The sequence below is a fragment of the Saccharomonospora glauca K62 genome (genome assembly GCF_000243395.2).
Classification (GTDB): domain Bacteria; phylum Actinomycetota; class Actinomycetes; order Mycobacteriales; family Pseudonocardiaceae; genus Saccharomonospora; species Saccharomonospora glauca.
Window position 1 is genome coordinate 2227847 of record NZ_CM001484.1, and the last position, 115343, is coordinate 2343189.

79 protein-coding genes, 2 pseudogenes and 1 CRISPR repeat array (1 of these 82 cut by a window edge) are annotated in these 115343 nt (G+C 69.6%); of the genes and pseudogenes, 32 read left to right on the forward strand and 49 right to left on the reverse strand.

Annotated elements, in window-relative coordinates; translation table 11 throughout:
- Positions 1-100 precede the first annotated feature (100 nt).
- On the reverse strand, positions 101-880 hold the full coding sequence (locus SACGLDRAFT_RS10610) for an SGNH/GDSL hydrolase family protein (protein ID WP_005464432.1): 780 nt from the start codon (positions 878-880) through the stop codon (positions 101-103).
- Positions 881-1030: 150 nt separating this feature from the next.
- On the opposite strand from SACGLDRAFT_RS10610, the gene SACGLDRAFT_RS10615 reads away from it, so the two are divergent.
- Positions 1031-1465, forward strand: a complete 435-nt coding sequence (locus tag SACGLDRAFT_RS10615; protein WP_005464434.1) for a YciI family protein — start codon at positions 1031-1033, stop codon at positions 1463-1465.
- Positions 1466-1512: 47 nt separating this feature from the next.
- Positions 1513-2799 carry an RNA polymerase sigma factor gene (locus SACGLDRAFT_RS10620; RefSeq protein WP_005464436.1) on the forward strand — a complete coding sequence of 429 codons (1287 nt, stop codon included), beginning with the start codon at positions 1513-1515 and terminating at the stop codon, positions 2797-2799.
- Here SACGLDRAFT_RS10620 and rox read toward each other — a convergent pair.
- From rox to SACGLDRAFT_RS10635, 3 genes are all read right to left on the reverse strand, one after another.
- The gene (gene rox / locus SACGLDRAFT_RS10625) at positions 2764-4200 is read right to left on the reverse strand and encodes a rifampin monooxygenase (RefSeq protein WP_005464438.1); all 1437 of its coding nucleotides are present in this window, start codon (positions 4198-4200) and stop codon (positions 2764-2766) included. The two genes, SACGLDRAFT_RS10620 and rox, sit on opposite strands and share 36 nt — an antisense overlap.
- A 327-nt stretch (positions 4201-4527) precedes the next feature.
- Positions 4528-5277, reverse strand: a complete 750-nt coding sequence (locus tag SACGLDRAFT_RS10630) for a DNA-binding response regulator (protein WP_232284120.1) — start codon at positions 5275-5277, stop codon at positions 4528-4530.
- 163 nt (positions 5278-5440) lie between these two features.
- Positions 5441-6934, reverse strand: a complete 1494-nt coding sequence (locus SACGLDRAFT_RS10635) for a sensor histidine kinase (protein WP_232284122.1) — start codon at positions 6932-6934, stop codon at positions 5441-5443.
- A gap of 107 nt (positions 6935-7041) precedes the next feature.
- On the opposite strand from SACGLDRAFT_RS10635, the gene SACGLDRAFT_RS10640 reads away from it, so the two are divergent.
- Together SACGLDRAFT_RS10640 and SACGLDRAFT_RS10645 are read left to right on the forward strand one after the other, a co-directional pair.
- Complete coding sequence (locus SACGLDRAFT_RS10640; RefSeq protein ID WP_005464444.1) at positions 7042-8187, forward strand: adenylate/guanylate cyclase domain-containing protein; 1146 nt, start codon at positions 7042-7044, stop codon at positions 8185-8187.
- On the forward strand, positions 8174-8680 hold the full coding sequence (locus SACGLDRAFT_RS10645; protein WP_005464446.1) for a Pycsar system effector family protein: 507 nt from the start codon (positions 8174-8176) through the stop codon (positions 8678-8680). Before SACGLDRAFT_RS10640 ends, SACGLDRAFT_RS10645 begins: the two co-directional genes overlap by 14 nt.
- A gap of 74 nt (positions 8681-8754) precedes the next feature.
- Here the strand turns inward: SACGLDRAFT_RS10645 and SACGLDRAFT_RS10650 are convergent, their stop codons facing one another.
- Positions 8755-9537 (reverse strand): glycerophosphodiester phosphodiesterase, encoded by a 783-nt coding sequence (locus tag SACGLDRAFT_RS10650; RefSeq protein ID WP_040919851.1) that lies wholly within the window; start codon positions 9535-9537, stop codon positions 8755-8757.
- 128 nt (positions 9538-9665) lie between these two features.
- Between SACGLDRAFT_RS10650 and SACGLDRAFT_RS21875 the strand changes: the two genes are divergently transcribed.
- Positions 9666-10061, forward strand: a complete 396-nt coding sequence (locus tag SACGLDRAFT_RS21875) for a hypothetical protein (RefSeq protein WP_005464449.1) — start codon at positions 9666-9668, stop codon at positions 10059-10061.
- 136 nt (positions 10062-10197) lie between these two features.
- Here SACGLDRAFT_RS21875 and SACGLDRAFT_RS10660 read toward each other — a convergent pair whose 3' ends face one another.
- Complete coding sequence (locus SACGLDRAFT_RS10660) at positions 10198-11421, reverse strand: MFS transporter (RefSeq protein ID WP_051036255.1); 1224 nt, start codon at positions 11419-11421, stop codon at positions 10198-10200.
- 35 nt (positions 11422-11456) lie between these two features.
- Positions 11457-11834: a MerR family transcriptional regulator gene (locus SACGLDRAFT_RS10665; RefSeq protein ID WP_005464453.1), complete on the reverse strand. Its 378-nt coding sequence runs from the start codon at positions 11832-11834 to the stop codon at positions 11457-11459.
- A 146-nt stretch (positions 11835-11980) separates the two neighbouring features.
- On the opposite strand from SACGLDRAFT_RS10665, the gene SACGLDRAFT_RS10670 reads away from it, so the two are divergent.
- The 4 genes and pseudogenes from SACGLDRAFT_RS10670 (at position 11981) to fmdA (ending at position 15625) form a co-directional block, all read left to right on the forward strand.
- Positions 11981-13045 carry a tyrosine-type recombinase/integrase gene (locus tag SACGLDRAFT_RS10670; protein ID WP_040918920.1) on the forward strand — a complete coding sequence of 355 codons (1065 nt, stop codon included), beginning with the start codon at positions 11981-11983 and terminating at the stop codon, positions 13043-13045.
- 60 nt (positions 13046-13105) lie between these two features.
- Positions 13106-13871: pseudogene (locus SACGLDRAFT_RS10675) on the forward strand (putative protein N(5)-glutamine methyltransferase).
- A 203-nt stretch (positions 13872-14074) separates the two neighbouring features.
- On the forward strand, positions 14075-14356 hold the full coding sequence (locus SACGLDRAFT_RS21880; protein WP_005464469.1) for a zinc ribbon domain-containing protein: 282 nt from the start codon (positions 14075-14077) through the stop codon (positions 14354-14356).
- Positions 14357-14383: 27 nt separating this feature from the next.
- Positions 14384-15625 carry a formamidase gene (fmdA, locus tag SACGLDRAFT_RS10680; RefSeq protein WP_005464471.1) on the forward strand — a complete coding sequence of 414 codons (1242 nt, stop codon included), beginning with the start codon at positions 14384-14386 and terminating at the stop codon, positions 15623-15625.
- A 37-nt stretch (positions 15626-15662) separates the two neighbouring features.
- On the opposite strand, the gene SACGLDRAFT_RS10685 is transcribed toward fmdA, so the two are convergent.
- Positions 15663-17138: a glycoside hydrolase family 28 protein gene (locus SACGLDRAFT_RS10685; protein WP_005464473.1), complete on the reverse strand. Its 1476-nt coding sequence runs from the start codon at positions 17136-17138 to the stop codon at positions 15663-15665.
- A gap of 809 nt (positions 17139-17947) precedes the next feature.
- Here SACGLDRAFT_RS10685 and pepN point away from each other — a divergent pair.
- The 5 genes from pepN to SACGLDRAFT_RS10710 are packed head-to-tail and all read left to right on the forward strand — an operon-like array spanning position 17948 to position 24124.
- Positions 17948-20521, forward strand: coding sequence for an aminopeptidase N (gene pepN, locus SACGLDRAFT_RS10690; RefSeq protein WP_005464477.1), 2574 nt, complete (start codon positions 17948-17950; stop codon positions 20519-20521).
- Positions 20522-20548: 27 nt separating this feature from the next.
- Positions 20549-21706: an acyl-CoA dehydrogenase family protein gene (locus tag SACGLDRAFT_RS10695; RefSeq protein WP_005464479.1), complete on the forward strand. Its 1158-nt coding sequence runs from the start codon at positions 20549-20551 to the stop codon at positions 21704-21706.
- 27 nt (positions 21707-21733) lie between these two features.
- Positions 21734-22948, forward strand: a complete 1215-nt coding sequence (locus SACGLDRAFT_RS21545) for a class-II aminoacyl-tRNA synthetase family protein (protein ID WP_005464481.1) — start codon at positions 21734-21736, stop codon at positions 22946-22948.
- Positions 22949-22992: 44 nt separating this feature from the next.
- Complete coding sequence (locus tag SACGLDRAFT_RS10705) at positions 22993-23856, forward strand: 3-hydroxyacyl-CoA dehydrogenase family protein (protein WP_005464482.1); 864 nt, start codon at positions 22993-22995, stop codon at positions 23854-23856.
- A gap of 22 nt (positions 23857-23878) precedes the next feature.
- Positions 23879-24124 (forward strand): acyl carrier protein, encoded by a 246-nt coding sequence (locus SACGLDRAFT_RS10710; protein WP_005464484.1) that lies wholly within the window; start codon positions 23879-23881, stop codon positions 24122-24124.
- Positions 24125-24193: 69 nt separating this feature from the next.
- Here SACGLDRAFT_RS10710 and SACGLDRAFT_RS10715 read toward each other — a convergent pair whose 3' ends face one another.
- The 5 genes from SACGLDRAFT_RS10715 to SACGLDRAFT_RS10735 are packed head-to-tail and all read right to left on the reverse strand — an operon-like array spanning position 24194 to position 29799.
- The gene (locus SACGLDRAFT_RS10715; protein WP_005464486.1) at positions 24194-24559 is read right to left on the reverse strand and encodes a hypothetical protein; all 366 of its coding nucleotides are present in this window, start codon (positions 24557-24559) and stop codon (positions 24194-24196) included.
- Positions 24560-24601: 42 nt separating this feature from the next.
- Complete coding sequence (locus SACGLDRAFT_RS10720; protein WP_005464488.1) at positions 24602-25813, reverse strand: cytochrome P450; 1212 nt, start codon at positions 25811-25813, stop codon at positions 24602-24604.
- 30 nt (positions 25814-25843) lie between these two features.
- Complete coding sequence (locus SACGLDRAFT_RS10725; protein ID WP_005464490.1) at positions 25844-27202, reverse strand: pyridoxal phosphate-dependent decarboxylase family protein; 1359 nt, start codon at positions 27200-27202, stop codon at positions 25844-25846.
- Between the two features lie 22 nt (positions 27203-27224).
- Positions 27225-28475 carry a cytochrome P450 gene (locus SACGLDRAFT_RS10730; RefSeq protein WP_005464492.1) on the reverse strand — a complete coding sequence of 417 codons (1251 nt, stop codon included), beginning with the start codon at positions 28473-28475 and terminating at the stop codon, positions 27225-27227.
- 31 nt (positions 28476-28506) lie between these two features.
- Positions 28507-29799, reverse strand: a complete 1293-nt coding sequence (locus tag SACGLDRAFT_RS10735) for a glutamine synthetase family protein (protein ID WP_005464494.1) — start codon at positions 29797-29799, stop codon at positions 28507-28509.
- Positions 29800-30031: 232 nt separating this feature from the next.
- Between SACGLDRAFT_RS10735 and SACGLDRAFT_RS10740 the strand changes: the two genes are divergently transcribed.
- Genes SACGLDRAFT_RS10740 through SACGLDRAFT_RS10750 form a run of 3 tightly spaced genes read left to right on the forward strand, consistent with a single transcriptional unit; the run spans position 30032 to position 33228 of the window.
- Complete coding sequence (locus SACGLDRAFT_RS10740; RefSeq protein WP_005464496.1) at positions 30032-31492, forward strand: aldehyde dehydrogenase; 1461 nt, start codon at positions 30032-30034, stop codon at positions 31490-31492.
- Entirely contained in the window at positions 31493-32380 is an 888-nt protein-coding gene (locus tag SACGLDRAFT_RS10745) for a DODA-type extradiol aromatic ring-opening family dioxygenase (RefSeq protein ID WP_005464498.1), read from the forward strand. It abuts the gene before it with no gap.
- Entirely contained in the window at positions 32377-33228 is an 852-nt protein-coding gene (locus SACGLDRAFT_RS10750) for a fumarylacetoacetate hydrolase family protein (RefSeq protein ID WP_005464500.1), read from the forward strand. The genes SACGLDRAFT_RS10745 and SACGLDRAFT_RS10750 overlap by 4 nt, the downstream gene beginning before the upstream one ends.
- A 66-nt stretch (positions 33229-33294) precedes the next feature.
- Here the strand turns inward: SACGLDRAFT_RS10750 and SACGLDRAFT_RS10755 are convergent, their stop codons facing one another.
- The 12 genes from SACGLDRAFT_RS10755 to SACGLDRAFT_RS23080 form a co-directional block, all read right to left on the reverse strand.
- On the reverse strand, positions 33295-33720 hold the full coding sequence (locus SACGLDRAFT_RS10755) for a gamma-glutamylcyclotransferase family protein (RefSeq protein ID WP_005464502.1): 426 nt from the start codon (positions 33718-33720) through the stop codon (positions 33295-33297).
- A 34-nt stretch (positions 33721-33754) separates the two neighbouring features.
- Positions 33755-34726, reverse strand: a complete 972-nt coding sequence (locus SACGLDRAFT_RS10760) for a 3-oxoacyl-ACP synthase III family protein (RefSeq protein ID WP_005464504.1) — start codon at positions 34724-34726, stop codon at positions 33755-33757.
- A gap of 155 nt (positions 34727-34881) precedes the next feature.
- Complete coding sequence (locus tag SACGLDRAFT_RS10765) at positions 34882-35709, reverse strand: SDR family NAD(P)-dependent oxidoreductase (protein WP_005464506.1); 828 nt, start codon at positions 35707-35709, stop codon at positions 34882-34884.
- A complete protein-coding gene (locus SACGLDRAFT_RS10770; RefSeq protein ID WP_005464508.1) occupies positions 35706-37199 on the reverse strand; it encodes an MFS transporter in 1494 nt (497 codons plus the stop codon). Before SACGLDRAFT_RS10770 ends, SACGLDRAFT_RS10765 begins: the two co-directional genes overlap by 4 nt.
- A complete protein-coding gene (locus tag SACGLDRAFT_RS10775; RefSeq protein WP_005464510.1) occupies positions 37196-43579 on the reverse strand; it encodes a non-ribosomal peptide synthetase in 6384 nt (2127 codons plus the stop codon). Before SACGLDRAFT_RS10775 ends, SACGLDRAFT_RS10770 begins: the two co-directional genes overlap by 4 nt.
- Positions 43580-43607: 28 nt before the next feature.
- Complete coding sequence (locus SACGLDRAFT_RS10780) at positions 43608-43823, reverse strand: MbtH family protein (protein WP_005464512.1); 216 nt, start codon at positions 43821-43823, stop codon at positions 43608-43610.
- Between the two features lie 33 nt (positions 43824-43856).
- A complete protein-coding gene (locus SACGLDRAFT_RS10785; protein WP_005464514.1) occupies positions 43857-45455 on the reverse strand; it encodes a formyltransferase family protein in 1599 nt (532 codons plus the stop codon).
- On the reverse strand, positions 45452-53569 hold the full coding sequence (locus SACGLDRAFT_RS21550; RefSeq protein WP_005464516.1) for a non-ribosomal peptide synthetase: 8118 nt from the start codon (positions 53567-53569) through the stop codon (positions 45452-45454). The genes SACGLDRAFT_RS10785 and SACGLDRAFT_RS21550 overlap by 4 nt, the downstream gene beginning before the upstream one ends.
- On the reverse strand, positions 53566-58155 hold the full coding sequence (locus SACGLDRAFT_RS10795) for a type I polyketide synthase (protein ID WP_157608792.1): 4590 nt from the start codon (positions 58153-58155) through the stop codon (positions 53566-53568). Before SACGLDRAFT_RS10795 ends, SACGLDRAFT_RS21550 begins: the two co-directional genes overlap by 4 nt.
- Before the next feature lie 40 nt (positions 58156-58195).
- Positions 58196-69856 carry a hybrid non-ribosomal peptide synthetase/type I polyketide synthase gene (locus SACGLDRAFT_RS10800; RefSeq protein WP_005464520.1) on the reverse strand — a complete coding sequence of 3887 codons (11661 nt, stop codon included), beginning with the start codon at positions 69854-69856 and terminating at the stop codon, positions 58196-58198.
- Positions 69857-69873: 17 nt separating this feature from the next.
- On the reverse strand, positions 69874-71115 hold the full coding sequence (locus SACGLDRAFT_RS10805) for an aminotransferase class V-fold PLP-dependent enzyme (RefSeq protein WP_005464522.1): 1242 nt from the start codon (positions 71113-71115) through the stop codon (positions 69874-69876).
- A gap of 235 nt (positions 71116-71350) precedes the next feature.
- Positions 71351-71827: a transposase gene (locus SACGLDRAFT_RS23080; RefSeq protein ID WP_005464524.1), complete on the reverse strand. Its 477-nt coding sequence runs from the start codon at positions 71825-71827 to the stop codon at positions 71351-71353.
- Positions 71828-71992: 165 nt separating this feature from the next.
- Between SACGLDRAFT_RS23080 and SACGLDRAFT_RS10815 the strand changes: the two genes are divergently transcribed.
- The gene (locus tag SACGLDRAFT_RS10815) at positions 71993-73237 is read left to right on the forward strand and encodes an ATP-grasp domain-containing protein (protein WP_005464526.1); all 1245 of its coding nucleotides are present in this window, start codon (positions 71993-71995) and stop codon (positions 73235-73237) included.
- On the forward strand, positions 73234-74931 hold the full coding sequence (locus SACGLDRAFT_RS10820) for a non-ribosomal peptide synthetase (protein WP_005464528.1): 1698 nt from the start codon (positions 73234-73236) through the stop codon (positions 74929-74931). The genes SACGLDRAFT_RS10815 and SACGLDRAFT_RS10820 overlap by 4 nt, the downstream gene beginning before the upstream one ends.
- A 4-nt stretch (positions 74932-74935) precedes the next feature.
- Here SACGLDRAFT_RS10820 and SACGLDRAFT_RS10825 read toward each other — a convergent pair whose 3' ends face one another.
- From SACGLDRAFT_RS10825 to SACGLDRAFT_RS10835, 3 genes are read right to left on the reverse strand one after another with little or no spacing between them, the layout of a single operon-like run.
- On the reverse strand, positions 74936-75700 hold the full coding sequence (locus SACGLDRAFT_RS10825) for a thioesterase II family protein (protein WP_005464530.1): 765 nt from the start codon (positions 75698-75700) through the stop codon (positions 74936-74938).
- A 29-nt stretch (positions 75701-75729) separates the two neighbouring features.
- Positions 75730-77028 (reverse strand): acyltransferase domain-containing protein, encoded by a 1299-nt coding sequence (locus SACGLDRAFT_RS10830; protein ID WP_040918925.1) that lies wholly within the window; start codon positions 77026-77028, stop codon positions 75730-75732.
- Between the two features lie 28 nt (positions 77029-77056).
- Positions 77057-77797 carry a hypothetical protein gene (locus SACGLDRAFT_RS10835; RefSeq protein ID WP_232283946.1) on the reverse strand — a complete coding sequence of 247 codons (741 nt, stop codon included), beginning with the start codon at positions 77795-77797 and terminating at the stop codon, positions 77057-77059.
- 782 nt (positions 77798-78579) lie between these two features.
- Here SACGLDRAFT_RS10835 and SACGLDRAFT_RS10840 point away from each other — a divergent pair.
- Together SACGLDRAFT_RS10840 and SACGLDRAFT_RS10845 are read left to right on the forward strand one after the other, a co-directional pair.
- Positions 78580-79674 carry a CaiB/BaiF CoA transferase family protein gene (locus tag SACGLDRAFT_RS10840; RefSeq protein ID WP_005464534.1) on the forward strand — a complete coding sequence of 365 codons (1095 nt, stop codon included), beginning with the start codon at positions 78580-78582 and terminating at the stop codon, positions 79672-79674.
- A 21-nt stretch (positions 79675-79695) separates the two neighbouring features.
- Positions 79696-80619 (forward strand): ornithine cyclodeaminase family protein, encoded by a 924-nt coding sequence (locus SACGLDRAFT_RS10845; RefSeq protein ID WP_005464536.1) that lies wholly within the window; start codon positions 79696-79698, stop codon positions 80617-80619.
- A gap of 45 nt (positions 80620-80664) precedes the next feature.
- Here the strand turns inward: SACGLDRAFT_RS10845 and SACGLDRAFT_RS10850 are convergent, their stop codons facing one another.
- The 3 genes from SACGLDRAFT_RS10850 to SACGLDRAFT_RS10860 all read right to left on the reverse strand — a co-directional run bounded on the left by SACGLDRAFT_RS10850 (position 80665) and on the right by SACGLDRAFT_RS10860 (position 83328).
- Positions 80665-81411, reverse strand: a complete 747-nt coding sequence (locus tag SACGLDRAFT_RS10850; protein ID WP_005464538.1) for a glycerophosphodiester phosphodiesterase family protein — start codon at positions 81409-81411, stop codon at positions 80665-80667.
- Positions 81412-81550: 139 nt separating this feature from the next.
- Entirely contained in the window at positions 81551-82429 is an 879-nt protein-coding gene (locus tag SACGLDRAFT_RS10855) for an NAD(P)-dependent oxidoreductase (RefSeq protein ID WP_005464539.1), read from the reverse strand.
- Entirely contained in the window at positions 82426-83328 is a 903-nt protein-coding gene (locus tag SACGLDRAFT_RS10860) for an NAD(P)-dependent oxidoreductase (protein ID WP_005464541.1), read from the reverse strand. Before SACGLDRAFT_RS10860 ends, SACGLDRAFT_RS10855 begins: the two co-directional genes overlap by 4 nt.
- Positions 83329-83395: 67 nt before the next feature.
- Between SACGLDRAFT_RS10860 and SACGLDRAFT_RS22740 the strand changes: the two genes are divergently transcribed.
- From SACGLDRAFT_RS22740 to SACGLDRAFT_RS10870, 4 genes are all read left to right on the forward strand, one after another.
- Positions 83396-85492, forward strand: coding sequence for an AfsR/SARP family transcriptional regulator (locus tag SACGLDRAFT_RS22740; RefSeq protein WP_232283947.1), 2097 nt, complete (start codon positions 83396-83398; stop codon positions 85490-85492).
- Entirely contained in the window at positions 85477-85875 is a 399-nt protein-coding gene (locus SACGLDRAFT_RS22745; protein ID WP_232283948.1) for a hypothetical protein, read from the forward strand. Before SACGLDRAFT_RS22740 ends, SACGLDRAFT_RS22745 begins: the two co-directional genes overlap by 16 nt.
- 1 nt (position 85876) lies before the next feature.
- The gene (locus SACGLDRAFT_RS22750; protein ID WP_232283949.1) at positions 85877-86602 is read left to right on the forward strand and encodes a hypothetical protein; all 726 of its coding nucleotides are present in this window, start codon (positions 85877-85879) and stop codon (positions 86600-86602) included.
- A 95-nt stretch (positions 86603-86697) separates the two neighbouring features.
- Positions 86698-89889, forward strand: a complete 3192-nt coding sequence (locus SACGLDRAFT_RS10870; RefSeq protein WP_040919872.1) for an amidohydrolase family protein — start codon at positions 86698-86700, stop codon at positions 89887-89889.
- Between the two features lie 34 nt (positions 89890-89923).
- Here SACGLDRAFT_RS10870 and SACGLDRAFT_RS10875 read toward each other — a convergent pair whose 3' ends face one another.
- Both SACGLDRAFT_RS10875 and SACGLDRAFT_RS10880 read right to left on the reverse strand, forming a co-directional pair.
- A complete protein-coding gene (locus SACGLDRAFT_RS10875) occupies positions 89924-90487 on the reverse strand; it encodes an NADAR family protein (protein ID WP_005464547.1) in 564 nt (187 codons plus the stop codon).
- A 68-nt stretch (positions 90488-90555) separates the two neighbouring features.
- Positions 90556-91395: an arylamine N-acetyltransferase family protein gene (locus SACGLDRAFT_RS10880; protein ID WP_005464549.1), complete on the reverse strand. Its 840-nt coding sequence runs from the start codon at positions 91393-91395 to the stop codon at positions 90556-90558.
- 172 nt (positions 91396-91567) lie between these two features.
- Between SACGLDRAFT_RS10880 and SACGLDRAFT_RS10885 the strand changes: the two genes are divergently transcribed.
- Complete coding sequence (locus tag SACGLDRAFT_RS10885; protein WP_040918927.1) at positions 91568-93253, forward strand: MDR family MFS transporter; 1686 nt, start codon at positions 91568-91570, stop codon at positions 93251-93253.
- A gap of 352 nt (positions 93254-93605) precedes the next feature.
- On the opposite strand, the gene SACGLDRAFT_RS10890 is transcribed toward SACGLDRAFT_RS10885, so the two are convergent.
- From SACGLDRAFT_RS10890 to SACGLDRAFT_RS10920, 7 genes are all read right to left on the reverse strand, one after another.
- On the reverse strand, positions 93606-94397 hold the full coding sequence (locus tag SACGLDRAFT_RS10890; protein ID WP_005464553.1) for an alpha/beta fold hydrolase: 792 nt from the start codon (positions 94395-94397) through the stop codon (positions 93606-93608).
- Between the two features lie 148 nt (positions 94398-94545).
- The gene (locus SACGLDRAFT_RS10895) at positions 94546-95037 is read right to left on the reverse strand and encodes a DUF4383 domain-containing protein (protein ID WP_005464555.1); all 492 of its coding nucleotides are present in this window, start codon (positions 95035-95037) and stop codon (positions 94546-94548) included.
- 172 nt (positions 95038-95209) lie between these two features.
- The gene (locus SACGLDRAFT_RS10900; RefSeq protein ID WP_005464557.1) at positions 95210-96343 is read right to left on the reverse strand and encodes a S1 family peptidase; all 1134 of its coding nucleotides are present in this window, start codon (positions 96341-96343) and stop codon (positions 95210-95212) included.
- A gap of 269 nt (positions 96344-96612) precedes the next feature.
- Complete coding sequence (locus tag SACGLDRAFT_RS10905) at positions 96613-97440, reverse strand: aldo/keto reductase (RefSeq protein WP_005464559.1); 828 nt, start codon at positions 97438-97440, stop codon at positions 96613-96615.
- Between the two features lie 189 nt (positions 97441-97629).
- Complete coding sequence (locus SACGLDRAFT_RS10910) at positions 97630-98262, reverse strand: IclR family transcriptional regulator (protein WP_005464561.1); 633 nt, start codon at positions 98260-98262, stop codon at positions 97630-97632.
- A complete protein-coding gene (locus SACGLDRAFT_RS10915; protein WP_005464562.1) occupies positions 98259-99161 on the reverse strand; it encodes a hydroxymethylglutaryl-CoA lyase in 903 nt (300 codons plus the stop codon). The genes SACGLDRAFT_RS10910 and SACGLDRAFT_RS10915 overlap by 4 nt, the downstream gene beginning before the upstream one ends.
- Position 99162: 1 nt before the next feature.
- Entirely contained in the window at positions 99163-100374 is a 1212-nt protein-coding gene (locus tag SACGLDRAFT_RS10920) for a CaiB/BaiF CoA transferase family protein (protein ID WP_005464563.1), read from the reverse strand.
- 268 nt (positions 100375-100642) lie between these two features.
- Here SACGLDRAFT_RS10920 and SACGLDRAFT_RS10925 point away from each other — a divergent pair, with 268 nt between their 5' ends.
- Entirely contained in the window at positions 100643-101986 is a 1344-nt protein-coding gene (locus tag SACGLDRAFT_RS10925) for a GntP family permease (RefSeq protein ID WP_005464564.1), read from the forward strand.
- Positions 101987-102014: 28 nt separating this feature from the next.
- On the opposite strand, the gene SACGLDRAFT_RS10930 is transcribed toward SACGLDRAFT_RS10925, so the two are convergent.
- From SACGLDRAFT_RS10930 to SACGLDRAFT_RS10945, 4 genes are all read right to left on the reverse strand, one after another.
- On the reverse strand, positions 102015-103739 hold the full coding sequence (locus SACGLDRAFT_RS10930; protein WP_005464565.1) for a SulP family inorganic anion transporter: 1725 nt from the start codon (positions 103737-103739) through the stop codon (positions 102015-102017).
- Between the two features lie 38 nt (positions 103740-103777).
- Positions 103778-103969, reverse strand: a complete 192-nt coding sequence (locus SACGLDRAFT_RS10935; RefSeq protein ID WP_051036202.1) for a helix-turn-helix domain-containing protein — start codon at positions 103967-103969, stop codon at positions 103778-103780.
- A 357-nt stretch (positions 103970-104326) separates the two neighbouring features.
- Positions 104327-105319, reverse strand: a complete 993-nt coding sequence (locus SACGLDRAFT_RS10940) for a ring-cleaving dioxygenase (RefSeq protein WP_005464567.1) — start codon at positions 105317-105319, stop codon at positions 104327-104329.
- A gap of 9 nt (positions 105320-105328) precedes the next feature.
- Complete coding sequence (locus SACGLDRAFT_RS10945; protein ID WP_005464569.1) at positions 105329-105886, reverse strand: YceI family protein; 558 nt, start codon at positions 105884-105886, stop codon at positions 105329-105331.
- 79 nt (positions 105887-105965) lie between these two features.
- Here SACGLDRAFT_RS10945 and SACGLDRAFT_RS10950 point away from each other — a divergent pair, with 79 nt between their 5' ends.
- Positions 105966-106442 carry a MarR family winged helix-turn-helix transcriptional regulator gene (locus SACGLDRAFT_RS10950; protein WP_005464571.1) on the forward strand — a complete coding sequence of 159 codons (477 nt, stop codon included), beginning with the start codon at positions 105966-105968 and terminating at the stop codon, positions 106440-106442.
- A 52-nt stretch (positions 106443-106494) separates the two neighbouring features.
- Positions 106495-107196: a tyrosine-protein phosphatase gene (locus tag SACGLDRAFT_RS10955; protein WP_005464573.1), complete on the forward strand. Its 702-nt coding sequence runs from the start codon at positions 106495-106497 to the stop codon at positions 107194-107196.
- Positions 107197-107273: 77 nt separating this feature from the next.
- Here SACGLDRAFT_RS10955 and SACGLDRAFT_RS10960 read toward each other — a convergent pair whose 3' ends face one another.
- Positions 107274-109325, reverse strand: coding sequence for an acyltransferase family protein (locus tag SACGLDRAFT_RS10960; RefSeq protein WP_005464575.1), 2052 nt, complete (start codon positions 109323-109325; stop codon positions 107274-107276).
- A gap of 230 nt (positions 109326-109555) precedes the next feature.
- On the opposite strand from SACGLDRAFT_RS10960, the gene SACGLDRAFT_RS10965 reads away from it, so the two are divergent.
- Entirely contained in the window at positions 109556-110509 is a 954-nt protein-coding gene (locus tag SACGLDRAFT_RS10965) for an aminoglycoside phosphotransferase/kinase family protein (RefSeq protein WP_005464577.1), read from the forward strand.
- A 22-nt stretch (positions 110510-110531) separates the two neighbouring features.
- On the opposite strand, the gene SACGLDRAFT_RS10970 is transcribed toward SACGLDRAFT_RS10965, so the two are convergent.
- Entirely contained in the window at positions 110532-111251 is a 720-nt protein-coding gene (locus tag SACGLDRAFT_RS10970) for a haloacid dehalogenase type II (RefSeq protein ID WP_005464579.1), read from the reverse strand.
- A gap of 195 nt (positions 111252-111446) precedes the next feature.
- On the opposite strand from SACGLDRAFT_RS10970, the gene SACGLDRAFT_RS10975 reads away from it, so the two are divergent.
- Positions 111447-111833, forward strand: coding sequence for a RidA family protein (locus SACGLDRAFT_RS10975; RefSeq protein ID WP_005464581.1), 387 nt, complete (start codon positions 111447-111449; stop codon positions 111831-111833).
- Positions 111834-112528: 695 nt separating this feature from the next.
- On the opposite strand, the pseudogene SACGLDRAFT_RS10985 reads toward SACGLDRAFT_RS10975, so the two are convergent.
- A pseudogene (locus SACGLDRAFT_RS10985) lies at positions 112529-112744 on the reverse strand (ABC transporter permease); the annotation flags it as partial.
- 313 nt (positions 112745-113057) lie between these two features.
- Positions 113058-113390: direct repeats of the CRISPR family, unit length 29 nt; unit sequence TATCGGCCCCGCGCACGCGGGGATAGACC.
- Positions 113391-113561: 171 nt separating this feature from the next.
- Between SACGLDRAFT_RS10985 and SACGLDRAFT_RS21890 the strand changes: the two are divergent.
- Positions 113562-114370 (forward strand): IS5 family transposase gene (locus tag SACGLDRAFT_RS21890; protein WP_005463988.1). Its coding sequence is split into 2 segments (ribosomal slippage): positions 113562-113904 and positions 113904-114370, totalling 810 coding nucleotides; the frame shifts between segments, so codons are not numbered across the junction.
- A gap of 37 nt (positions 114371-114407) precedes the next feature.
- Here SACGLDRAFT_RS21890 and SACGLDRAFT_RS11000 read toward each other — a convergent pair.
- Positions 114408-114596, reverse strand: coding sequence for a DUF397 domain-containing protein (locus SACGLDRAFT_RS11000; RefSeq protein ID WP_005464585.1), 189 nt, complete (start codon positions 114594-114596; stop codon positions 114408-114410).
- A protein-coding gene (locus SACGLDRAFT_RS11005) for a helix-turn-helix domain-containing protein (protein WP_040918933.1) crosses the window boundary here: on the reverse strand, positions 114596-115343 show its 3' portion. It continues 92 nt past the right edge of the window; only the last 748 of its 840 coding nucleotides appear in the window; its start codon lies beyond the right edge, outside the window; its stop codon occupies positions 114596-114598. The genes SACGLDRAFT_RS11000 and SACGLDRAFT_RS11005 overlap by 1 nt, the downstream gene beginning before the upstream one ends.

Below are 115343 nucleotides of genomic sequence, written 5' to 3' on the forward strand. Positions count from 1 at the left end.
TGATCCCCGGACGCTGACCCCGTGGTGGCGCGGACCCGCACACGCCGGGCCGCGCCACCACGGACCCCGCCACCGTGCTCGCCGCGCCGGGGCCGGGGTGTCATTCCCGTACGGGCTCGCCCACGAACACCGGCGCCAAACTCGGCCGCTTCGGCTGCAACCCGTCCCCGGACGACGCGCCCCGCAACCGCCTGCCGATCCACGGCAACGCGTGCTCCCGAACCCACCGCAGGTTCTCCGCCCGCCGCTGCGCCCGACTCAGCATCACCGGCTCACCCAACGGGGCGGGGGAGAGGGAGTGCTCCACCCCCAGCGTGTCCAACACCGCCGCCGCGATCACCACATGCCCAGCGGTGTTGAGATGAATCCGGTCCGCCGACCACAACCGCCGATCCCGCAACACCCGCATCGCCCACATGTCGACCACCAGCGCGCCGTGCCGCGCCGCGATCAACCGCACATGCTCGTTGTAGACGGCGGTGCGGCCCCGCATCCGCCGAAACACCGGGTCCGCCACACCGTCGACGCCGGTGAACAACACCACCGTGGCCCCCGTGGCCGCCAACCGCTCCACAGCCGCGTCGTAGTCCGCGCACAACGCGTCGATGTCGACCTTCGGCCGCATCAGATCGTTCCCGCCCGCATACAACGTCACCAGGTCGGGCTTCATCTCCACCGCGGGCGCCAACTGCTCGGCCAGCACCTGAGGCAACAACCGCCCCCGGATGGCGAGGTTGGCGTAGGTGAAGTCCGCACGCAGGAAAGCCAACTGCTCGGCCACCCGGTCGGCCCAGCCACGTACCGCGTTGGGGGAGGAGGGGTCGTCGTCACCGACCCCCTCGGTGAACGAATCACCCAGAGCAACGAAGCGGGAAAACATGCGGTGAACTCTAGCGACGCACCGGTTGTGGGCCCGCGCACGCCGACCCCGGAAAAAAATCCGCGCGCCTGTCGAAAACCGCACCGCTCGTTCGACGGGAATACAGCAGGAGGGACACCGGGACCCTCCCACAACCGAAAGGACACCCTCATGCGTTACCTGATGTTCGTCAAGGCGGACGAGCGTTCCGAGGCCGGCGAGATGCCCAGCGAGAAGGAACTGGCCGACATGACCGCCTACAACGAAAAGCTCGTCAAGGCGGGCGTGCTCCTCGACGGCAACGGCCTGGCCCCCAGCTCCGACGGCGCCCGCGTCGTCTTCGACGACACCAACACCCCCACCGTCATCGACGGGCCCTTCACCGAGACCAAGGAACTCGTCGCCGGCTACTGGCTGCTCGAAGTCTCCTCCCGCGACGAAGCCGTCGAATGGGCCCGCCGCGCCCCACTCGGCCCCGGCGGGCAGATCGAGATCCGCCGCGTGTTCACCGACGAGGACTTCGGCGACGCCCTCACCCCCGAGGTGAAGGAAGCCGAAGCCCGCATGCGGGAAGCCACCCAACACCGACGGGAGCCGTCACACTGACGTCACCGACTACGACAGCGGCGGCGCACCTGGTTGGATATCCCACCATGGACGCCACCGAGGTGCGCCGCACCCTCGACGCGGTATGGCGGATCGAATCCGCCCGCCTCATTGCCTCCCTCGCGTCCTGGACCCACGACCTCGGCACCGCCGAGGAACTGGCCCAGGACGCGCTCGTCGCCGCCCTCGAACAGTGGCCGAGCACCGGAGTCCCGACCAACCCCGCCGCCTGGTTGCAGACCGTGGCCAAACGCCGCGCCATCGACGAACTCCGCCGACGCACCCGCCTCGACCACAAAATCACCGAACTCGCCCGCGAAACCCCCACCCACACCGAGCCCGAGCTGCCCGACCCCCACGACGACCTCACCGACGAGATGCTGCGGCTGGTCTTCACAGCCTGCCACCCCGTACTGTCCACCAACGCCCGCGTCGCCCTGACCTTGAGGCTCGTCGGCGGCCTCACCACCGCCGAGATCGCCCGCGCGTTCCTGCTCCCCGAACCCACCGTGGCCCAACGCATCACCCGCGCGAAGAAAACCCTCGCCCGCAAACGGGTGCCCTTCGCCGTCCCGCAAGGCCCCGACCTCGCCCCCCGCCTGGCCTCGGTCCTCGAAGTCGTCTACCTCATCTTCAACGAGGGCTACACCGCCACCGCGGGCGAGGAGTGGACCCGCCCCGACCTGTGCGTCGAAGCCCTCCGCCTCGGCCGCATGATCGCCGAACTCGCCCCCACCGAACCCGAGGTCCACGGCCTGGTGGCCCTGCTTGAACTCCAAGCGTCCCGCCTCCACGCCCGAACCGGCCCCACCGGCGACCCCGTCCTGCTGCTCGACCAGGACCGCTCCCGCTGGGACCGCCTCCTCATCCGCCGCGGCCTGACCGCACTCGACCGCGCCCTCGCCCTCACCGACACCCCCGGCCCCTACGTGCTGCAAGCCGCCATCGCGGCCTGCCACGCCCGCGCCACCACCCCCGAGGACACCGACTGGGCCCACATCGCCGACCTCTACGCCGCCTTGGCGCGCGTCAACCCCTCACCCGTGGTGGAACTCAACCGAGCCGTCGCGGTCTCCATGGCCCACGGACCCGCCGCCGCGCTCGACCTGGTCGACCACCTCGCCGACGACCCCGCCCTCGCCCGCTACCACCTCCTGCCCGCCGTGCGGGGCGACCTGCTCACCAAACTCGGCCGCCACACCGAGGCCCACCACGAATTCACTCGCGCCGCCGACCTGACCCGCAACGCCCGCGAACGCGCCCTGCTCCGACAGCGCGCCCGCGACGCCGCCGCCCGATCACCCGACCTCGGCGGCACCGAACCACCGCGATAGCCGGGCGCGTAACTCCCGCTGGTCCTCACCGACCCACACCACGTGACCGTCCGGCCGCAGCAACACCGCGGGAGCCCCCACCTCCTCACCGACGTCCCCGACACGGTCGACCCGATCGGCCCAGCCCGCCACCGAAAGCTCACCGGTGGCGTCCACCAACACCCCCCGGCCGCTTCGCATCACCTCGTAGAGGCGGCGCCCCCGCCCCAGCCGCACGTCCCGCATCCGCCGACCGAGCAGCTCGTGACCGTCGTCCCCGACGTCATACCGCACCCCGAGCGCGGTGACCTGCTCCATCACGTACCGGTTCACCACCTCGAAATCCATCAACCTCGACAGCAACCGCCGTACCGCCCGCGCACCCGGCTCCGGCGACAACAATTCCGTCTGCGCGCGCGTGTTCTCCAACACCGCGGCGGCCACCGGATGCCGTTCGGTGTGATAGGTGTCCAGCAGTCCCTCCGGCGCCCAACCCTTCACCGTCGCGGCCAGCTTCCACCCGAGATTGAACGCGTCCTGAATACCGAGGTTGAGTCCCTGCCCACCTAACGGGGGATGGACGTGCGCCGCGTCCCCGGCCAGCAGGACACGCCCGACCCGATACCGTTCGGCCAACCGCGTGGCATCGGTGAACCGGGACAGCCACCGCGGCGCACGCGCACCGAAATCCGTGCCCGCGAACACCCGCAGCCGCCGCGCCACCTCCTCCAAGCTCGGCGGAACCGACCGATCCTCGGTCACCTTCTCCGCGGGCACGACCACGCGGAACACCCCGTCACCCACCGGGCCCGCACTGAACCCCAGGTGCGTCTTGCGGACCTCGGCCACCACCGCCGCGACCGTCTCCGGGTCCTCCGTCAGCTCCAGCTCACCGAGCAGCCACTCGACCGAGGCCGGCTCCCCGGGAAACCCGATGCCGAGCGCTTTCCGCACCGTGCTCCGCCCACCGTCACACCCCACGAGGTACCGCGCCCGCAGCCGCGTGCGATCGGCCAACTCGACGGTCACCCCGTCCTCGTCCGGGTGCACCGCCACCACCTCGCAGCCGCGCCGCACCTCCGCGCCGACCTCCACGGCGTGCTCGGCCAACAACCGATCGGTGACGGGCTGCGGAATCCCGAGAATGTAGGGGTGGGAGGTGTCCAACCCCTCCGGCCACGGCTTGTGGATACCGGCGAAATAACCCCCGATGCGGTACTGCCGACCGTGCTCCAGAAACCGCTCCACCAAACCCCGCTGGTCCAGCACCTCGACACTGCGCACATGCAGGCCCAGCGACCGGATCACCGTGGTGGGCTCGGTCTCCCGCTCCAACACCAGCACCCGCACCCCGTGCAGCCGCAACTCACCGGCCAGCATCATCCCGGTCGGCCCACCACCGACAACGATCACGTCGAACATCGAATCCCCTCCACGACGGCCGGGACCACCCCGCGCGACTCGGGCGTGGTTTCACGCGCTCCCGGCTCGGAAGGGGAATTGTGCGGCCCGCACCGGGGCTTGCCGCAAGCCCGGGGGCGAGCTGTACAGTGAAGGTGGCGGGGGAGGAGGCGAACTTCACCGTCCGCTGTGGACGAGCCACCCTCCCGGACATGGGGAGGGAAGTAGCCCGACGGCCCGCCTTCGCCGTGGCCCAGAGTGCGATGACCTGCTCGTCGAACACACCCGCCTCACCGAATTCCCCGAACCAGTCCGCGCGCAACGTCACCGGGGGTGAGCCGGAGCGCGTCAACGGCCGACGAGCCGCTCCAACTCCGGGTCGGTGAAGAAAGCTCGGTTGGAATAGGCGAACCGCACCGCCAATGCCAGATTCGCGGCACGGGCAGCGGGCACGGGCGTGTCGTCCGGAGTGCCGAGACAATCGAGAATGAACGGCCTAACACGCGCGACGAACTTGTCGAGCGTGCTGGCGCTGGTCCCGGCGTGGGCGGCGATCTGCCCCCGGTTGTCCAACCCCAGCGCCAGGGCCCGCCACAGCCGTAGTTGCGTACGAGTGCCGCACACGGTGCGCAGACGTAGGTGATCCGGGCGGAAAACGTAGGGGCGAAGAGGCCCCGACGGAGGGTCCTTTCCGTCCAGCAGGTCACAGATCGTGTCGGCCTGCTCTTCCGGGGGTGACGACTTACTGATCCAGGTGCTCGGCTTGTACGGGCAGAGCTCGAACGCCGCCCGCAACATCAACTCCCTGTTGCCTTCGACATCCGCCGTGTACAGCGCTGTTCTGGTCTCCGGTGTGTGTTCCGCCAACAGCCGCAGCGCCGTCAACCCGTGACTTTGCGAGCCACCCGCACGGTGCGCGCCGAAGTCAAGGTCCACCAGCGCCAAGCTGTAGCTGCACCCCAGCTCCGAGGCGAGCTGGACGGTGGCGGGGATGTCGTCCGGACTGGTCACCTGAGTGACTTCGAAAGCCAGACGACCCGACATGACAGCGGCATGTCTGTTGAGCATGCCCTCGATGCTGTACTCGATGGTGGCCAAGTCATCGACGATGAGGATGTTTCGAACCGCGGTGGAATCGTTCGATTCAGGGAAACTCTCAGCCAAAGGCAGCTACCTCCCGACTTCGAGGAATAGGAAACTAGTTTCCCAGAAATCGGTGGTAGCTGTCAGTGATTCGCCAAACTTGGGGCGCGTCGACAACTCACAGCGCCAGCCACGTGGCACGAACCTGCGCCCCGCCGCTGGACGAACGACTGAAGTCGAGCCCCCCACCACGACGCCGAAGCCTCCTGTCGAGTACTGCCAGACTCGAATCCATCCGGCTCAACGGAGCGGCGGCATCGAAACCCCGACCGTCGTCCTTCACGACCACGGTGACCCGTCGCCGCGAGCCCTCCCTCGTCGTGCTGACCGAAACCCGTATCTTGAACATCGGCCCGCCCTGCCGATTAGCCTCCCGCACCGCGTTTCCGCACAAGTCACCGAGAACGATCTCGAGCAAACTCAGATCGGTCGGCCGCAGCGGAGAACCGCCCTCCGGGGAACGCTCCACCGACACCTCGATCGCCGACCTATCGTGGGCAAGCGAACCACAGGTCGACTTCACCCCCTCGAGAATGTCGTCGATGTCCACACCACCGTCTTCCCGGAACGGATGCCGCCGCAACGACTCCACCTGGTGCATCAAGCGGTGCCAACTCGCTCGCACTTCCGCTGATTGCGAATCGAGATCCAGCTGATGAGAAAGAAGACGCAACTGATTTTTGATCTTACTGTGCAGGGCGCTCGACACCGCGTCGGAAAGGTCCTTACGCTGGTCACGAAGAGAACTCGGAAGAGCCGCCAACAGCGAGTTGACCAAACTGACGTCCACATAAAGCCGCATCATCAAACCAGCGATCACAACCGCTCCGTCGGGCCCCACCGACGCCGTGGGAGCGCACACCCGGTAGAGCACCAAACCGGCACCGGCCAACGCCAGCGGCAGCAGGAACCGAAACCACGCGAACCCGGCACGTCGCGCCAGATCCGGCTGATACCACGCCGGGTCGATGACGTACTGAGAGAACGGGAAGTACAACAACAGCAACGTGAACGCGAGCGACCACTCCACGGAAGCCACCTCACCCGCGGAAGGAGCGGCCCACGCGGTCAACGCCGTCAGAGCGAGCACGCTCGCCCCCTCAGCGGCCCCCGGAACATCCACCGAGACCCGCCTTTCCCGCGCGGTACGCCGGAGATAGCTGGACATCCAGCCGAGCACGGCGCGATCACGCATCCATTCCAGGACCCCGTCGTGGTGATGCACCCACGCAGCCACCGCGGACACCATGGCCGCCACCCCGGCGACGACACTGGCGCCCACGAGATCCCCCACCCGCCCCGGCGCGTGCGGCGGAACCGTCATGAACACCGTCCACAACAGGGCCACGACGAGCCTGCTCAACGCCATCCGCCGGTAGAAACCATGGAGCGCGCGCCGCGCCATCACCGCGTGAGGCATGGTGTGCAGATCCGGGTGATGACCCGGAGCCAGCGCTCCCTTACCGAACAACCGGTCCCGTAGCGACGACATCGCACGCGCCGAAGGCATGGCCACGATTATGGCCCGACCCGGCTCCCACCCAAAGGCAAACATTTTCATGTCGGGATGCAAAACTTTGCCATCGTTTGGGCAAACCAAAACATTGCCCATGCAAGCATTTTCGAGGAAACTGAAAACCACGGAAAAGCGTCAGATCTCACACACGTCCAGAGGAGTCGAGGCGCATAGAAACTCGCTTTCGGAATGGGGGTACCGTTATGTCCACCGACCACTTCACGCTCTTCCAGGAGGCCCTGAGGAGCACCGACCGCCCCACCAAGGTCATCCTGTTCGCCGATCTCGCCGGATCGACGGAAATGAAAGGCCGCTCGGGAGAGGTCGGTTGGCTTCCCACCATCGGGAAATTCCTGGACATCACCACGGAAGCCACCACCAAGCACGGGGGAGAGGTGGTCAAGTACCTCGGTGACGGTACCCTGGCCGCCTTCGACGGGGAAAACGCAGCGGAAGCGATCTGCTCCGCCATTCACATCCAGGAGGAGCTGCGTGAGGTAAACTCCCAAGGAGTTGTCAACGACTGTCTCGCCACCGTCGGAATCGCTACCGGACGAGTCGTCGAATACAAAGCCCCCGGAGGGGGAATCGACTACGTCGGCTCCGTGGTCGACCTCGCCGCACGACTCTGTTCCGCCGCCGCACCCCAAGCCATCTGGGTGGACAGCGCCACCGTCGCGTCCGCGAACATGAACAAGGTCTCCTCCAAGATGGGGCGCGTCCACGACTACTCCCCGGACGACTACCTGTCCGAGGAATGGCGTGTCGAGCTCAAGGGATTCACCAAACCGGTCAAGTACCGGGAGGTCATCTGGCACGGAAAGCCGTTCGGGGCCACCAACGCGCTCGTCGACGAGATCAGCGAGCGCACCACGGCGCAGACCAACCACCAAACACCCCCGCGCCCGGACGTCCGCGAAGGAGTGGTCAGGAAATGGGACCCCGAGCAGGGGAGGGGATTCATCTCCACGCTCTCGGACGGTGACTACTACCTCGACCGCCGCCACGTCGTCGGCGGCGAAGACCTCATCGAAGGGCGTTCGGTCAGGTTCGTTCCACGGCCGCCGTTCAAAGACGGCGGACGCCCCGTCGCCAGCTGTGCCATTCAGGAAGGGCAGCACGTCCGCGCGACCTTCCAACGCGTCCTCGCGCACAAGGGATACGGATTCGTCGACATCCGGGACGCACTGGGCAACCAGCAGAGCCTCTTCCTCTACCTCGGCGACGACGCGGCCGGCCACCGCCCCGGAGACGTGGTGACGGTGGAGGCAAGCCGTAATCACAGGGGAATCTCCGCCCGAATCGCCGACGAGCTCCAGACCACGGGCGGTGTGGATGACGCTCGATGAGTCCCACCTGTCCCGCGACATCGAATCGGCGCTGTCGGAAGTACGCACCGAGCTGGGACGCACGGACCAGAAAGCGGCGACCCTGCTCGCGCTGTTCTCCGCCATCGCTGCCGGTCTCGTCGCCGGCTTCGCCGGAAAGTCGGGACTGTCGTCCCTGTGGAACGGCGTGGAATGGCTGGCCTGGACGGGGATCGTCCTGCTGGCAGCCAGCCTCACCCACCTGCTGATCAGCGTGCGACCGAGCGGGACCTCCCGCTCACGGGGCAGCAGCAGCTACTTCGCGGGCTATGCGCGCTACGCCGACAACCCGGAGGAACTGCGGGAACACCTGGTCACCATGACCGCCGAGGACGAACGGCGTCGTCAACTCGTCGCCTTGTCCGTCCTCGTCACCCGCAAGTACCGGCTCATCGCACGGGCAGTCGACCTACTCGGCGGCTCACTGGTACTGATCGGCGCAGCCGTACTGCTCGACATGCTGCATCAGCAGTGAAGCTTGTGCCCGCCGAGTCGCTCCTCGGCGGGCACAAGCCCACCTCCCGAACGGCAGGAAGAGGGAAGCAGCCGTCACGTCGACGGCCAGCTCCCGCGCTCGATCAGCACCTCCCGCAGCAGGTCCGGCCGATCGGTCACGATGCCGTGCACGCCCAGATCGAGCAGCGAACACATCCGCTCCTTGTCGTTGATCGTCCAGGTGTGCACCTCGACACCCAGCCGATGCGCCGCCGCGATGAACGCCTTGTCGACCACCGTCACCGGGCCCCGCCGCACCGGCACCTGCGCCAACACACCCCGGCTGAACGACCCGAGCCGCAGAAACGGCAACCACCCGTCCGCCCGCAACAACGCCGCCGACCGCGGCCCCAGCGACGTCACCAGCCGAGGCCCCGCCAACTTGCGCAGCCGCGCCAGCCGCGCCTCCGAGAACGCCGCCGCCGCCACCCGGTCGAACGCCTTCTGCCGCCGCAACACCCGCACGAACGGCTCCACCGCCGCGTCCGACTTGACGTCGACGTTGAAGAACGCGTTCGGCAACTCCTCCAACACGTCCTCCAAACGCGACACCGGCTCCCGGCCACCGATCTTCGCGTGCCGCACCACGGCCCACGGCTGCTCCAGGATCACCCCGGTGCGGTCGGTGGTGCGGTCGAGAGTCGGATCGTGATGGACCACCACCGTGCCGTCGGCGGTGGCGTGCACGTCCGTCTCGACATAGCGATAGCCCTCGTCCACGGCGCGCCGAAACGCCGACAGCGAGTTCTCCATCCCCGCCAACTCGTCCAAATGCCAGCCCCGATGAGCGAAAGCACGCGGGGGAGGAGCCGCCAGATAAGGGTGCGCGATCGTCATGAGCACCAGTCTGCTCCCGCGACCGCACCCCGGCACGCGTCCGTGACGAACAGCCGAGGGGAGGGCAGAGGTGGCAGCCGTCGGGTTCGCGTGGCCCGAGCCCGGTCGACGAACTAATGTCGCGCGGCATGACCGACATCAGCACCGCCCCCGACACCACACCCGAAACGTCACGTGACGAAACAGTGGGTGCGGTCCGCAGGACACGGGCACCGGAGCACTGCGGGTGGTGTGGACGTCGCCTCGGCCAATCGGGCGCGGGCCGCAAGCGCCGATACTGCGGCCACGCCTGCCGCCAGCGCGCTTACGAACGCCGCTCGGCCGTGCAGCGCGGCGGACTACCCGCCGACGCCGTGGTGCTGTCGGCGAGCGAGCTCGCGGCACTGCAGGACCGGCTGTTCCAACTCCGGTGCGCCGCCGAGGACATCGCCACCGCGGCACGCGAAGGCGCCCACGCCCACGAACTGTGCGCGCTGGCGGACGAATTGGCACGCGCGGCACGCGACCTCGAACGGCTGCGCTGACCGGCGACCGAACCGGTCCGGACCAGCACGAACAGAAAAGCCGATAAGGAACATTATGTAAAGTTATGGTCGTGGGGGCCGCGCCCGGCACTCCCCGAGCCCCGAACGACGACCCCGCACCGTCACCGACGAGACCTCACACGCGAGCCTTCTTTCCGGCTTTCCCGCGCGCGGGCCGCCCCGTGGGCCAGCGCCTCACACTGATCACCATCGCGGCCACCCCACAGACCCCGATACCGATCGCGGCCAGGAGCGTGCCCGTGACCCCGAACCGGTCGAGCACCAGACCACCGATCGCGGAACCACAGGCCATCCCGACGTAGAGACCACTGGTGTTGAGGGCCATCGCCTCGGTGCCGACCGGACCGGCGAGCGCGAGGGTGCGGGCGTTCATCGGCGCGTTGTTGCTCCACGCCGCCACACCCCAGACGGCCAGCGACCCCATGATCACGACCGGCGGAACGGGCGCCACCGTGGCATGAAGCCCGACCCACACCAGCACGACGACCAACGCGGTGCCGAAGGTGGCGATCATGCCGCGATCCGGCCCCCACCCGTCGGCGATGTGACCACCCACCGCCGCGCCGAGGGCGCCGGCGACCCCGATCGTCGCGATGAACACGGTCAACAGCTCCGGACGCGCCGTCAGGGCCTCGCTGATGGGAGCGACGTAGATGTAGGGCATCAGCCCGGCACACGCCCCGATCGTGGTGGTCACGGCACACGCCAGGATGGCCGGGGACCGCAACGCCCGCAGCCGGTCACCGATCCCGGCCTCGGACACCGGTTCGAACCTCGGCAGCGTGGCCGCCACCGTGACCAGCGCGCCCACGGTGAACACCCCAACGGCGACGAACGTCGCATGCCATCCCCACCGCGTGCTCAACCAGGTGCCGATGGGCACCCCCACCGCCAGCGACACCGTCAGCCCCGCCGCGACCACGCCGATCGCCCGCCCCGCATACCCCGGTTCGGCGCGCTGACCCGCGATCGCGAACGCCGCGGGGCTCAACGTGCCGGCGACGACCGCGGTCACGATCCGCAGCACCAGCAGGATCTCGAAGGACGTGGCGAGCGCGGTCGCGAAGTTCAACGCGGCGAAGAGCGTCAGGCCGAGGCCGAGGAGTCGACGCGGCGGGACGCGGCTGGTCAGGACGGCCATCACGGGCGCCGAGAAGGCGTAGGCCAGGGAGAACACCGTCACCAGTTGTCCGGTGGTGCCCTCGCTGACGGCCAGATCTCGGCTGATCGCGGGAAGGGCGCCGGCGACGACGAAGTCGTCGGTCCCGATGGCGAAGGTGACCATCAGCAGCGAGAACAGCCACGCACGCCGTGGTCGGGATCGAGTGCTGGATTCCATGCCCCGATCGTCGAACCCTGACGCCAGCGTCAAGGTCAAGCGTCGGCCCGGACCTTACGGGTGTTTCCGCGCAGCTCGGTCACCCGGCGCGCGAGTTGTTCCCGGACCGCCGTCAGGCGGCGTACGCGCTCGTCCACCGCGGCGAGTCGTTGTTCGTACAGTTCGACGGCGGCCGCGCAGGGTTCGGAGCCGTTCAGGTCGTCCTCCAGACAGTGTCCGACCACGGCGATGCTGGCCCCGTCCAGCCCGGAGTCGAGCAGCATGCGGATGTTGCGGACGCGCGAGACGGCGGATTCGTCGAAGATGCGGTAGCCGTTCGGTCCCCGACGGGACGTCAGCAGTCCCAGGGACTCGTAGTACCGGATCGCGCGCACGGTCACCCCGCACCGGCGCGCCAGTTCCCCGATCCTCATGTGGGTCACCTTAGAAGGGTCGGGGTGGATCGATGGGGTCGTTTCGTGGCGTTCTCGTGCTCGGGGAGTCCCCTCTCGCTCGCCGGAACCGAAACGTGAATTTATGTCGTGTATTGTGCATTCCACGACATAGTTATGATCTTGACGTGGCGAAACCGGAACGGCTGTCCGACGTCACGGTCCGTGACGCGACATTGGAGTACCTGGAGATCCTCGAACGGCGCGTGATCCGCTCGCAACTCAGCGCCGCGACGTTGACGTCCTATCGTCGCGACCTCACCGAGTTCACCACTCTCCTGGGCCCGGACACCCAGCTGGACTCCATCGAGGCCGACGACCTGGAGATCGCGCTGACCAAGCTGGCCAAGGCACCCGACCGGCGTTACCGCGTGGGATTGAAGATCGCCGAGGACGGCTCCACTCCCCCGGGCCGGGGCCCGTACTCGCTGGCGCGGTGGTTCGCGGCCGTGCGGGGGTTGTTCCGGTGGGCCGCCGACAAGGGCTACGTGCGGGTGGACCCGACGTTGAAGGTCACCCCTCCCCGTACGCCGAACCGGGTGGCGGGGTCGCGGGTCGGGCTCCGGCTCGACGAGGCGCTGGTGTTGCGCGGGGCGCCCGTGGTACGGGCGTCCGAGCGGTTGCGAGCCGACCAGCGGTTGAGTCTGCGGGACGCGGCCATTCTGCGGTTGCTGGTCGAGTCGGGGCCTCGGGTGTCGGAGCTGTGCGGTGCGAATCGAAGTGACATTCGGTTGCACGAGGAGACGCGCACGCCGGTGCTGCACGTACGGGGCAAGGGACGCAAGGACCGGGATCTGCCGCTGTCGAAACCCACGGTGGAGTTGATCGAGCGGTATCTGGCCGAGGAGCGCCCCGCTCCCCCGCGGCCGAAGTCGGCGCACGATCCGGCGGAGCGTCGTCGTATCGCCGACGCGGAGGGGGCGTTGTTCGTGTCGATTCGGGGCTGGCGGCTGTCGCCGAGGGACGTGCAGCGCATGGTGCAGCGGTACTCGCGGGAGTTTCTGGGGCGGCGGGCGACGCCGCACTCGTTGCGGCACACGGCGTTGACGATCCTGGCGCGCGCGGGGGTGGACATCGCGACGGTGGCGCAGATCGCCGGGCATGCGAGTTTGTCGACGACGTCGGTGTACATGGACGACTCGATGAGCGCGGCGGCGGAGGCGATCGAGGAGTCTCCCCTGGCTCAGCCGTGACCGCGAGTGGCTTTCGGATTGTGGCGCGCCGTTCGGGTGGTGGGGGCGTACGCTGCGGCGGTGGCCGACGGACACGTGGTGGAGCGGTTGCGTGCGGCGGGGTGTGTGTTCGCCGAGGAGGAGGCGCGGCTGTTGGTGGCCGCGGCGGCGGACGAGGCGGAGTTGGAGCGGTTGGTGCGGCGGCGGGTCGTGGGGGTGCCGCTGGAGCATCTGCTGGGGTGGGTGGAGTTCGGTGGGGTGCGGGTGGTGGTCGAGCCCGGGGTGTTCGTGCCGAGGAGGCGGACGGAGTTTCTCGCGGCCTCGGCGGTGGCGGTGGCGCGGGCGGGGTCGGTGGTGGTCGACCTGTGTTGTGGTGCGGGGGCGATCGCGGCGGTGGTGGCGGCGTCGGTGCCGGGGGTGAGGGTGTTCGCCGCGGATGTGGATCCGGTGGCGGTGCGGTGTGCGCGACGGACGTTGGCGGGGACCGGTGCGGTGGTGTGTGAGGGGGATTTCGACGCGGCGTTGCCGGTGTGTCTGGTGGGGCGGGTGGATGTGTTGGTGGCGAACGTGCCGTATGTGCCGAGTGCGGAGATCGAGTTGATGCCGCCCGAGGCGCGGGTGTACGAGCCTCGGGCGGCGTTGGACGGTGGGGTGGACGGGTTGGCGGTCGTGCGGCGGTTGCTCGGGGTGGCGTCTCGGTGGTTGGGGGTGCGGGGGGCGGGTGCTGTTCGAGGTCGGGGCGGCGCAGGTGGGGGCCGCAGTGTCGGAGGTGGAGGCGGCGGGGTTGGTCGCGGAGGTGCGTTCGTGTGAGGAGCGGGAGGCGACGGTGGTCGTGGGTTCCCGGTGACGTCGTGTCCGCAGGCTATGCACGTGTGTCCGCAGCTGGCGTACGGGTGTCCGCAGCGTGCGATGCGAACATTCGTACGCCAGCTGCGGACACGGGTACGGGAAGTGCGGACACGCGTGCACAACCTGCGGACACGGTCGTTTAGCTGCGGGGAGGTCGGGAAGTCACCCGGAACCACGACGTCATGGATCGGGGTGGGTGGCATGGTGACCTACTCGTATCGGTGTCGGGAGTGCGGGGACTTCGACGTGCGGGCTCCGATGGGTCGGGCCACAGCTCGGTGTTCGTGTCCTCGGTGTGGGGCGTCGGCCGCGCGCCGGTTCACCGTTCCGTTGGTGCGTCGTGGTGATCCCGCCGTGTGGCGGGCGGTGGAGAGCGCTGAGCGGAGTGCGGAGCGGCCCGAGGTGGTGTCGGGTCCTCCTCCGGGGCCGGGGGCGGTGCGGGTGAGTCGGGACCCGCGTCATGCGCGGTTGCCTCGGCCGTGAACTCGTCGTGTCGTGAGGGAGTCTCCCATGCCTGAAGTGAAGTTCCGTGTCGATCAGTCGCGTCGTTTCGCCGAGCAGGAGGTGCGGGGGCACAACCGGTGGCATCCGGACATTCCGGCGGCCGTGTCGGTGCGGCCGGGTGAGGAGTTTCGGGTGGAGTGCCGGGAGTGGTTCGACGGCACGATCCACAATGACGACTCGGCGAACGACGTGCGGGATTGTGACCTTTCGATGGTGCACCAGTTGTCGGGTCCGATCGCGGTGGAGGGTGCCGAGCCCGGTGACTTGCTGCTGGTGGACATCCTCGACATCGGGCCGGTGCCGCAGGAGCGGGGCCCGGTGGCGGGTCAGGGTTGGGGGTACACGGGGATTTTCGCGCGGCAGAACGGGGGTGGGTTTTTGACGGACCACTTCCCCGACGCGTACAAGGCGGTGTGGGATTTCCACGGTCAGACGGCGACGTCGCGGCATCTGCCGGGGGTGTCGTTCGTGGGGATCGCGCATCCGGGGTTGATGGGGACGGCGCCGTCGGCGGAGATGTTGGCGCGCTGGAACCGACGTGAGGGGGATCTGATCGCGACGAACCCGTCGGCGGTGCCGCCGTTGGCGTTGCCTCCGGAGCCGCACAACGCGTTGCTGGGGTCGTTGTCGGGTGAGGAGTTCGATCGGGTGGCGGCGGAGGCGGCGCGGACTGCTCCGCCTCGGGAGAACGGCGGGAACCAGGACATCAAGAATTTGTCGCGGGGGTCGCGGATCTTCTATCCGGTGTTCGTGCCGGGGGCGAAGTTGTCGCTGGGTGATCTGCATTTCAGTCAGGGCGACGGCGAGATCACGTTCTGCGGGGCGATCGAGATGGGCGGCTACATCGATCTGCACGTGGATGTGATCAAGGGTGGGATGGAGACGTACGGGTTGGAGACCCCGGTGTTCATCCCCGGTCGGGTGGAGCCGCGGTACTCGGAGTATCTGGCGTTTTCGGGGTTGTCGGTGACGGAGTCCGGTGAGCAGCGGTATCTGGACTCGCAGTTGGCGTACAAGCGGGCGTGTCTGCATGCGATCGACTACCTGACCACGTTCGGGTACACGCGGGAGCAGGCGTACCTGATCCTGGGTGCGGCGCCGATCGAGGGCAGGTTGTCGGGGGTGGTGGACATCCCGAACTCGTGTGCGACGGTGTACCTCCCGGTGGAGATCTTCGACTTCGATCCGCGGCCGTCGTCGCAGGCGCCGAGGAAGGTGGATCGGGGTCAGTGCGCGGTGAGTAGCTGACCCTCCCCTCCCCCCCCGGTGGGTGAGCCGACGACTACTACTGGTGTAGTGCGGGTGGGGTTCGGTGATGGCTCCTCGGGCCGTGGTCGATGGTCCCGTCGTAGGAGACTCCGTTGATCGTGACGTTGTCGAAGGTCAACCCGCGGACGTGTTCCAGCAGCATGGGGGTGGTGGCCTCGGAGAACGTCGAGTCGCGGATGGTGATGTCGGTGATCGGTGAGCGTTCGTAGCCGCGCAGGTAGAGGGCGAATTCGCCGCCGACACTGTGGACGTTGTCGATGTGGATGCCGCGCACGGTGGGGGTGAAGTCCCCGACGTCGCCTTCTTCGTAGTGGAAGTTGATGCGGATGACGGCGTCGGCCACGGCCGGGACGTCGTTGTCGCGGAAGTAGACGCCTTCGACGGTGCCGCCGCGGACGGAGTTGGTCTTGATGCGGAGGGCCCGGTCGAGGTGGGGGCTGTTCATGACGTTGCGTTCGGCGAAGACGTTGCGGACGTCGCCCGACATCTCGCTGCCGATGACCACGCCGCCGTGACCGGCGAACATGCGGTTGTCGTGGATGACGATGTTCTCGCTGGGCACGCCGATGCGGCGGCCGTCGGCGTTGCGGCCCGACTTGACGGCGATGCAGTCGTCGCCGTTGTTGAAGCGGGAGTTGCGGATGACGACGTTGCGGCTGGACTCGGGGTTGACCCCGTCGCTGTTGGGGCCGTCGGGGCTGTCGAGGGTGACCCCGTCGACGAGGACGTTCTCCGACAGCACGGGGTGAATCATCCACATCGGTGAGTTGGTGAGGGTGACGCCGGAGACCAGGATGGTGGAGCTGCGGTAGAACTGGACGAAGTTGGGTCGCAGTTTGCTGTCGGCGAAGCGTCGCTGTGCCACGGGTACGCCTTGTTCGGCCATGGCGTGCAGGGCGTTGCGGTGTTCGGTCTCGACGACACCGCCGTGGCCGTCGGGTTCGGTCTTCCACGGCCACCAGTGCTCGGGGTCGGCTTGGCCGTCGAGCACGCCCTCCCCGGTGATGGCGACGTCGTGGACGCCGTAGGCGTAGACGAACGGCGAGTAGTTGTAGAGCTCGATGCCTTCCCAGCGGGTGTGGACCATGGGCAGGTAGTCGGCCGGGTCTTGGCTGAAGCGCAGGGTGGCGCCGCGGCTGACGTGCAGTTCGATGTTGCTGCGCAGGTGGATGGCGCCGGTGCGGTACTCCCCCGGTGGGACGACGACCTTACCGCCGCCCTTGCGTGCGGCGGCGGTGATCGCGGCGGCGATGGCATCGGTGCTGTCGCGGCGCCCGGTGGGGTCGGCGCCGTGGGCGGTGATGGTGACTCGGCGCGGCGGGATGCGGGGTGGTGTGATGGCTTCGCGGATCTCGTCGGCCAGCTCCCATCCCGGCTCAGTGGCGGCCGGGGCGGAGACGGTGGCGGCGTGCGCGGGCTCGGGTGGGACGACGGTGACGAGGGCCGCCACGGTGACGGCGGCGGCGAGGAGGCGGACAAGCGGAACGGCCATGGGGTTTCCTCGCTGGGTACTCGACGTCGAGCACGGCCGGCGGAGCTGGAGGGCACGCTCGCCGAGGTGGTCCACACCTGCGTGAAACCGGTTTCCGACCGAACCACATCGCCGGTGAGGCTGTCAACGGCCGAAGGAGGCGGAAACCGCGGTTCGAGGGCCGAGAACACGCGGAGGCCGGATTCCCGGGGTGTGACACCTCTCGAGGACCGGTGCCCGTGGAGGTCGTCACGGCGGAGGTTCGCCCGTGATCCGCAAGCCCTCGTCACCAGCGCCGGGAAGGCGGATCGGGCATGCGGTGAACGGCCGGCATTTCCCTCCCCTGCCGTCGTGGGCGGGGCCCACCACGGGAGCGGGTTGCCTTTGAGCTACGACTCCCGACCCGCAGGTGGTGATCTTCTCCGGGGCCGCTTCGCCCGCCCAGACGACGTCACAGAGGCCGGCGGCGGAGTCCCGATATGCCCGTGTGCCGGTGCCGGTCTGCGTCGCGGTCCCTTCGGGGGCGGAAGTGGTGACGTGGGTACGGAAACGGAAGAGCCGCGCATGCGGGGCACTACTGATGTCGTGGACGAGGCTGCGGATACCGTCGCGATCGCGCCGTACACGGCGACGACGAGAAGGTCTCCCCCGCATTTTTGGGCGTTTTTCCGTCTCATTTGGTGCGCTTTGACGATTGCACCAGAATAAGCACACTATCGCTGGTGGGCGGTGATATCCAGTGTTCAAGTCGCACATTTCTCGTGCGGTGTTTCATTCGCTAGTTTGGCGATCGACGACATTCGTGGAGGAATGAGCGATCAGAGGTGCCAGTGCCCGCCCCCAACTTGACTCGTGAACAAGCTCGGCAGCGTGCTGATTTGCTGGAGGTGTCGTCGTATGACATTGAGCTGGATTTGACGGATGGCCGTGGTGGGCCGGGTGAGGGGACGTTTTCGTCTCGGACGACGATCCGGTTCGCTGCGCGGCGGCCGGGGGAGTCGAGTTGGGTGGATGTGGTGGCCGCGGGGGTGCGAAAGGCCACGCTCAACGGCCGGCCCCTGGATGTGTCCGACTATGTCGAGGACAAGGGTATTGCGTTGCCGGATCTGGCGGCGGAGAACGAGGTGGTGGTGCATGCCGACTGCCGGTACATGAACACCGGGGAGGGGTTGCATCGGTTCGTCGATCCCGTCGACGGCGGCGTGTACCTCTACAGCCAGTTTGAGACGGCGGATGCCAAGCGGATGTTCGCCTGTTTCGACCAGCCCGACCTCAAGGCCACCTACCGGCTGGTGGTGACCGCTCCCCGGGATTGGACGGTGGTCTCCAACGCCCCGGTCGCGTCGCGGGAGGACACCCCGCAAGGGGCGGTGCGCACCACCTTCGCCACCTCGCAGCGGATGTCGACGTATCTGGTGGCGTTGATCGCCGGGCCGTATGCCGAGTGGCGGGACACCTACGTCGATGAGCACGGCACGATCCCGCTGGGCATCTACTGTCGGGCCTCGCTGGCGGAGTTCATGGACGCCGACCGGCTGTTTACCGAGACCAAGCAGGGGTTTGCGTTCTACCACGACAAATTCGGGGTGCCGTATCCGTTCACCAAATACGACCAGTTGTTCGTGCCGGAGTTCAACGCCGGGGCGATGGAAAACGCCGGGGCGGTCACCTTCTTGGAAGACTACGTCTTCCGCAGCCGGGTGACCCGCTACTCCTACGAACGGCGCGCCGAGACCCTGCTGCACGAGATGGCGCACATGTGGTTCGGGGACCTGGTCACCATGCGCTGGTGGGACGATCTGTGGCTCAACGAGTCCTTCGCCACCTTCGCCAGTGTGCTGGCCCAGGCCGAGGCCACCGAATACACCGGGGCCTGGACCAGCTTCGCCAACATCGAAAAGTCCTGGGCCTACCGGCAGGACCAGCTGCCCTCCACCCACCCCATCGCCGCCGACATCGTGGATCTGCACGCGGTGGAGGTCAACTTCGACGGCATCACCTACGCCAAAGGCGCCAGCGTGCTCAAGCAACTGGTCGCCTACGTTGGCCTGGACAACTTCCTGGCCGGGCTGCGGGTCTACTTCACCAAACACGCCTGGGGCAACGCCACCCTGGCCGACCTGCTGGCCGCTCTGGAGCAGGCCTCCGGACGCGATCTGTCGGGGTGGAGCGCGCAATGGCTGGAAACCACCGGGTTGAACACCCTGCGCCCCCGCTTCGAACTCGACGAAAACGGCCGGTATCGCTCCTTTGCCATCGACCAGGGCGGAGCCAAACCCGGCGCGGGTGAGCTGCGCACCCACCGGGTCGCGGTGGGGGTCTACAACGACAACGGCCACGGCAAACTCGTGCGCACCCACCGCGTCGAACTCGACATCACCGGCGCCACCACCGACGTCCCCGACCTGGTCGGCACCGACGCCGGGGACCTGGTCCTGGTCAACGACGACGACCTCACCTACTGCGCCCTACGCCTGGACCCGCACTCCCTGACCACCCTGACCACCCGCATCGCCGACATCACCGACCCCCTCCCCCGCACCCTGTGCTGGTCCGCCGCCTGGGAAATGACCCGCAACGCCGAATTCAAAGCACGGGACTACCTGACCCTCGTGGCCTCGGGACTTCCTCACGAAGACGAGCCGGGCGCCGTGGAAGCCCTCCTCGACCAGGCACACACCACGTTGTGTTCCTACGCCGACCCCGCCTGGGCCGCCGAACACGGCTGGCCGACCTTCACGAGGCTGTTGCTGAAGTTGGCGAAGGAAGCACAACCGGGCTCGGATCGGCAACTCACCTTCGTCAACGCCCTCACCAAGGCTGTGCTGGACCAGTCCCTGCTCGACGTGCTGGCGGGATGGTTCGACGGTTCGGCGCCCCTGACCGGGCTCGTGGTCGACACCGATTTGCGGTGGCGGCTGCTGCACGCCCTCGTCGCCCACGGCAAAGCCGGTGACGCCGAGATCGACGCCGAGCTGCGGCGCGACGACACCGCCACCGGCCGCCGCCACGCCGAACGAGCCCGGGCTCTGCGCCCGACGCCGGAGTCCAAGGCCACCGCCTGGGAACGCGCGATCCACGACGATGACCTCCCCAACGCCACCAGCGACGCCATCATCGCGGGCTTTTCCCACCCCGCGCAGACCGCGTTGCTCACCGACTACGCCGACCGCTATCTCGCGGAGATCGACGCGCTGTGGGCGCGACGCTCCAGCGAACGCGCGTTGCCTGCGGTGGCGCAGTTGTTCCCGTCGTGGCGGATCGACCGGGACACCCTGGCGGCCGTGGACGCGTGGCTGGCCGCGGAGCACCCGGACGCCTTGCGTCGGCTTCTCGTGGAGTTACGGGCGGAGCGGCTGGTGCGCCCCTTGGCGGCACGCGAGTTCGACCGGAGCGCCGCGTGAGGCGGCGTGCGAAGGAAAGGGAACACGGTGGATTTCAGCTTCACTGCTGAGCAAACACAGCTACGGCGGTCGATCATCGAGTTCGCCGAACGAGAGCTCGGTGACGCCGCCGAGAGCGATCGGGCGGCGCGGCTGAACCGGGACGCGTGGAAGAAGTGCGCGGAGTTCGGGATCACGGGCTGGCCGGTGCCGAAGGCCTACGGTGGTGCGGGCCTGGACCCGGTGACGATCGCCGTGGGCTTGGAGGCGCTCGGCTACGGGTGCCGGGACAACGGCCTGGTGTTCGCGCTGAACAATCACCTGTGGGCCTGCACGGTCTACCTCGTCGAGCACGGGACCGAGGAGCAGAAGGCCCGGTTTCTGCCCGGATTGGCGGACGGTTCGCTGATCGGTGCCCATGCGTTGACCGAGCCGGAGTCGGGTTCGGACGTGCTGGGGATGAAGACCACGGCCGAACGCCACGGCGACACCTACGTCTTGCGTGGCACCAAGACGTTCATCTCCAACGCCCCGGTGGCGGACGTGTTCTTGACGTTCGCGCGCACCGGAAGTGAGGACAGTCCCGCCGCGGGTGCGCTGTCGGCGTTCGTGGTGACCGCCGACCTGCCGGGGTTTCGCGTCAGCCGGAGCTGGGAAAAGGCCGGGCTCCGCTCGACGGAGATGGGTCAGGTGGAGTTCGACGAATGCCGGGTGCCCGCGGCGAATCTGCTGGGTGCCGAGGGCAACGGGTTCAATTTGTTCACCAGCTCCATCGACTGGGAACGCAGTGTGTTGTTCGCCAGCCAGATCGGGGTGATGGAACGGGTGCTCGACGACTGTGTCGAGCACGTGCGTCGGCGGAGACAGTTCGGTAAGCCGCTGGGGGCCCAGCAAGCCGTGCGGCACCGCATCGCCGACATGAAGGTGCGGCTCGAACTCGCCCGGCTCGCGATGTACAAGGCGGCGTGGCGCAAGCGAGAAGGACATCTGGCTCCGCTGGACGCGGCGATCGCGAAGCTCGCGATCAGCGAGAGCCACCTGCGTTCCATGCTCGACGCGGTACAGCTGCACGGTGCGCGCGGGTACCTGACGGAGTTCGGGGTGGAACGCGAACTGCGGGACGCGCTCGCGGGGACGATCTACGGGGGTACCTCGGAGATTCAGCGTGACATCGTCGCCGGTCTGCTCGGCGTGCCGAGTTCGTGATGTCGACAGCGAGGAGACACGAACGTCATGCCTGATTACCGGATTCCGCTGACCGAGCCGGTGGCCGCCGAGCAGGTGGGTGAACTGGCGCAGCGGATCTACTTCTTGTCGGAGTCGATCGTCGATTTCGCCCTCCCCGGTGTCGGGGACGTCACGGAGGTGGTGGTGACGACCGAGGGCGACGTCGACCCGGCCGTGCTCGCCGACAAGCTGAACCGGATGGTCGACGAGGAGGTGCGGCCGCAGCTGTCGGGTCCGCCCCGCGTGGTGTGGCGGTCACCGAACTCGGACGAGGCCCGGAACGTCGCCGACGAGTTGCTGGCCTCCGGTGAGCTGGTGCCCATGGGGCCGGGTCAATTCGCGCTCGGTCCGGTGGTGACGGCGTTGCTGGACTACGTCGACCGGCGGCTATTGCGGGCGGTGACCGAGGAGTTCGGGGCCCGCGCCTACCGATATCCCACGTTGATCGAGACGGAGACCCTGCGCCGGTGCGGGTATTTCACGTCGTTTCCGCACTTTTTGATGCTGGTGACGCGGTTGCACGCCGATTCGGACAACTACCGCGAGTTCGTCACCGCCGCGCGAGCCGAGTCGGAGGGGCTTCCCCCGCTGCTGGACTACTGCGACGACACCTCGCTGTGCCTGCCACCGACGATGTGTTACCACACCTATCGGCAGTTCCAAGGACAGCGGTTGAGTGAGCCCGGCCTGGTGGTCACGGCCAGGGGGAAGTCGTTCCGGCACGAGTCCCGCTACTGGCGTTCTTTGGAGCGGTTGTGGGACTTCACCATCCGCGAGGTCGTGTTCCTCGGTGATCGCGATCGGGTGCTCGCGCAGCGGCAGCGGATGTTGGAGTTGACCACGGAGTTGGCGGTCGAGCTGGGGCTCGGCGGGCACTGCGAGGTGGGCAATGATCCGTTCTTCGGCAGTGTCGAGTCGCCGCAGCGGGCGTGGTCCCAGCGGTTGCTGGAACTGAAGTACGAGTTGCGGCTGCCCATCGGTGAGGGCCGGACCCTCGCGGCCGCGTCGTTCAACTTCCACGAGGACTTCTTCGGTTCGTCCTTCGACATCCGGCGGCCCGCCGGGGACGGCGACGAAGACGCCACGGTCATCACGGCGTGCGCGGGCGTGGGCCTGGAGCGTTTTGCGTACGCGTTCCTGTGTCGGCACGGCGTCGACCCGGCTGCTTGGCCGGAGCCGGTGCGTCTGGCCGTGGCGGGTTCGCCCGCGGTCACCGGGTGAACACCGGCTACGAGTACACGCGAGAAACCGAGGGTGAGGCAGGGATGATGCAGAACATCGGGGTGGTCGGCGCGGGCACCATGGGCACGGGGGTGGCGCACCTGTTCGCCGCGCGGGGCTACCCGGTCGTCATGGTGGACTCGTCGGAGGCGGCGTTGGCGCGCTCCCGCGAGCTGATCGAGCGGAACGTGACGCTCTATCCGTTGGTGGACGGTGAGCAACCTCGGCTGGACGCCCGCGAGGTGACGCGGCGGATTGTCTTCTCCACGAATTTGCGCGAGTTGAAAGACAGCGACTTCGTCGTGGAGAACGTGACCGAGAAGCGAGAGATCAAGGAGGCGCTGTACCCGCAGTTGGACTCCGTCTGTCCCCCGCACTGCGTGTTCGGGGTGAACACGTCGGCGATCTCGATCACTCGGCTCGCCGCGCGGACGGCGAGGGCGGATCGGGTGATCGGTACGCACTTCATGAACCCGGCTCCGCTCAAGCCGTTGGTGGAGGTGATCCGCGGGACGCACACCTCCCCCGAGACCGTGGATCGCACCCGCGCGCTGTTGGATGGTGTGGGGCGGGACAGCATCGTGGTCAACGACGCGGCGGGGTTCGTGACGAACCGAGTGATGATGTTGACCGTCAACGAGGCGATGTTCCTGCTGCACGAGGGGGTCGCCGATTCAGCGGCCGACGTCGATCGGCTGTTCCGGGACTGTTTCGGTCACCGCATGGGCCCGTTGGAGACCGCCGATCTGATCGGGTTGGACACGGTGCTGCTGTCTTTGGAGGTGATCTACGACAGTCTGCGGGACAGCAAGTATCGGCCGTGTCCGTTGCTGGCGCGGATGGTCGACGCGGGGTGGCACGGGGTCAAAAGTGGCCGCGGTTTCTACGAGTACCCGGACGCCGTCTGACGAACGAGAAGGGTTGGGACACATGGAAGATCGGCTGCAGATCGTACGCGACTACATCCACGGGCACCTGGGCAACGTGACCGTGGCCGACGACGAGGACTTGTTCAAGGGCGGGTATTTGAACTCGCTGTTCGCCGTGCAGATCGTGGTGTGGTTGGAGAAGCGGTTCGGCATCGCGGTGCGCGGCTCCGATCTCACGCTCGACAACTTCCGCTCCATCAAGGACATCGCGGCGTTCGTCGACGACTACTTCACGCTCATCGGTTGACCTCGTGGCACAGACAGGGGCCCGTTCCCGGTACCGGGAACGGGCCCCTGTCGCATGGGGTCGATGGTGTCAGTTGCCGTGCTCGGTGTAGAGGTTGGCGGCGGACAGCTTGTCGATCTTGGCGTGGAGGTCGTCGAGGGCAGTCTTCAGTTCCGTCAGCTCGTTGAGGTGAGCGCGGTTGTCGCCCTTGCGTACCGGGGGCTTGATCGCGCCCCAGATGTCGTTCTCGGCGTATTCCACCTCCTTGAGCACCCGGTCGATGACGCCCTCGGTGCTTCGCACGATGCTGGACAGGTACAGGAAGATCGTGTTCTTGTCGCGTTCGACGAGGGTTCTGGTGCTGTCGAGGATGTCGTTGATGTAGTTCTTGATGAAGTTGCCCTCGTCGGGTGTCGTCGTGGTCTTGGTCTTGGCCTTCGGTTCGGTCTGCGCCATGTTCTTCCTTTCCTCGGGGATGGGGCCGCCGGTGCGGCCCGTTCACGACCGGCGGCGCACCACCACCGGAAGTCGTCGAGGTGCCCACATGCCCTGTTCGTAGAACGGCAGTGGGTCACGTCGGTCGATGCGGATGTCGTCGAAGCGGTCGAACAGCAGGTTGGCCGCCACCGCCGCCTCCATGCGGGACAGCGCGGCTCCGACACAGAAGTGGATGCCGTGGCCGAAGCTGACGTGGCCGTTGGGGAATCGGTCGATGTCGAACTCGTCGGGGCGAGTGAATTTCCGCTCGTCCCGGTTGGCCGAGGAGAACCACAGCATCACCAGTGATCCCGCCGGGATCGGGGTGCCGGCGACCTCCGCGTCCACCCGCGCGACTCGCATGAACCGGGTGCCGGAGGGTCGGTAACGCAGGACCTCCTCCACCGCCTTGCCGATGAGGGTGCGGTCCTTACGGAGCCGGGCGGCCACCTCGGGGTGCTCGTCCAGGCAGAGCAGCATGTTGGCGATGAGCCCGTTGGTGCTGAAGTGGCCGACGAACAGCAGCGCCAGGCAGATGTTGACGACCTCGTCCTCGTCCAGGCGGCTGCCGTCGTCCTCAGCGGCCGCGAGTTTGCTGATCAGGTCGTCTTTCGGGGTGGTCACCCGGTCGCGGTACTGGTCGAGCAGATAGCCGCGGACCTCGTCGGTGACCCGGCTCATCATGCTGCCGTAGCCTTCCTCGTCGTCGGTCGGGTCGTCCCCGACCTGCAGCGAGGCGAGTTTGTCGGCGTAGCTGAGGAACAGTTCCCGGTCGCTGACCGGCACGCCGAGCAGTTCGGCGATGAGCATCGCGGGCAGCGGCCAGACGAACGTCTCCACCAGGTCGAAGGAGTCGCGCCCGTCGAGCGCGTCGAGCAGTTCGGCGCCCATCCGGTAGGTGCGTTGCTCGTACTCCCGCACGTTGGTCAGGGTGAACGCCTGCCCCACGAGGTTGCGGAGCCGGCGGTGTTCGGGCGGGTCGGTCCACGCGGGGTTGCCGCGGGTGATGTTCTCCGCGCCGAGCGCGTCGCGGTTGAGTTCGGACGAGAACGTTTGCGGGTCTGAGGCGACGCGGCGGACGTCGTCGTAGCGGAACACGTGGTAGACGCCGTGCCGGTCGCGGTAGACGGGTTCGTGTTCGCGCATCCAGCGCAGCCAGTCCAGTTGCGCTTGGCCGCCGTCGGTCAGCGGTGGCGGGTCCGACGGCACGGTGGGGGTCGGTGTTTCGGTCATCGGTTTCGGTCCTCTTCCTTGTCGAGTCGGCTAGGCCGCGGCGACGAGCCGCTCCAGGCGTTCGTGTAGTTCGTCCACGTAGAACTCGGACTCGGGTTTCATCAACACGCTGCGCAGCACGCGTGTGACTTCGGTGTCTCGGCGGACGTCCGGGTGCAGGCCGGCGAACGTGTCGCCCGCCAGCCGCATCAGGCTGAGGAACACGGGGTCCGCGCCGTCGTGCATGCCCGCGTCCAGCATGGCCGCGCAGGCGCGGTCGATCCTCGACAGTGTCGCCGGGGTGCATCGCGGGAAGTAGGTGACGATGTCGAGGTCGGGGGTCTGGTGCAGGCGCAGCCGATCCGATCCGGCCAGCAGCTCGGCCAGCCGCAGCGCCGCGCGTCGGTTGGCGGCCAGGATCTCGCCGAGGCCGTCTTTGGTGAGGGGGAACAGTTGGAGGGTGAGCCACAGCGCCGCGGCCGCCGCGCCCGCTCTGGAGCATTCGAGGCTGATCTCTCCCAGGTGCAGGTCCGCGGGGGTGAAGTAGGTGTAGGGCGAGTCGTGGACGTAGTACTGGGCCACGCTCGGGTCGGCGAAGAGTACCGAACCGCAGCCGTAGGGTTGCAGGCCTTGTTTGTGGGGGTCGACCACCACCGAGTCGCAGTGGCGGATCGCCTCCCACGGTGCCGGGTCGAGGTCGTGGGTTCCGGCGAGGATGGTGTAGAAGCCGCCGTAGGCGGCGTCGACGTGGAAGCGGACGTCGTAGCGTTGCCGTAAGGTCATGGCCTCGGCCAGCGGGTCGATGGCGCCAACGCCGGTGGTGCCGAGGGTGAACACCACGGTGCCGATCTTCCCGGTGCGCAGGAGGGCTTCCAGAGCGTCGAGGTCCATCCGCCCGTAGGGATCGGTGGGCACGGGATGTCCGGGGACGTCGAGGAGCTTGGTCATCCGTTCGTGCGTGTAGTGGCTGGCGGTGCTGTAGGCGATGCCGCGGTCGGGGTGCAGGCAGCGGGCGACGTAGAGGGCTTCGAGGTTGGCCATCGTGCCGCCGGAGGTGAGATGGCCGATGTGGGTGTCGAACCCGAACATCGCGGCGAGTTGGTCGATCACCTCGCGTTCCATGCGGTCGGTGACCGGTCCCCCGTCGCTGGAGTGGTTGTTGGGGTTGATCAGCATCGCGCTCAGGTAGGCGACCACGGCCGCTTCGTGGGGCGGCTTGAGCATCTGACCGATGTAGCGTGGGTGAAAGAAGGGGTAGTTGCCGTGCAGCAACTTCTCGTAGTTCTCGAAGACGGTGGCGAAGCGGTCGTCGCTGACGTCCAGGGAGGGGTGCCGGGTGTACGGGGGGAAGGTGGAGGTCCATTGCGCGTGGCCCTCCGCCGCTCGGCTCAGCCAGTAGAGAAGATCCACCGTGGTCAGCCTTTCCACACCTTCACTTGGTGACGGTCACCGGCAGGGTCTTGATCCCGTTGACGAAGTTGGAGCGCAGTCGTGTCACCGGCCCGGTGACGCGGATTTGTTCCACCCTGGCCAGGAGTTCCTCGAACAGGATTCGCAGTTCCATGCGTGCGAGCGCGGAACCGAGGCAGAAGTGCGGGCCGCCCAGGCCGAAGGTCAGGTGGTCGTTGGGGGTTCGGCCGACGTCGAACTCGTAGGGGCGGTCGAACACGGTCTCGTCGCGGTTGCCCGAGGCGAACCACATCACCACCTTGTCTCCGGCGCGGATCGGTTGGCCGGCGAGTTCGGTGTCGCGGGTGGCGGTGCGGCGGAAGTGGTACACCGGCGAGGCCCAGCGCAGGAATTCCTCGACCGCGGTCTCGATCAGGTCGGGGTTCTCCTTCAGGCGCCACCACTGCTCGGGGTTTTCCGAGAGGGCGAGCACGGCCGAGGAGATGGCGTGTCGGGTGGTCTCGTTGCCCGCGACGACGAGGAGGAGGAAGTAGTTGTCGAAGTCGGTCGGGGTCAGTGGGACGCCGTCGCGGGGCACGGTGTTGACGAGTTTGCTGACCAGGTCGGTTCCGGTGCCGCCGCGGCGTTGGGCGGCCAGTTCGCGGCCGTAGCGGAAGATCTCCAACGCGGCCGGGCTGCGGAAGGGGATGTGCTTGTAGCGCTCGCTGTCGGGGCTGTCCATCAGCACGTCGGCGCAGTCGGGGTCGTGGTTGCCGATGATGCGGTTGCCCCAGGCAATGAGTTTGCCGGTGTCCTCGGCCGGGACGTCGAGCATCAGGCGGGCGAGCACCATGATCGGAAGTTCGGCGGCGACCTCGGCGACGAAGTCGAAGGACTCGGAGCGCAGCGCGTTGTCCAGCGTGGTGGCGGTGAGCCCGCGGAGGAACACCGCGTACTGCGCCACCGTGCGGGGGGTGAAGTCGCGTTGCACGAGCAGTCGCAGGGACCGGTGCCGGTGGCCGTCGGTCTCCATCATCGACCGGCGTAGGTCGCGGATCTGCGGGTCGTGGATCTCTTCGAGGTTGGTGAAGTACTCGGAGGTGAAGGTGGCGGGGTCCCGGTTGACCGCCACGATGTCGGACCAGCGGGTGACGGCCCAGAATCCGCTGTTGGGTTCCGGCTCGGGGTGCCAGTGGACCGGGCTGTGCTTGCGCAGCACGTCGAACATCCGCCAGGGAGCCTGCGGGTCCAGGAACCGGTCCAGGTCGCACAGATTCACGTCGTCCAGGCGCATCGGGTTTCCTCGTCGGTCGGTGGTCGGCGGGTCACAGGTGCGGGAGGTACTCGTGGAGCTCCCAGTCGGTCACCCAGCGCCGGAACCGTTCCGTCTCGTCGCGTTTGATCCGGTCGAACGCGGCAACCAGATCCTTACCGAGGGCGTCGACGAACGCGGTGTCGGCTGCCAGCGCGTCGAGGGCGGCGTCCAAGGTTCGTGGCAGTGCCGGTCGGGATCGGCCGTCGTAGCCGTAGCCGCTCGTCGGGTCGGGGGGCTCCACACGGTCCTCGATGCCCAGGGCCACCGCGGCCAGGACCGCGGCGATCACCAGGTGGGGCACCGCGGCGGCGTCGCCGAGTCGGATCTCCAACCGGGTGGCGGCGCCGCGTTCGGGAGGAATGCGCACCATGGTCGACCGGTTGTCCAGACCCCAGTCGGCCAGGGCGGGAGCCAAGGTGTCGGGGCCCAGTCGACGATAGGCGTTCACGGTGGGGGCCAGCAGGGCACATAGCGCGGGTGCGTGGCGGAGCAGGCCCCCGACGGCGTGGCGTGCCAGCGGTGACAACCCGGCCGGTTGGGTGGGCGCGTCGAAAAGGTTGTTTCCGTCCGCGTCCCGCAAGGACAGGTGGAGGTGGAATCCCGAGCCGCCTTCGTCATTGAAAGGTTTGCCCACGAAAGTGGCGGTAAGGCCACGGCGCGCGACGATCTCGCGGACCGCGTGTTTGAAACGGAAGGCCCGGTCGGCGGCGTCGAGCGCGTCGGAGTGGGCGAGATTGACCTCGAACTGGCCCGCGGCGAACTCGTGGTTGACGGCGGTGACGTTCAGCTCCGCCCGGCTCAGGGTGGTCAGCAGTTCCGTGGCCAGGCCGTCAGGGTCGCCGCGGTGGCCGACGCGGTAGACGTTGCCGGGAGAGGTGTCGTAGGGGCGCCACCGGCCGTCGGAGTTGGTCAGGACGAAGAACTCCAGTTCGGGGCCGACCACGGGGTGGTAGTCGTGGTGCTCCAGGCGTCGCAGTACCTGCTTCAGCGCGGCGCGCGGACACTCCCCGATCGGCAGTCCGGTCACCGGGTCGAGCATGTCGCCGAGGCAGGAGCGGTAGCCGGGAAGCCACGGCAGCGGCGCCAACGTCGAGCGGTCGGGGTGGAAGGCCACGTCCGGCAGGCCATCGGCCAGTGAGTGCTCCCCGTCGAGGGTGCCGCCTCGGGTGGTGGTGTAGTAGACGGCGCGGCAGAAATGCACGCCTCCGGTCAGCGAGTCGAACACCTCCGTGGGCAGGTCACGGCCCCGCTCCGTGCCGATCAGGTCGGGATATTGGATCCGCACCGTTCCGGCATTGTCCACAATGCACCCTCGCCTTCCGTGGAGTGGGAGACCGCGCAGGAACTAGTCGCAAGTTGTGTGGCGAGCCGTTTTCAGCGTAGCGACACATTCGGTCCGGTCACACGAAAACGTTGTCTCGTTTGGTTTTACGAGTGTCTCAATTGGTCTGTGTTCACGAATGACGTCGTTGCCCGGAATCGTTCTCGGCGGTTAGCGTCGACGCGCCTGGCCATACTCGGTTCGAGGGGGCTTGATGCCAGTCACGACAATTGCCGGGAACCCGGTCGAGACCGGGCACTGGATAGGCGGGAAACGGATCGACTCGTCGCGGCGCTTCCGCTCGGTGTCACCGGTGGATCAACAGCCGCTGGGTGAGTTCGCGCGCGGCGGGACTCGGGAGGCCGACGCCGCGGTGCGCGCGGCGTCGGAGGCGTTCCCGACGTGGAGCCGCACCCCCGCCGAGACCCGCGCGGAGCTCCTGCACCGGATCGCCGACGAGGTCGAACGCCGGATTCCGGAGCTGGCGACGGTGGAGACGGCCGACAACGGGGCGTTGTTGCGTTCGCACGTGCGGAGCGTGATGCCACGGGTGGCGCACAACTTCCGGTTCTTCGCCGACTGGCTTACCGGGGAGCTGTCGCATCCGGAGTTCGACACGCGCGGGCACCGCAACGCGGTGTCGTGGGACCCGTCGGGGGTGTGCGTGCTGATCACCCCCTGGAACGCCCCGCTGATGCTGGAGTCCTGGAAGGTCGCCCCGGCGTTGGCGGCGGGCAACACGGTGGTGCTCAAACCCGCGGAGTGGTCCCCCGCCACCGCGTCGGTGCTCGCCGACATCACCGCGGTGGCCGGACTGCCCGACGGGGTGTTCAACGTCGTGCAGGGGCTGGGGCCCGAGGTCGGTGCGCCGCTGTGCGCACACCCCGACGTGGCGCGGATCAGCTTCACCGGCTCGGAGGCGACCGCGCGCCGGATCGCCGCCGCCGCGGCGGAGAATCTCACGCCGCTGTCGATGGAGCTGGGAGGTAAGTCGCCGCTGCTGGTGTTCGACGACGCCGACCTGGAGTTGGCCGTGGCGTTGGCGGTCGAGCAGTACGACAACGCCGGGCAGGTGTGCCTGGCGGCAACCCGGATCCTGGTCCACTCCCCCGTAGCCGAGGAGTTCACCGCGCGCCTGCGGACCGCGATTGGGGAGATCAAGCAGGGAGATCCACGCAAGGACGACACCGACGTCGGCCCGAACATTCATCCCGACCACGTGGCGCGGATCGACGGTTTCGTCCGCAGAGCCGTCGCGTCGGGCGCGCGGGTCCTGGAAGGAGGAGGCCCCAACACCGAGTTGGGGGGCACCTACTACCGGCCCACCTTGCTCGACCAGGTGCGCCCCGGCGCGGAGATCCTGCGGGAGGAGGTGTTCGGGCCGGTGCTGACGTTGGAGGTGTTCGACACCGAGCGGGAAGCCGTCGCCCGAGCCGACGACACCCGCTTCGGGCTGGCGGCGACGGTGGTCACCTCCGATCCCGAGCGCGCGCGTCGCGTGTCGGCCGAGCTGACCGCGGGCACGGTGTGGGTGAACTGCTTCTTCGTGCGGGATCTGCGTGCTCCCTTCGGCGGGGCACGGCACTCGGGCATCGGCCGGGAGGGCGGCACCTGGAGTTTCGACTTCTTCTGCGACGTGAAGAACACGGTGACCGGTCCGAAGGGATGGCGGTGAATGGGTGAGGTGGTCGGCGGCGGACTGCTGTCGCACGTACCGACGATCGTGCTGCCGGAGGCGGTGCGGCGTGAGCTGAACAACGGTGAGGAATCCACGCTGGTCACGGGGCTGCGACGGCTGCGGGAGGAGGTGTTCACTCCCGACACCTACGACACCGTGGTCGTCTTCGACTCCCACTGGGCGACCACCGTGGAATTCGTGGTCACCTCGCATACCCTGCGAGCCGGCGTCTTCACCTCCGCCGAACTGCCCCGAGGGATGCGCCGGGTGCCCTACGACTTTCCCGGTGATCCCGAGTTGGCGCACGCGCTGGCGGCACGGGCCGGGGACTACGACACGTGGATTACGCCCGTGGACGACCCGTACCTGCCGATGTCCTACGCCACGTTGAACCTGTGGTCCTATCTCGGGGTCGAGGGACGGCGGTGGGTCAGCATCGGGGTGTGCCAGACCGGGGACACGGAGGACCACCTGCGGTTGGGGCGGGCGCTGGCCGACGCGATCCGGGATGTCGACCGGCGGGTCCTGCTGATCGCCTCCGGGGCGTTGAGCCACCGGTTCTGGCCGTTGCGGCAGCTTCGTGACCACGAGGCGGCCGACCCGAGACACATCATCACCCCGGAGGCGGCCGCGGCCGACCGGCAGTGCATCGGACGGCTGGAGGCCGGTGACCACGCCGCGGTGCTCGCCACGCTGCCGGAGTTTCTCCGCTACAAGCCGGAAGCCGGGTTCGCGCACTACCTCATGCTGGTGGGCTGCCTCGGTGGGAAGGACTGCGTCGCCCGCGCGCGGCGCTACAGCGACTACGAGAACTCGGCCGGGACGGGTCAGATCCACCTCTGGTTCGACCGCCCGGCGCGGGGATGGACGGGAGGCGACGCATGACCAGGGAGATTCGCAGGATCCTGCTCGACGGCGCGACCGTGGAGGTGCACCGCAAAGGGGACATGCTGTTCGCCCCGGACGGGCGGCACGTCCCGGTGGAGGAGGCGGTGCACCTGCCGCCCTGCACCCCGACCAAGATCATTGCCGTGCACCTCAACCACCGCAGCCGGTTCGAGGAGTTCTGCGCGACGCCGGGGCCCGCCCCGACGTACTTCCACAAGCCGATCTCGACGCTCAACGCGCACCAGGGGCATGTGGTGCGGCCCGCCGGGTGCCGGTGGCTGAACTACGAGGGAGAGATCGCCGTGGTGATCGGCCGCACTGCCCGCAACATCGGCGTGGCCGAGGCCGGCGAGTACATCCGCGGCTACACCCTCGCCAACGACCTGGGGCTGCACGACTTCCGGGACACCGACGAGGGGTCGATGCTGCGGGTGAAGGGCGCGGACACGTTGTGCCCGCTCGGGCCCGCCCTCGTGGAGGGCTGGGACTGGCGTGGGCGGACGCTGCGTACGCGGGTCAACGGCGAGGTGGTCCAGGAGGCCAACACCGACGAGATGACGTGGGACCCGCACTATCTCGTGGCCGACATCGCGCGTCTGATCACTCTCGTACCCGGCGACGTGCTGTTGACGGGCACCCCGGCGAACTCCCGTCCGATCCGGCCGGGGGACACGGTGGAGGTGGAGGCCGACGGGCTCGGCGTGCTCCGCAACACCGTGGTGGAGGGCCCGGTGCCGGTGACCGGGCCGGTGGGGGCCCAGCCCACCGAGTCCGAACAGGTGCTCTCCACCGCGTTGGGTGGTGACTGGGAGTTCCGAGGCATCCGCGCTCCCCTGCCGAGCTGAACACTCGATGGCCCCGGAGCGCGAATCGCATGCTCCGGGGCCATCGGACACGAGGAAACGGGTTTCTCAGTTCGCCTGCACGGCCACCCAGTCACCGCCCAGGATGGGCACGTTCTCGTCGTAACGGCCTCGCGCGGCGGGGCCGCTGAGATACAGCCATGCGGGCACGTCGGCCCACGATTCGTTCGCGGCGAGATAGCTCACCGAGCGTTTGGTGCGGACGTAGAGGCTGTCCTCCGGGCGGTCGGGGTGGTACTTCTCCAGGCGGTCGAGGTCGGCGAGCGCCTCCTCGTAATGCCGGTCGGCGAGAATCATCAGCTCCCCGACGATCCGCTGCCCGGCCCGTTCCACGGCGAACGGGATGCGGTCGCCGAACAACGCCAGATCGTCGGCCATGGCCGGGTAGCTCTCGGCCACCCGGTCGGCGATCAACCCGTGGTTGCGCTGCCCGCTGCGTAGGGTGCCGTAGACGAAAACCGGTAGGCGTTCCACGGTGGCGCCCTCCTTCCCTTGGCTGCGAATGCCTTTAATACCAGCGGAGCACCGCCGCGCCGGCGGTCATTCCCGACCCGATCGCGGCCATGACCACCAAATCGCCTCGCTCGGCTCGCAGCTCGCTGAGGACCAGCGGGATCGACGCGGCGCCGGTGTTTCCGCTCAGCACGCCGGGCACCGGGCACTTCGCCGGGTCGATCCCCATGGCGTTGATGCAGTCGGCGAGCATCTGCGGGTTGGCCTGGTGGAACACGAAGTGGTCGATGTCGTCCAAGGAGACACCGGCTTGTTCGACGACCTCGTGGATGAGCTTGGGCACGACCTCCTCGAAGTACTCCCGCACCTTGCGCCCGTGCATCACCATGTACCGTTCGCGGGCGTTGACGGTGGTGGCGTCCAGCGGGCGGCGGCTTCCGCCCGCTGGCTGGCCCACGTAGTCGGCGTGGCAGCCGTCGGTGATCAGCGTGTGCGTGAGCAGCCCGTAGCCGTCGGGAACCCGGCCCACCCTGGTGGCGGCGGCCCCGTCGCCGAACACGGTGACGGTCTTGCGGTCGGACTGGTAGAGCACCTTCGAGATCGTGTCGGCGCCGATCACCAGCACCTCCTCCAGCGCCGGATTGGCGCTGAGCAGGGAGTGCGCGGTCACGAACGAGAAGAGGTAGCCCGAGCAGGCGGCACTGAGATCGAAGGCGAACGCCCTGCCCAACCCCATCCGGCCCTGCACGATGGCGGCGGTGGAGGGGAAGTTGTGGTCGGGCGTGCTCGTGCCGAGGATAACCGCGCCGACGCTGGCGCGCTTCTCCGGGCAGGAAGCGTACAACTTCTCGACCGCGAGGCAGGCCATGTCCGAAGTGGACACCTCCGGCGCGGCGTAGTGCCGCTCCTTGATGCCGGTCCGTTCGAGGATCCAGTCGGGATCCCGGTCGACCCAGGCACCCACCTGGTCGTTGTCGATCACTCTGGGAGGCAGGTAACCGGCGGCGCCGAGAATTCCTGTGGACATGAGAGAACTCCTTCGCAGAGCAAGACGGTTTCACTACGATCGGGAGAACGACACCGAAATTCGAATTAGCGGGCAAGAAAATCGGTTTCCCTGCGACGGTAACACGGGGTATTCACCGTGGTCCACCGACGGCAATTAGCTGTTTTTGGTGTGGTTCAGATGGTGACTCCTCCCCCGCAGGTGAGGATTTCCCCGGTGACGTAGTCGGAATCGGGGCAGCAGAACAGGTAGATCGACCCGGCTGCCTCGGTCACCGTGCCGAAACGGCCCAGGGGGACGGTTTGGACTATGTGGTCGAGAACCGCGTCGTTCACGCCGATCGGGATTTCCCGGTCGCCGACCGGAATGGTGTGTCCCTCGGTGACCGAACTGATGAGTCGGGTGTCGATGATTCCGAACGCGACCGCGTTGACGTTCACGCGGTACCGGCCCCATTCCTTCGCGAGCGTTTTCGTCAATCCGAAGATGCCCGCCTTCGCCGAGGCGTATCCCACCTGGCCCACGTTGCCGTAGATCGCGGCGATCGACGACACGTTCACGACTTTCCGGTGCACGTACCGGCCCCGTTTCTCGTCGTTTTTGGCCTGGTCGCGCAGGATCGGCTGGGCCGCGCGCAGGATCCGGAACGGGGCCTTGAGGTGGGTGTCGAGCATGGTGTCCCACTGCTCGTCGGTGGTCTTCTGGATGACGTTGTCCCACGGGAATCCCGCGTTGTTCACCACGATGTCCAGGCTGCCGAACTCCCGCACCGCGGTGGCGACGAATTCCTCGGCGAACCCGTCGGCGGTGACGTCACCGACGTAGCCCACCGCCGCTCCTCCCGCCGAGGTGATCGTCGCGACCGTGTCGTCCACCGCCTTCTTGTCCATGCCGTTGACCACTACTCCGGCGCCCTCGGCCGCGAGTCGTTCGGCCACCGCCCGGCCGATGCCTCGGCTGGAGCCCGAGACGATCGCGCCCCTTCCCGCTAGCGTTGCACTCACTGCTGCTGCCCTCCGGTCGTCGTTGTCGCTCCGGCCGCCGTGGCCGGGGCCGTCCGAGGTAGGAACCACGCCACCAACCCGCACGCCGCCACCAGCACCGCGCCGGTCAACTGCGCCGCCCCGATGGCGTCGACGAAGGCCGCTCTCGCGCCCTCGGCCTGCTCGGGGGACCGCGCTCGGCTCAACGCCTCGGGAAGCGACCCGGCGGCGAGGCCTGCGGGCGACCGCCAGGTGAACAGCGCCGCGCTCACCGCACCGAGCACCGCCACACCGAGGGAGGCGCCCGTTTCGTGGACCATCCCCGAGACCCCGGACGCCGCACCGGTCTGCTCCGGGGGCACGGAACTCACCAACGCGTTCGTCACCAGGGGCCCGGCGATGCCGAGCCCGCAGCCCGCGGCCACGAGTCCCGGCGCCAGGGCCGCGTATCCCGCCGACGGCGGCACCAACGCGATGACCGCCAGCCCGGACGCCGCGAGGCACATGCCGGTGGTGATGCCGCGCGCCGCCCCCAGCCGGGCGCCGACGCGGGCACTGACGACGCTGCCGCACACCAGCAGCCCGAGCGCCATGGGCATCGTGCGCAGCCCGGCCTCCAGCGGGGTGTAGCCGTGGTTCAGTTGCAGGTGCTGGGTGAGCAGGAAGATCGACCCGGCCAGCCCGAACGCGGCCAACAGGCTCGTGATCACCGACAACCGGAACGCCGGGACCCGGAACAACGCCATGTCCAACATGGGCTCATGGGTGCGTTTCTCCTGCCGGACGAACGCGGCCAGCAGGAGCGCGCCCACCCCCAGGGCCCCCAGGACCGCCGGGGAGGCCCAGCCTCGGCCGGGGCCGGCGATGATGGCCCACCCGATGCTCACCATCGCGCCCGCCGACAGCAGCGCCCCGACCACGTCCGGCCGCCGCCCGCGCGGACCCCGGAACTCCGGCACCAGGGAGCGGGCGAACACCAGGCACACCACGGCGATCGGGATGTTGATCGCGAAGACCGCGGGCCAGGAGAACCGCGCCAGCAGCGCACCCCCGATGACGGGACCGAGCGCCTGTCCGCCCGCGGCGACGGCCGTCCAGATCCCGATCGCCTTGGGCCGCTGCTGTTCGGGAAAGACACGGGTCAGCACGGCTAGCGTGGCCGGGATGATGCAGGCGCCCCCGATCCCCATGCCCGCGCGGGCCGCGATCAACTGCACGGGCTCGGTCGCGGTCGTCGCGACCGCGGACCCCACCCCGAACAAGGCCAGCCCGGCCAGCCAGGTGGTGCGGTATCCGACGAGGTCCGCCACCCCGCCCGCGACCACCGAGAGACAACCCACGGCGACCGTGTACGCGTTGACCATCCACTGGATCTGCGCGGTGGTGGCGCCGAGCTGCTCGATGATCGACGGGATCGCGATGTTGACCACGGTGTTGTCGAGCACGGTCAGAAAGAGGGTCAGGCACAAAACGGCCAGCACCCACCAGCGTCGGGAGGCGGAGAGCGTCATGTGCGGCTCCTCCGTCGCGCGAGCCGAGCTCGACCCGCCGCCGCCCGTGCGCCCAGCTCGGCGGAGGAGGGTCCCGTGTCGACGGTGTCGCTCTCCCCGTTCGGGTTCGCCGCCTCCGCGACGGCCTTGGCCTGCGCGGTCACCGTGGTGTGCTGGAACAGTTGCACCACCGAGAGGCGGACGCCGGTGGCCGCGGCAAGTTTGCTCTGCAACTTCAGCAGCACCACCGAATGGCCACCGAGGTCGAAGAAGTTGTCACGGGTGCCGACCCGGTCGAGACCGAGGACCTCGCCCCAGACCTCGCTGACCACGCGCTCCCAGCGGTCGCGTGGCGCCACGTACCCGGACTCGCCGCCGGGGCGGGTGCGGTCGGGGACGGGCAGTGCGCGGCGGTCCAGTTTGCCGCTCGGCGTCTTGGGCAGCTCCGCTAGTTCGGTGAGCACCGCGGGCACCATGTACTCCGGGAGCCGCTCGGCCAGGGCCGCCCTCACCGCGGCCAGGTCCGTTCCCGGCGAGCGGGGCACCACGTAGCCGACGAGCCAGGTTCCCCCGGAGTCGGTGTGCACCGTAACCGCGGCCTCGGCGACCTCGGGGTGTTCGCTCAGCGCCGCCTGGATCTCGCCGAGCTCGACCCGGAAACCACGGATCTTGACCTGGTCGTCGATGCGGTCGAGGTATTCCAGGAAACCGTCGGGAGTCCAGCGGACGAGGTCCCCGCTGCGGTACATGCGGCTGCCCGGTGGTCCGAACGGGTCGGGCACGAATCGGTCGCCGGTCAGCGCGGGTTTGCCGGCGTAGCCGCGGGCGACCTGCGGGCCGGCGATGTAGAGCTCTCCCGGCACTCCCGGAGGCGTCAGGCGCAGCCCGCGGTCGAGCACGTACATGCGCATGTTGCCCAGCCCGCGCCCGATGGGCACCCGGTGCGGCCAGGTGTGCGGGTCGGGCTCGAGGAGGTGCGCCGTGGCGGCGTGGGTCTCGGTCGGGCCGTAGAAGTTGTAAGCGCGTCGGTCGGGATGCGCGAGGAAGAACTGGCGGATGCGGTCGGTCACCATGAACGCCTCGCCGCCCTGCAGGACGTCGGTGAGTGACTCCAGCGCACTGCCCCGCGCTCCGGCGGCCTCGATCAGCGCCTCGATCGCCAGCCGTGGCGCGAACAGTTCATTCACCCGATGCCGGTCGATCCAGCGGACCAGCTCGTCCGGGTCCCGCCGTACGTGCTCGCCGGGGATGACCAGCGTCTTGCCCATCAGCAACGTCACCAAGGTCTCTTGGACCGAGAAGTCGAAGCTGATCGCGGTGAACTGCGCGGTGCGCCACCCCGGACCGCCGCGCAGGGTGTTGCGGTGCCAGTCGAGCACGTTGACGATGCCGGAGGTGGGCATCACGACGCCCTTGGGCTTGCCCGTCGATCCCGAGGTGTAGATGACGTAGGCGGGGTTGCCGGGCAGTGCCGGACGTACGCGGTCGGCGTCGGTCGGGTCGTGGTCTACCCCGCCGGGCAGCGACGCGAGGGTGTCGAGGCCCTCGACGACCAACCGGGGTGCGCCCTCCGGGACGAGGTGGGTGAGCTCGGGGGTGGTGAGCACCAGCCGCGGCGCGCTGTCGTCGATCATGTAGCGGATCCGGTCGGCGGGATACTCCGGGTCGATGGGCAGGTAGGCCGCGCCCGACTTGAGGACGCCGAGGATGCCCGCCACCAGCTCGAACGACCGAGGCAGTACCAGCGCGACGACGTCCTCGGTGCCGATGTCCCGGCCGATCAGGTGGTGGGCCAACCGGTTGGCGGTGCGGTTCAGCTCGGCGTAGGTCAGCATCGCCTCGTCGCGGACGAGGGCGGGGTGGTCGCCGAGCCCGGCGGCCCGCTCCTCGAACAACTCGGCCACGGTCGCCGTGGTCACCTCGCGGTCGACGTCGTTGAACTCGACCAGCAACCGGTGACGTTCGTCGTCGAGGAGGATGTCGGGATCACCGATGCGCTGCTCGGGGTCGTCGGCCATCGCGCGCAGCATCGTGAACCATCGGCGCAGCAGGAGGTCGATGTCCTCGGGGTCGAACAGGTCGGTGCTGTACTCGACGTCCCCGCTGAGGCCTCCGACGTCGCCGTGGTTCTCGGCCAGGCTGAACACCAGGTCGAACCGCGAGGTGCCGGTGGGGATCGTGAGGGTCTCGCTGTCCAGGCCGGGCAGGGAAAGCTCGGCCGTGCCCGCGTTCTGCAGCACGAGCATGATCTGGAACAGCGGGTGGTGCGCGGTCGACCGTACCGGGTTCAGTTCCTCGACCAGCTGCTCGAACGGCACGAGCTGGTGCTCGTAGGCCTCCAGGTCGGTCTCCTTGACCCGCGCCAGTAGCTCGGAGAAAGACGGGTCGCCCTCGGTGTCGACACGCAGGACCAGCGTGTTGACGAAGAACCCGACGAGGTCGTTGAGCGACTCGTCGGTGCGGCCCGCGATCGGGCTTCCCAACGGGATGTCGGTCCCGGCCCCCAGGCGGGTCAGCAACGCGGCCAGACCGGCGTGCAGCACCATGAAGAGCGTGCACCGATGCCGCTGGGCGAGGGCGACCAACGCGCGGTGCAGGTCCGGGTCCACGGTGAACTCGACGGTGTGTCCCCGGTAGGTGGCGCGGTCCGGGCGAGGTCGCGCCATGGGCAGTGACACTTGCTCGGGGCTGCCGGCGAGCCGTTTCCTCCAGTAGTCGATCTCGGCGATCGCGGCGTCGGAGCCCAACAGATCGTTCTGCCACAACGTGTAGTCGGCGTACTGGACGGGCAGCGGCGACCAGTCCGGGGCCCGCCCGGCCCGCCGGGCGTCGTAGGCCTCGGCGAGGTCACGGCACAGTGGTGCGAGCGACCATCCGTCGCCGGCGATGTGGTGCAGTGTCAGGAGCAGGACGTGTTCGCGGTCGTCGACATGGAACACCGCGGCCCGCAACGGGGGTTCCGTGGCCAGGTCGAAGGCCTCCGTCGCCTCCCGCGCCAACGCGTCGTCCAGCTGATCCCGTGTGACCGTGGTGGTTCGCAGTCGGATCGAGACGGCCTCGGGAGGCAACACCCGCTGTTCGGGTTCCCCGTCGACGTCGGGGAAGACCGTGCGCAGGCTCTCATGCCGGGCCGTCAGATCGGTGAGGGCACGTTCCAGTGCCGTGGCGTCGAGATTGCCGCGCAGACGGAACGCGAGCGGCATGTGGTAGGTGGCGCTGGGACCCGCCGCGTGGTGCAGAAACCACAGTCGACGTTGCGCCGACGACAACGGGATGCGCTCCGGACGGCGGCGCGTGGTCAGCGCGCGGCCGGTGTCACGGTACTCGGCGAGCCGGGAGCTCAACGCGGCGACGGTGGGGGCCTCGAACACCACGCGGAGGGGGACGTCCGCCCCCAGGACCCGGCGAATTCTGCTGGTGAGTTTCGTCGCCAGCAGCGAATGCCCGCCCAGAGCGAAGAAGTCGTCGTGCAACCCGACCGAGGGCAGGCCGAGCACGTCGGCGAACACCCCGCACAGGATTTCCTGCGAAGGGGTCAGCGGCTCCGGTTCGTGGTGGGTCCCCGACAAGGTCGGGGCGGGCAGGGCCGCGACGTCGAGCTTCCCGTTGGCCGTGACCGGAACGGTGTCCACCAGCGTGAAGGTCGCGGGCACGAACTGTTCGGGAAGTCGAGTGCGCAGGAAGGTGCGCAGCCGCGCGGGGTCCACCTCGGCCCCGGACTCGGGCACCACGTAGGCGTCCAGCCGAAGCTCGCCCCGACCGTCGTCGGCGGCGAGGACCACCGCCTGCCGGACCCCCGGATGCTGCCGGGTCACGGCTTCCACCTCACCGGGTTCCACGCGCAGGCCCCGGATCTTGACCTGCCGGTCGGTGCGCCCCACGTAGGCGAGGCTGCCGTCGGCGCGCCAGTGACACCGGTCGCCGGTGCGGTACATGCGGGCTCCGGCCACGGTGCCGAACGGGTCGGGGATGAAGCGTTCGGCCGTCAGCCCGGGGCGTCCCGCGTAGCCGCGGGCGACCTGGACGCCACCGATCCATAGCTCACCGTCCACACCGGGTGGCAGCAGTCGGCCCCAGCGATCGGTGACGTAGAGCTGGGTGTTGGGCACCGGGAAGCCGATCGGGACCTCCGGGCCGCGTTCCCGGTCGCACGGCCACCAGGTCACGTCGACGGTCGCCTCGGTCGGCCCGTAGAGGTTGTGCAGGCGCGCGGCGGGAAGGATCTCGGCGAGGCGGTCGCGCAAGGCCGCGGGCAACACCTCGCCGCTGCACACGACGGCGCGGATGGAGGTGCAGTTCGCGGCGGACGGTTCCTCGACGAACGCGCCGAGCATCGAGGGCACGAAGTGCAGCACCGACACGCCTTCCGTGGTGATCAGCTCCGCCAGGTAGCGCGGGTCGCGGTGTCCTCCCGGCGCCGCGAGCACCAGTCGGGCTCCCACGATCAGTGGCCAGAACAGCTCCCAGACCGACACGTCGAACCCGATCGGCGTCTTCTGCAGCACCACGTCGGAGTCGGTGAGCCGGAACGTCCGCTGCATCCAGTCGAGGCGGTTCAGCACCCCACGTTCCTCCACCACGACGCCCTTGGGCCGTCCGGTGGAGCCGGAGGTGAACATCACGTACAGCGCCGGGTCCCGGCGGGGTCTGGGGGACTCGCCGCCGTCGGGCAGGTCGTCGACCGCCAACCAGCCCTCGCCCGGAAGTTCGTCCCGGAGTCCGGTGAGCGTCACCCCTTCCCGCGCGTCCGCGTCGGCGAGCATCGCCGCGATGCGCTCGGTCGGGAGCTCGGGGTCGACGGGAAGGTAGGCGTACCCGGCCTTCACGACGCCCCAGAGAGCCACCATCAACTCCACCGAGCGCGGCAGCGCCACCGCCACCGCCGAGCCCGTCACCCGTCCGGTCAACACCCGCGCCACGTGCTCGGCACGACGGTCCAGTTCGGCGTAGGTGAGGCGTTGCGTGCCGCACACCACGGCCACGGCGTCGGGGGTGCGACGCACGACCTCGGCGAACCGCGCGGCGAGCGAGTTCGCACCGGGGTCGGTGTGCTCGCCCGTGCCCCAGCGCAGGACCCGGTCCGCCTCGGCGGGACCGAGGACGGGCACGGTCGACACCTTCCGGTCCGGGGCGGCCGTGACGACGTCGAGCAGGCGCGCGAAATGGTCGGCGAACGCGCGCACCGTGTCCTCGTCATAGAGGTCCGTGTCGTACTCGAGTACGCCGTCCAGCTCGCCTTCGCGCTCGGTCAGATACAGCGTGAGATCGAGTTTGGCCGTGTCGTTGGGCACGAACGACACCTCGGTATCGGCGCCGGGCAGGGACAGCTCCGTCATGCCGTCCCGGACGACGAGCATCGTGCGGAAGAACGGGTTCGCGCCGCGAGCCCGGTCGGGCCGCAGCCGTTCCACCAACTTCTCGAACGGCACGTCCTGGTGGCGGTAGGCGTCGAAGCAGGCGTCGCGGACCCGGCCGAGCACCGTGAGGAAGTCCGGATCGCCCGCCAGGGACACGCGGATGGGCAGGGTGTTGAGGAAGTACCCCGCGACCCGTTCGAAGTCGGGGTCGCTGCGGGCCGCCATGGGGGTGCCGGTCACGACGTCCTCGGTGGCGGTGCGCGCGCCCAGCGTGGTCTGGAAAGCGGCCAACAGCACCATGAACGGCGTGCACCGCTGTGACCGGGCCAGGTCGCGCACCCTGGTGGTTGCTTCCGACGGCACGGTGAACCCGAGCTGGGCTCCCCGGTAGGTGGGGGCCCCGGCGCGTGGGCGGTCCGGTCGCAGTCCGGTGTCGACCGGGGCGTCGGCGAGGACTTGCTCCCAGTGCTTGAACTGGGCCGTGATGGTGTCCACGCCGTCCTCGCCCGGTTCGACGGCGCGGCGCTGCCGGGCCACGAAGTCGTCGTAGGTGGTCCCCGCCGGTTCCGGCAGTGTCTCACCGCGATAGGCGCGAGCCCAGTCGTCGAACAACAACGACAGTGACCAGGCGTCGCAGACTAGGTGGTGCAGGACCACGCCGACGAGGTGTTCGCGCTCGGCCAGCCGCCAGACGGTGACGCGCACCAGGGGCTCGCCCGCCAGGTCGAACCGGTGGCGTGCCTCCGCCCGAAGCTCGGCCTCCGCCTCGTTCGGCCGCCCCCGGCGATCGACGACCCGGACGGCGGCGACCTCGGGCACGTCGAGCCGTCCCGAGCGCGGAGTGCCGTGGTCATCCACCACGATCGTGCGCAGCACTTCGTGCCGCTCCACCACCGTGGCCCAGGCCCGGACGAGTGCCGGAACGTCGAGCTCGCCGCGCACGCGCACCGACACCGGCACGTTCTGCGCGCACCCGCTCGCGTCGAGCTGGTGCGTGAACCACAAGCGTTCCTGACCGAAGGACAGCTGCCCGCTGGCGTTCATGGCGCTCCTCTACTGGTCGGCTTTCGGGTCAGGCGGCTCCGTCCATCTGCCGCCGCACACTCAGCGGACGCATGTCCGTCCACACCTTCTCGATGTGGGCCAGGCAGTCGGCCTTGACGCCGGTGAACCCGACCTCGCGCCACCCCGCGGGCACGGTGCGCTCCGCAGGCCAGATCGAGTACTGCTCCTCGTCGTTGACGACCACGGTGTAGACGGTGGTGGTGTCGTCGTCCTCGAATGCCATGTCGTTCTCCTTCGTTCGGTGGGTGGTCGATGCTCAGCGCAGAGCGCCGAGCGGGGTGGAGGGTCGGTCGGCGACCGCCTCGACGAAAGCGAGCACGGAGCGCGCCGTGTTGGCGAACGCGCGCACGGTCTCGCGGGGCGGGCCGAGGTGGTCGGTGGCCGCGATGTGGAAGGCGGGGGTGGCGAGGTCGAGCGTCACGGTGACCGCCGTTCCCGGCGCCGGGTCGAGTCGGGTTCCCCCGGTGGTGGCCGCCAACGCGACCGGCATCGGGCGGTCGCGAAGGTCGTGCAGCGGATACCGTGCGGGCACGTCCCGCAGGTACGTGCCCGCGTCGGACATCTCGGCCAGGGTGCTTGCCACCCGGTTCACCGCCGCCGGGAAACCCAGCTCCGGGGCCGGAGCCACCGGGAGCGGCACGTCGCGGGTGACGAGCACCTCCAGGCCCGCCACCGCCTCCCGGCGGTGGTCGTCGCTGAAACGCACGGTGCCGAAGCGGTCGCCGAGGCACGTCGTCCACGCGGTGACCAACGCGGCCGCCGGGTCGAGGCCCCGCTCTCGTAATCCGGTGAGGACCGAAGGGCGGATCAACGTCGTGCGCCGGGTGACCGGCGACGGCAGCCACAGGGGACGAATCGGGGCCTCGGCCGGACCGGTGCAGGCGGTGAGCGTGTCCAGCCACCGACTCTCGCGCGGCGCCCAGCGTTCGAACCACGAAAGGAACGCCGAACCCGGCGGTTCGGGGAGACGCTCGGACACACCCATCGCGGTGAACGCCTCGCCGGGGGCCACCGAGTCGCCGTCCACCGTCTGCAGCCCGGTCACCTCGACGGCGCCGTCGGCGGTGCTCATCCGAACCACCTCGTCGTGGACGGAGAGCACCGTTCCCGGCGCGGCGTCTCCCGCACCGGGAAGCGCGCGAAGCCCGGTCACGAGAAACGCCTCGGTGCCCAGCACCAGCCGAGGTCTGCCGAAGCGGTTGTCGAACCGACCGAACTCCCCGGCCCGGCACCAGCGATCGAGTTCCGCCGCGGTCTGGTTCCCGGTGACGAGGCCACCACCGGGGAACAACCGACGTGCCGAGAAGTAGCTGCGCGCGGCGGGATCCTGCGGGACCGGGGTCAGCGTGCCGTCCCGCAGCCCGTCGAGCAGCTCTTCGAAGGCCGACAGGGCGTGTTCGTGGCAGCGCACGTCGAGGGCCAACGTGGTGTCGTCGGGCTCGATCGGGAACCGGCGCTGCACGAGGACGCGCCCGGCGTCGACCTCGGCGACCATCTCGTGCCAGGTCACGCCGTGCTCGGTCTCTCCGTGCAGCAACGCCCAGGTCGTCTGGTGCACCCCGGCGTACTTCGGCAGCGGCGAGCTGTGCAGGTTGATGGCCATCCGGCGCGGTCTGGCCAGATCGTCGGGGCGCAGCACCACGTCGTTGGTGACGCTGAACAGGTAGTCGGGTCGCTCGTCGTCCAGTTCGGACAGCCGCTCGACCACCGTGATGCCGCGCTCGCTCGCCCACTCCCGCGCGGGCGGGTATCGGGTCACCATGCCGGTGACCCGGTGACCCCGTGCGACCAGCACCTCGGCGCACTCCACGAGTAACGCGCCCCAGCCGATCAGCTGGCAGGTGAACGCGGTCATCGCTCGTTCCGCCCCAGCGCGGTCGTGAGGACCTTCGCCAGCGTGGCCACGTGCGGTTCCCGCAGCATGGTCTCGTGTCCACCGGGGACCACGTGTCGCGTCAGGTTCGAAGCGTAGGCCCGCCAGCCGTAGCAGTCGGTGCCCTCGGCCGGGCTCTCTTCCGCCTGCAAGAACACGACCGGCCCCGAGTACGGCCGTGGCCGGTGGGTCTGCCACGCCGACAGGTTGTGGTGCGCGGCGACGAAGAGGCGGTGCAGCCGGTCCGCGTCGGCACCCGGCTGGACGAGCCCTCGTTCGCTCGCCCACTCCGCGTACCGTCGCATCCGCTCGGCGACCGTGCCTGCGCCCGGATCGGGCAGCTCTGATTCGTCGAGGTCGCGGGCGTCGAGCAGCGCGAGCACGATCTCCGCCTCCGTCGTCCGCACCGGGGCGTCCGGGTTCGGCGGCTCCACGTCCATGATCACCACGTCGGCGACCCGCTCCCCCGCGTCGGCGAGCTGCCGGGCCATCTCGAAGGCGATCGCGCCGCCGAGGGACCAGCCACCGAGGTGGTACGGGCCCTCGGGTTGTTCGGACCGGATGTCGGCGACGTAACGGGCGGCGAGTTCCGTCACCGTCGCGGTACCGTCCACACCCGACAGTGAGGGCGACTGGAGGCCGTAGAGCGACCAGGTCGGGGCCAGGTGCTCGGCCAGCGCGTGGTAGCAGAGCACGGTGCCGCCGAGCGGGTGCACCAGGAAGAGCTTCCGCGCTCCCGGCCCCGTGCGTACCGGTACCACGCAGGAGGGCGAGGGCTCCTCGGCCGCGCCCAGCTTGCCCGCGAGCAGTTCCACTGTGGTGGCCTTGAGCACGGTGGCCAGCGAGACGGTGGCGTCGGGGAACTCCGCCTGCAAGGCGCTGACCAGCCGCACCGCCAGCAGCGAATGCCCACCGAGTTCGAAGAAGTTGTCGCGGACGCCGACCCGGTCGATGCCCAGCAGTCCCTGCCACAGGGCGCAGATGCGGCGTTCGACGTCGTTTCGCGGCGCCAGGTACTCGGTCGCCAGGTCCGGGCGCGGATACACCGTCTCCGGCACCTCCGGGCCCGGTTTCTCCCCGTCCCGCTCGGATGCCGTCTCGGCGATCCGGGCGCTCAGGTCCGCGGTGGAGATCACGAGGTGGGCCGGTGGGTCGCCGGTGAGGACCCGGCGCACGACCTCGGCGGCCTCGGCGTCGTCCAGCCCGAGGCGGCCCGTGTCGCGCCAGGCGTCCCACGTCAGCGCGAGCCACGGGGTGTCGCCCCGCGTGGACCGGCGGAGGGCGAACAACTCGGCGTAGCGGGCGGCGGCCGCGTAGGCGGCGAGACCCGCGCCGCCGAGCACCGAGGACAGCGACGAGGAGACCAGCACGAAGTCGCGCTTGCGATCCGACAGGACCCGGTCGAGCACGGCGAGCCCGTGGACCTTGGCGGCGAGGTGCGGGCGGACGTGGTCGGGGGTAACGTCGGCGATCGGCACCAATCGGTCGTCTGACACCACGCCGGCCACGTGGAAGACCCCGTCGAAGTGCCCGAGTCGTTCCTCCAGACGGGCGACGGCCTCGCGGAAGGCCTCCTCGTCGGCGACGTCCGCCGAGGCCGTGACCACCTCGCAGCCGGCTTCCCGTAGTTCACGGATCACCCGGATCTCGTCGGCGACGCGGTCACCGGCCTCCGCCTCGGCGAGGTAGCGAGACCACTTCTCGGCCGGAGGCAGCGCGGACCGCCGGACGACACCGATCCGGCACCCCGCCAGTTGCCGCGCGATCGCGGAGCCGAGCCGGCCCAGCCCGCCGACGACGAGGTAGCAGCCGTCGGACCGCAGCAACGAGGTCCCGGTCTCGGGCAGCGCCACCCCGGCGTAGCCGGGGAGCCAGCGGTCCAGTCCCCGGTACGCCACGCACGTCTCCTCGCCCGCCAGAAGTTCGGCGACGAGATGATCGCGGAGCCGCTCGCGGCGCTCACCGGGCTCGACCGGCCCCACGTCGAGGTAGCGGAATCGCAGCTCCGCCAGTTCCTGCTCCGCCACGCGCAGCAGCGACGACAGCATGCCGCGTTCGGGACGAAGCGCGGGTTCGTCGGCCACGGCGAGACCCGACACGGCCACGACGGACACGCTCACCTCGGTGATCCGGTTCCGGGCCAGTGCCCTGAGGAGGAAGAGCACGGCGTGGAAGTCCCGGAAGGGGTCGCGGCCGGAGTCGTCGGCGTCGCCGTCCAGCGTGCCCGTGCCGTACACGATGTGTGCGGGCAGGGCCCCGGCGTCGCGGAGCGCGGTGACGAGGCGCTCCCAGTCCTCCGGGTTCTCCGGAGCGACCAGGTAGCCGTCGGCGCCGAGGTCGGTGAAGGACCCGCCCCAGCGCACCTCGGTGACGCGGTCGCCGCGGGCACCGACGAGCTCGCCCGCGATCGTGTCCGGGCCCACGAGCAACCAGGACGTCGGAGTGTCCGGGACGGACGGGCGGGGCGCACGGGTCCAGGTGGTGGTGGAGAACCAGTCCGCCGGGTCGGTCAGGCGGTCTCCCGAGGCCACCGGAGCGGGCGCGGCGTCCGCGGGTGGTTCGAGCCAGTAGCGGCTGCGCTCGAACGGATAGGTCGGCAGCAGCAGGCGACGACGACGCTGTCCGGTGAACAACTCCCGCCAGCGCAGAACGGCGCCGGACAGCCACAGGCGAGCGAGCGCGGCGACGAAGTCGTACTCGGCGTCGGCCTCCCCGGTAGGGGCCTCGGGCAGGACCTCGACGAGTTCCCCGGCGGGGGTTTCCCAGCCGGATATCCCGGTGGTCGCGCCGACCACCACCAGCACCTGCGCGGGGTCGTCCGCCAGCGGGCCGAGCACGTCACCGAGGTCGCCGGTCTCCCAGATACGGTCGGTCCAGAAGGACGGGTCGGCCACGTCGTCGTCGGTGACGAACCCGCCCGTGGCCGCCGAACTCCACGGCATGTCCGGCAGTGGGCGAGGCTCCCCGGCGCTCTCCCCGAGCAGCAACGCCACCGCCTGCGGCAGGTCGAGCACCCCCGTCAGGCAGGCGGCCACCAGTTCCCCGGCCCCGGAGGCGACGATCTCGTCGGGCCGCAACCCGAGTTCGGTCAACGCTCGGGCCAGCGCGTAGAGCGTCACGAACCGCGCCGGGCGGTCGAGCGTCGGGTCGAGAGGCTCGTCGGCGGGCGCCAGCAGAACCGCCTCGCGCACATCGCTGCCCAGGCTCGCGGCGATCAGGTCGCAGCACTCGTCGACCGCCGTCCGCACGAGCGGCAGCCGCCAGTACAGCTTCGCGAGCCTGCCGGGGGTCACCTCGGACGTGCCCGGCAGCACCAGCGTCCACGAGCTGTGCTCGTCGCCGTTCGCGCGAAGCCGCAGGAACTGCTCGTCGTCCTCGCGAGCGCGCCGCACCGCCTCGGCGGTCGTCCTCGCCAGCACCACGCGCCGCTGCTCCAACGCCGTGCGGCCGAGCTGCAACGTGTACGCCACGTCGGCGAGGTCGGTGTCCGGGGCGTTTTCGAGGTGGTCGGCCAGTTGCGCGACGGCGGTCTCCAGCGCGGAACGGCTGCGGGCCGAGAACGGCAGGAGCTGCCAACCCCGACCGGGCGTTGAGGGTGGACGGTCGGGAGCCTCCTCCAGGATGACGTGGGCATTGGTCCCGCCGATGCCCAGCGCGGTGACACCCGCCCGACGAGGTCGCTCACCGAGCCACGGCCGCACCTCGCTACTGACGGAGAACGGACCGCCCTCCAGGTCGGTGTTCGGGTTGGGGCGCTCGAAGTGCAGTGAAGGAGGCACGATCCCGTGCTCCACCGCCAGCGCGGCCTTCATCAGTCCGGCGACGCCCGCGGCCGTCCCCAGGTGCCCGAAGTTCGACTTCGCCGACCCGAGGGCACACGAGCCGGGCGGTAGCGGGCCCTTCTCGGTGAAGGCCTGCGTCAGCGCGGTCACCTCGATCGGGTCGCCGAGCACGGTGCCCGTGCCGTGCGCCTCGATCATCCCGATGCTGCTCGGCTCGACCTCCGCCGCGGCCAGTGCTCGGCGGATCACCTCCACCTGGCCGGACACGCCGGGGGCGGTGTAGCCGACCTTGGCCGACCCGTCGTTGTTGATCGCCGAGCCCCGGATCACCGCGTGGATCGGGTCGCCGTCGGCCAGCGCGTCGGACAGTCGCTTGAGCACCACCACGCCGACACCGCTACCGGGAATCGTGCCCTGCGAGGACGCGTCGAACGGTCGACAGTGTCCGTCCGGGCTGAAGATGCCGCCCTCGACCCACTTGTAGCCGACGTTCGGGATGAGGATCGACGCGCCACCCGCCAACGCCATGTCGCACTCGCCGGTCGCCAGCGCGCGGGCGGCGACGTGGGTGGCCACCAGCGATGTCGAGCACGCGGTCTGGATGGTCATGGCGGGGCCGCGCAGGTTCAGCTTGTACGCCACCCGCGTGGCCATGTGGTCCTTGTCCCACGAGATCAGCAGATGGGCGCCGTTGGAGTTGGGCACCGTCTCCTGGTTGACGAAGGTGTTGTGCCAGGCGTAGTCGCTGTGCCCCACCCCGGCGTAGACGCCGATCGCGCCGTCGTACTGCTCGGGGTCGTGCCCGGCGCGTTGCAGTGCCTCGGCGGAGCACTCCAAAAACAGGCGCTGCTGGGGGTCGATCAGTTCCGCCTCGCTGGGGCTGTAGCCGAAGTAGCCCGCGTCGAAGTACTCGATGTCCTCCAGCACCCCGCCACGGGGGACGAAGTCCTCGGCGAAGGCGTCGTCGCCGAAGCCCGCGGCACGGATCTCGTCGGGGGTGGCGGTGGAGATGGTCTCCAGACCGTCGATCAGGATCTTCCAGTACTCCTCGGGCGTGCTGGCACCGGGGAAACGGCAGGCCATGCCGATCACCGCGATGTCGACACGGTCGTCGTCCTGCCGCGCTTCGCGGTCACTGCGCACCGGTCTTCCCTCCTTGGTTCCGTCGCGTCCGTGCGCGACCGGCTTCTCGGGTTCGGTCAGCTCGCGCAGGTAGGCGGCGAGCGCGGCCACGGTGGTGTGGCGGAACAGCTCCGCGAGCGGCACGGTCACCCCGAGCTGCTCGGTCAGAGCGGTGTGCGTTCGGATGAGGAGCAGCGAATGCCCACCGAGGTCGAAGAAGTTGTCGTGCAGGCCGACGTCCTGCCGCTCCAGCACGTCGCGCCAGATGCCGAGCACGAGCCGCTCCATGCGGTTGCGAGGCGCGATGCGCTGTCCCGACGCCTCGGTGTCCGGCCGTGGTGGTTCGGGCAGGCGGGAGCGGTCAACCTTGCCGCTGACCGTGCGCGGGAGCTCGGGAAGGGCGACGATGTCGTTCGGCACCAGGTACGCGGGAAGCTTGCTCCGCAGGAACTCCTTGATCGCGGCGATGTCCACTGTCGACTCATCGCCGACGACGTACCCGCTCAGGCTGCGTTTGCCCGACCGAGAGGTGGTCACCGTCGCGGCTGCCTCCCGCACGCCCGGCGCCTCGCCCAGGGCGGCCTCCACCTCACCCGGCTCGATCCGGAAACCGCGGATCTTGACCTGGTGGTCGACGCGCCCACGGAACTCCAGGGTCCCGTCGCTTCTCCAGCGCACCACGTCCCCGGTCCGGTACATCCGCTCACCGGGCCGGTCGGAGAACGGGTCGGGCACGAACCGTTCCGCCGTGAGCGCGGGGTTGCCGAGGTAGCCCAGCCCCACCCCCGCTCCGGCGATGTACAGCTCCCCGAAGACCCCGGTGGGCGCGAGCTCGCCGGAGGGGTCGAGCACGTAGACCCGCGCGTGCCCCAGCGGGCGACCGAGGCTGACGTCGGGTTCCTCGGCCGCGCTCAGCTCGGCGCTGGTGGCTACCACCGTTGTCTCCGTCGGGCCGTAGACGTTGACGACCCGGCGGGCACCGGCGTCGAACATCGCGCGTGCCGTCGCCGACGGCAGCTCCTCACCACCGGCGATGTAGGTGCGCAACCCGTCGGGCAGCGTGCCCGCCCGCAGCAGCTCACCCACCACGGAGGGCACGGCGAAGAAGTAGCGGGCCCACCGCGCCGCCTCGGGTGGGAGCGTGGGCACGTGCAGGGCGTTGTCCACCAGGATGACCCGGCCGCCGAAGGCCAGGGGCACCCACAGGTCCAGCACCGAGGCGTCGAAGCAGACCGAGGAGGCCGCCACCGCACCCGACAGTTCGTCGTCGTCGAGCAGATGTCGGCCCCAGGCCAGCAGGTGACGCACGGCGTCGTGCGGGATCACCGTGCCCTTGGGGCGACCGGTCGAGCCGCTGGTGTAGATGACGTAGGCCGTGTGCCGGCCGGAAATCGTCCGGTCGTCGGGGGCGTTCTCGACGTCGGTGGAGTCGGTGCCGTCCACGGTGAACACCGGACCGGTGAAGTCGGCGAACCACGTCGGGTCCCCGGCGATCAGGGCGGCGGCGGAGGAGTCGGCGAGCACGAACGCCCGCCGCTCGGGTGGGTAGTCGGGTTCGATCGGCACGTAAGCGCCCCCGGCGCGCAGCACCGCGAGCATCGCGATCACCAGATCGGGTTCGCGTGGCAGGCAGACCCCGACCCGGACGTCCGGACCGACCCCCGCCGCCCGCAACCGAGCGGCCAGACGAGCGGATTCGCGCTCCAGCTCGCGGTAGGTGACGCTGCGCGTCGGATGCCAGACCGCGACCGCGTCCGGCTTCTCCGCCGCCGCCCGGCACACCAGCTCCGGGAGCGTGGCGTCGGGCACCTCGACCTCCGGCCAGCCGTGTCGGCCGAGTTCGAGCAGATCCGCGCGCTCGGCGTCGTCGATCAGTGGGAGGGCGGACACCCGCGTCGCGGGAGCGGCCGTGACACCGGTGAGCAGGGTCGTGAAGCGGCGGCCGAGTCGGTGGACGGTCTCGGCGTCGAACAGGGCGGTCGCGTACTCGAACGAGCACCGGAGCCCGTCGTCGGCCTCGGCCACGTACAACGACAGGTCGAACTTCGCCGTGTTGGTGTTCTTTCCCTGGTACTCCAGGGAGAGGTCACCGACCCCCACCTCCGCGCTCGGGGGCCCCTGGAACACGAGGATGTTCTGGAACAACGGGTCGTGGCTGGTGTCCCGCTCGGGCGCGATCTCCTCGACCATCGTCTCGAACGGCACGTCCTGGTGGGCCATCGCGTCCACGCAGGTCCGACGCACCGCGGCCAGCAGGTCGGTGAACGTGGGATCACCTGAGAGGTCGGTCCGCAGCGGCAGGGTGTTGACGAAGAAACCGATGAGGTCTTCAAGCTCGGGCCTGCCGCGGCCGGTGATCGGAGACCCGACGACCACGTCGTTCTGTCCGGACAACCGCGACAGCAGCACCGAGAAGGCGGCCAGCACGACCATGAACATCGTGCAGTTGTGGTCCCTGGCCAGTGCCCGCAGGCGATCGGTCACCTCGGCGGGCACCGTGAAGTCGTGCCATGCGCCCCGGTAGTCGCGGCGTGCCGGACGCGGCCGGTCCAGCGGCAGCTCCGACAGCCTCGGCACGTCCCGGAGCTGGGAGCGCCAGTAGTCGAGCTGCCGGGTGAAGTCGGCCGTGTCGGGTAGCGCGCGTTGCCACACCGCGAAGTCGGGATACTGCACGGCGAGCTCGGGCAGGTTGGGTCGCTCGCCTCGGGTGAAGGCCGCGTAGCACTCGCCCAGTTCCCGGAAGAAGATGTCCTGCGACCAAGCGTCGCAGACGATGTGGTGCATCGTGACCAGCAGGTGGTGGTCGCGCTCGCCGAGGCGGATCAGGTGACACCGCAGCAGTGGTGGCGCAGCGAGGTCGAACGGGCGGGCCACGAACTCGGCCTCCAACTCCGCCAGCGCGCCCTCGGGGTCCGCGTGCTCCTGCAGGTCCGTGACCGGCATCGGAACCTCGACCCGCCCGTGGATGAGCTGCACCGGCTCCCCGTCGTGGACGGAGAACCCGGTGCGCAGCGCCTCGTGCCGGTCGACCACCGCGGCCACGGCTCGCCGCAGTGCCGAGACGTCCAGCGCGCCGCGCAACCGCAACGCCATCGGGATGACGTAGAACGGGTTGTCCTGGTCGAGCTGCTGCACCAGCCACAGCCGTCGCTGCGCGAAGGAGGTGGGAAACCGGTGGATGTCGTCGCTCATGAGGTCATCGCTTTCGTCCGCTCGGCCGATCCGGAATCCTGGCGGTAACCACCCCGGTCGACACGGGTGATCGACGGTGTGGTCGGCGCGTTCTCCAACTCCGCGACGGCGGAGGCCAGGCCCGCCACCGTCGGTTCGGTCAACAAGGTGTGGAGGGGCACCTGCACCCGCAGCTCGCGCAGCACACGGGCGATCACCCTGGTGCCGAGCAGCGAGTGCCCGCCCAACTCGAAAAAGTTGTCGTGCACGCCGACCCGGTCGATACCGAGCAGGTCCTGCCAGATCTCGGCGAGTCGGCGTTCGGTGTCGTTGCGGGGCGCGACGTAGGTGGTCTGCAACTCGGGTCTGGCGTGGGCCGCGCTGGAACGCGGCGCGGGTTGCGAGGTCTCGCGGGTACCGGACCACTGGTCGAAGCGGGCACGCAGATCGCCCGTCGAGTTCACCAACTGCGCGGGCGGGTCCCCCGAGAGCACCCGCTCCAGCACTTCCCTCGCGTCGTTCTCGTCGATGAGGTATTCGCGAAGCGTCGTCGCGGTCTCGGGAGCGGCTCGGTCGTCGACGGTCCAGCCCTCCCACGCCAATGCCGTCCAGGGCGTGCCGCCCTCAGCCGAGCGAGCCGCGGCGAACAGTTCGGTGTAGAGGTTCGCGGCGGCATAGGCGGGAAAGCCGATGCCCCCGAGCACGGATGCGATCGACGAGCACAGCAGCACGAAGTCGAGCTCCCGCCCGGCGAACACGTCGGCCAGGACACGCACGCCGTCGGCCTTCGCGGCGAGATGTGGCCGCGCGCGCTCCGGGGTGGCCTCGGCCAGCGGCATCACACCGTCCGCGGTCACCACACCCGCCACATGGAAGACGCCGTCGAACGGTCCCAGCTCGTTTTCCAGCCGCGCCACCGCCGCGGCGAACCGTTCGGGGTCCGACACGTCGGCGGAAGCCGCCGCCACCGTGGCACCCGCGGCTTCGAGCCGACGGATCGTGGTGATCTCGGCGGCGACCGGGTCGTCGGGTTTCGCGCGGCGTAGGTAGTCGTCCCAGTCGGCCCGGTCCGGGACCACCGAACGGCGGATGACCCCGATACGGGCCTTCCGGGTGGCCAGCAGGTCGCCGATCACGGCACCGATGCGGCCGAGACCCCCCGAGATCAGGTAGCACCCGCCGTCCCGCAAGCGCGTCGCGCCGGTCCGGTCCAGCCGGGCGGGAACGAAGCCCCGGACCCACCGGGTGTCACCGCGGTAGGCCACGCAGTCGTCGGTGCCGTACCGCAGTTCCGTCACCAACCGGGTCAGCAGCCGCTGCTCATGCCGGGGCGAGGTGGCCGGTGTGATGTCGACGAACCGGCAGCGGGCCTGCGGCATCTCCTGATCGATCACCCGGCACAACGCGGCCAGCATGCCGCGTTCGGGGAACACCTCGGACTCGCCCGCCACCGGGAGGCCGGACACCGACACGACCCCCACCTCGACGTCGTCGACGAGGCCGCAGTCGCGCCAGGCGCGCATGAGCAGCATGAGCCCGTACAACGCGGTGAAATCGCGTTCCGGGCCGTCGGCTCCGAAGACCACACGGGCGGGAACCGATCCGGACTCCGACACCGTACGCAGTACCTTCGTCCAGTCGGACACCTCGTGCGGTGACACCGTGAACCGGTCCCCGCCGAGGTCGGCGAACGACGCGTCCCAGCTCACCCGTATCATGCGGGCCGCGGAGTGGGCGACGAGCCGTTCCACCACCGACCCCGTCGCTCCCACGACCAACCACGTCTCGTCCGGGTCGTCGTCGGTGGGAGCCGTGGGAGGCAGGCTCCGGGTCCAGTCCGGTAGGTAGAACCACTCCGACGGATCGGAGCGACGGGAGGTGTCGGGCGGCGCCTCGGCCGGGGTGGTCGTGGTGGGAGCGGCGAGCCAGAAGCTGTCGCGCTCGAACGGGTAGCCGGGCAGCCCCGTGCGACGCCAGTCCGTCTCCCGGTACCGCACCTCCCAGTTGACGTCGACACCGGCGAGCCAGACCCGCGACAGCGCCTCCAGCAGGGTCACCTCGTCGTCCTCGGTGTCGCGTGCCGACCGCGTGGAGGCCACCACGAGCCCGTCGTCCGCGCGGTCCGGATGTTGCGCCAGCAGGCTGCCCAGCGCACGACCGGGACCGAGCTCGATCACGACCGGAGAGGTCAGTTGCCACACGGCGGCCGCCTGGTCGGCGAACCGCACCGTGGCCACGCTGTGCCGCGCCCAGTACTCCGGGTCGGTCGCCTCCTCCGCCGTGATCCAGTCCCCGGTGACGTTGGACAGGTACGGGATTCGAGGAGCGTGCAGGGCAACGCCGTCGAGGTCCGCGCGCAGCTTCTCCCCGAGGGGCCGCATCATCCACGAGTGGAACGCGTGCTCCGCAGGAACCCGGCGGCTGGCGATTCCCTCGTCCCGCAGCCGGGCCGCCAGCGCGTCGACGTCCTCGGCCGGACCGGCGACCACGCACAGCGACTGAGTGTCTACAGCGGACAGCGAGATCCGGTCACCGAGCCACGGCGTCAACTGCTCCTCGGAGCTCATCACCGCGAGCATCGACCCGTTCGGCAGCCCTTCGATGTGGCGGGCGCGGCGGGCCACCAGCCAGGTCGCGTCCACCAGCGAGAGCACCCCCGCCACCGCAGCGGCCACGTACTCGCCCACGCTGTAGCCGAGCATGGCATCGGGGCGGACTCCGTGGTGCTGCCACAACTGGGCCAACGCGTACTGCACGGCGAACAACAGAGGCTGAGCCACGACGGTGTCGTCGAGCGGGCCCGGTCCGCGTTCCCGCACGAGCCGCGCAAAGGGGTCGGCGGGTTGCTCCTCGGCCGCCTCCGCCTCGCTGTCGAACAACCGCTCGCGGAGGTCGAAACCCAGGTGGCGGGCGAACAACGCGCAGCAACGGTCGAACTCGTCGCGGAAGACCGGCTCGCTGCGGTACAGCCCGGAACACCATCCCACGTACTGGTCGCCGACTCCTGAGAACAGGAAGACCACCGAGCGGCTTCCGGCCGGACCGGCCGAGCTGTACACCTTCGGAGAGCGATCGGCGAGGGCGTCGGCGGCCTCGGCGGTGTCGTGCACCACCACCGCGCGTCGGTACTGGTGGGTGCGCCGGCCCAGCGCAAGCGTGCCGCTCACGTCCTGGAGGGCGACCTCGGGATGTCCGGCCAGGTGCTCGGCGAGCTGGTCGGTGGCCCGGTCCAGCGCGGCCGGGGTGCGGGCCGACAGCAGGATCGGTCGAGGGCCCGGCGCGAGTGTCCGCGGCCGGGGTTCGGGAGCCTGCTCGACAACGATGTGCGCGTTGGTGCCGCCGATGCCGAAGGAGCTCATCCCGGCCCGGCGGGGCACCCCGGCCACGGGCCAGTCGCTGAGGGTGGTGTTGACGTAGAAGGGGGACGACTCGAAGTCGATATTCGGGTTCGGCGTGCGGAAGTGCAGTGTCGGCGGCACCTTGCCGTATTTGACCATCAGGACCGACTTGATGAAGCTGGCCACTCCCGCGGCCGAGTCGAGGTGCCCGACGTTCGACTTGAGGGACCCGATCGCGCATCGGCGTTCCGGGTCCGCGCCGAGCACGCGGAACGCGTCGGTGAGCGAGGAGATCTCGATGGGGTCGCCCAACGGCGTGGCCGCGCCGTGTGTCTCGACGTGGCCGATGGTGTTGACGTCGACTCCCGAGGCCAGCACCGCGTCGGTGATCACCTGGGTCTGCCCACGGGTTCCGGGCGCGGTGTAGCCGACCTTGGCCGAGCCGTCGTTGTTCATCGCCGAACCGCGTACGACGGCATGGATCAGGTCGCCGTCCGCCAGGGCATCCTCCAGGCGACGCAGGACCACCACCCCGACGCCGCTGCCCGGAACGGTGCCCTTGGCGTCGGCGTCGAACGACCGGCAGTGGCCGTCCGGGGAGAGGACGCCGCCCTCCTCGTACAGGTAGCCCCGAACCTCCGGCAGGATCAGCGACACGCCACCTGCCAACGCGAGGTCCGACTCCCCGGTGAGCAGTCCCTGGCACGCCAGGTGGATCGCCACCATCGACGTCGAACACGCGCACTGCACGGTCACCGCGGGGCCCCGCAGATCGAGCTTGTACGCCGCCCTGGTGGCCAGGTAGTCCTTGTCGACGGACAGGATCATCTGCATCTGGCTGATGTCGGCCAGCGCCCGCTCGTTCGGGTAGACGTTGTTCCACATGTACGAGCTGAGCCCGACACCGGCGTAGATGCCCGCCACACCGTCGAAGCGGGAAAGGTCGTATCCCGCGTCGTCGAGGGCGTGGGCCGCGCATTCCAGGAACAGCCGCTGCTGCGGGTCGATCAACTCCGCCTCGCGCGGGCTGTATCCGAAGTAGGCCGCGTCGAACTTGTCGAGGTCGTTCAGCACCCCGCCGCGCGGGACGAATCCGGGATGGTCGAGCAGCCGCGGGTCCACCCCGGCCGCCAGCAACTCGTCCCGGTCGAACGTGGAGATCGACTCCACGCCCCCGGTGAGGTTGGCCCAGAACTGCTCGGGGTCGTCCGCTCCGGGGAATCGGCAGCTCATGCCGACGACCGCGATCGCGTCAATCGACTCACTCACGACACTCACCCGACCATCTCGTTGACGTTTTCCGACTCGGTCACCGCGACCGCTCCCCCTTCGGAACGCCGGCGGCCCTTGCCTCGAGGCGTTTCTGCTTCAGTTCCGCGGCGGTACGACGCCGGTTCCTCCCGGTCCGGGTCCTCGGGCCGGTGTCGGTCTCGCCGCTCAACAGGGAAGCCAGCGCGCGCACCGTCGGATGACCGAACAAATCGACGATCCTCAGTGGACGATTCAGTTCGCGCTGCAGCTTGGCGTGGACGCGCAGCAGAAGGAGCGAGTGACCGCCGAGGTCGAAGAAGTTGTCGGTGACTCCGGGGGTCTCCACTCCGAGCACGTCCGCCCACACCCCGGCGATGGTTGCCTCCAGTTCGGTGGCGGGAGCCACCCTGCCGGTGGAGTTCCGGGAGGTCGGCGCCTCCGGGGCGGGCAGTGCGGCCACGTCGAGTTTGCCGTTCGCCGTCACCGGCAGCTCCCGCAACACCGTCCAGGTCGACGGAATCATGTAGCCGGGGAGCCGCATCCGCGCGTGTGCCCGCACGTCGTCCACGGAGAGGGTCTCGGCCTCCGGGGCGGGCACGAGGTAGGCGTCGAGCATCACGTCACCGTCACCCCGGCCGCCGTCGCGGGCTCGCACGACCGCGGCGCGCACCGCAGGGTGCTCGTTCAGCACGGCTTGGATCTCGCCCAGTTCCGCTCGTTGGCCCCGGATCTTGAGCTGCCCATCGTCGCGCCCCAGGTAGTCGAGCGCCCCGTCGGCGCGCCAGCGGCAGAGGTCCCCGGTGCGGTACATCCGGGCGCCCGGCGTCGCGCCGTAGGGATCGGGCACGAATTGTTCGGCGGTCAGTTCGGGCCGTCCCATGTAGCCGCGGGCCACCTGCACACCGCCGATGCACAACTCACCGGCGACCCCCGGCGGCACCAACCGGCCCGCCGCGTCCACCACGTGCAGCGTGGTATTGGGCACGGGGCGGCCGATGGGCACGGACGATCCCGAGTCCTCCGCGCAGGCCCACCACGTCACGTCGATGGTGGCCTCGGTGGGCCCGTAGAGGTTGTGCAGCCGCGCTCCGGGCAGCACCGTCGAAAACCGGTCCCGCAACGCGGCGGGCAGCACTTCCCCGCTGCAGACGACGTCGCGTACCCCGGTGCAGGCGGCGGCATCCGGGTGGTCGACGAACACGCTGAGCATCGAGGGCACGAAGTGCAGCACGCTCACCCCCGCCGCGCGGATGATCTTCGCTACCTGTCCGGGGTCGCGATGGGCGCCGGGTGGCAGCACCTCCAACCGGGCTCCGGTGACCAGCGGCCAGAAGAACTCCCACATGGACACGTCGAACCCGGCGGGGGTCTTCTGGGCCACCACATCGTCCTCGGACAACGCGAACGCGTCCTGCATCCAGCGGAGGCGGTTCACCACCCCCCGGTGTTCGACGACCACGCCCTTCGGCCTGCCGGTCGAACCCGAGGTGAACAACACGTACATCGGCGTCGAGCCCGACACCGGAGCACGGCGTTCGTGTTCCGCCAGGTCGTCGTCCGGCAGCGCGTCGAGCTCGGCCGTCGTGGCCGGGTCGTCGAGCACGATCCAGGACAGCTCGGGGAGCACCGTGCGGGTCCCGGTGACGGTGAGGCCCAGGCGGGCGTCCGCGTCGGCGATCATCCCGGCGATTCGGTCGGTGGGAAGTTCCGGATCCACGGGCAGGAAGGCCGCGCCGGACTTGAGCACGCCCAGCAGGGCGATCACGAGTTCGAACGACCGGGGTATCGCGACGGCCACGACGTCCTCGGGGCCGGCGCCGAGTTCGACCAGCTTCCGCGCCACGCGGTTGGCCTTGCCGGCGAGTTCCCGGTATCGCAGCGAGCGGTCGCCTTCGGAGAGCGCCACGGCGTCGGGACGATCGGCCACGGCGCGCTCGACCCACTCCAGCACCGTCTCCCGGCCGGGGTCGCTCGCCTCGCCGGTGCCCACCCGCCGCAACCATTCCGCGGCCTTGCCGTGCACCGACGGCACCGCGGCCAGTGGGCCGCCGCGAACGGCGGCCACGACGAAGCGGGCGAAGCCCTCCGCGAAGTACTCGCCCCACTCCAGAACGGGCGCGCACTGGAAGAGCAGCTCCACGCGGTCCGGGTGTTCGCGCAGGGTCAGGTGCGCCTCGTCGAACGGCACGTCCTCGTAGGTGGCGTAGCCGGTCTCGGCGACCTTCTCGATCCATTCGGTGGGCAGGAAGTTGAAGACGAACCGGAGGTTGTCCGAAGGCAGGATCCGCCGCTGCTGGAACACGGACACGGCTTCGTGACCCCGCGCCCGCCGGCGCCGCTCACGGAAGCGGGCGGCGTAGTCGGCCGCGGACTCCTCCGGCCTCGGCCGGGGCACGTGGACCGGGACGACGTGCAGGTAGCAGCCGAGCGACTCGCTCTGCCTCTCCGGACGTCCCCCGGCCAGGGTGTAGACGAGGTAGTCCTCCTCGCCGTCGGCGTGTCGCCCGACGAAGGCGGAGAACAGCGTGAGCAGAAGGCCCGGCAGCCGCAGGCCGTGTTCCTCGCACCACGCGCGCACCTCTGCGAGCTCGGCGCCGTCGAGCGCCGCCACCGACCGCAGTACCGCCCGGCCGTCGCCTTCGGGGACGGGAGGCAGCGGCAGCGCGGCGGACTCGGCCGCCACCTTCCGCCAGTAGTCGAGGGTCTCCTCCCGATCGAAACGCGCGGCGATCTCCGGGACACGGTCCACGAAGGACACCGTGTCGGTCGGTGCGGCGCATTCGCCCCCGGAGCGGTAGGCCTCCACCATGCGGCGGAACAACTCGGGCACGGACGCGCCGTCGATCACGGCGTGATGGGCGCCGACGACCGCCTGGAGATGCCCGTGTTCGTCGCGGACGAGCAGGTGCCGGACGAGAGGTTCCCCTTCCGGCGCGTACGGTCGCTGCGCGAACTGCGGAATCGCGTTGAGCAGCCCGAACGGCTGGTTCTCCTGCTCCCGCACATCGATCAGCGGGCAGTCGACGTCCGCCGAGGCGAGCACGGCCAGGTGCGGTTCACCGTCGAGGAGTACCGGCGCGCTGCGCAGCAACTCCTCTTGCTCGGTGATCGACCGCACGACCGAGCGCCAGCGCTCCGCGTCACCGTCGGGGCCGAGGTCGAGCGAGAATGCCGGGAGGAACGCCCCGACGTCGGGCCGGGCGGCGTGTTCCAGGTAGAGGTCGCGCTGCACGGGGGTCATCGCGCTGACCCGCTCCACCCCACCCGGCGGCAGACCGAACCGCTCCGCGATGTGGTCGGTGAGGCCGGTGGGCTTGCCGTACGGGGCGTGCGGGTCGGCGGCGAAGCGCTCCAGCGCGGTGAGGTACCGCGCGGCGACGTCGTCGATCCAGTCACTTCCGAAGCGGTGCCCGTCGTACTGCACGCGGATGAGCAGTTCCGGGCTCTGCGGGTCCGCCACGAAGTAGACGGCGAAGGGAAACTCGGTCTCCTCGAACAACGTCGAGTCGAGCACGTGCACGTCCTCGTTGTCGGCCAACGACTCGTAGGCCAGGTAGCGGACGTAGTTCACCCCGGTCTCGACCGTCAGTCCGGCCCCGGCGAGGCGATGCACCTCGGCGTAGGGGAAGTGCCGGTAGGGCATCAGCTCGCACTCCGCGTCGAACACCGCGCGCGCCAGCTCGGTCCAGCTGCCGTCCGTGAGAGGGGTTCGCAGCAGGACTCCGTTGACAAACAGACCACACTCCTCGGCCACGCCCGGCTGAGGTGGTCGTCCGTTGCCCGCAAGGGCGGTATAGACGTCGCAGTGTCCCGTCAGTTGCCCCAGGACGTAGAGGTGCACGGCGAGGCAGGCGTACTTGACGGTGAGCCCCTCGGCCCGCATGGCCTCCCGCAAGCGCTCGGCCACCGCGCCGTCCAACACGTACTGGCGCGCCTGGCCGCGCGGACCCCGCACGGTACCCGCCTTGTCGGGCAACCGTAGCGACGGGAGCGCGCTCGTGCGGCGATGCCAGAAGTCGCGCTGTTCTGGGTCCTTGATCGCCTTGCGTTCCAGGGCGACGAACTCACGGTAGGTGCCGCTGTCCTCCTCACCGAGCAGCGAGGGCTCGCCACGGGTGAGCCGCCGGTAGTCGGTGAGCCAGTGTCCGAACAGCGTGGAGATGCTCCAGCCGTCGAGGATCGAGTGGTGGAAGCTCACGACGAGGTGGAACCGGTCCTCGGCACGCCGGAAGACCTGGATGCGGGCCAGTGGCGCGCGGGTCCAGTCGAAGCCTCGGGTCTTCTCCTCCTCCAGCCACGCGTCGATCCGCTCCTGCTGCTCCGCGTCGGGAAGCTCACGCAGGTCACGGAAGTCGAGGGGCAGCTCGGCCTCGGCCCACACCAGTTGCATCGGCTCGCTGTAGGTCGCGAGATCGAACGAGGTGCGCAGCGCCGGATGGCGCCGTACCACGGCGGCCAGCGCGGTGCGCAAGGCGTCCTCGTCGTAGGGCGCGCGCACGTGGTAGCCGATCAGATCGTGGTAGACGGGCGTGTTCGGGTCGACCGTGCTGTGGTAGAGCGTTCCGGCCTGCGCCGCGGCCATCGGATACGCGTCCACCAGTCCCTCGGGCAGCAGCTTCCTGTCCTCGGTGGACACCAACGAGAAAGGTGCGGTGGGTTCCTCCGGGGGCCGACCGCCCCGTTCGAGCGCCGCCGCCAACTCCGCGACCGTCTGGCACCGGAAGAGATCCTGCAGTTCGAGGGAGAAGCCCTTCTCCCGCAGCAGGCCGAGCACCCGCAGGCTGCGCAACGAGTCCCCGCCGAGAGCGAAGAAGTTGTCGTCGGGGTCGACCTCACCGGTTCCGAGAACCTTCGCCCAGATCCCGCTCACGATCTCCTCGGCCGGAGTTCGGGCCGCCCGGCCTCCGGTGCGCGGGGTCTCCGACACCGAGGGCAGTGCCTTGCGGTCGAACTTGCCGTTCGGCGTCCGGGGCAGCGCGGGCAGGCAGCGGAGATACGCGGGCACCATGTACTCCGGCAGGATCGCGCGCATGGCCGCGCGGATCGCCTCGGCTCCGGGGTCCTCGCCCGACGGCACGTAGAAGCCGGCGAGCTGGAGGTCACCTCGTTCCCGCGTGGTGGTGACCGCCGCTTCGAGCACACCGGGATGGCTCCGCATCGCGGACTCCACCTCGCCCAGCTCGATGCGGAAGCCCCGCACCTTCACCTGGTGGTCGGCGCGGCCGAGAAATTCCAGTGTGCCGTCGGGGCGCCAGCGGGCGAGGTCGCGGGTGCGGAACAGCCGGGTTCCGGGGGCACCGTCGGGGTCCGGCACGAATCGTTCCGCGGTCAGGGCGGGACGGTCGTGGTATCCGCGCGCCAGTCCCGGTCCGGCCACGCACAACTCGCCGGGGACGCCCACCGGTACGAGCTGGAGCCGCTCGTCTCGGATCGAGACACGGACTCCGGGAACGGGGCCTCCGATGGTGGCGGTGCCGTCGACCGGCCCTCCCGGAAGGTCGGCGAACGTGGAGTAGACGCTGGCCTCCGTAAGTCCGTAGAGGTTCAGCACTCGCCGGACACCGGGAAGCTGGTGCAGGTCGGTGACCACGGCGTTGGGCAGTGCCTCCCCGGCCATGCTCACGACCTGCGCCCCCGCCGGGATGCCGCCCGTCCGGGCCAGCTCCGCCGCGGCCGAGGGCACCGTGTTGACGATGCGCACCGTGTCGGCCACCGACTTGGGCAGGTGCGGCAGTTGCAGGACGTTCTCGACCAGGACGACACAGCCGCCGTAGCACAGGGGCAGGAAGATCTCCCAGACCGAGGAGTCGAAGCAGACCGACGACGACGCCAGCATGCCCGCCAACTGGTCGTCGTCGAACAACCGGCGACCCCAGTCCAGCAGCACTCGCAGTCCACCGTGCTCGGTGGTGGCTCCCTTGGGACGCCCGGTGGAGCCGGAGGTGTAGAGCAGGTAGGCCGCCGAACGCGCGGTCAGTTTCCGGGGCGGGGCGGTCGGTTCCCGCCGGGTGAGGAGTTCCGTGGTCTCGGGTGCGTCGATTCGCAGCACGGTGGCGTCGGTGCCGCTCAGCGCGGGAGCGGTCGCCTCCGTGGTCACCACCACCGAAGCACCCGAGTCGCTCAGCATGAAGGTGAGGCGCTCCGCCGGATAAGCGGGATCGAGGGGCAGATAGGCCGCGCCCGCCTTCATCGCCGCGAGCAGGGTGACGATCAGGCGTTCGTTCCTGGGTAGACACACCGCGACGGGAGCGTCGGGGCCCGCGCCGAGGTCCCGCAGCCGCCACGCGAGGCGGTTCGCGTCCTCGTCGAGTTCCCGGTAGGACAGCGAGCCCGACGCCGTGCGCACCGCGGTTCGCTCCGGGTGCTCGGCGGCTCGGCGCTCGACGAGGTCGATCAGCGTTTCGGCGGCCGGTTCCGGGTCGGGCTCGCCCGACCACGCGGTGAGCAGGGCCCGCTCGGCGTCGTCCAGCAGCGGCAGGGCGCCGACCGTGGTGTTCGGCTCGGTGACCGCCGCCGTCAGCAGCGAGGTGAAGTGACCGGCCATCCGCTCGACGGTCTCGCGGTCGAACAGATCCGCGTTGTACTCGATCAGGCCGTGGAACGCGCCGTGCTCGGCATCGCCGGGGAAGACGATGAAGAGCAGGTCGAACTTCGCGGTGCCGTTGTCGAGCGCGCGCACGTCGACGTCCAGCCCGGTGGCCCCGATCTCCCCGACCGGCGCGGATTCGAGCACCAACATCACCTGGAACAACGGGTTGCTGCTCAGGTCACGTCCGGGGGCGATCTCGTCCACGAGCCGTTCGAACGGCATGTCCTGGTGCTGGTAGGCGCCCAGGCAGGTCTCGCGGACCCGGTCGAGCAGCTCGCGGAAGGTCAAGTCGCCCCGGACCTCGGTGCGCAGCACGAGGGTGTTGGCGAACAACCCGATGACGCGTTCCAGTTCCGTGCGCGTGCGGTTGGCGTTGAACGTCCCGACGAGCAGGTCCTCCTCGCCGGTGTAGCGGTGGAGCAGGGCCTTGAGCGCGGCGAGCAGCACCATGAACGGGGCGGCCTCGGCTTCCTGCGCGAGCGCGGTCAGCCGAGCCGAGGTCTCCGCCGACAGGTCGAACTCCTGCCACCCGCCGCGCCTGCTCTGCACCGCCGGGCGCGGCCGGTCGGTGGGTAGTTGCAGCAACGGTGGCGCGCCCGCCAACCGCTTCTTCCAGTACTCGACCTGGTCGTCGAGGTAGTGGCCGTCGTGCAGGGCGGCCTGCCAGCGCGCGTAGTCCCGGTACTGCACGGTGAGTTCCGGCAGATCGGGCGTCCGGCCCGCCGCGAACGCCTCGTACAACCGGAAGATCTCGTGGAACAGCAGCCCGCTCGACCAGTAGTCGGACACGATGTGATGGGTCGACACCAACAGTACGTGCCGTCGCGGGGCCAACCGGATCAGCCGAGTGCGCAGCAGATGTCCGACTCGCAGGTCGAACGGCTCGCGACAGAATTCGGCGGCGATCCGCTCAACTTCCGCGATCGCGTCCCGCTCGGGCAAGGACGTCAGGTCCCGTATCGGCAGGGGCTGTTCCCGAGGCGGTTCCACCCGCTGTACCGGCCGACCGTCGACCAGGGGCATGGCCGTGCGGAGGGTCTCGTGTCGCCGGACCAGCTCGTCGAGCGCCGCCCGCAACGCCGTGACGTCGAGCTCCCCCGTGAGCCACACGTCGTTGGCCATGACGTAGAACGGGCTCGCCGGGTCGAGTTCCTGGAGGAACCACAGGTTCTCCTGCATCGACGACGCCGGGGCGAGTTCGTCGGCCCAGTCGTGCGACCGCAGCACGGGAAGCGCCCGCTCCTCGCGGCTCGCGCGGACCTCGTCGATGACCGCGGCGATGCCCGCCACGGTCGGGTCGCCGAGCAGCTCCCGCACGCTGAGCGTGACCCCGAAGTGATCGCTGAGTTGCGCGGCCAGCTGCGTGGCGAGCAGCGAGTGCCCACCCAGGGCGAAGAAGTCCTTGCGCAGCCCCACGTCCGCGATGCCGAGGAGATTGCCCATCACCGCGGCGACCCGTGCCTCGGTCTCCGTTCGTTCCGGCGTCGGCTCGACCGGAGCCTCGTCGCCGTCCCCGGTGTCCACCCAGGTCGCGGTGGTCGCAGGCACCGTCAGGGCCGTGCTCCGCGTAGTGGCCAACAGGCCGGCCCAGTCCTCGGGGCGTCGCTGCCCTTCCCATTCCAGGGTGACGCAGTCGAGATCGGCAGAGACGACCCCGAGCGCGAGACACCGGGCGACCATGCGGTCCAGCTCGGTCCCGACGGGCAACACCAGCACCACGTGGTCGGCACCCAGCCGGTCGGCGGTCGCGGCGATGGCACGGCCGCGCTGCTCCGCCTCCGTCAATCTCCTCGCGACCTCCGTCCAGTCCGAGGCCGCGGAACCGTCACACGGTGCCGGTTCGACGAGCACGCCGTCGGCCCGATCCAGCTCGTCGGCGGCGCGCACGACGCAGCCGGTGAGCGTGTCGGCGAGCGCGCCGCGGTCGCCGACGAAGGCATAGGTGTCTCCCGCGCGCAGGCGGATCGGGTCCGCGGTCTCCGGGCTCCGGGTGCTCGCCACCCAGCGCCGGGTGCCCCGGAACGCCACGACCGCCGGTCCCTCGGGCGCCGAGACCTCCGCGGCCAGGGCGCGCAGCACCGCGTCCCGGCGGCGCCCGGAGGCGGGCACGTCACCGACGTCGACCACCCGGCATCCGCCACCGTCGGCGAAGGCGGCCAGCGCCACGGCGGTGAGATCGGGGCGGTCGGCACTCTCAACCGCCAGTCCCGCGCGCGTCACCACAGTGATGCCGGTGATCAGCCCGTCGGCGAGCAGGTGCGCGTATCGCCAGGGCGCCGGCGGAGTGTCCGGATTGGACGACGCCACCAGGCGGAGCGGCCCATGCTCGCGCGCGACGGCGTCGACGTCCTCGGGCGCGCATGTCGCGGTGGCGGTGCCGAAGAGCTCCCGCAGCGGGTCGTCCTTCTCGGCGACCAGCAGGTAGGGAGCGGGTTCGCTCGCCGTCGTGGGCGTGGACTCCCAGGTCCGGGCCCGTGGTCCTTCGGTCGTCTCGCTCGGTTCTGGCGCGCTGATCCAGTATCGGCGGCGTTCGAACGGGTACGGGGGCAGCTCGACGCGTCCGCGCCGTTCGTCGCCCCGGATTCTCGACCAGTCCACGGCGACGCCTCGTGCCCAGAGAGCCCCCGTCGCCTCGGCCAGCTGTGCGCCTTCCCGCTCGGGGTCGGCATCGGGGAGCGTGGCCACCACCGCCTCGGGTCCGACCTGGGCCGCGGCGAGTCCGCTCACCGTGCGGCGGGGTCCCGTCTCCAGGAGCAGGCCTCCCACGTCGTCGCGCAGCGTGCGGACGCCCTCGGCGAAGCGGACAGTGCCGCGCAGGTGGCGGCACCAGTGTTCGGGGTCGGTCGCCTGGGCGGCGTCCACCCACGTTCCGGTCACGTTGGTGACGTAGGGCGTCCGCGGCGCGTGCAGGGTCACGCTTTCGACGGCGGCGCGGAACTCGTCGAGCACCGGCTCCACGAGCGGTGAGTGGAAGGCGTGGGCCGTGCGCAGCAGCCGGGTTTGGACGCCGTCCTCGGCGAGTCGACTCCGCAGCGCTTCGATGGCTTCCGCGTCGCCGGACGCCACTGAAGCGGCCGGTCCGTTGTCCGCCGCCAAGGCCACGTTCTCGGGCAGCAGTGGCGCCAGTTCCTCCGCGGGCAATCGGGTCGCGAGCATCGCCCCGGAGGGGGCACTCTGCACCAACCTGCCCCGGACGACCACCAGCCGGAGCGCGTCGGCCAGGCTGAACACCCCGGCGAGGTGGGCGGCGACAAACTCGCCGATGCTGTGCCCGAGCAACGCGACGGGGCGCACTCCGCGGTCCTCCCACAGCCGCGCCAGCGCGTACTGGATCGCGAACAGCGCGGGCTGCGTGTACTCGGTTCGGTCCAGGCGGGCCGCCGCCTCGTCCCCGGTCGTGAACAACAGCTCCCGCAAAGGCACGTCGAGGTGAAGCCGTAGCAGCTCCTCGCACTCCCGGATCGCCTCGCGAAACGCCGGCTCCTCGTCGTAGAGACCGCGCCCCATGCCGGGGTACTGGCTCGCCTGGCCGGGGAACAACAGCGTCACCGGCATCTCGCCGGACTCGAACTCCGCTGTCGTCCCGGCGTCGGGGTCACGCAGGCGCGCGATCGCCTCGTCCAGATCGCGCGCTTGGAAGGCCCGTCGGTGCGACAGCGACGGCCGTCCGACCTGGAGGGTGTGGGCGACGTCGGCGATGTTCAGCTCGGCGTGCGAGGCCAGGTGGCCGGCGAGCCGTTCGCTCGCCCGCGCCAACGCCGAGGCCGAGCGTGCCGACAGCACGATCGTCTCGGCCTCACGCCGCCTCGGACGGGAGACCGGGGCGGGCGGCTGCTCCAGGATCAAGTGGGCGTTAGTACCGCCGATGCCGAAGGAACTGACTCCCGCGCGGCGCGGTCCCCGATCGGGGAACGCGTGGAGCTCGGTGCTGACGTAGAACGGGCTGTTCGCGAAGTCGATCTCCGGGTTCGGTTCGGTGAAGTGCGGGCTCGGTGGGATGAGGTTCGACTCCACCGCGAGCGTCGCTTTGATGACGCCCGCCACACCCGCCGCCGAGTCGAGATGGCCGACGTTGCCCTTGAGCGACCCCAACGCGCAGTAGCCGATGCCGGTCGCACCCGCCGCGCGATAGGCCTTGGTCAACGCGGCGACCTCGATGGGGTCGCCGAGCGGAGTCGCCGTCCCGTGCGCCTCGACCATGCCGACGGTGTCGGGATGCACCTCGGCGGCGGCCAGCGCGGCACGGATCACCTCGGACTGTCCCGTGACACTGGGGGCGGTGTAGCCGATCTTCGCCGCGCCGTCGTTGTTGATCGCCGACCCGCGGATGACGGCGCGAATCGGATCACCGTCGTCGAGCGCGTCCTGCAACCGGCGCAGGACGACGACCCCCGCGCCGTTGCCGGGGATCGTTCCCGCCGCGCGCGCGTCGAACGGGCGGCAGCGCCCGTCGGGGGAGGCGATGCCGTTCTCCCCGCCGCGGTAGCCGATGCGTTGGGGAACGCGGATGGTACTGCCGCCGGCGAGCACCAGGTCGCTCTCGCCAGCCAGCAACGACTGGCATGCCAGGTGGATCGCCACGAGCGAGCTGGAACACGCGGTCTGCACGGTCACCGCCGGACCGCGCAGACCGAGCTTGTACGCGGTGCGGCTGGCGATGAAGTCCTTGTCGTTGGAGAGCAACTTCTGCAGATAGCCGACGACGTCGTCCAGACCGCGGTGCGGGTACACGTTGCGCAGGCCGTACTCGTTGACACTCACCGACGCGAAGACGCCGATGGCGCCCTTCTCCCGCTCCGCGTCGTGTCCGGCCGACTGTAACGCCTCCACGGCGCATTCGAGGAACAGCCGTTGCTGGGGGTCGAGCAACGCCGCCTCTCGCGGTGTGTACCCGAAGTAGTCCGCGTCGAAGAGGTCCTCACCGTCGACCACCGCCGCCCTGCGCACGTAGTCCCGTGCCGAGAACTCGGTCTCGGGCACTCCCGAGGCGCGTAGCTCCTCCGCAGTGAGCTCCCGGATGCCCTCCTCGCCCGCGCACAGCAGGGACCAGAACCGCGTGACGTCCGGCGCCTGCGGAAACCTGCCGCTGAGACCGATCACCGCGATCTCCAGCCCGGTCGCTTGCTCCATACAGGTACACCCCTGTCTCAGGCGTTGTTCTTGAGCAGCAGTTCCAGCACGTCACCGAAGCGATCGATCTCGTCCTCGGTGTTGTAGTAGTGCACCGATGCGCGCAGCTGCGCTGTCTCCTCGCGCTGGGTGGGGGCGAGTGGCGCCAACTCGCGTTCGGACACCGACACGTTGATGCCCGCGCGCCGCAGTTCGCGGCGAATCCGATGGGGATCGTTTCCGGGGAGCCGGAAGCGGACCAGCCCGCAGCCTTCGACCCCCGAGTCCGGCAGCAGTACGCCCGGCACGTAGCCGAGGCGCTCGGTCAACCTCGCCGACAACGACCGGATGCGTTGCCAGATCGCGTCGATTCCCCACGACAACGCGTAGTCGATGGCGGCGCCGAGTCCCAGCCGTGTCGCGAAGCTGGCCTCCCACGCCTCGAACAACTTCGCGTCGCGTCGGACACCGACCTCGCCGTTGCCGAACCAGCGCAACCCCCGCGTGTCCAGACACACGTTGCGTAGCGCCGACATGCTCGACGAGCGCGCGTAGAGCAGGCCGGTGCCGCGCGGACCCCGCAGGTACTTCCGCCCGGCGGTCGTCAGCAGGTCACAGCCGATGTCGGACACGTCGACCCGCAACTGCCCGACCGTCTGGCAGGCGTCGACCAGGTAGAGCACCGGGGCGTCGCGCAGCAGTCGGCCGACTTCGTGCACCGGGTTGACGGGTCCGCCGTACACGGGGACGTGCGTCACCGCGACCAACTTCGTCCGCTCGTCCAGCACGGTGCGCAGGAACTCGACGTCGAAGCGACCGTGCTCGTCGTCGGGCACCACGACCACCTCGGCTCCGGTGGTGGTGCTGACCGCGTCGAGCACCAGCTTGTTGCTGACGTACTCCGCCACCCCGATCACGACGCGATCTCCGGGTGACAGCGGAACCGACTGGACGGCCAATTGCCAGGCGCGCGAGGCGTTCTCCGTGAGAGCGATCTCCGAGGGCAGACAGCCGAGGAGGGTCGCCGCCGATTCGTAGATTCGCCGCACGTCCGCGACCGCTAGCTCGGCCGCCTCGTACCCACCCACGTGGGCTTCGAGTTCGAGATGTCTCATCACTCGGCTCAGCACCGGCCGCGGCATCAACGCCGAACCCGCGTTGTTGAGATGGATCACGCCGCCGCAGCCCGCGGTCTCCGCCCGCGCGCGTTCGATGTCGAAGCACGCGGCGGGGTCGCCGCCCGTATTCGGATCGGCGAGCTCCATTCGACCGCCGCACACGACAGCAACCTCCGGGTAAGTAATACCGAAATGATCGGGAGAGTCCCGCTCGACAATTCGTCGAGTTGATTCACGTGGCAAAACCTGGCGCGAGAGGAAGCCGCCGAAGAACGGGCGACTCAATATCCGGATGCCCCCAGGTTACCGCACGGAAGAGCTGTCGTGAACTCGCGGAAAACGACGATCGTAGACAGCATTTCCATCACCGATTCGCGCATGTCCGTCCAGCTCGGGTTCACGCCGAAGCGCCACTCAAGGCGGGAAGGGGGCGTCTCGTTTGGGGCGCTCCCGGCACCTTCGGCACCACGCGGGCCGGCAGCTCGGCCATCGCCCCCGCGGCCATCGCGGACATGCTGCCGCGGTTGGTCGCCCGCGCCCGCGTCATCGCCGCATCGACCAAAGCGTTCACCCATTCCGCCAGCTCAGGGTCCTTCTGACGGCTCGCCGCGAGCCGTAATTGCTCCCACACCCCGGCCACCGTCCATCGCGCGAACCACCGGTGCGCGGTCGGTACGGCGACACCGAACGACGACGGCACCGAGCGCCACGAACCGTTGCTGCTCAGCACCAAGGTCACGGCTGCGAACACCGACCTCGCGTCGGCGCGAGCGCGCCCACCGCCCTGAGGTCGTTTCGAGGCTTTCGGCAACAAAGGTTCGACGAGATTCCAGAGGTCGTCCGGAACCAATCTTCGCATCAACGCGTCGGCCATGGAATCGACAATGGCACTGCTGGGGGTGATTAGGCAATCGCGTTCGACTCCACTCGTTGCCGCCCGACAGTGACGATTGTCTTGCGTGGCCAATGACAGCGGCCGTGGATAGAGTCAGCTTTCGCATTCCAGCCAAAGCAGCTTTTTCGAGTCCGGGGGTGACTCATGCCCGCGTTACCGGTGGTCGCGGTCGTCTACGACCTCGGTTCGGCCGGTCCCACCGACGTCCTCCGGGCCGCGCGAGGACTGTGCATACCGCTCTTCGTCTACGACCGGGCCTCCGGGGTCCCGGAAGGAGTGCTCGACCTGCTGGCCGGCCTCGACGACACACTCGACGTCACCGGGTGGTCCACTCAACGCGTCGCCGAGGAACTGCGTCGCCGTGACGTCGCAGGCATTGTCACCTTCGCCGAGTACCAGATCCGGCGCACGGCCGAGCTGGCCGATCTGCTCGCCCTGCCTTACCAGGACACGGCCACCGCGCGCAGGCTCACCGACAAGGCCCGACAGCGGGAAGCGCTGGCCGCCGCGCGAGTCGACACCACTCGCACGGCCGTTCTCGACACGGTCGCCGACGTGGCGACGGCACTGTCCACAGTGGGTCTTCCCGCCGTGCTCAAGCCCGCCGTCGGGGGGTCCAGCCGCAACTGCTTCCTCGTCACGACGGCGGACCAGTGCGCGAGGACGGCCGCCCGGTTGCTCGACGGTGTCGAGGACCAGTTGGTCCTCGAGGAGTATCTGGTCGGCGCGCCGCAGGAGAGCTGGGGTGACTACGTGTCGGTGGAGTGTCTGACGGTGGAGGGCGGCCACGTCCCGATCGCCGTCACCGGAAAACTGCCGCTGTCGGCCACGGGATTCAAAGAGACCGGCATGTTCGTCCCCGCGGAGCTCGACCCCGAGCTGAGTGCCGAGATCGAGCGGCTCGCCGTGGCCGCGCTGGGGGCGCTCGGCCTGCGGACCGGACTCACGCACACCGAGATCAAGCTGACGCCGGAGGGACCCCGTCTGATCGAGGTCAACGGGCGGCTCGGCGGACACGTCGCCGACCTGGTCCGCCGTGCGGGCGGACCCGACCTCGTGCGGCTGGCGCTGCGCGCGGCGCTGGGGACGGTGACGCCGCCGCGGCGGGCCGAGTGGGACCGCGTGTCCTTCCAGTACTTCGTCCTCCCGCCCGACGGGGCCACGACGGTGCACGACGTCCACGGCGTCGCGGAGGTTCGTGCGCTCCCCGGAGTGACCAAGGTCGAACTTGCCGACCTGCCACGAACGCTTCCCGCCGTAGCCGACGGCGTGAGCAGCCGCCTCGGCACCGTCTACGGCGCCGTGGCGAACCACACCCAACTGCGTTTCCTCAGCCGGCTCGTGGGCGAGCGCCTGCGCCCGGCCGTCGATCCGGAGGTGACCCGTTGACCCCCATAACCGTGCCCACACTCGTCGACCGGCATGCCGAGATCACACCCGACGCCGTGGCGCTGTGGCACCCCGACGGCACCCGGCTCACGTACGCGCGGCTGCGTGACCGCACCGACGACCTGGCGCGCGTCCTGGCGGCACGCGGGGTTCGCCGGGAGACTCCGGTCGGGATCGTGGTGCCCCGAGGGGTCGACGCCGTGGTGCTGATGCTCGCGGTGCTCAAGTGCGGGGGTTACTGCGTGCCGCTGGACCCGGAACATCCGGAGAGCCACCGTCGGCGGGCGATTGCCGACTCGGGGGCTTCGCTCGTGCTCACCGGGATTCCGGATCGCTCCGTGGTGGAGGAGCGCGACACGCTCCCGGAGCCTCCCCTGCCCGGCAACGCCGCCTACCTGGTCTACACCTCCGGGTCGACCGGGGTGCCCAAGGGTGTCGTCGCCACCCACGACTCCGTCGCCAACCTCGTCACCGCACCCGACCTCGGCATCGAACCCGGCGACCGGGTGCTGCACTACGCCCCGCTGGCCTTCGACGCCTCGGTGTTCGAACTCTGGGGTGCTCTCGCGCGCGGCGCCACAGTCGCCGTGGCGCCGCCGGGGACGCTCGGAACCCGTGACCTGCTCGACTTCATGGAGAGCGCGTCGGTCACCGTCGCGTGGCTCACCGCGGGGCTGTTCCACGAGCTGGTGACCGTCGAGAAGCGACTGCCGACCTCGCTTCGGATGCTGTTCGCCGGAGGGGACACCGTCCGCGCCGACGTCGTCCGGCGGGCCGTCGCCCTCTCCCCCGGCCTGCGTCTGGTGAACGGTTACGGACCGACGGAGTGCACCACGTTCACCACGCTCCAGCACGGGCTGGAGGAGCTGGTCACCGAGGACGAGCACACCGTCCCGATCGGTCGCCCGCTGCCGAGGGTGGCGACGCACGTGCTGGACGAGCGACTCGACCCGGTCCCGGACGGGGTGATCGGACAGCTCTACGTCAGCGGGGCGAACCTCGCTCGGGGCTATCACGGCCGTCCCGGCGTTACGGCCGAGCGGTTCGTGCCCTTGCCGGGTGGGGCGCGTATGTACCGCACCGGAGACCTGGTCCGCCGGCGCCCGGACGGTGTGCTGGAGTTCCACGGCCGCGTCGATCGGCAGGTGAAGATTCGCGGTTTCCGTGTGGAGCCCGGTGAACTCGAAGCGCGCCTCGGCGAGCATCCCGAGATCCGGGCCGCCGCCGCGGTCGGGGCACCGGACGGCGACGGCGGTACCCGGCTCGTGGCGTATCTCGTGGCGGAGAACGCGGAGGCGGGCCTCGACCTCGACGGCGTCCGTTCGTGGCTCGCCGAGCGTGTCCCGCCCTATCTCGTGCCCTCGGCCTTCCTGCAGTTGCCCGAACTCCCGCTCACGGCCAACGGCAAGGTCGACACCGCCGCGCTTCCGGCGCCCGACTCGGCTGGCGTGTCACGGGGACAGCGGGCGCCCCGCACCCCGGCCGAGAAGCTCGTCGCCGAGATCTGGTGCGAGGTGCTGGGCGTCGAGGAGGTCGGCATGGACGACAACTTCTTCGAGTTGGGCGGCGACTCCCTCAGGATGAACCGGGTCGCCGCGGCGTTGCGTAAGGCCACCGGACGGCCCGTCGCGTTGGCCGACCTCCTGCTCGCGGAGACGGCGGGAGAGCTGGCCCGTTCGTTGGGCGACGACTGATCCGTCAACGCAGGGCGTTGTTCCGTGCCTCCACCAACGCCCTGCGCACTTCCGCCACCACGTCGACCAATGAGTCCTGCAGATAGAAGTGCCCGCCGGGGAAGATTCGGTGGCGGAATCGTCCGGTGGTGTGGCGTTCCCAGGCGATCAGGTCCTCCGGTGGCACGTTGTCGTCCGAGTCTCCGCCCAGCGCGACGAGGTCGTGGGCCACCGGGTCCCCGCCCGGCCACACGTACTTCTCCACCACCGCCAGATCGGCGCGGACGGTGGGCAGCACGAGCTTGAGGTATTCGGGGTTCTCCAACAGCTCCGGCGACAGTCCACCCAGGTCACGCAGCGCCTCCACGAGCTCGGCTTCGGGCAGGTCGTGCCGATGCGGGCCGAGGCGCTCCAGGTGCGGCGCGTGGTGCCCGGACACGACGAGCACGTCCGGGCGACGGCTTTCGTCGAGATAGCGGCTGAGTTCGAACGCCACCAACGCGCCCATGCTGTGCCCGAACAAGGCGTAGCGGCCCTCCAGGAGCGGGCCGAGGTTGTCGGCCAACGCGGGCACGAGCGTGTCCATGCGCTCGTGGGGTGGCTCGAACATGCGGTTCTCTCTGCCGGGTAGCTGCACGAGCTTGACCTCGACGTCACTGTCGAAGTAACTCGGCCACTCCCGGTAGGCCGTGGCACCGCCGCCGGCGTGGGGCAGGCAGATCAGCCGCAGCGAGGCGTCCGGCCGGGGCTGGGGTGTGAGGACCCAGGGGTTGCGTGTCGTGTCGGCCATGTGTCGTGGTCTCCCGTCCGTTCTCGTGTTCAGTCGGTCGCCGAGGCCCGGTCGGCGAATACCGTTTCCCAGTCGACCGGCACGCCCGCCAGCCACAGGTGCGCGGCGGCGGCGAGCAGGCTGTCCGTGTCGGACTCCCAGTACGGGGAGGGGGCGAGCGAGGCCACCATCGGGGTGGGCTCGCCCCCGGCCTTCGCCAGGAACTTCTTGGCCATGTTCAGGGCGGTCTGTTCCGGCCCGATCTCCAAGACGGCTCCGGGGTGGCGACGCCACAACGTACGCAGGCCCTCGTTGAACAGCACGGGCGAGCACATATGTTGCCCCCAGTGCTCGGGATCGGTTGCCTGCCGGGGGGTGAGCTGGGTGCCGGTCAAGCAGGAGACGTAGCGCAGCCGGGGAGGTTTCCTCGTCATGGCGGTGGCCAGCTCGACCAGGCGCGGACGCACCGGTTCGAGCGTCGGCGTGTGGAAGGCGTGCGTGGTGTCGAGCAGTCCGCACCGGATGCCTTCCGCGAGCAGCCGCTCCCGCAACTGCTCGACAGCGACCGTGTCGCCCGCCGCGATGCTCACCTCGGGGCCGTTCGTGGCGGCCAGCCAGAGTCCCTCGCGCAGGCGTGGCTCCAGTTCCTCCCTCGGTAGCGACACCGCGAGCATCCGGCCCTGCGGCAGCTCGTCGACCATGAGGGCACGTCGCATGATCAGACGGAGGGCGTCCTCGGGGGCGAGAACGCCCGCGACGCTCGCCGCGACGTATTCGCCGAGGCTGTGCGACAGCATCGTGTTCGGGGTGACTCCCCACGCCCGCCAGACCTCGAACAGGGAGTACTCCAGCACGAACAGCGCCGGGTGCCCGACGGTGTTGCGTCGAAGCATTTCCTCGTACTCCGTCGACCGCGCGTCGTCCGTCGGGGCAAACATGGCCGGTCGGGGGTCCACGTCGAACTCGGCGACCAGCAGCTCGCTGAGCCGGTCGGCCGTGGCCCGGAACCTGGGGAGCTTGGTGTGGAGGTCGGAGCCTCGTAGCACCGACAGCTTGCCGAACCCGGCGAACAGGAAGGCCACCGACGGCGCCGCCGGGGTGGCTCCTTCCGGTACCGACCTGGTCAGCATCCAGCGGGTGTCCCGATCGCGTACGGTGGCCAGCGCGTGGTCGGTGTCGTAGGCGAGAACGCAGCGACGATACCGGTGGGTGGGGTCCGGTCGAACCGAGGCGGCCACCGCAGTGAGTCCGGCCGGTTCGTTTTTCAACCTCTCAGCGAGATCGGTGGTGCGGTCCTCCAGGTCTCGGGCGCTCGCTCCGGTCAACGGAATAGGATGCAGCAGTCTCATACCGTGCTCTCCCCGATCGATCCCCTGGTCAGCTTCCCGCGATTTCGAGGTTCGGGTGCTGAGTGATCTCGCCTTCCTCCAGCAAAGTGGCGAGGCTGGTCCATGCCGCTCCGTAGAGACGGGCGAAGTTCGCCACCAGCACGGTGCAGTGACTCGGCACCGAGGCCAGGAGTTGGGGCCATTCGGCCATCCCGAGCACGTGCCGGTCGAGCCACCGCAGCAAGTTCCGCCCCGTCTCGGTGAACCGCAGGGCGGGGTCCTTCTTCATCTGGTCGAGCGCGTGTTTGAGGTCGTGTGCCAAGGTCTGCCACGACCGTCTTCCGGAGGAGCCGTCGTCTCGCCGCAGCGGAACCGCGGCGCGGGCACGGCGAGAGTGGCCACGACGCGGTTCGGGCACTGGGTCGTCGCCGGCGCGCATCCGCTTCCGCACATCCTGCACGGTCGCGGGGGACACCCCCGCTTGCCTCGCGACCGCACGCAACGACGCCGTGGGGTTCTCGATCAGCAGCTTGCTGGCCAGACGTCTACCGGCGGCGCTGTTCAGCGGACGTCTCCGCCCGTCGCGGCCGATCCGGATGTCCGACTGCGCATTTTGATCAGTTGAACGCCGGCGGAGGGAGCGGATCGTGCCCGCGGCCAGGCCCACCGCGGCGGCGATGCGCCGATCGGACCAGTGCGCGTGTGTCTTGAGAATCCGGATGGCGGCCTCGGTGCGGTCCTGCCGGGAGAGGGGAAGCCCGTGTGCGGTGTTCATCCACACCGACAACACGAAGGCGTCCTCTTCGCTCCCTTGGTAGCATCTGGCCCGAATGTGCCGATCGCCGCGAAGTACCGCGGCACGCAACCGATGAACCCCATCGATGACCCGCATCGACGGCTCGTGTACCACAATGGGCGGTAATTCTTCACCCCATTCTGCAAGATTTTCGATATGGCTTTCGTCCTCACCTGATCGGCGCGGCGACTCCGTCGTGGACAACGCGCTGATCTCCAGTGTGACGATCGGGCACCCTTCCAGTGATCGCCGTGCCCAATCTGCCATGCCGGTGGGGTCAGCTACGGCTCTCTCCTCAGATCTCGGCAGGTCACGCGCTTGCACCATCAATCCCCACAATCGTCGACGCGTCACACCAAGGGCATGTGGAACAAGATTGATTAATCGGGAAGGGTGGCCGAATCGGACGTAATAATGAGCCGAGGAAGCTACTCATCACGTCGTCTAACGGTCCACGTTGCCCGCCCTCAAAATCGACTGCTGAGCAATTTCGCGCACAGCGAAATTTGGCAGTCCGACTGTAGCAACGAAAACTTTCTCGTCGCAACAGGATTGATCACCGCACCGACCGTGACGAACCCGGGTCGCACTGGACCGTTCGAGTGATTTCCCGGAGAGTCCGTTCCGTTTGCCCATTTTCCTGACTGTCTGCTGTGGACCGAAATGGCTCCGCCCCTTCCGTTGACACGGGTTCTGCACTAGAACCGTGGTGATCAACTTTCCGGGAGGGGATGCGAGATGCCAAGTCATCAACACGACGGCTCGGAAGGCAGATCGTGCCGGGTCCGCTGAACGACCTGCGGGTCGTCGAACTCGCCGGCCTCGGTCCGGCCCCCCACGCCGCGATGCTGCTGGCCGACCTCGGCGCCGACGTGGTCAGGATCGAACGACCCGGCGGGAACGGGCCGGATCTCCTGGGTGGGCTGCCCGACCACCTCCTGCGCGGCAGACGCACGATCGTCACGGACCTGAAGACCCCCGAGGGACGTGCGCGTGTGCTCGAACTGGTCGAACGCGCGGACGTGCTGATTGAAGGCTTCCGACCGGGCGTGGCCGAACGCCTCGGTGTCGGCCCCGAGGACTGCCACCGCCGCAACGCGCGCCTCGTCTACGGACGAGTCACCGGATGGGGGCGCTCCGGCCCGCTCTCCGACCGGGCCGGTCACGACATCAACTACCTCTCGCTGACCGGAGCCTTGCACGCCGTCGGGACCCGTGACCGGCCCGTCGCTCCCCTGAACCTGATCGGGGACTTCGGGGGTGGCTCGCTCTTCCTGCTGGCCGGAATCCTGGCCGCGTTGTGGGAACGAGAACGTTCCGGCCTCGGCCAGGTGGTCGACGCGACGATGACCGACGGCGTCGGTCTGCTGATGCACATGATCTGGACCCTCCACGGGAGTGGAGTGTGGAGCGACGAACGGGCGAGCAACCTGCTCGACGGCGGCGCGCCGTTCTACGACACCTACGCGTGCTCCGACGGCCGGTGGGTCGCCGTCGGAGCCATCGAGCCGCAGTTCTACCGCGCCCTGCTCGACGGCCTGGACCTCGCCGGAGAGGAACTTCCCGACCAGTACGACCGTGCGGGCTGGCCGGTGCTGCGAGCCCGGATCGCCGGGGTGTTCGCCACGAAGCCACGGGACCATTGGGCCGAGGTCTTCACCGGCACCGACGCGTGTGTCACACCGGTGCTCTCCCTGGAGGAGGTGGCCGACCACCCCCACAACCGCGCGCGGCAGCGCTTCTTCACCCGCGACGGTGTCCGGCAGCCCAAGCCTTCGCCGGAGTTCTCCCGCACCTCCCCGGACCTGCCGTCCCCGCCTCCTTCACGACCGACGGAGTACGGTGCGGTGCTTCGGGACTGGGAAGCCTGAACAGTCAGCGAAGGAGCCCTGATGACCACGAACTTCTCCGCGGCCGAGGTGCGCGCGGCGGTGCCGATGTCCCACGCGATCGAGGCCGTGCGCGAGGCCTTCGCCGATCTCGCCGCGGGACGTTTCAGCCAGCCGGACCGGCTGGTCTTCGGCACCGCCGACAACGCGGTACTCGTGATGTCGGCCCACCACACCCCCACTGGTGCGGCGGTGGTGAAGACGGCCGGAGTGGTGCTCGACCGCGATCCCGCCATCGTCGCGACCTTGGTCTGGACCGATGCCCTCGGACAGCTCACGGCGGACGCGGCGGCGGTGACCACCTTGCGCACCGGCGCCGCCACCGGCGTGGCCACCGACCTGCTCGCCGACCCCGAGGCCCGGAAACTCGCTCTGCTCGGCGCCGGAGAGCAGGCCGCGGACCAGGTGCGCGCGGTGGCGGCCGTTCGCGAGATCACCGAACTGACCGTCTACAACCGGGGCGCCGAACGAGCGAAACGACTGGTCGCCGCGTTGCGGGAGGAGTTCCCGGAGATGCGCATCGACGTGGCGGACACCGCGGCCGACGCCGTCGGTGACGCCGACGTGGTGTGCTGCGTCACCTCCGCGTCCGACCCACTCTTCGAGCTGTCGGACCTTCCCGAGCGGGTTCACGTCAACGCCATCGGCTCGTTCCGGCCAACGATGCGCGAGCTGCCGGACGACCTCGTGAAGACGGCATCCGTCGTGGTGGTCGACCAGCTCGGCGCGGCCAGGGAAGAGGCGGGCGAGATCCACCACGCCCTGAAGCACGGGCTGCGCGCGGAAAGCGACATCGAGGAGCTCGGCACCGCCCTGACCACCCGCCCGGACCGAGTGGGGCGCACCGTCTTCAAGTCGGTGGGGGTGGCCGCCCAGGACTGGGCCGTCGCACGGTTGCTCGCGCGGTACGCGCGTACCGAGTCCTGACCTTCTTCGCGGAAACGGCGGTGCGACCTCGGCTAGCCACCGCCTTCAGGCGGGCACGGGTGGGCGCACGTCCTCGAAGATCACGTTGGCGTCGTGCCGACGCGCGACGTCCTGGTGTCGGGGTGTGCGCACCGTCCACAACAGAAGGGGCACGCCCAGGACCCGACGCCAGCCGGAGACCCACGCGTCCGGCATCGCGGTGACGTCGTAGGCGAGGAAGTGCGGGCGGGTGACGACGTTGCCGGCGAAGGTGCGCAGCAACGCCTTCTGGACGCGTGGCAGAGGCCGGTCCGGCTTGGAGGTGGCGAGCTGGCCACGTAACACGGCGGGGTGTTCGTGACGGAACCACGCGAGGACGCGCGGGTCGAACGACTGGATCGCCACGGGACCGCGGTAGGCGCGCAGCAGTCTTGCGACCGCGGGACCGATGCGGCGGGCGGGAGCGCCGGGTTTGATCTCGACGAGGACGGGGACCCGCCCGGCGACGTGGTCGAGCACGTCGCCGAAGAGCGGGACGGTGGCCTCGGTGTCGAGCAGGGTGAGGCGGGAGACCTCCCGCGCGGTGAGGGTGGCGACCTTCGCGCCGCTTCGGGTCATGCGGGCGAGGTCGTCGTCGTGCATGACGACGAGCCGGTCGTCGACGGTGAGGTGGACGTCGAGTTCGATGCCGTAGCCCGCGGCGAGGGCGGCGTCGAAGGCGGGCAGGCTGTTCTCGGGTCGGTGGGCGTCGTGCAGGCCCCGATGGGCGATCGGAGTGGTTCGCAGCCAGTCGGCGCCCGCCGGTGTGTTCACGTGTCCTCCTCGTCGCCCGCGCCAACGTAGCGGACCGGGTGGAAGGACCGTCACGTGCGGGGTGGGAGTCCGGGTTCTCCCCTCGATTTCGGGTGCGCGCCCGGTGCGTTTCCTCGCGGACCCACCGGGCGCGCGAGTCTCACCGGTTTCCGATCACCTCGTAGAGGCTGGGCCAGCCGTCCTTGCCGTGCCCCGCGGCGAGGACGCGGTGATAGTAGGACTGCACCGCGCGTGGCAGCGTGGCATCGATGCCCGCGGCGTCGCTGGCACCGACGATGTGGTCGGCGGTGGCGCCCATCATGGTGGCGGTCGCGCCGTCACCGGGGTACTCCCCTCGTTCGAGCTGTTCGGCGACTCCTTTCAAAAAGTACGGCATCATGTCGAACATCTCGGTGGCGTAAGGGGCGAACGTCGTCTCGGTAACCCCCGCGGCCCTCATCAACGCCGTCGCGTGCAGGTAGGCCGCCAACGACGTCAGGAAGATGTCGAGGTGCGCCTGGTAGTAGAGCTGGGCGAGCGCGTGGTCCTCCCCTCGGTAGTCGGGCCTGCCGAGCACCGCGAGCGTGTTCGCGTGCGCGTCGAAGGAGTCTCGGGGGCCGCTGTAGAAGACGTAGGACCGCTCGGTGCCCACCAGTTCCCCGGACACCATGACCCCGCCGACGAGCGGGCGGGCGCCGTGTCCGGCCAGCCAGCTCGCCGCCTCGGTGGTCCGTTGTGGAGTGTCGGAGCTGAGGTTGACGATCAGCTTGCCCGCCAAGGCCTCCGTGGCGGTGGACAGGATGTCGTCCATGGCTCGGTAGTCAGTGAGGCTGAGGATCACCAATTCGCTCGCGGCCAGGGCCTCGGCGATGGTCTCGGCGTGGGTCGCGCCGAAAGCGACCAGGGGCGTGGCCTTGGAGGGGGTGCGGTTCCACACCGTCACGGGATGTCCCGCGTCGAGCAGACAGCGAACCATGGCCCGTCCCATGGGACCCAGGCCGATGACGGTGACGGGTTCGCGGGTGGTGTCGGTGGTCATGCCGAAGCTCCTGTGGTGTTCGTCGATGCGGTGAGGTAGTCGATGACGCCGGTGATGTCCTCGTGGCCGAAACCCTCGGCGACACGGCGGCGCAGTAGCCGTCCCAGGGGGTCGAGCAGCAGCGGGTTCATCCCACGGTCGCGGGCGACGGCGAGGAAACCCTCGTAGGCGGTGGCTTGCATAGCGAGGTTGGAGGCGACGTCACGGGCGTGGTCGCCGTCGTCGATCCGCTCGGCCGCCGAGGAGGCCCAGCCGACCATGCCGGTCAACCACTCGCGTAGCACGGGGGCGAACTGGCGGGCGGTGACACCGCCGGTGCGCACGAGCGCGAAGGCGTGCAGGATGCCGCCGAACAGGCCGTACATGCCGCTGAGCAGCGCCGTGTCCTGTAAGGCGGCCAGGCTCGGGTCGCTGCCGAGGTAGCGGACGTCGCCGAAGGCCTCCAGCGCGGGGCGAGCCGTCTCCAGGGCGCTGGGCGAGCCGCTGTAGAGGACGAAGGCCGACGGGGTCCCGATCTGCGGTGGGACGGCCATGATGCCGCCGTCGAGGAAGTCTGCGCCGTGGGAGGCGGCCCAGGACGCCAGCTCGGCGGAGCCCTCGGGCGTGGTGTTGGTGACGTTGACCAGGGTGCGCCCGGTCAGCGCGCTCGCGTGGTCGTCGAGGACGTCGTGGACCGAGGCGTGGTCGAGCAGGCAGGTGACGATCACGCGGCTCGCGGCCAGGGCCTCGCCGACGTCGCCCGCCCGCGCCGCACCGCGAGTGATCAGGGGCGTGGCCCTGGAGGCGGTGCGGTTCCACACCGTCACGGCGTGGCCCGTGTCGAGCAGGGCCGAGGCCAGGGCCGTGCCCATGGTTCCCAGACCGAGCACGGTCACGGAGAGAGGTGGTCGTTCGTGCATGCCCTCACGGTGGCGGGTTCGGCGCACGAAATTCGCACGCGCGACGCACGACGGCGGAGGAGTCACCGTGCCTCGCTACGGTGATCCCGTGCGTTTCGGGGTGTTGGGACCACTGGCGGTGTGGACGGACGCGGGCACGCCGGTGCGAGTCCGGGAGGGCAAGGTCCGGGCCTTGCTGGCGGTGTTGGTCCTCAACGCGGGCGGGGAGGTGCCGCTCGGGCGGATCGTCGAGGCGGTGTGGGACGGCGCCGCGCCCGCGGACCCGGCCAACACCGTGCAGACCAAGATCTCCCAACTCCGGCGCGTGCTGCGGACCGCCGAGCCGGGCGCCGACGCGCTGGTGGCGCGGCGCGGCGGCGGCTACGTGCTGGACGTGGACGACACCGCGGTCGACGCCTCTCGTTTCCGGCTGCTGACGGCGCGAGCGGCCGGGGTGCGCGACCCGGAGACCAAGGCCGCGCTGCTCGGCGAGGCGCTCACGTTGTGGCGTGGGGAGCCGTTGGCCGAGTTCGACCAGCCCGTACTCGTCGCCGAGGCCACCCGGTTGTCGCAACGGGAGCTGGCCGCCCGCGAGGAGCTGGCGCGGGCCCGCCTCGACACCGGCACCGACGTCACCGGGCTGGCCGAGGAACTGGCCGAGCTCGTGGCGCGGCACCCGCTGCGGGAACGCCTGCGGGCCCTGCACATGCACGCCCTCTACCGCGAAGGCCGTCAGGAGGAGGCGCTGGCCGCCTTCACCGACCTGCGGACCCGGCTGGTCGACGAGCTCGGCGCCGAACCCGGCCCGGAGATCTCCCGGTTGTACGAGGCGATCTTGCGGCACGATCCCGTACTCGGTGCCCCGCCGACGAAGACGCGCCGGAGCGCGACGGAGCACGGGAACACCAACCTGCCGGTGCCGTTGACCGAGCTCATCGGACGTGACTCCGCCGTCGACGCCGTACGTGCGGCCCTGCGCCGCTCCCGGCTGGTGACCCTCACCGGCCCCGGCGGGGTCGGCAAGACCCGGCTCGCCGTCGAGGTCGGTTCCCGCGAGCGCCCGACGACTCGCGACGGCGTGTGGCTGGTGGAATTGGCCGGGCTCGAACGCGGGCACACCGGACGGCCGGTGCCGGACGACCACGTCGCCGACGCGCTGGCCGGGGTGCTCGGGATCCGGGAGAGCGTCGGCCCCGGTGGGCCCGCGATGCTCGACCAGCTCGTCGACGCGTTGCGCGATCGGCGGGTGCTGCTGGTGGTCGACAACTGCGAAGCGGTGCTCGATCCCGTGGCCGCGGTGGTGAGCCGGCTGTTGCGCGCGTTGCCGGAGTTGCGAGTGCTGGCCACCAGCCGGGAACCCCTCGGAGTGACGGGGGAACTGGTGTGGGAGGTACCCCGCTGGGCATTCCGGACCGGCCGTCGTCGGGCCCGGCGAACCACGACGCCGCGGCCGTGCGGCGGGCCCTGGCCTTCAGTTCGGTGCGGCTGTTCGTCGCCCGCACCCGGGCCGCCGATCCCGGATTCACGCTCACCCCGGACACCGTGGCGGCCGTCAGCGAGATCTGCCGCAGACTCGACGGACTGCCGCTGGCGCTGGAGCTGGCGGCCACCCGCCTGCGGGGGCTGGGACCCCACGAGCTGCTGTCGCGATTGGACGATCGATTCCGGTTGCTCACCCGTGGGCCGCGGGACGTGCCGGAACGGCAGCGCACCCTACGGGCTGTCATCGAGTGGAGCTGGCGGCTGCTGGAGGACCCGGAGCGGGTGGTGTTGCGGCGGTTGGCCGTGCACACCGGCGGCGCCGGGCTGGCCGAGGCCGAAGTTGTGTGCGCGGGCGAGGACGTGGCCCGCGAGGACGTGGCCGATCTCCTGGCGCGGCTGGTCGACCGGTCACTCGTCGTGCGAAAGCCCCACGGCACCGCCACCCGATACCGGTTGCTGGAGTCGGTGGCCGCCTACGGCCTCGACCGGCTCGCCGCTGCCGGGGAGCTCGATGCGACCCGCCTCCGGCACGCCGGGGTGTACGCGGAGCTGGCGGCGGCGGCCGACGACGGCCTGCGCGGTCCGAACCAATGCTGCTGGCTCGCAGAGCTCGACGTCGAGTCGGCCAACCTCCACACCGCCGTGGACACCCTGCTCGCCGCGCGGGAATGGACTGCCGCCGCCCGGATGGCGACCACCCTGACCTGGTACTGGTTCCTGCGAGGCAGGCTCTCCGCGGCGCGCCGGATGCTGCGGGCGGTCCTCGCCGCGGCGGAGGGCGAGAGCGCTGCGAGCATCGAGAAAGACGTGGTGTCGGCGTGGCTGGCGGGCCTGGAGCTGGTGTCCGGTCACCGGCGTTCCCCCGCCGTGATCCCTCTCGTGGAACGGATGCTGCGCGCTCCGCGCGGACGGGCTCGCACCCGGGCGTTGTGGTGGTTGGGCCACACGCTCGGCACGGTCGGAGACCTCAAGGGCGCGGAGCTGGCCACGCGCGATGCGGTGGAGGACTGTCGCGCGTCCGGGGACCGTTGGGGGGCTGGCCGCCGCCCTCAGCGAGCGTGCGGGGCAGGCCCTCGCCCGCGGTGAGTTGCCCGAATCCCACGCCGCCGCCGAGGAGAGCGAGGCGTTGTTCGGTGAGCTCGGCGACCGCTGGGGACAGTTGCAGGCCGCGTTCGCCATCGGCACGTTGGCCGAATTGCGCGCCGACTACGACCTGGCCGAACAGCGTTTCCGTGCGGCGCTGGAGATGGCCACGGAACTCGACCTGCGGCCCGAGATGTCCTACCAGACCTCGTGGTTGGGGCGGGTGGCGCTGCTGCGCGGCGACCTCGTCGAGGCGCGGGTGTTACACGAACGCGCGATGCGACTCGCCACCGAGCAGGGCTTCACCCCCGGCGAGATGTACGCGCGTCTCGGGCTCGCGCTCGGGCTGCGCCGCGAGGGCAAGCCCGACGACGCGGAACGGCACCTGAAGCTGCTGCTCGCCTGGCACCGCGACCACGACGCGCCGTCCGGCGAAGCGCTCGTGCTGGCGGAGTTGGGGTTCATCGCCGAACTGCGAGGGGACGCGGAGCTGGCGAGGCGCACGCAGCGGGAGGGACTCGCCGCGGCTCGCCGTAGCCGGGATCCCAGGGCCGTCGCGCTCGGGGTGGAGGGACTGGCCGGGGCCGAGGCGCTCGCGGGCAACACCCGGCGGGCACGACGACTGCTGGCGGTGGCCGCCCGGCTCCGGGAGGGGGTGGGAACCCCGTTGCGGCCCGGTGAGCGCGGCGACGTGGAGCGCATCGCCGCTCGCGTCGCCGCCGGGAAGTGACCGGTTCCGGCCGTCACATCCCACGTTTCGCCGATACCGCCCGGCAGAGGCGTGTACCAGTGTTGATCTTCGGATCTTCACCGGGAAGGGTGGCGATACTCGTGCTCTACCGCAGGATCGTGTCACGCCGCGTGACCATCAAGCTCGTGGGGCCGACCGCCGTGGGACTCGCGGCCGTGCTCACCACCGGATTGGCGGCCGTGCCGCATCCGCGTGCCGCGGCCGAGACCGAGGTGATCCCGGTGACCGTCACCGAGGGCACCAACCTCACCGCCGCTGCCGCGCCGGACGGCAGCGTGGTCATGGACCTGCAGGGGCTGCTCTTCCGGGTCCCCGAGGGTGGTGGGAAGGCCGAGCGGCTGACCTCGGTGGAGGACGAAGCCGCGATGCCCGACGTGGGACCGGACGGCCGTATCGCCTACCAGAGCTACGCCGACGGCCGGTTCCACATCTGGATCACCGACGCGGACGGCGGCAACCCGGTGCAGCTCACCCACGGCGGGTTCGACGACCGGGAACCCCGTTGGTCGCCCGACGGCACCACGATCGCGTTCTCGTCCGACCGCGGTGGCACCTACGACATCTGGACCGTCGACGTCGTCACCGGCGAGCTCACCCGCCGCACCGACGACCCCGGACAGGAGTACACCCCCACCTGGCATCCCGACGGGCGGAGCCTGGCCTACGTCGGGGACGAGGGAATCGCCGAGGTGGCCGCCGACGGCACCACTCGTACCCTCGTCCCCGCACCCGACGGCGAGGTGATCCTGCACGCTCCTTCCTGGTCGCCGGACGGCGAGCGGCTGGCCTACGTGCGCCAGGAGGGCACTCGCGCCGATCTCGTCGTCGACGACCGCGCCGTCACCGACGACGAGGACGTGTTCCTCTTCGCCGCCGAGTGGCTCGACGACCACCGGGTGCTCTACACCGCCGACGGCGCGCTGCGCACCCGCGACCTTGAGGCGGGAACCACCCGCGACGTGCCGTTCGAGGCGACGTTCGAGCTGCCGCGCGTCGACTACCGGCGCAAGGAGCACGATTTCGACGACCGCTCGCGCCACCGCGTGCGCGGCATCCTCACCCCGGCGTTGTCACCGGACGCGCGGCAGGTGGCGTTCGTGGCGTTGAACGACCTGTGGCTCATGCCGATCGACGGCAAGCCGCGCCGGCTCACCCACGACCAGTTCGCCGAGAGCAACCCGGTGTTCTCCCCCGACGGGCGGTACCTCGCCTACGCCGCCGACCGCGCCGGTACTCCCGACCTGTACGTGCGGGATCTGCGTAATGGTCGGGAGCGTCGGGTCACCGCGCTCGACGGTGCCGAGGTGTCCCCCGCGTTCTCGCCGGACGGGAGGAAGCTGGCCTTCCAGGACCAGGACGGCGCCACCTACGTGCTCGACCTGCGCACCGGGAAGGTGCGGCAGGTGGTGTCGTCGTTGTTCGGCCCCGGACGGCCGAGCTGGTCGGCCGACGGGAAGACGCTGGCGTTCGCGGCGGTCAAGCCGTATTCGGCGCGGTTCCGGGAAGGCACCAGCCAGATCCTCACCGTCGACGTCGCCACCGGGCAGCTGACCTACCACGCTCCCGGTGAGGACCACGCCTCGATCTCCACGCGCGGCGACGACGGTCCGGTGTGGTCGCCGGACGGACGGTCGATGGCGTTCGTGGTCGACTCCACGTTGCGGATCATGCCGGTGGCCGCCGACGGTACCCCGCGCGGCCCGGCCCGCGAACTCAACGGGGAGATCGCCGACGCGCCCTCCTGGAGCGGGGACTCCACGCGGCTGCTGTATCTGTCGAATGGGACTCTGCGGCTGGCCGACGTCACCACCGGCAAGGCCCGAGACATCGACGTGCCCTTGTACTACCGGCCCGACGTCGCGCGGGGTCGCACCGTCATCCATGCCGGGGCGTTCTGGGACGGCGAGAGCCGAGGACTGCGTCACGACGTCGACATCGTCGTGCGGGACAACCGCATCGAGTCGGTGACCCCGCATCGCGAGAGCACCCATCACCGCGGCCGGTTCGTCGACGCCTCCGACCTCACCGTGATGCCCGGACTCATGGACTCCCATGTCCACCAGGAGTACGAGTCCCGCTTCTACGGCGACCGACAGGGCCGCATCAGCCTCGCCTACGGCATCACCTCCACCCTGTCGGTGGGCGACCAGGTGTATCGGGCGCTGGAGGACCGTGAGTCACTCGACTCCGGAGCCCGCGTCGGCCCCCGCTTCTACGCCACCGGCGAGCCGATCGACGGCTCGCGCGTCTACTACAACTTCATGCGCCCCACCACCAGTGACGAGCAGGTGGAGTGGGAGTTGTCGCGGGCAAAGGCCCTCGACTACGACATGATCAAGACCTATGTGCGGTTGCCCGCCGACCGCATGCGAACGGTGATCGACACGGCCCACGAGCTGGGGGTGCCCTCGGCGTCGCACTACCTGTCGCCCGGCGCGCACCTCGGCCAGGACGGCACCACTCACCTGGCCGCCACTCAGCGCCTCGGCTACGCGCGCACGCTCACGGCCACCGCCACCACCTACGGTGACGTCGTCGCCCTCTACGGGAAGGGTGAGCGTTCGGTGACGGCCACGCTGTTCACCACCGAGTTCCTGGGTGCCGAGGAGATCGGCTCCGACCCGAGGCTGGCGCTGTATCCGTCGTGGACCCGCGAGAAGCTGCTCGACGAGACCCGCGATAACACCGCTCCGCCGTCGGACCCGAACTGCGAGGGCGCCGACTGCCGCGAGGTGCAAGCCCTGCGGGCCATCGCCGACGCGGGAGGCCGCGTGGTCGCGGGTACCGACGCGCCGCTGACGTACGTGGGGATAGGGGTGCACGCCAACCTGCGGGAGCTCGTCGGCTACGGCTGGACCCCGTACGACGCGCTGCGCACCGCCACCGTCAACGCCGCCGAGAACCTCGGGGTCGCCGAGGACGTGGGCACGCTGGAGCCGGGCAAGCTGGCCGACCTGCTGCTGGTGCGGGGCGACCCGCTGCGGGACATCGACGCCGCGATGCGCGTCGAGGCCACTATGGTCGGCGGCCACCTGTACACCCGCGACGAGCTGCTGGCGCCCTACACCCGCGATCACGGCGTCACCACGGCGTCCGCGACCGTCGGCGAGGACGCCGCTCCCGCCCCGGCCACGGTGGTGTCGGAGTGGGCGGACCCCGAGGCGGGGTCGCGTTACTGGTGGCACGCCCCCGAGGTGGTCGCCGCCGACTACGCCCACTCCTGCAGTGCCTACGACCACCTCGGCCGCTCCCACGTTCACCCGTGAGGTGAGCGGCTCCTCCTCGGCCGGGCAAGGGCGCTCAGGCCGAGGAGGAGAGCCTCTCCCGCGTCTCGGTCAACGCGAAGCCCAGCAGGTTCAGCCCCCGCCACCGGCTCGGGTCCTCGGCGCGGGGATCGTCGGCGGCCAGGCCGATTCCCCAGATCCGATCCACCGGGCTGGCCTCCACCAGTACCCGGTCCCCGGTGTCGAGCAGGAACCGGCGCAGCTCAGTGTGCTGGCCGAACTTCGCCAGGCAGCCCGCCAGCACGATGTCGTACCGGCACTGCCGCCATCGGTGTTCGTCGAAGCCCCGGACCCCGCGACCCAATTCCTTGGCACGACGTGGGTGGGGCGCCCGCAGGATCGCCTCCGCGCTGTCCCGGTCGCCGAACAGCATCGCCTTGCGCCACATCATGTAGTGCTCGGCGGTGGCGAACTCCCGGCCGTCGACGGTGAACGGAGCGGGCCACCACTGACTCAGGCAGCCCCGCCCGACTCGGCCGTCCCGTTCGGGGCGATGGCCCCAGAAGAACAGGAACTCGACCCGCTGTCCCCGTCGTATCCGGTCGATCACCTCGGCAATGGCCGTCGATGGAGTGTCCACGACTGATGATCATGCCCGGCGGGCGACTCGGCGGACGACCGATTTCCCGGCCGGGCACGTCCGGCGCATTACTTCCCCGCGTACACCTTCCGCAGCCGAGCCAGTTCGATGTCGTCCACGACGATGCCCAGGGAACGCAGCACCTCGCCCAGCTCGGTGGCGGTGATCTCCCGCGACTCGGCCGGGCGCCCGTCGGCGTATTCGACCCGGTACTCGCGGCCGAGCAGTTTGCGGCAGGTCCCGTGGGCCTTGCGTTGGACGATGAGCCGTCGCGTGAACGGTGAGTCGGGGTGTGTGGCGATGTAGTGGTTGGCCACTACGTAGTCGACGAGCCGCTGCGGGGTCTCGTCGAAGCCGTGTCCGATCCGCCAGGTGCCGTTGGTGAAGGCCTCCAACAGCCAGTACGGGCCTTCGCGCCGCAGACGGAACGGCCACCCTCCGTGGTCGGTGTAGGCGCCCTCGGTCAACGGAAGCGGCACCAGCAGGCCCGACCCGAATCCCACGTCGACGAGGAAGCGTTCCTTGCCGAGCCGGACGAGCGACATCAGGTGGGTCAACGGCGCGTCCGGTTCGTCGAAGCCCACCCGCGCCATGCATCGGGTGACCTCGTAACCCAGCCGCTCCAGGACCGCCGCGAACAGCAGCCCGTGTTCGAAGCAGTACCCTCCGCGCTGTCGGCGCACGAGTTTGTCGACGATGGCGGGCAGTTCCAGGCTCGGAGTCCGGCCCAGCATGACCTCGACGTTGTCGAACGGGATCGTTCTCACATGCGCCTCGTGCAACACCGCGAGTCCCGGCACCGATACGGAAGGCGTGGGGAGACCGATCCGGCGCAGGTAGGCGTCGAGATCGAGGGCGTCGACGTTCCAGTCCAGCGTGGGAATGGCCGTCGTCAATTCGGTCGTCACCAGCTCACCGTTGCACCTTCACCGCGGTCGAGGTCAAGCGGCCGCCCCACACCGAAATAGTTGCAACACGCAAGCTTTTTCGTTAGCCTTGTTAAGTACCTCTATCGTGTCCCGAACTCCGTCTTTTTCGAAAGGAGCTACTACGTCGTCCGCGCCCACCGCCACCGTCTCGATGCCTCACCGGCAGATCCTCAAAGCCTTCACCGGTCTGCTGTCCGCCTTGCTGGTGGCGATGTTGTCCTCCACCATCGTCTCCAGCGCACTACCCACCATCCTCGCCGACCTGCACGGCACCCAGGGCCACTACACGTGGGTGGTCACCGCGATGCTGCTGACCTCCACGGCCACGACCCCGATCTGGGGCAAGCTGTCGGACCTGTTCAGCAAGAAGGTGCTCTACCAGACGGCGATCGTGATCTTCACCGTCGGCTGTGTGCTCGGTGGCTTCGCCCAGTCCATGCCGCACCTCATCGCCTTCCGTGCCCTGCAGGGCATCGGCATGGGCGGCCTGCAGGCCCTCATCCAGGCCGTCATCGCCGCGATGATCGCACCCCGTGACCGCGGCCGCTACGCCGGTTACATCGGCGCCACCTTCGCCGTCGCCACCGTCTCCGGCCCCCTCGTGGGTGGCTTCATCGTGGACTCGCCGCTCGGCTGGCGCTGGTCGTTCTGGGTGTGCGTCCCCATCGCCGTCGTCTCCTTCATCCTGCTCGGCCGCACCCTGAAACTGCCCGTGGTCAAGCGCGACGTCTCCATCGACTGGCTCGGCGCCACCCTCATCGTCGGCGGCGTGGCCGTGCTGCTGATCTGGATCACCCTCGCGGGCAAGGACTTCCCCTGGTGGGGCCCCCACACGGCCGCACTGCTCGGCGGGGCCGCCCTTCTGATCGCCGCGGCGATCGTCGTCGAGAGCAAGGTGCGGGAACCCGTCGTGCCGCTGCACCTGTTCCGCAACCGCACCTTCACCCTCTCCGTTATCGGGTCCCTCGCCGTGGGCACCGCGATGTTCGGCGGCACCGTCTTCCTGGTGCAGTACTTCCAGATCGCGCGCGGCTTCTCCCCCACGATCGCGGGTCTGCTGACCCTGCCGATGGTGGGAGGCATGGTGGGCTCCTCCACGATCGTCGGCCGGATCGTCTCGCGGGTCGGGCGCACCAAGCCGTTCCTCGTGGCGGGCTCCCTCGTGCTGCTGCTCGGCCTGGCCCTGTTGTCCCAGGTCGACCACGACACCAACCTCTGGCAGATGGGTGTGTTCCTCGCGCTCATGGGTATCGGTGTGGGCTCGGTGATGCAGAACCTCGTGCTCGCCGCGCAGAACACCGTCGGCATGAGCAACGTCGGCGCCGCCACCGCCACCGTGACCTTCTTCCGCACGCTCGGGGGCGCCACCGGAGTCTCCGCCCTCGGCGCGGTGCTCGCCTCGCGGGTGTCCGACCTGGTGGCCCAGTCCCTGGCCGCCCGAGGCGTCCCCGCCACCGGCGGCATCCCCGGTGGCGGCAACCTCGACGTGGAAGCACTGCCCGCGCCGATGCAAGAGATCGTGCGCGCCGCCTACGGCGACGCCACGGGGACACTCTTCCTCATCTCGGCCCTCATCGCGGTGGTCACCGTGCTCGCCGTGGTCTTCATCCGCGAGACACCGCTACGGGACACCCTCGACCTCGACGAGGGCCCCGATGAGGAACCGCGACCGGTGCGGCCCTCCGCCGCCGGGCACCGTCCGGCCTCCGGGCACGCGACCAACCCGCGGCTGGCCTGCGCCCGGCCTCGGACCGACTCCCGGCCCGAACCCCGGCGGCCGATGCCGGGAGCGCATCGCCCGCCCACCCCGCACGTAACCACCACCCGCGACACCTGACGGCGCGGCGAACCCGCGAGCGGCCCGCCGCGTCGCAACGCCGACTCCGGCGCAGCGACCGATGGGCCGCCCCCCTGGGAGGCGGGAGCCGGTGAGCCCGCGACACGGGCACACGAGGGTGAAGCCCGGATGGCGGGCGTGCCGCCCACGGGGGGCGGTGCTCCCCGACACGCTCACCGGCCGGGCATCGGACCGCGCGAACACGGTCGGGACGGCCGACGGGAAAACCGCCTTCGGCCGGTGACGCTCCGGGGCCGTGGCCGACGCGGTGCGCACCGACGGCGCGACGGTGGCCACGAAACTCCCGCGCACCGGCCCCGGCGGAGAGCCGTTCCGCCGTCTTCGACCGGGGTCAGGACGCCACGCTCGCCGGGGTCTCGGCGGCGTTGAGGAAGTCGATCAGCTCGGTGGTGAAGCCGGGGGCGCGCAGGGCACTCATGTGGTTTCCGGGCACCCTGCGCACCATCGCGGTGCGCAGGGCTCCGGCGAGCACCTCGGGACGCGCGGCCAGCGGGTCGTCGTCGCCGGTGAGCACGAGCGTGGGGGCCTCGATGCGGTTGAGCGGGATCGGCCGGGCGTGCACGGAGGCCGCCTGGGCCGCCAACGCCGCCCGGTCGGCACCGATCGCGTCGGCGAAGACCCGGAACGGGGCGGCCGGGGAACCGGCGAGCGAGGCCGGGTCGTCGGACCGCAACGCCTCCACCAACGCCTCGGCGGGAATCACCCGCGTGTCCACCCCGCCGAGCTCCACGGCTCCCGCGCCCACGCCACCGACGACCAGGCGCCGGACCCGCCGGTCCCGCGCCGCGGTGAGCAACGCGACGATCGACCCCATCGAGTACCCCACCAGATCGACGGCGGGTTCGGCGAGCACGTCGAGCAGCGTCACGACGTCCTCGGCCATGCGCGGTTCGCCGTAGTAGGCCGGGTCGTGGGGCTTGTCGGAGTCGCCGTGGCCCCTGGCGTCGATCGTGGCCACACGGCGTCCCGACTCGACGAGTTTGCGGACGATGCCCAGCGCCTCCCAGTTCGTGCGCCCGCTGGCACCGAAACCGTGGTGCAGCAGCACCAGCGGCAGCTCGGAGTCCTGCTCCCAGCACCGGTAGGAGATCTCGACGCCATCGGTGGCACGGAAGCGGGGCATGCGACGCGGCCCTCCTCGGAAGCTGTCCCACTGCTTGCGGCCCGGCCAGCCTACCGACGATCTCGGCGGGCGAGGCCGTGCCGGACGGGCGGGGAGACGTACGGCACGTCCGAGGAGGGAGTGGGTTCCGGGCGGATCGATACCGCTGCTACGACTGCGCTTCGCGTTCCTCGGGCGGTTCCGGATACACGTTGTGCCGTCGTTCGACCGTCGTCGCCAGCACCCCGAGCCCGATCATGCCGAGCCCCAGGCCGAGGTGGAGCCAGTCGTCGGCACGGTTGAGCGGCACGAAGTTCGCCGCGCTGTCGTCGTGGGTGCCGACCCCGTAGACCCACAGCAACAGGTAGACACCTCCGCCGACGATGAGGTAGCCGCGTGAGGCGGCCGCGCGGGTGGCCGCCGCGATCCCCGCGACGCCGAACAGCAGGTGCACCAGGTTGTGCAGGATCGACACGGCGAACACTCCGAAGAGGAACGCGTCCGAATCGGGGCCCGCGAACGTCATCTCCCCGACCCCCTCGGTGAGTCCGGGCACGAAACCCGCGACACCGACGAGGACGAACACGATTCCGACGACGAGGGCGAACACCCGGACCAGACGGTGCTCGTCCGACACCTGAGGGCTGACATCCTGCGACACGGGCTGCTCCTTCGTGGTGCCCACTCCCGGCTCGGGAGCGGAGGGTCGTCCACGCCGAGGGCTACCCGTGACGGCGGCACCCAATCGCCGCCGAGCACGACACCGGGGTGGTGGCGGCACATGCCGCCACCACCCCGGCTTCCGTCGATCAGTGGTTCAACCGATCAGTGGTTCAGCCGCCCGTGACCAGCCTCAGGTTGTAGGCGTTGAGGACCTCGTTGACGGGCTGGAAGTACGTCGTGCCGCCCCAGGTGCAGTTACCGGAGCCGCCGGACGTCATGCCCTGGGCCTGGTTGCCCGAGATGAACGAACCACCGGAGTCACCCGGCTCCGCGCACACGTTCGTGCGGGTCAGGCCGCTGACGGTGCCCTCCGCGTACCGCACGGTCTGGTTCGTGGCCTGGATCGTGCCGCAGTGCCAGCCCGTGGTCGAGCCCGACCGGCACACCGACGAGCCGACCGGAGCCACGGTCGAACCGGACACGACTCGGGCGCTGCCGTTGTACATGTTCACCAGCCCGCGCGGCGTGTCGCCCGAGCCGGTCTGGACGTAGGCGTAGTCGTTGCCGGGGAACGACGACCCGGCGAAGCGGCCCGAGGGCGAGGAGGTGGTGGCGCCGGTGGAGCCGCAGTGGCCCGCGGTCACAAACCCGCCCTGCACCGCGAACCCGACCGAGCAGCGGGCGCCGGTGCCGATGTAGTAGGCGTTGCCACCGATGATGTCCATGAACGTCCGCGGCGACTCCGTGGACTCCACGACGTCCACGACGTCGGCGTCCACGCCCGCGCGAGTCACGAAACGCTCGGCCTGCTCGGCGGTGCCCATGGCGGTGGTCACCACGACCGAGTTGGCCTCCACGTCCACGTACCAGCCGGTGACCGCGTCGGGAGCGCTGCTCTCCTTCGCGTCAAGCGCCTTCGCGGCCTTCTCCAGCTCGGCGACGGTGTGCTCGACCAGCCGCGGCTCGGCGCCCGCCGCCCGCACCTCGGCGAAGTCGGCGGTGTCGGTCACACCCACGACGAGCTTGCCCAGCGCGGCGTCGTAGTGAGCACCGGCGAAGTCGGCTCCGAGCTCCTTGGTCACGGCCTTGTGGACCTCACGGGCCTCGGCCTCGCTGCGCAGGCGCTGCTCGGCCTCCGCCTTGGTGAGGCCGAGGTCGCGCTGCATGGCTTGGATCACCGGGTCGGCCGCGGTGGTCGAAACCTCCGTCGCGGGCGCGGCGGTCGCGGGCAGGGTGAACGCCACGGCCGTTCCCGCTGCCAACGTCACGGACGCGATCAAGCGTGCCGCGGTTTTACGATTCATCACTTTCCTCCTGGGGGCGAGGATTGCGCCATTTTTGGCGACTGCTGGAGTATGCCGCGCCCCCAATGGCCCGCACAGCCGCTCAATGGTTCGCGACGAATGGAGCGTCCTGGGCCGAAAGGATTACGACGAAAGTCGCGAAAGGGTGTTTTCCGCGCTTCGGGTTATCAGTTTGTGGAAATGTCGTGGACAGTTCCGCTGATTCATGGCACGAAAAAACCCGCCCACCGGCGGGAACCGGCGGGCGGGGTCGAGGGAGTGGCGAAGGATCAGCCGAAGTTGTCGGGGTCCGGACCCACCCGGACACCGGTCTCCAGCCCCTTGAGGGTGGCCATGTCCTCGTCGGACAACTCGAAGTCGAACACCTGGATGTTCTCCCTGATCCGGGACGGCGTCACCGACTTCGGAATCGTGATGTTGCCCAGCTGCACGTGCCAGCGCAGCACGATCTGCGCCGGGGACCGGCCGTACTTCTCGGCCAGCGAGGCCAACGTGGCGTCGTCGAGCAGACCCTTGCCCTGACCGAGCGGGCTCCACGCCTCCGTGGCGATACCGTGCTCGGCGTGGAACGCCCGCAACTCCTCCTGCTGCAGGCGCGGGTGCAGTTCGATCTGGTTCACCGCGGGCACCACGTCGGTCTCGTCGAGCAGCCGACGCAGGTGCGAGACCTGGAAGTTCGACACCCCGATGGCCTTGGCGCGGCCCTCGGAGTGCAGCTTCTCCATCGCCTTCCACGTCTCCACGTAGCGGTCCTGCGCCGGGGCGGGCCAGTGGATCAGGTACAGGTCGACGTAGTCGAGGCCCAACCGAGCCAGACTCTCGTCGAACGCCGCGAGCGTGCTGTCATAGCCCTGCCGGTCGTTCCAGACCTTGGTGGTGACGAAGAGGTCCTCCCTGGCGACTCCCGACTCGGCGATGGCCCGTCCGACACCCTCCTCGTTGCCGTACACCGCGGCGGTGTCGATGCTGCGGTAGCCGGCCCGCAGCGCTTCCACCACCGGCTCGACCACCTGGTCGGGCGGCACCTGGAAAACGCCGAACCCCAGCTGCGGCATCGCGGCGCCGGTGTTGAGGGTGATGTTGGGAACCTGTGTCATGAAATCGATGCTTCCTTCCGCCGATCGCGGTTGTCGTTCTCGGGTGGTGCCGTGCGATCACACCACCGCAGTCCATGTTGAACCGATTCGACGGTGCTCGCATTCCCCGATGTGTCCTATACCGCAGTCGACGTTCGTCAAACGGCGTTCCGCGCACCGGGTGACGGTCGCGTCGCGCACGCGCCGCGGTCAGGTCAGCGCGGACTCGATGCGGGTGGCGGCGGCGACCACCCGCTCCCCGTACCGCGCGCCGGGGCTGGGATCGAGGCGTTGGATCGGCGCCGACAGACACACCGCCGCGACGACGTCGCCGTGCAGGTGCACGGGCGCGCTCACCGAGCCCACCCCCGGTGCGCGGCCCTGCAGACTCTCCACCCAGCCGTGCCCGGCGGGATCGCCCTCGCCCAACAGCACCCGCGCGGCGGAACCGCCGTGCGACAGCGGCAGCAGACTGCCTTCCGGTTGGCTGGCCCGCAGTTCCTCACCGCATTCGACGCCCACCACGCACAACCGGTGATCGGCGCGCCGCACCCACAGTTGCACGCATTCCCCCGAGGAGTCACGCAGCTCCTCCAACACGGGGCGGGCGATCGTGGCCAGCGTCGAGGTGGCGAAACGCGGTCCGGGGTGGAATCGGCCGTCGGCGTCGCGGCGCAGCAGTCCGTGCGCCGTCAGCGCCGAGACCAGTCGGTGGGTGGTGGAGACCGTGAGCCCCAGCGTCCTGGCCAGTTCGCTGGTTCCCATGGGGTGGCTTTCGACGCAGTCCAGGATCGCCACCGACCGGTCCAGGACACCGACCCCGGTGGTGAACGAGCCCTTCACGACCGGCTCCGCACCGGTGCCGGGGCGGCGGGCACCGCCGCCAGCGCCGACGGCAGCGCGTGTCCGACCAGTTCGGCGAGCTCGTCCCGCAACGCCGGAAGCCGCGTGACGTCGATACCGGTGTCGACGCCTTCCCGGTGGAACAGATGGATCAGGTCGTCCGCGGCGACGTTGCCGGTGGCGCCGGGCGCGAACGGGCAGCCACCGAGCCCGCCGAGGGCGGCGTCGAACCGGCGCACCCCGCGCTCGTAGGCGACCCACGCGTTGGCCGCCGCCATGCCGTAGGTGTTGTGCAGGTGCAGACCGATCCGCTCGATCGGGAACACCTCGCCCACGGCGTCGAGCGCGCGCGTGACGTCACCGGGTGAGGCGGCGCCGATGGTGTCGGCCAGGTGCAGCACCTCCACCCCGAGGTCGGCGTAGTGGCGGGCCACCCGCACCACTCGTTCGACGGGGGTGTCTCCGTCGAACGGGCAGACGAACGCCGTGGCGACACAGCCCTCCATGCGAATCCCGGCCTCGCGCAGCACCGCGGCGGCCGCGGCCAGCCGGCGCATCACCTCGCCGGTGTCCGCGCCGGAGTTCGCCTTGCTGTGGCCCTCACTGGCCGACATGACCAGCCGCACCCGACGCGCCCCCGCCGCCACGGCGCGTTCGGCCCCGCGTTCGTTGAGCACCAGCGTGTGACAGTCGGCTCGCTGGTCGCCCAGACCGGCGAGGACCTCGGCGGTGTCGGCCATCGTCGGCACGCGGGCCGGGTTGACGAACGCCCCGACCTCCAGGCTGGTGAATCCCGCGGCGACCAGGCGCTGCCCGAACCGGATCTTGGCCTCGGTGGGCACGACGACGGGTTCGATCTGCAACCCATCCCGCAGGGACACCTCGGTGATGAGCACCATGTCAGATCACTCCCTCGGCACGCAGCTCGGCGGTTTCGGCCGCGGAGTAACCCAGTTCCGCGAGCACCTCCTCGGTGTGCTCCCCGAGCTCGGGTCCCAGCCACCGGGTCCGCCCCGGATTCTCGCTCAGCTTCGGCACCACGCCGGGGAAGAGCACCTCGCGAGTCTCGTCGCCCTCGATGCGCACCCGGTGACGTTCGTGCATTCCCCTGGCCGCGAAGTGCTCGTCGGCCACGATGTCGGCGATGTCGTAAATGGGTCCACTGGGGACGGAGGCGTCCTCGAGCGCGGCGAGGACGTCCCGGCTGTTCCGCTGCCGCGTCCACGCGTTGATGGCGTCGTCGATCTCCTCGGCGCGCCGCACCCGGCCCACGTTGGTGGCCAGCTCCGGGTCGTCGGCGAGGTCCGCCCGGCCGATCAGCCGCATGAGACGGTCGAAGATGGCGTTGTTGTTCCCGCCGATCACCACGTAGCGGTCGTCGGCGCACAGATAGGTGTTCGACGGCACCACACCGGGGATCGTCGGGCCCGTGGGCTGCCGGGTGACGCCGAACGCGTCGTAGTCGGGGACCGACGACTCCAGCAGCGAGTACACCGCCTCGTACAGGGCGACGTCGACGGTGTCGCCGCCGTCGCCGGCGCGTCGGCGCAGCAGTCCGAGCAGGGCGCCGATCACGGCGTACAGGCCCGCCACCGAGTCCGCCAGGCTCACTCCGGTGCGTACCGGGGGCAGTCCGGGATAGCCGGTGAGGTGGCGGAGTCCTCCCATGGCCTCGGCCACTCCCCCGAATCCGGGCCGGTCGCGGTAGGGGCCGGTCTGCCCGAACCCGGAGATCCGCACGAACACGACGTCGGGGTTGAGGCGCCGGATCTCGTCGGGGCCGAGGTTCCAGCGCTCCAGGGTTCCGGGGCGGAAGTTCTCCAGCACGATGTCCGCGCCCGCGACGAGTCGGCGGGCGATCTCCTGGCCTTTCGGGGACCGCAGATCGAGTGTCATGGAACGTTTGTTGCGGGCCATCGTGCGGAAAAGCAGTGACACGTCACCGCCGTGCAACCGCCAGGTGCGCAATTCGTCGCCCGTTCCGGGGCGTTCGACCTTGACGACGTCCGCTCCGAATTCGGCGAGGATCCGTCCCGCCGTCGGGGCCGCGATGAAGTTCCCGAGTTCCACCACCTTGACCCCGGTCAACGGGCCGTGGGGGCTGCGCGTCATTGCTCGTCTCCAGATCTGGCAGGTCTGTGCGACGTCCGTCTTCGCCAGTCCCGCGCTTTGCCAGTATTTGGCAAAGTTGTTGCTCTATCTGGCAAGAGGCCAACGTAGCCGGGGGGCCGGGTTCGAACAAGACCTTGATATTCGCCGGACGCGGGATACACTGCGCCGGTCCGTCTTCGTCGCCGCGAGCGTCCACTCGCGGGGTCCCAGTCGCCGCGCGCGAGACACCAGGAGTCGACGAGAGTCGACCCGACGGAAGCGGACCCGTATGTCAGACATCGTTGTCTTCGCCAACACCGCGATCACCATCGTCGGTGTGGTCGTGCTCATCCTCAAAGCCAAGGTCAGCCCGGCCATCGCCCTCGTCGTGGGCGCGCTGTATCTGGGGCTGGTCTGCGGCCTCGGCCCCGAGCAAACCCTCACGTCGATCACCACCGGTTTCGGTGACCTGATGGCGGAGGTCGGGCTTCTCATCGCCTTCGGCGTGCTGCTCGGCTCGTTGATGACCGAGCTGGGCGCCATCGAGAAACTCGTGGCCCTGCTGGTCCGAGCCTTCGGGCCGCGCGCCCTGCCCTACGCCTTCGGCGGCACCGTCGGCACCGTCCTGCAGTCGATCTTCGCCGACGCGCTGCTGGTGATCACCGCCCCGTTGGCGAGCCGGTTGTCCCGCCGGATCGGCCCCCACGGGGTGGCGCGAATGTGCGCGGCGATGGCGCTGGGCATCGAGGTCGGTCTGGTGTTCGTGCTGCCGGGCGTGGGCGCGGTCGCGCTGGCCGGGGTGATGAACCTGTCGTTCGGCACGATGTTCGTCTTCGGCGTGATCGTGGCGGTGTTCACCATCGTGACCACGCTCGCGCTGTTCACCGCGCTGGCCAAGCGGGGGCTGTGGAACCCGGAGCTGGACGAGACCACGGAAGCGCCCGTCGTCGAGGACACCGAGCGGCCCGACGACCGGGACGAGCGCTCCCTGCCGCGCCTGCGGTTCTCCCTGGCCCCGCTGGCGCTGGCGTTGGCGCTCATCGCCGTCGGCGCCATCGCCGACATGCTGGGCGTGACGTCCCCGGTGATCGACCTGCTCGGCAACCCCGTCGTCGCGCTGCTGCTCGGCCTGATCGGCGCGCTCGTGGTGGCACGGGTGACCCTGCCCGCCGACCGCTCCGCCACCGCGTTCCGGCGCGGCTTCCACGACAGCGGCCAGATCCTGATCCTCACCGGCGTCGGCGGTTCGCTGGCGCAGACGGTGAAGGACATCGGGCTCGGGGAAGTGCTCAAGGGCTACTTCTCCACCAGCACCGTGCTGCCGCTGCTGCTGGTGTGGCTGGTGGCGGCCGTGCTACACGTCGCGATCGGCTCGGTGGTGCTGGCCTCGATCACCGCGGCGGGCGTGCTGGGTCCGGTGATGCCGCTGCTGGGCATCGACCCGGTGTTCGTGGCGTTGGCCGCCGGCGCGGGTTCGCTGTTCGCCATTCACGCCACGAGCAACACGTTCTGGCTGCTGCAGACCTTGTTGCCGCAGACCACGCGGGGCGCGTTGAAGTCGGTGACGTTGACGGTGTCGTGCGCGTCGGTGATCGCCATGGTGCCCATCCAGCTCCTGGCGTTGGTGTTCTGACCCGGCGCGGCACGGCCACCGGCGCCCCTCACCGCACTTTTCCGACCCGCGGCTCGTCGTCGGGCTCGGGCCGGGACGGCGGGAGGGCGCCGGTGGTCCGCAGGTGGGCGCGGGCCGCGGCGATGGCCTCGGGGGTAGTGGCGAAGACCCGTCCCTGCGCGGCGAGACGGTTGATCACCCCCAACGCCTCCAACGGCCGGTGGTGCCCGTCCCGGATGCCGGAGACGTAGACGACGACCCCGCGGTGTTCGAGCTTTTCGATGGCGTCCTTGAGCACCAGCGCCCCGCTGGCATCGATGGTGGTCACACGGGACATGCGCAGAATCAGCACCGACATGGTCGTGACGTCGGGCAGCTCCAGCAGGAAACGGTGCGCGGCCGCGAAGAACAACGGCCCGTCGATGCGGTAGGCGACGATGTGCTCGCTCAGCAGCGCGTGCTCCTCGTCGGTGGTGCTGCCGGGCAGGTCCCCGGCCAGATCCACCTGGTCGAGCCGCGCCTGCCGCGCGATGGACCGCAGCGCCAGCGTGCCCGCCAATAGCATGCCGAGCACCACCGCGTAGACGAGGTCCAGTACCACGGTGGCCACGGCGGTCGAGACGAGGACGACCCCGTCGGAACGGGTCGCCCGCACCATCGCCTTGACACTGCCGACCTCCACCATCCGCACCGCCGTGGCCAGCAGCACACCCGCGAGCGCGGCCAGCGGGATCGCCGACACCAGGGGCGCGGCGGCGTAGACGATGACGGCGAGCACGGCGGCGTGGGCGAAGGACGCGAGCCGGGACCCCGCACCCGCGCGCACGTTCACGGCCGTGCGGGCGATCGCGCCCGTAGCGGGCACGCCACCGAACAGCGGGGCCGCGAGGTTGGCCAGTCCCTGCCCGAACAGCTCCCGGTCGGGGTCGTGTTTCTGCCCCACCGTCATCCCGTCCGCGACGGAGGCCGACAACAGCGACTCCAACGCGGCCAGCGCGGCCACGGCGAGCGCGGAGGGCAGCAGGGTGGGAATGGCCGCGAAGTCCACGAAGTCCAGCGACGGCGCGGGCAACCCGGCGGGCAGCTCCCCGATCGGCGTGACGTCCCAGCCGGTGAGCTCCACCACGATCGTCGCCGCGGTGATCGCGAGGATGGAGAACGGCACGCCCGGACGCCACCGGGCCCCGGCGAGCATCACGACCGCCACCGCCACCGCCACGGCCACCGCCACCCAGTCCGGCTGCTCGACGAAGGCCCGAAGGGCCTGCCAGGTCGAGGCCAGGACGTGCTCGCCGCCGACATCTCCCACCCCGAGCGCGTTGGGGATCTGCTGCAGACCGATGACGCAGGCGATGCCGAGGGTGAAGCCTTCCACCACCGACGCGGGGATGTAGCTCATGAACCGCCCCGCGCGGGCCACGGCCAGGACGACGAGGAACAACCCGGCGAGCAACCCGACCGTGAGCACGCCGCTGGCGCCGTGGGCGGCGGCGATCGGCACGAGGACGACGGTCATCGCGCCGGTGGGTCCGGAGACCTGGACGTTGGAGCCGCCGAACACGGCGGCGAGCGCGCCCGCGACCACCGCGGTCGCCAACCCGGCGGCGGCACCGAGTCCGGAGGAGACCCCGAAACCGAGCGCGAGCGGGAGAGCGACGATCGCCACGGTCAGCCCGGCCAGCAGGTCACGGCGGGGATTACGGCGGATCGCTCGCAGGTCGGCGCGGCCGGGCAACAGCGACCGCACCCGCTGCCACGCGGTGATCGGGCTCATGAAGTTCTCTTTCGTGCGTCGTTCGTCGAGCGGGGCGTCTACGCGTCCCGCCTCCGGGCGAGGATGCGCTGAGCCACCCGCGGGAGGTCGGCGATGTCCTCGTCGGCCAGCTCGTGGATCACGGTGCCGTTGGTGCGCGTACCGGTGATGAGCCCGTCGCGGCGCAGGATAGACAACCGCTCGGCAGGAGCGGAGGGCGGGGCGTCGACGACGTCCCGGAGCTCACGCACCGGCTCGGGGTGGTCCGGGAGGGATGAAAAGTCGCGACGCGAAGCCGATGGGAACGCCCCGGAAGAAGCCCGCTACCACCGGATGGCTCGGTGTGGACACGACACGTTCCCCCGTCGACAGCGCGAAGACACGGACACCTGTGATCAACACCAGGATTATGCACGGTGAACCCCGTCACAGGAGGTGACGGGGCCTCGGACGGGAGTCGGCGGGAAAGCCCGACACGGAGCGGACGGCGATTGCGAACCGAGACCGGCGTCCTTCGCCGACCGCGAGTCTCGGTGGGGCCGCGCGTGGCACCGCGCGGCCCCACCGAGACGACTTTCCTTCATGGGTGATGCGGCGACGTGTCCGCGTCACTCCCGCGCTCGGACGCCGGTCCGCTCCCCGTGAGCGGGGTCGTTTTCGTTCGGAAGGGACAGTGGGGGCAGGCTGCGGGCGATCTGTTCGCGGTTCGGTTCCAGCCACGGCGGGAGTTTGAGCGCCCGCCCCAGTTCCAGCAGGGGTTCGTCGGCGGTGAAACCGGGTTGGTCGGTCGCGATCTCCAGCAGCGTGCCGCCGGGTTCGTGGAAGTAGATCGACCGGAAGTACCGGCGGTCGCGGATCTCGGTGACGTCCTCGCCCCGGTCGAGCAGTTCGGCGCGCCACCGCTGCTGGGTGGCGTCGTCCGGCGCACGGAAGGCGATGTGGTGCACCGTGCCGCCCGCCACCAGGCCGCGGGGTGCGGTGGGGTCGACGACGACGTCCACCAGGGTGCCGGGGCCCCCGTCGCCGGTGGCGAACCGGAGCGTGGCCCCGTGCCGCCCGGCGAAGCGCAGGCCGAGTTCTTCCAGCATCGTCACGGTGCCGGTCTCGTCGGCCGTGCACAGCGTCACCGAGTGCAGTCCGCGCACCGCGTGCTCGGCGGGCACGAAGCCGCCCTCCCAGGGGGCGCGGGGATCGGTGCGCTGCCGGTGGGCGACGAGCTTGAGCTCCAGCCCGTCGGGGTCGTGGAAGGTCAGGCTCGCCTCGTCGTCGTGTTCGACGACCTCACCCACGTCGGTGCCGTGGCGCCGCAGGTGGTGTTGCCACCAGCCGATCGACTCGGCGGGCACGGAGAACGCCGTGGTGGTGGCCTGGCCGTGCCCGCGTCGTCCCGGTGGCACCGTGCCGTAGGGGAAGAAGGTCAGCAGTGTGCCCGGTCGTCCCTCGGTGTCGCCGTAGTACAGGTGGTAGACGGCCGGGTTGTCGAAGTTCACCGTGGTCTTGACCAGCCGGAGCCCGAGGGTTCGCAGGTAGAAGTCCGCGTTCGCGCTCGGGTCTTTGGCGATGGCCGTGACGTGGTGCAGGCCGTGGCTCGCCAGGGTCATGGTGGCCGCTCAGTCCTGCTTGATGGCCGAGATCTCGAATTCGAGCACGACCTTGTCGCCGACCAGCACGCCACCGGTCTCCAGCGGGGCGTTCCAGGTCACCCCGAAGTCCTTGCGGTTGATGGTGGTCTGTCCTTCGAAGCCGATGCGGAGGTTGCCGAACGGGTCCTTGGCTTGTCCTTCGAAGGTCAGCGGGATGGTGACCTGCCGCGTGACGCCCCTGATGGTGAGGTCGCCGGTGACGTCGAAGGTGTCCTCGCCGGTCTGGGTGATCGCGGTGGACCGGAAAGTGATCTCCGGGTGCTCCTCCACGGCCAAGAAGTCGTTGGTGCGCAGGTGCTGGTCGCGGTCGGCGTTGCGGGTGTCGATGCTGGCGACCTTGATGGTCAGCTCCACCGAGGAGTCGGCGGGGTTCTCGCCGTTGATCGTGGCGGTGCCGTGGAAGTCGTTGAACGCGCCGCGCACCTTGGTGATCATGGCGTGCCGGGCCACGAAGCCGATGCGGGTGTGCGCGGGGTCGATGGTGTAGGTGCCGGTCAGCTGGCTGTAGTCCGTGCTCGTGGTCATGCCCGTCCTCCATGTGGTTAATGTGTCATCATCCACCCTCCTCCAATGTATGTGACGTGTCAACAAGTAGAATGCGGTCATGACCCGATGGCTCGACGACCACGAGCAACGCGCCTGGCGCGGCTACCTCGCGATGCACGCCCAGCTCATGGCCCGTCTGAGCCGACAACTCCAAGCCGACTCGGGGCTGTCGCTGTCCGACTTCGAGGTGCTCGTCCAACTCACCGACCGGCCCGAACCCCGCATCCGCGTCGGCCACCTCGCCGCCGCCCTGCAATGGGAGAAGAGCCGGCTCTCCCACCATCTGGCCCGCATGGAGAAACGCGGTCTCATCAGCCGCGAAGGCTGCCCCGAGGACGCCCGTGGCGCCTTCGTGACACTCACCGACCACGGCCGCGAGGTGATCGAACAGGCCGCCCCCGGCCACGTCGACGCCGTCCGCGCCCTGGTGTTCGACCACCTCGACCCCGACCACGTCACCGCGCTGGCCTCAATCGCCGAACGCGTCCTCGACCGCCTGGAAGCCACGGCACCGAACACGGGACACGACAAGTAGCCACGCGGCCACCCTCACGCAACCTTCGGCGCGCCGCCCGCGTCACACCGACATGATCGAGAACAGAGAACTCGCCTGGGACGGGTGCGTCAACGTTCGTGATCTCGGTGGCCTGGGGAAGATCCGCCGCGGCGCCCTAGTGCGCATGGAAGCCCCCACGCGGCTGAGCGAGCGCGGGTGGAGCCAAGCCCTGGACCACGGCGTGCGCACGATCGTCGACCTGCGCAGCCCCGGAGAACGCACCCCGCCCCTCGTCCCGCCCCCGCGGGAGATCACGACCGTGCGAGTGCCTCTGGACCCGGTCGGCACCCCGTTCCACGAGCACTGGATGAGGATCGACAAACTGTCGACCCCCCTGTACTACCGGGCACTGCTCGCCGAACACCCGGAACTGGTGATCGCCGCCGTCCGCGCGATCGCCACCGCCGCGCCGGGCTGCGTGGTCTTCCACTGCGCCGGCGGCAAGGACCGCACCGGCCTGCTCGCCCTGGTACTGCTCACCCTCGGCGGAGCGAGCACCGACGAGATCATCGCCGACTACCTGCTGACCTACGAGCGGATGCGCGACCAGTACGCCGAACTCGGTCAACCGGACCTGCTCGCCGTCGTGACCGAGTTCCTCGCCGAGCACGACACCACCATCGAAGACACCCTGGCCGCCACGGTCGAGTCCCTCACCATGCCCGACTACCTGCTCGACAACGGCCTCTCCGAGGCCGACCTCGACGCACTTTTGGCCCGTCTGACCGGCTGAGCCGAAAGCGAACTCGGCCGGACCCACCGCGGCGAGCGGGTCCGGCCGAGACGCCACCCCACGTCAGGGGCCGACGATCACTGGTTCGCCCCGCCCACGGGGTCGTTCTCCCAGTTCATGACCTCCACCAGTCCTTCCTCCACGATCGGCGACATCGTCTCCAGATACGTGGCGGTGACGTGGTTGTCGTCCATGTACACCAGCACGTTCCCGATCACCGGCGGGCAGATCTTGGCATCGCAGAAGTAGTCGCTGAAGTCGAGGAACGACACCGACGGCGGAACCCCCTCGGCGTCCAGGTACGGCGGCCGCGGGGACAACAGCTCCTCCCGGACCCCCGCGCACTCCGGCGAGGTCACGCTGTGTTTCTGCACGCACTCCGAGGGCTCGAAGTCGTAGCGGGGGCTGTCGCGAATCGCCACCACCGGAATGCCCGCGGCGTCCAGAGCCTGCCACTGCTCGATGTAGCCCGGCGGGGTCCACTCCTGCAACCCCACCCGCACGTCCCGCGTGGCCATGGTGACCACCACGTCCGGACGCATCTCGATGATCTCGTCCCGCACGGCCTCGTTCCACGCGCGGCAGTCCTCGTCACCCCAGTTGGTGGTGAAGGGGCAACCACCCTTGCCCATCGAGATGACCTGCCACCCCCGCCGGTCGACGATCGGGCGCATCGCGGCGATGTACTGCTGCGAGTGGGAATCCCCCACCACGACCACCCGCCGCACGGGCTCCCCCTCGGGATCGACCGTGCAGATCCGCAGCTGGTCGTTCTTCGGCGAGTACCAGCACTCCTCCTCGCTGAAGCTGTCGAACTGGTCCGGCAGCGCCGCGAACGGCGGCACCAGCGGTTTGGTGTCGTCCACCAACGGCGCGCGCGTGTGGATCGCCTGCGCCCCCAGGGTCGCCTTCTCCTCCACCGCGACCGTGAACGACGCGCGCTGCGCCGTGACGACCTGCCAGCTCACCGACGCCACCAGCACCGGCAGCAGCACCACGACCGCGAACCGGTACGCACCCCACGGGGTCGCGGTGGCCATGCGCGCCGACCGCGCGGGCTGCTCCACGAAACGGTGCGTGAGCGCCGCGAGCACCAACGACACCGCGATCACCCCGGCGCCCTCCACCACACTGGGCGTGTCCTGATCCCGCGCCACCAGGAACAACACCAACAGCGGCCAGTGCCACAAATACAGCGCGTAGCTTATGTTGCCCAGCTTCACCAACGGCCGCGCCGACAAAAACCGGTCCGCACCGATCCGGCTCTCCGTCGCCCCGGCCACCAGCACCAGCACCGCCGCCACCGTCGGCCACAACGCGACATAACCGGGGAATTCGGTGCCGACCTGCAACACCAGCCCGCACGAGACGAGCGCGATCACTCCGACCCAGCCGAAGACGATCCGCACCGCCCTCGGCACGCGCACCTCGTCGATCACCAGGGCCGTCAACCCGCCCAGCGCGAATTCCCACACCCGCGTGGCCGAGTGGAAGTACGCCAGCGGCTGGTTCGACGCCGTCAACCAGATCGAATACGCCAGCGACAACGCGAACACCACGGCCAGCGCCACCACCAGCGAACGCCGCAACGTCCGGCCCGCCCGCCGCGCGACGAGCACCACCAACGCCACCAACAGCGGCCACACCAGATAGAACTGCCCCTGGATGGCCAACGACCAGAAGTGCTGGAAGACGCTCGCCGAGGAGTGCTGGGCGAAGTAGTCCGCCGAGTTCGCCACCAGCTGCCAGTTCTCGAAAAACAGCGCCGAGGCCACGACCTCCCTGGCCGTCTGCATCCACCGGTGTTCCGGCAGCACCACCACGGCCACTGCCATCACCACCGCGAGCACCGTCAACGCGGCCGGCAGCAGCCGGGTGAGCATCCGGCCCCACATGCGCCGGAACTCGATCCGTCCCCGCATACTCGCCCGGTAGAGCTGACCGGTGATGAGGAACCCGCTGATCACGAAGAACACGTCCACACCACCGGACACCCGGTCCAGCCACACGTGGTAGACGACCACGAGCAGCACCGCCAGGGCACGCAGGCCCTGCAATTCGGGCCGGAACCTGCGCGGCCGTGCCGTCACCGACTCGTCGGTGACACCTTCGGGGTACGGAACGGACACGAATAACTCCCGCAATGCTTCTCTCAAGGTTCAGCGCGCTGACGGTACCGGCCGCTCCGGGGCGCCGGTGCCCCGTGTCCACACTGTGTGCCCGACGGAACATTTTCGAGGGTCTCGACCTCCGCCGCGCAGGCGGTGGGCTCCCGCACCCTTTTCGCAGGTCACCGCCCCGCGCCCCGTTCCGGAGAGCACGTGCGAGCCGCCGAGTGTGATGAGGAACAATCCCGGTCGTGGTCGACTTCCTCTCCTCCCGCGACCTGGCCCGCCGCACGGCCGCCGCGGTCGACGCCGCCGTGGGCGCGGGCCGCGAACTCGGCCTCACCGTCACCGACGCCACGGTGCTGCACGACCTGTTCTCCGTCGTCGTCCACCTCGCCCCCACCCCGGTCGTGGCCCGCGTTCCCACCGTCCGGCCTCGCCGCGAGGACCTCACCCAACGGGCCCGCGCCCAGCAGCGGGAGCTGGACGTCGCCCAGTGGCTCGCCGACCGCGGCACCCCCGTCATCCCGCCCAGCCCGCTCACCCCGCGCGAACCCGTGCGGCGCGACGGGTTCGCGATGACCTTCTGGCAGTTCGTCGAACCGGACCGAACCACCGAACCCGACTACGTGGCCAACACCGAAGTCGTCCCCGAACTGCACGCCGCCCTGCGCGACTATCCCGGCCCCCTGGACTTCCTGGGCGCGGCCGAACCACATCTCGTCGACGACCACCTCGACCTGCTGGCGACCCGCCCCGACCTGCTGGACCCGGCCGACCTGGACCGCGCCCGCCGCGAATGGCGCGCCCTGGCGCCCCTCGTGCGCTCCCGCGCGGCGTTCGAGCACGCGTTTCCGGGCATCGATCTCCAGCCCATCCACGGCGACAGCCCGCCCGCCAACCTCTTCCACGCCGCGGACGGGCACCGTCACACCGACTTCGAGCTGGTCTGCCTGGGCCCCGTCGAATGGGACGTGGCCACGCTCGGCCCCGACTTCGCGGCCGCCTACGACCGCGGCGCCCGCCGCTGCGGTCGTAGGCCCCTCGACGAGAAGGTCAAGACCTTCGTCGACGCCGTGGGACGACTGCGCGCGATCACCTCACTCGCGCTCGCCCCGCAACTGCCGGTGCTGACGGAGTACCTGACCCCGGCCGTCGAACACTGGCGGGAGACGCCGTTCGCCGGTGGCGTGGTCACCCCCTGAGCGCGGACCACACCACGGGTGGTCAGCCCTTCGCTTGCCGCGCCGCCCGCGCGAAGGAGATCAGGTCGGGAAACTCCAGGTTGTAGGAGTACTCGGCGGCGGGCTCCGGCGTGGCACCCCAACCGGGACGGTCGTGCCGCCGGTTGATCCACACCGAGCGCAGACCGTGCCGCTTGGCGGGCACGTGGTCGTGGAAGAGGCTCTGCGCCACGTGCACGAGGCGCTCCCGAGGCACCCCCATCTCCCGCAGCGCTGAGTCGAGGGCCTCGAAGTGATTCGGCGCCGGCTTGTAGGCGCCCACGTCCTCGGCCGTGATGATCCGATCGAACTCCACACCCAACCGTTTGTTCGACCCCGCGAACCCCTCGCGATGCACGTTGGACACGATGACCAGCCGATAGTCCCGCGCCAGCAGCGCGAGCGCCTCGGCCGAGTCGGGAAAAGCCGGCCACTCGGGCACCGACTCCCCCAACCGCCGCGCCCACTGCTCGCTCACCGGCCGCCCCAGCGTCTCCCCGGTCCGTCGGAAAGCCTCCGCGAGGACCACCGAGTAGAGCGCGGTGGGCATCTCCCGCGCCACCCGCGCCTCGTTGTCGGCGTAGGCGACGAGCAACTCCTCGTCGGACAGCTCCAGACCAACCTCACGTGCCCACGGAGCCAACACCGCGGCGATGCCGGTCTCCCAGTCGATGAGCGTGCCGTAGCAGTCGAAGCTCAACACGTCGTAGTCGGCGAGGTTCACGAAGCGTCTCCTTCTTCCGGAATCACCTGCCGCGCCGGTGGGCGAGGCCGTGAGGCGATCGTCGACGCTCCGGGGGTCACCCCGCAAGCTTTTCGGGCGCTCGGGGGATGCGACCGGCGTCATGATCGTTTGTGGTATCCGAGGACGTGGCCGCTCGGTCACGAACCCGTACTTGACCCGAGGAGCAGTCGACGCATGCAGGAGCACCATGTCCGGCCCGCCGGATTGCCACCCACCAACGGATACAGCCACGCGGTCGCCTTCACCGGCCGCATGATCGCCGTATCCGGCCAGGTACCGCTGGATGCCGAGGGCAAGCTGGTCGGCAAGGACGACCCCTACGCGCAGACCAAGCAGGTGTTCACGAACCTGGCCACCGCGCTCGCCGCGGCGGGCGCCTCGTTGGACCAGGTCGTCAAGCTGACGTTCTATCTCACCGACCTCGGTGACCTGGAGGCCGTCCGCCGGGCCCGCGACGAATTCCTCTCGCCGGACAAACTCCCGGCCAGCTCGCTCGTGGAGGTCAAAGGCCTGGTGAACCCGGACTTCCGAATCGAGATCGACGCGCTGGCAGCGGTCTGAGCCGAAGCTCCGGCGATCGTGCCGCAGGCAACGGGTGTCGGGCTGCGGCACCGATAGCAGCCGGGGCTCACCCGAGGGCCACTACTCCACCCCGACTCACCTTGGCGATGCTGCAGCCTGTCGCCGGTGTCCTTTCCTGCGTATCGGGCGAGCAGAGGAACGACTATAAAGCGCACGATCACGAAGAAGTGACTGTATGGCAGGACGGTCAGGCCCCGATCTGATCAGATGCTCCCGGCGACAGACATTGGACTAGAGCAGTTGCACTGACCGGAACGTTAAAAGGACCGTCCGGACCGAACACCATCTTGTGAGCAGGCGAGGCCCCGGCAAACACCGACCTGATCACGAGTACGTCGGGGACTCCGACCTCCCTCGGTCTCGTCGACGCCCGCTGCTGTGCGCTCCGGCGCGGAGACGTCGTGTACCCCGTGTGCGCTTGGAGAGCTCACCGCGGTCACCGGCCGGTTCCGGCACACCGTCGCGCACATGACCGCCAGGGTGGGTGCCGAACTGATAAAGAACACTGTGGAGATCGGCCAACCCCTCTCCCACGAGCTGCCGCCCCCACAGGCTGGAACGGAACGGTAAGGGTTCGGTCCGAACCCGTCAGCCGGGCCCGGACCGTCATCGCCCCCGCTGCCCGATGACCCCGCAACGGCTGAGCTGATCAGACACGTGGCGGCTTCCGCTGCTCAGTGGGAGAACTCGCGGTTGAACAGTCGCCTCGACCAGAGAGAGCCACCGAGGGCGATGAGGACACACCAGACGAGCGCAATCCACGCGTGGTTTCCGATCGGCCGGCCCATCAGCAGCCCGCGCAGGGTCTCGATGATCGACGTGAACGGCTGGTACTCGGCGAACCAGCGCAGCCCGGCAGGCATGGAGTCGGTGGGGATGAACTGATGCCCGGGGCGGTTCGCGGGGCTTGTTCGATCCGGGCGGAGTGCAGGTAATCGGCCTCGACGATGTGGTCGACCCTCTTCTTGCGTAGGTCTTCCGCGCGGTGGCTCGTCACGTTGGTCTACTTCTGCACCGGGAGGGTCATCGCGGGCTCGCTCGGAGGCGAGCATGCGGGCGCGGTAGTGGGCAAGCCACCATCTCGCCCAGTGGATGCCCGATGAATGCATCCTCAGGTGGGTTGGATCCCCTCCGGGATGACACGCATAACTTCAGAGTGAAGAAAAAATGGGTTACTGTCCCGTAGAATCGCTGGTCAGGAAGTATCGGCCCCGCGCACGCGGGGATAGACCGCGCCTGCAGGCAACGCTGACGCGGGCCGCCATATCGGCCCCGCGCACGCGGGGATAGACCCATCCTTCTCCGCAGGTTCGGGTACATCCGCTATCGGCCCCGCGCACGCGGGGATAGACCTCAGCGCGGATGCGATATCCCGCTGGCCGGCGCATCGGCCCCGCGCACGCGGGGATAGACCTAACCAGATCTTCCTCTACTCGCTCCTCGTACTATCGTCCCCGCGCACGCGGGGATAGACCTAACCAGATCTTCCTCTACTCGCTCCTCGTACTATCGTCCCCGCGCACGCGGGGATAGACCGACGTCCTGGCAGGTGAGGCGTCCCTCGCCGATGTCGGCCCGTGCAGACGGGGACAGTCTGGGTTCGGCACGTGGTGCGAATATTAAGCGGGCCCCCGGCGCTACTCCGGGGGCCCGCTTAGAGCGTGTCTCGTTTGGATCTTGGTTGGGTTGCGGGCATGATCTTGGTTCGTGGTTGATGAGTTGTCGCGGCGGTTGGTGCCTGATGAGCTGTGGGCACTGGTCGAACCGCTGGTCCCTGCGCATCAGGTTCGTCCGCAGGGAGGCGGACGGTCGCGCGTGGATGATCGTGCTGTGTTCACCGCGATCGTGTTCGTGCTGACAAGCGGGTGCGCTTGGCGACACCTGCCACCCAGCTTCGGAGTGAAGGTCCCGACCGCGCATCGTCGCTTCACCGAGTGGACGAAAGCCGGATTATGGCGCAGGTTGCATCGCGCGGTACTCGATGAACTCGGCAGCCAGGGAATGATCGACTGGTCCCGCGCGGTCCTGGACGGAGCCTCCGTCAGGGCCAAAAGGGGGGATCTCTGACCGGTCCCAGTCCTGTGGACCGCGGGAAACCCGGCTCGAAGATCCATGCACTGTCCGACCGGGCGGGACTGCCGCTGGCGGTCGCGATCTCGGCCGCGAACACCAACGACGCGCACGCCCTCAAACCGCTGATTCTGGCCATCCCCGCCGTGAAATCCCGGCGGGGGCCCCGCCGGCGCAAGCCGGACAAGCTCCACGCCGACAAAGCCTACGACCAGGCCGAACTCCGAGACTGGGTACGCAAGCAAGGAATCACCGTGCGCATCGCCCGCAAAGGCATCGAATCCAGCCAGAAACTCGGCAAGCACCGCTGGGTCATCGAACGATGTATCGCGTGGCTGTTCGGATACCGACGATTGACCATACGCTACGAGCGCTACGCCAACCACTTCTGCGCCTTCCTCACTCTCGCCGCAGCCCTCACCTGCTTCAAGAAACTCGCGAAATGAGACATGCTCTTAGGTGGGTCAGCGGTCGGATCGAGGATTAGATGTCGAATTCGCCGTTTTTAACGCCCAGGATGAATGCCTTCCACTCGTCCATTGTGAACACGTGTTCCGGCTTTGCCCGGTCCTTGGTGTCACGCAGGTGGACCATTTCGCCGTCGAAGCGGGTCTCCACGCAGTTGCCCTGGTTGCCGCTAAAAGACGACGTACGCCAGGTGTTGTCCATCATCAGGTACTCTCCACCTCATCGGATAGCTTCGCGATGAGCTCCTCTGTGGCGACGGGGCTCATCGCCTGCCGGCGGATCGTATCCACCGCAGACATGTAGTCGTTCACGTCTCTGCGTTCGGTCAGAGTCGTGGCGGACCGGTAGTGCTCCAATTGCACCACCGAGGGTCCTTTCTCGAACTCCAGCAGGATGAACGGTCCTTCGAGCGCGGGCGAGTAGCCTCCGTCGAACGGCAGGGCGCGGATCGTCACATGCTCCATGCGTGACCACTTGAGCAACGCCTGAAGCTGCTCGACCATCACCGTCCGGTCGCACGGTGGGTAGCGCAACGCTTGCTCGCCGATGTAGGCCTCGAACTGCACCGGCCGGGCTCGCGTGAGGATGTTCTGGCGTCCCATGCGATGAGTGGCACGCTGCTCCGCTTCACCGGGCGACGCGCCCGCCGAGGTCATCACCGAACGCGCGTAGTCCATGGTCTGGAGCAGACCGGGGATCAGCAACGGCTCGACGTTGACGATCCGCGACGCCGCACGTTCGTAGTCGGTCAGCATCGCCAGATGCTTGGTCACGCCGGGCGCAACCCAGTTCGGGTTGGCTGCATCACGGGCGAGCTGGAGAATCTCCTCCCGCCGTTGTCCTTGCACATCGAGCACACCCAAGACAGTCGCGACGTCCTCGACCGAGATCCCGAGTTGCCCGCGTTCGATTCGAGAGAGCTGGTCGTGTGACCTGCCGATTTTCGCGCCG

What these genes read in the sequence shown, in the direction of transcription:
- SACGLDRAFT_RS10610 (WP_005464432.1), bottom strand. Translation starts at nt 880, where the DNA reads ATGTTTTCCCGCTTCGTTGCTCTGGGTGATTCGTTCACCGAGGGGGTC.
- SACGLDRAFT_RS10615 (WP_005464434.1), top strand. Translation starts at nt 1,031, where the DNA reads ATGCGTTACCTGATGTTCGTCAAGGCGGACGAGCGTTCCGAGGCCGGC.
- SACGLDRAFT_RS10620 (WP_005464436.1), top strand. Translation starts at nt 1,513, where the DNA reads ATGGACGCCACCGAGGTGCGCCGCACCCTCGACGCGGTATGGCGGATC.
- rox (WP_005464438.1), bottom strand. Translation starts at nt 4,200, where the DNA reads ATGTTCGACGTGATCGTTGTCGGTGGTGGGCCGACCGGGATGATGCTG.
- SACGLDRAFT_RS10635 (WP_232284122.1), bottom strand. Translation starts at nt 6,934, where the DNA reads ATGGGCAATGTTTTGGTTTGCCCAAACGATGGCAAAGTTTTGCATCCC.
- SACGLDRAFT_RS10640 (WP_005464444.1), top strand. Translation starts at nt 7,042, where the DNA reads ATGTCCACCGACCACTTCACGCTCTTCCAGGAGGCCCTGAGGAGCACC.
- SACGLDRAFT_RS10645 (WP_005464446.1), top strand. Translation starts at nt 8,174, where the DNA reads ATGACGCTCGATGAGTCCCACCTGTCCCGCGACATCGAATCGGCGCTG.
- SACGLDRAFT_RS10650 (WP_040919851.1), bottom strand. Translation starts at nt 9,537, where the DNA reads ATGACGATCGCGCACCCTTATCTGGCGGCTCCTCCCCCGCGTGCTTTC.
- SACGLDRAFT_RS21875 (WP_005464449.1), top strand. Translation starts at nt 9,666, where the DNA reads ATGACCGACATCAGCACCGCCCCCGACACCACACCCGAAACGTCACGT.
- SACGLDRAFT_RS10660 (WP_051036255.1), bottom strand. Translation starts at nt 11,421, where the DNA reads ATGGAATCCAGCACTCGATCCCGACCACGGCGTGCGTGGCTGTTCTCG.
- SACGLDRAFT_RS10665 (WP_005464453.1), bottom strand. Translation starts at nt 11,834, where the DNA reads ATGAGGATCGGGGAACTGGCGCGCCGGTGCGGGGTGACCGTGCGCGCG.
- SACGLDRAFT_RS21880 (WP_005464469.1), top strand. Translation starts at nt 14,075, where the DNA reads ATGGTGACCTACTCGTATCGGTGTCGGGAGTGCGGGGACTTCGACGTG.
- fmdA (WP_005464471.1), top strand. Translation starts at nt 14,384, where the DNA reads ATGCCTGAAGTGAAGTTCCGTGTCGATCAGTCGCGTCGTTTCGCCGAG.
- SACGLDRAFT_RS10685 (WP_005464473.1), bottom strand. Translation starts at nt 17,138, where the DNA reads ATGGCCGTTCCGCTTGTCCGCCTCCTCGCCGCCGCCGTCACCGTGGCG.
- SACGLDRAFT_RS21545 (WP_005464481.1), top strand. Translation starts at nt 21,734, where the DNA reads ATGCCTGATTACCGGATTCCGCTGACCGAGCCGGTGGCCGCCGAGCAG.
- SACGLDRAFT_RS10705 (WP_005464482.1), top strand. Translation starts at nt 22,993, where the DNA reads ATGATGCAGAACATCGGGGTGGTCGGCGCGGGCACCATGGGCACGGGG.
- SACGLDRAFT_RS10710 (WP_005464484.1), top strand. Translation starts at nt 23,879, where the DNA reads ATGGAAGATCGGCTGCAGATCGTACGCGACTACATCCACGGGCACCTG.
- SACGLDRAFT_RS10715 (WP_005464486.1), bottom strand. Translation starts at nt 24,559, where the DNA reads ATGGCGCAGACCGAACCGAAGGCCAAGACCAAGACCACGACGACACCC.
- SACGLDRAFT_RS10720 (WP_005464488.1), bottom strand. Translation starts at nt 25,813, where the DNA reads ATGACCGAAACACCGACCCCCACCGTGCCGTCGGACCCGCCACCGCTG.
- SACGLDRAFT_RS10730 (WP_005464492.1), bottom strand. Translation starts at nt 28,475, where the DNA reads ATGCGCCTGGACGACGTGAATCTGTGCGACCTGGACCGGTTCCTGGAC.
- SACGLDRAFT_RS10740 (WP_005464496.1), top strand. Translation starts at nt 30,032, where the DNA reads ATGCCAGTCACGACAATTGCCGGGAACCCGGTCGAGACCGGGCACTGG.
- SACGLDRAFT_RS10745 (WP_005464498.1), top strand. Translation starts at nt 31,493, where the DNA reads ATGGGTGAGGTGGTCGGCGGCGGACTGCTGTCGCACGTACCGACGATC.
- SACGLDRAFT_RS10750 (WP_005464500.1), top strand. Translation starts at nt 32,377, where the DNA reads ATGACCAGGGAGATTCGCAGGATCCTGCTCGACGGCGCGACCGTGGAG.
- SACGLDRAFT_RS10760 (WP_005464504.1), bottom strand. Translation starts at nt 34,726, where the DNA reads ATGTCCACAGGAATTCTCGGCGCCGCCGGTTACCTGCCTCCCAGAGTG.
- SACGLDRAFT_RS10770 (WP_005464508.1), bottom strand. Translation starts at nt 37,199, where the DNA reads ATGACGCTCTCCGCCTCCCGACGCTGGTGGGTGCTGGCCGTTTTGTGC.
- SACGLDRAFT_RS10775 (WP_005464510.1), bottom strand. Translation starts at nt 43,579, where the DNA reads ATGAACGCCAGCGGGCAGCTGTCCTTCGGTCAGGAACGCTTGTGGTTC.
- SACGLDRAFT_RS10780 (WP_005464512.1), bottom strand. Translation starts at nt 43,823, where the DNA reads ATGGCATTCGAGGACGACGACACCACCACCGTCTACACCGTGGTCGTC.
- SACGLDRAFT_RS10785 (WP_005464514.1), bottom strand. Translation starts at nt 45,455, where the DNA reads ATGACCGCGTTCACCTGCCAGCTGATCGGCTGGGGCGCGTTACTCGTG.
- SACGLDRAFT_RS21550 (WP_005464516.1), bottom strand. Translation starts at nt 53,569, where the DNA reads ATGAGCGACGACATCCACCGGTTTCCCACCTCCTTCGCGCAGCGACGG.
- SACGLDRAFT_RS10800 (WP_005464520.1), bottom strand. Translation starts at nt 69,856, where the DNA reads ATGGAGCAAGCGACCGGGCTGGAGATCGCGGTGATCGGTCTCAGCGGC.
- SACGLDRAFT_RS23080 (WP_005464524.1), bottom strand. Translation starts at nt 71,827, where the DNA reads ATGGCCGACGCGTTGATGCGAAGATTGGTTCCGGACGACCTCTGGAAT.
- SACGLDRAFT_RS10815 (WP_005464526.1), top strand. Translation starts at nt 71,993, where the DNA reads ATGCCCGCGTTACCGGTGGTCGCGGTCGTCTACGACCTCGGTTCGGCC.
- SACGLDRAFT_RS10825 (WP_005464530.1), bottom strand. Translation starts at nt 75,700, where the DNA reads ATGGCCGACACGACACGCAACCCCTGGGTCCTCACACCCCAGCCCCGG.
- SACGLDRAFT_RS10830 (WP_040918925.1), bottom strand. Translation starts at nt 77,028, where the DNA reads ATGAGACTGCTGCATCCTATTCCGTTGACCGGAGCGAGCGCCCGAGAC.
- SACGLDRAFT_RS10845 (WP_005464536.1), top strand. Translation starts at nt 79,696, where the DNA reads ATGACCACGAACTTCTCCGCGGCCGAGGTGCGCGCGGCGGTGCCGATG.
- SACGLDRAFT_RS10855 (WP_005464539.1), bottom strand. Translation starts at nt 82,429, where the DNA reads ATGACCACCGACACCACCCGCGAACCCGTCACCGTCATCGGCCTGGGT.
- SACGLDRAFT_RS10860 (WP_005464541.1), bottom strand. Translation starts at nt 83,328, where the DNA reads ATGCACGAACGACCACCTCTCTCCGTGACCGTGCTCGGTCTGGGAACC.
- SACGLDRAFT_RS22745 (WP_232283948.1), top strand. Translation starts at nt 85,477, where the DNA reads ATGGCGACCACCCTGACCTGGTACTGGTTCCTGCGAGGCAGGCTCTCC.
- SACGLDRAFT_RS10885 (WP_040918927.1), top strand. Translation starts at nt 91,568, where the DNA reads ATGCCTCACCGGCAGATCCTCAAAGCCTTCACCGGTCTGCTGTCCGCC.
- SACGLDRAFT_RS10890 (WP_005464553.1), bottom strand. Translation starts at nt 94,397, where the DNA reads ATGCCCCGCTTCCGTGCCACCGATGGCGTCGAGATCTCCTACCGGTGC.
- SACGLDRAFT_RS10900 (WP_005464557.1), bottom strand. Translation starts at nt 96,343, where the DNA reads ATGAATCGTAAAACCGCGGCACGCTTGATCGCGTCCGTGACGTTGGCA.
- SACGLDRAFT_RS10905 (WP_005464559.1), bottom strand. Translation starts at nt 97,440, where the DNA reads ATGACACAGGTTCCCAACATCACCCTCAACACCGGCGCCGCGATGCCG.
- SACGLDRAFT_RS10915 (WP_005464562.1), bottom strand. Translation starts at nt 99,161, where the DNA reads ATGGTGCTCATCACCGAGGTGTCCCTGCGGGATGGGTTGCAGATCGAA.
- SACGLDRAFT_RS10920 (WP_005464563.1), bottom strand. Translation starts at nt 100,374, where the DNA reads ATGACGCGCAGCCCCCACGGCCCGTTGACCGGGGTCAAGGTGGTGGAA.
- SACGLDRAFT_RS10925 (WP_005464564.1), top strand. Translation starts at nt 100,643, where the DNA reads ATGTCAGACATCGTTGTCTTCGCCAACACCGCGATCACCATCGTCGGT.
- SACGLDRAFT_RS10930 (WP_005464565.1), bottom strand. Translation starts at nt 103,739, where the DNA reads ATGAGCCCGATCACCGCGTGGCAGCGGGTGCGGTCGCTGTTGCCCGGC.
- SACGLDRAFT_RS10940 (WP_005464567.1), bottom strand. Translation starts at nt 105,319, where the DNA reads ATGACCCTGGCGAGCCACGGCCTGCACCACGTCACGGCCATCGCCAAA.
- SACGLDRAFT_RS10945 (WP_005464569.1), bottom strand. Translation starts at nt 105,886, where the DNA reads ATGACCACGAGCACGGACTACAGCCAGCTGACCGGCACCTACACCATC.
- SACGLDRAFT_RS10950 (WP_005464571.1), top strand. Translation starts at nt 105,966, where the DNA reads ATGACCCGATGGCTCGACGACCACGAGCAACGCGCCTGGCGCGGCTAC.
- SACGLDRAFT_RS10955 (WP_005464573.1), top strand. Translation starts at nt 106,495, where the DNA reads ATGATCGAGAACAGAGAACTCGCCTGGGACGGGTGCGTCAACGTTCGT.
- SACGLDRAFT_RS10975 (WP_005464581.1), top strand. Translation starts at nt 111,447, where the DNA reads ATGCAGGAGCACCATGTCCGGCCCGCCGGATTGCCACCCACCAACGGA.
- SACGLDRAFT_RS11000 (WP_005464585.1), bottom strand. Translation starts at nt 114,596, where the DNA reads ATGATGGACAACACCTGGCGTACGTCGTCTTTTAGCGGCAACCAGGGC.